This is a genomic window from Corynebacterium sp. USCH3, from assembly GCF_037619475.1.
Classification (GTDB): Bacteria; Actinomycetota; Actinomycetes; order Mycobacteriales; family Mycobacteriaceae; genus Corynebacterium.
Genome location: NZ_JAQPZT010000001.1, coordinates 113180 through 228522, shown reverse-complemented (window position 1 = coordinate 228522; position 115343 = coordinate 113180). Strand labels below are relative to the sequence as shown.

Below are 115343 nucleotides of genomic sequence, written 5' to 3'. Positions count from 1 at the left end.
GTAGATGACCGGCCGCTTCGCCTCGGCGATCAGCCGCGCCGCCTCGTCGATCTGGCGGGAGTGCGGCGTCGTCACCGGGTGGTAGCCGGGCAGACGGTAGGACGGCGGCCAGACGAAGTCGAGCTCGGCGTTCTGCACGTCCTTGGGGATGTCGACGAGCACGGCGCCGGGGCGGCCCGTACTCGCCACGTGGAATGCCTCGGCGATGGCCGCCGGGATCTCCTCCGGACGGGTCACCATGAAGCTGTGCTTGGTGATCGGCATCGTGATGCCGCGAATGTCGGCCTCCTGGAAACCGTCGGTACCCAGCAGATGGCTGCCGACCTGACCGGTGATGGCGACGATCGGCACGGAGTCCATGTTCGCGTCGGCCAACGGGGTGACCAGGTTGGTGGCTCCGGGGCCCGAGGTCGCGATGCACACGCCGACCTCGCCGGAGACCTGCGCGTAGCCGGTGGCGGCGTGACCGGCACCCTGCTCATGACGCACGAGGATGTGGTTGAGCTTCTCGGAGCCGTAGAGAGCTTCGTAGAGCGGGAGTACCGCACCACCGGGGAGGCCGAAGACAACGTCGGTGCCCAGTTCCTCGAGGGACCGGACTACCGCCTGGGCGCCGTTGATGCGTTCAGGCTTGCGGCTGCGTCCTGAAGCAGCGACTGTCGCAGGACTGGGGTGTGGGCGTGAGGTGTCATTCACCGTCCGTGCACTCCTTTGGGTGGTCATGTGTTGTGGATGTCCGACATTCGAGGTCTCGCAAGGTGTGGTTCCGCCGTAGAACCGACGGTGCCCCCGCTACCCGGGGTACGGGGCGGGGGCGCCAGATTGTTCCGCGAAGTGACCGCAGGGGCTCTAGCGCCCGGCGGATACAAGAATCAGGAACGTCGTCATAACCAGAGACCATAGTGTAGACCGGACCCCCGGTCAATGGAATTGTCGGAATTTTCCCACCCGCTGATACCCCCAATCTCACTTCGTGGGCCGTTACGGGAGGTCCCGTCCGGTGGCCCACCGTTTCCAGCGAACACCAAGATTCACCTACTACGGTGTGTCCCATGTTCGACGTCAGATACATCGCGTTCTCCCTCTGGGAATGGGTGATCCAGCACGGATTACCGCTGTCCGCCCTGCTGATCGCCGCCATCCTGATCCCCCGGGTCGGGCGGCAGGCTGTCCGGGTGCTCACCAACCGACTCGAGACGGGGCAGGAAGAGACCAAGGCCAAGCTGGCCCTGGTCGGGGCCCTGGTCTACATGCTCGAGATCGTCGCCTACTTCGTGCTCGTCCTCGTGGCGCTGACCAACCTGGGAGTGCCGGCCATGGGCGCGGCAATCCCCGCCACCGTGGTCTCCGCGGCGATCGGTTTCGGCTCACAGAACATCATCGGTGACTTCCTCAGCGGCTTTTTCATCATCTCGGAGCGCCACTACGGCGTCGGCGACGTCGTCACCTTCGACGACACCGCAGGACAGATCACCGGCACAGTCGTGAAGCTGACCTTGCGTTCCACCCAGATCCGCACTGTCGCCGGCGAACTCGTCACCGTCCCCAACAGCAAGGCCAGCGTCACGATCAACTACTCCCAGAAGTGGTCACGTGCCGTCGTGGACCTCGACGTCCCGATGGTCAACGGCGAGTCGATGGCGGACCTCCTGTCCAAGGTAGAGGATGCCTCCGCCAAGGCCGTGGAGTCCGCCGGCATCGACGCCAGCATCCTCGGTGAGATCGAAATCCAGCCCGCCCGCAACATCACCCCGCCTGCCGCTGCAGGTCAGCCTTGGTCGGTCGGTATGCGCGTCGGCGTCGACACCGGTCCCGCCGACCAGTGGCTCGTGGAACGGGCGATCCGCGCGAACCTCGTCAACACCTTCTGGGACAGGTACCAGTCTCCCGGCGAGGCAATCGCCACGCGCGCCGAGCTCGCCGACCACCGAGACGACGACCGGGACGACCTGTCCCCCGGGAGCGAACGACACGCCGAATCGCCGGAACAGGTCGCTGGAGACGACTCCGACGACACGCAGAAGGTCATCGCCGCGGCCACCGCGGGAAGCGACCATATGTCGGTCGACGACGACACGGACACAACGGACACCTCCGACGATGGAGCCGCCGCGGTCCCCGACCCAGATGACCCCGCCACCGAAGTCCTGCCGTCGTCCGAAGCCGAGCCGGCGACCGGCGGTGACACACGCGGCGGGGACGGCAAGACCGACCTCGCCGACCTGGTGGACGGGCCGTACACGTCCAGGACGAAGAACGTGCTGAGTTTCGGGGGACGTTTCCGTCCATCCACCGCAGGCCTGTTCATCGCCCTGGTCGTCGTCGGACTCCTCGCGTTGTTCTCCAGCAACCCGGACGACGCCGACCAGCCCGGCATCCTGTCCCCTGACCGGTGGCGGAACGCCGGCACCGAGGTCGAGTCGACCGAAACGCCCGAAACCGCTGCACCGTCGGACGCTGCCGGAAACGGCGAGAACACCGACGGTACGGAGAACACGGACGGTACGAACAACACCGGCAACACCGGCCCGGAGAACTCCGGCGGCGACCAGGGCACCGGAAATTCCCAGAACCAGGGCGGGACCGAGTCCGGCAACAGCGGAAACACCGGAAACTCCGGCAACAGTGGAAACAGTGGCTCGCAGAACGGGGCGGGCACCAACTCCACGGACACCGGTGACACGTCCGGCAACACCGAGTCCGGCGAGACCGGCTCGGGCGGCACCGACGGAGCCGCCCAGAATCAGGGCCAGGCCGCCGACGAGAGCACGGCACCCTGAGCTCACCCGTAGCCCGCCCGCCGCCCAACCGGTATCCCACCCACACCGCCCGGACCACTCGGTCCGGGCGGTGTGTCTGTCGCGCGGGACGACTGACTACTATGGACGACCATGAGTTCCGTGGAGTCACCCGATCTGCCGTACCGGATCCGGACCGACCAGTCACATCTGATCGCCGGCGTTCTCATGCTGGCGATGTCGGTCGTCGGTATCGCCTATGCACCGCAGATCTTCTTCTGGCTCCCCCTGCTGCCGATTCTGTTCATCGTCGGCGTGCTGCGCACCCGCACGGAGTTCACTGACGGTGGCATCACCGCGCGGTACCTTCTTCGCCCGACGAAGTCATTGGCGTGGGACGACTTCCAGGCGTTACGATTCACCCGCGGAGGCAAGGCCCTCGCTGTGAGCAACAACGAGAAGACCTTCCCGCTCCCGGGCGTGAGCTTCAATTCGCTGGTGACCCTGGCGAAAGTCACCGGGGGCAGGATTCCGGACCCGGTGACCCCGAGTCTCTCCGCCATCGACGAGAAGGTCAGGGTCGTCGAGCGCGACAGTGGCCTGGCCGTCCTCATGGACGACGACGAGTACGGCGACTACGAAGCCGCACGGCGGGCCAGCCACATGGCGCGGGAGGAACTCGCACGCCGCCGTGCCGCACACGCCGACCCAGACCACACAGACGCCGCTTCCCCGTCCGACGACAACTGACGACTGTCTCCCCGGACACACTTTCCCCACCTGCATTCACCTGACACGACTGCCCACGGGCCGGGCAGCCGCACGAGGCCCGACGAGAGGACGCTTTCCCACCATGAACGAGATCTCCTACCGGTCATCAGTGACCACCCAGGGACGCAATGCCGCCGGCGCGCGGTCCCTGTGGCGAGCCACGGGCATGAAGGACAGTGACTTCGACAAGCCGATCATCGCGATCGCCAACTCCTACACCCAGTTCGTGCCCGGACACGTCCACCTCAAGAACGTCGGCGACATCGTCGCCGAGGCCGTGGCTGAGGCCGGCGGCGTCGCCCGCGAGTTCAACACCATCGCCGTCGACGACGGCATCGCCATGGGCCATTCCGGCATGCTGTACTCCCTGCCGAGCCGCGAGATCATCTCCGACTCCGTGGAGTACATGGTCAACGCGCACCAGGCGGATGCCATCGTGTGCATCTCCAACTGCGACAAGATCACCCCCGGCATGCTCAACGCCGCGATGCGCCTGAACATCCCCGTCGTCTTCGTCTCCGGTGGGCCGATGGAGGCGGGCAAGGCCGTCATCGTCGACGGTGTCGCCCATGCACCGACCGACCTGATCACCTCGATCTCCGCGTCCGCGAGCGAGCAGGTCTCCCAGCAGGGCCTGCTGACCGTCGAGCAGGCAGCCTGCCCGACCTGCGGGTCCTGCTCCGGCATGTTCACCGCCAACTCGATGAACTGCCTCACCGAGGCGCTGGGCCTCTCCCTGCCCGGCAACGGCTCGACCCTGGCGACCCACTCGGCACGGCGGGAACTGTTCAGTGAGGCCGGCCGGACCATCGTCGACCTGTGCCGCCGCTACTACGGTGACGGTGACACCTCGGTGCTGCCCCGCAACATCGCCACCAAGGAGGCGTTCCAGAACTCCATGGCCCTGGACATGGCCATGGGCGGTTCCACCAACACCGTGCTGCACATCCTCGCCGCCGCACAGGAAGGCGGGGTCGACTTCGACCTCTCCGACATCGACGACCTCTCCCGGACCGTCCCGTGTCTGTCGAAGGTCGCGCCGAACTCCGACTACCACATGGAGGACGTCCACCGGGCCGGTGGCATCCCCCGCATCCTCGGCGAACTGTGGCGTGGCGGCAAGCTCAACGAGGACGTGCACACGGTCCACTCCCGGAGTCTCGCCGAGTGGCTGGAGAAGTGGGACGTCAGCGCACAGTCCCCGTGCCAGGAGGCTGTCGACCTCTACCATGCGGCCCCCGGTGGCGTCCGCACCACCGAACCGTTCTCCACCGACAACACCTGGGACGAACTCGACCTCGATGCCGAGGGCGGCTGCATCCACGATGTCGACCACGCCTTCACCGCCGACGGTGGTCTGGTCATCCTGCGTGGCAACCTCTCCCCGGACGGTGCGGTCATCAAATCCGCCGGCATCGACGAGTCGCTCTGGCACTTCTCCGGCCCCGCCCTGGTTGTGGAATCACAGGAGGAGGCCGTGGACGTGATCCTCAAGAAGAAGGTCACGCCCGGCGACGTCATCGTGGTGCGGTACGAGGGGCCGTCCGGCGGACCAGGCATGCAGGAGATGCTGCACCCGACCGCGTTCCTCAAGGGATCAGGCCTGGGCAAGAAGTGCGCCCTGATCACCGACGGCCGGTTCTCCGGCGGTTCGTCAGGCATCTCCGTCGGGCACATCTCCCCCGAGGCCGCCGGCGGCGGACTCATCGGGCTGGTCGAGAACGGTGACACCGTCACCATCGACGTGCACAACCGTCGACTGACCCTGGATGTGCCGGACGAGGAGATCGCCCGCCGACGCGCCGCCATGGACGCCTCCGGCAAGCCATGGAAGCCTGTGACCCGCCAGCGCAAGGTCACCAAGGCCCTGCGTGCCTACGCGAAGATGGCCACCAGCGCCGACAAGGGCGCGGTGCGCGAGGTCGACTGACTCCGTCGTTCGCGCCCTGCCCGACGCGCCCCGAGTGCCCGGCGTCCTCGGGGGCCCGGGCCCCGTGACCTACATCGTGCCCGGATACGCCCCGCCGTCGACGAGCACGTTCTGCCCGGTGATGTAGCCCGCCTGCGCCGAGCACAGGAAGGCACACGTCGCCCCGAACTCGGACGGGTCGCCGAAACGTCCGGCAGGGATCCCCTGGGGCGACGGTGCCGTGCCGTTCCCCGTCTGTGTCAGTCGAGCGGTCGCGAAACGTCCGGGCAGCAGGTTGTTGACCGTCACATTCGCCGACGCCAGCTGCGGTTGCCGCGCCACCCCGGCGACGAACCCGGTCAGGCCGCTGCGCGCACCGTTGGACAGGGCCAGTGTCGCGATCGGCGCCTTCACCGCGCCTGAGGTGATGTTCACCACCCGGCCGAAACCGCGGGACACCATCGTGTCCACGGTGGCCTTGATCAGCTCGACGGGGGTCAGCATGTTCTGTCGCAGAGCAGACATCCAGTCGTCCTCGTCCCACTCACGGAAGTCCCCGGGCGGCGGGCCGCCGGCGTTCGTGACGAGGATGTCGACCTGCGGAGCCGCGTCCACCAGGGATGCTCGGACAGCCGGGTCGCCGATGTCGCCGACGACCTCGTGCACCGTCACCCCGCGCGATCGCAACCGGTCCGCCGCCTCGGCCAGCGGCCCGGCGCGACGGGCGTTGACCACCAGGTTAACCCCTTCAGCAGCCAGGGCGTCCGCGCACCCGAAGCCCAGTCCCTGACTGGAGGCACCGATCACGGCCCATCTGTCACGTATCCCGAAGTCCATGCCCCCACGCTACCGCCTAGACTGGGCGCCCATGGCAGACACGAGTTCAGAGATCCGCGTCCACGATGCGCACCTGCGCAATCTACGCCACGTCACCGTCTCCCTCCCCCGCGGGCGGTTGGTTGCGGTCACCGGGGTGTCAGGTTCGGGGAAGTCGTCGCTGGCGTTCGGCACGATCCACGGGGAGGCGCAGCGGCGGTACCTGGAGTCGGTCGCACCGTTCGCCAGGCGTCTCATCGCCGGGGCGGTGGATCCCCGGGTCGGACGGATCGACGGACTACCGCCGACGGTCGCACTCGAGCAGTCGCGCTCCGGTGGTGGCGCCAGGTCGACGGTGGGCACACTGTCGACGGTGTCGAACTCGGTGCGGTTGCTGTTCTCCCGTGCCGGCACCTATCCCGACGACGTGCGGGAACGCGTCGGACGGCTGGGGTCGGACCGGTTCTCCCCCAACACGGCCGCGGGCATGTGTCCGACGTGCCAGGGTACCGGCACGGTCCATGCGCCGACGGAGGAGTCGATGGTGCCGGATCCGTCGGTGTCGATCGACGACGGGGCGATCGCCGCCTGGCCCGGCGCCTGGCTGGGCAAGAACTTCCACGACATCCTCGTCACCCTGGGGTACCGGACCGACGTGCCGTGGGCGGAGTTGCCGCGTGCCGACCGTGACTGGATCCTGTTCACCCCGGACAAGCCGGTGGTCACCGTCCATCCCGTACGCGGTGCCGACCAGATCCAACGCACCTACGACGGGACGTGGCGCTCGGTGTCGACGTATCTGCAGGAGACGCTGGCCTCGACCTCCTCGGACGCCACGCGGCGTCGGGTGCTGTCGTTCATGGAGCATTCCGTGTGCCCGACCTGCGGGGGCCGTCGGCTCGGGACCGATGCACTGTCCGTGACCTACCTGGGCATGGCGATCGACGAGTTCAACGCGGTACCCCTGGCCCAGCTGGTAGGCATGTTCGACCAGGTGACGGACCCGTCCGAGGCCGAGCGACTACTGTTCGGACAGGTGGTTCCCACGGTGCAGGCCGCGGTGGATCTGGGGCTGGGTCATCTGAGTCTGGACCGTGCGGCGTCGACGCTGTCGGTCGGTGAGCTGCAACGGTTGCGTCTGGCCTCGCAACTGCATTCCGGGCTGTTCGGGGTGGTGTACGTCCTCGACGAGCCCTCTGCAGGGCTGCACCCGTCCGAACGCGTCGCGGTGCGCGGCCTGATGGCACGTTTCCTGGAGGCCGGGAACAGCGTCATCCTCGTCGAGCATGACATGTCGCTGGTGGCCGGGGCGGACTGGGTGGTCGACGTCGGCCCCGGTGCCGGGGAGGACGGCGGGGAGATCCTCTGGTCCGGCCCGGTCGAGGGGTTGGCGGGAAAGGACACGCCGACAGGCCGAGCCTTGGCGGCGCCTGTCCCGGCGGTGAAGGGCACGACGGGCCTTCCGGTGCGCCCCGCCGCGTCGTCCCTGCCGGTACGGACGACGGTACGCACCCTCGACCTCGACATCGGTCTCGGTCTCGGTCAGTTCACCGTGGTGACCGGGGTCTCGGGGTCCGGGAAGTCCACGTTGCTCTCCGAGGTGCTGCCGGGAATCCTGACCGAGGCGGGAATCCGTACCGTCCACATCACCCAGCAGCCCATCGGGCGGACCACCCGGTCCTGCCTCGCGACCTACACGGGCCTGTTCGACCAGGTCCGGAAGCTCTTCGCAGGCACGGACGAGGCACGCCGACGGGGGTGGTCGGTGTCCCGGTTCTCCTTCAACGTCGTCGAAGGACGGTGCCCGACCTGCAACGGCGACGGGTCGATCGAGGTCGAGCTGGTGTTCCTCCCGGGCAGCTACACCACCTGCCCCGACTGTCACGGTGCCCGTTACAACGACGAGACCCTCGAGGTGACCTGGCACGGGCTGACCGTCGCCGGTGTCCTCGACCTGACGGTGGCTGAGGCCCTGGAGGTCTTCGCCGGTGAGCCGACCGTCCACGCGGCACTGCAGGCACTGGACGCGGTGGGGTTGTCGTACCTGCGTCTCGGCCAAGGTGCGCCGGAGCTCTCCGGCGGGGAGGCCCAACGGATCAAGTTGGCCACGGAACTGCAACGCAGCCGCCGGTCCCGGCGCGGCTCGACGGTGCACCTCCTGGACGAGCCGACGACGGGGCTGCATCCCGCAGATACCGACCTTCTGGTCGCCGAGCTCAACAGGTTGGTGGACGCCGGGGACTCCGTGGTGGTCGTCGAGCACGACCTGCGTGTCGTCGCCCAGGCGGACCGGATCGTGGACCTCGGCCCGGGTGCCGGAGCGGACGGCGGACACGTCGTCGCCGACGGGACACCGGCGGACCTGGTGACGTCCGGCACCGCAACCGGGAGGGCCCTGCAGGCCGTGGTGTCGCGCGTCTAGGCGTTGACGTCGGCGTCGGTGCTGGCCTCGGCGCCGGCCACCTTCCTCCGTCGCTGGCGGGTCCGGCTGATCACCACGCTGCGGATCGCGACCAGGAGGACGAGTGCGAGGACACCGTAGATGGTCCAGGTGATGGGGCTGGAGACCAGGACGGTGAAGTCGCCGGACGAGGACAGTAGCGCGTCGCGGACCGAGGTCTCGGCCAACGGGCCGAGGACCATGCCGATGATCAGGGGTGCCAGCGGGTAGCCGTACCGGCGCATCAGGAAGCCGACCACCGAGATTCCCAGCAGAAGCAGGAGGTCGAACACCCGTCCCGAGGTGGCGTAGACGCCGAGTCCGCAGAACAGGGCGATGCCCGCGTAAAGGTAGGGCTGCGGGATGAGCAGAAGTTTGGCCCAGAGTTGGGCGAAAGGCAGGTTGATGATCAGCAGCACCACCATCGCGATGAAGAAGCTCGCCAACAGGGCCCAGACCAGGTCAGGGTTCCGGTCGAAGAGCAACGGACCGGGCTGGAGTCCGTACTGACGGAAGGCCGCCAGCAGGATCGCTGCTGTGGCGGACACCGGCAGACCCAGCGCCAGCAGGGCACCCATCGCCATACCGGTGGTGGAGTTTCCGGCGGCTTCCGGCGCGGCGAGTCCACGGATCGCCCCTTTACCGAACTGCGGCGACTTCCGACGGGTGTCCAGGCGACGCTCCACGGAGTACGCCAGGAACGTCGGGACCTCGGATCCGCCCACCGGGATCATGCCGAAGGGCATACCGATCGCGGTACCCCTCAACCAGGCCGGCAGCGCCTCCCGGAACTCGGCGAGCTTGAGCCACGGCCGACCCGCGGACCGCGTCTTGAGGTCCTGATTCTCCCGACGTGCACGGGACGCGATGAAGAACACCTCACCGAGGGCGAGGATCGCCACGGTGACGGTGACGATCGAGATGCCGTCGAACAGCTGCGGCACCCCGAGGGTGAACCGCTCGGTTCCGGTCACCGAATCAATGCCGACCGTCGAAATCCCCAGTCCGATGACGAGGGCTGACAGCCCCTTGGGAACCGAGTCGGAGACCACCGAGGAGGTGGCGACGAAGGCGAACAACGCCAGCGCGAAGTACTCCGCCGGGCCGAAGTACGTCGAGAGCTCGGCGAGCAGCGGGGCGAAGAAGACGACCACGACGGACGCGACGAAGCCACCGATGAAGGCACCGATGGCCGCCGTCGCCAATGCCTGGGGTGCACGCCCGGCCAGTGCCATCTTGTGCCCCTCGAACGTCGAGGCGATGGCCGAGGCCTGCCCCGGGGTGTTCATCAGGATCGCCATGGTGGAGTCACCGAAGAGTCCGCCGAAATACACACCGGCGAAGAAGATGAAGGCGGCCGTCGGGTCGAGGGCGAAGGTCATCGGCAGCAGCAGTGCCACCGCCATCGAGGAGCCGAGGCCCGGCATGACTCCCACGGCGGTGCCGAGGAGGCAGCCGAGGAGCACCCACATGAGGTTGACCGGTGTGAGGGCTCCTGCGAAGCCCTCCATGAGGAGACTGAGTGAATCCATGTCAGAACCCCCCGCCCACGATGCCGGAGGGAAGACTGAGACCGAGCGCCACGTCGAATGCGAGGTAGGCGACGGATCCCATGAAGACGGACACCAGGATGTCGAAGACTGGTCGCCGCGAGCCGAATCCGCGGGCCACACACCAGAACAGCAGTCCGGAGGCGAGGATCCAGCCGAGCCACGGCAGCAGGACGGCGAATGCGAGGAAGCCCAGGACCGCCCACCCGAGGGCGACGAAGTCCGAGTGGAACCTCGTGGTCTGTTCGGCCGCGCCCTCCACGTGCTCCGGGCGGCGGATGATGCCCACGGCGATGATCGTGGCGAGGACGAGCCCGATGACCCCGGTCAGTGTCGGGAAGAACCCCGGCCCGGGGAAGTCGGCGTCGGGGCCGTCCATGGTCATCGAGCCGATGATGAGGAAGAGGCTGAACCCGCCGATCACGGCGGGCATGATCAGCCCGGACCGGCCGGCCCAGACCGTGCCTGCGCCGACCGGTGTGGTGGTCGGTGGTGTTGCGGTGTCGCTCATGGTCATTGTCCCATCTCCTCGAACAGGGTGGTGATCCTGTCGGTCTCGTCCTGGATGTACCGCTCGAGTTCCTCGCCGTGCATCGGTGCTTCCCGCCAGTAGTTGCGTTCCACGGTCGACTGCCATTCCGGGGTCTCCACGGCCTCGGCGACGAGGTCCTGAAGTTCCTCGATGTCGTCGGGCGTGGCGGAGGGAGGAGCGAAGAGCGCCCTCCAGTTGGTGATGGTGACGTCGAGTCCCTGTTCGGCGAGGGTCGGGATAGCCTCGATGTCCGGGCTTCCGGAGAGACGGTCCTCGGCCACGACTCCCAGCACCCGCAACCGTCCGGACTCGACCTGGGGGTAGATGTCCGCGAAGCCGCCGGCCGTGACGTCGGCCGTGCCGTTGAGCAGCGCCTGGATTGCCTCACCGCCGCCGTCCGAGGGGATGTAGGTGGTCTCGGACACCGGGACACCGAGCTCCAGGGCGATGTCCGTCATGACGAGTTGGTCGAAGGATCCGCCACCGGTCCACGCCACCGACCGCGGGTCCTGCGTCCATGCCTCACTGATGTCGTCCATCGACTCGAAGGGGGAGGCGGCGGGGACCGCGATGATGTCGTACTCCTCGAGGACCTTGGCCACCGGGGTGACGTCCTGGATCCTGGAGGGGGTGCCGAACTGGACCTGTGCCGTGATGTGACCGGATCCGCCGACCATGAGGTTGTTGGCTTCCGGCTGCTGGGCCAGGACACCGATGCCGATGGTGCCGCCCGCACCCGGCACGTTGATCACCTGCACGTTGTTGACGATCCCGTTGGTTCTCAGGGTCTGCTGCAGCTCACGCTGGAAGGTGTCCCAACCGCCTCCGGCGGCCGCCGGCGCGATCAGGGAGAGGTTGCTCCGCACATCCGTGCCGCCCGAGGCGGACCGGACCGAGAAGAAGGAGGCTGCCCCGATGACGACGACAGCGAGGACGGCGAAGACGGCGGTGCCGACCGTGTGGAACCGGGACCGTGCCGGCCCGGGGGGATCTGAGGCCTTCTGATGGCCCATGGGAGCTCCTTGACGCGTCCCGGAGAAGTGGGCCGGGACGACTGGCTCGAGAGACTGTGACACCGGACGCACCCGGAGACCGGTGCGGTCCACGCCGTATCGACAGCGGCGGACCGACGGGGCCACGGTTGGCCGAGCCTTGAACGAGCTTAATCATTGCAGGAAAGTGTTCACCCACCAAAACCGCATGACGGACGGTGTTCCGGGCAGGTCATCCGGGAAATCACACGGGACGCACCATCCCGGTACAGACCCGGTCCGGCCCCGGTCCGGCCCCGGTCCGGACGACCGCCTACGCACCCCCGGCGGCGCCGAGACGTACCCTGACACCGTCGAGGATCACCTCCAGCCCGTACCCGTAGACGGCCTCAGGGCCGGTGATCGCCTGGTACTTCTCCCCCACGGCCGCACCGACCCGACTGGAGACCGGAAAATCCTCGTCCTGCATGACCTGCGACAGGACCGGTTCGTTGACCTGCCACCATTCCGCGTCACTGTACCCGGACGCCCGGGCGAGATCGCGGGCGTTGACACTGGCCGCAGCACTGGCGAGGGCGTGGGCCTCGACCAGGGAGATGGTGTGGTCCATGGCGACGTCATCGAGCCCGCAGCCTTCCAGCGCCGACAACTGCCATTCGTACCGGCGGGAGATGCCCGGGCCGATGAGGGGGCGGTGGCGCTGCGCCCCGAGCAACCACGGGTGGCGGTGGATCTCGTCCCAGGCGAGTCGGGAGATCACCCGCAGTCGGTCGACGACGACCTCGGGGTCGGTCGGGTCACCACCGAACTCCGGGAGGTCGATCTGCCCCATCACCCGGTCGGTCATCAGGCCGAGGAGCTCATCGCGGCCGGGAATGTAGGTGTACAGGCTGGCCGCGGAGGTCCGCAGCTTCTCGGCGATCCTGCGCATGGAGACCCCCTCGATCCCCCCGGCGTCGGCGTCCTCGACCGCGGTGTCCACGACCTGGTCGACCGACCACTTCTTCCGGGGCCCCCGCGCCCCGGTCTCCTCCCCCACCTGATGCCGCCACACCAGGCGGAGCATCCGGTCAGGCTCGAGGGGGACTCGTTCTCCGTTGTTGTCGGAATCCATGTTGACAGCTTACTCCGAACAGCGTACGTTGAAGCATCCCAATAACACCGTACACCGTTTGGAGTTTATCGTGAGTTCTGGATCCCCTCCCGCAATCCATGCCGACCGCCTGGTCAAGAGCTACGGTGACCAGCAGGCACTCGACCGTTTCAGTCTCATCGTCCCCGCAGGCAGCATTCACGGGCTTCTCGGCCCGAACGGTGCCGGCAAGTCGACCGCCGTCGGCATTCTCAGCACATTGACCACACCGGACGGTGGCACCGCCCACATCGCCGGCACCGATGTGCGTGAGGGCGCTGCAGTACGCGCGCGTATCGGCCTGGTCGGCCAGTACGCCGCCGTGGACGAGATCCTCGGCGGGCGTGAGAATCTCGTCATGTTCGCCCGTCTCCTGGGACTCCGTCGCCGCGCGGCCCACCGTCGTGCAGATGAACTCCTCGGGCAGTTCTCACTGGGCGGCGCAGCGGACCGTCCCGTCTCCGGATACTCCGGGGGAATGCGCCGCCGTCTCGACATCGCGGTCTCTCTCATCCGCCATCCCGACGTCCTCTTCCTCGACGAGCCGACCACCGGGCTCGACCCCCGCAGCCGCAATGAGGTCTGGGACGCGGTGCGCCGGACCGCCCAGTCCGGCACGACAGTCCTGTTGACCACCCAGTACCTCGACGAGGCCGACCAGCTCGCCGACCGGATCTCGATTATGACCGCCGGCCGGGTGATTGCCGAGGGGACACCCGGGGAACTCAAACGCAGCCGCGGCGGTGACCGGGTCGAGGTCGTCTTCAGCGCAGACGTCCCCCGCGCCGAGGTGAGCTCGGCACTGTCCGCGGTCCGGCCGTCCCTGACTGAGACGCCCACGGGTGTTCACGCCAGTCTTCCTGCACCGGGAGGTACCGCCGACATGGTCGACGTCATCCGGCGTCTCGACACCGCCGGTCTCACCCCCACCGACGTCACCCTGCGCCGCCCCACCCTCGACGAGGTCTTCCTCTCTGTCACCGACCCGTCGCCGACCACCGAGGAGAACCGATGAACAGCATCACCAGCGGGCTGGTACTCACCGCCAGGGAGCTCCGGCACTGGCGCCGCCAACCGCTCACCCCGGTCTTCACCATCCTGTTCACCGTCATGCTGCTACTGATGTTCTCCCTGCTCTTCGGGGGGTCGATCACCTTGCCCGACGGCGGCGACTACACCAGCTTCCTGCTGCCCGGCATGATGGCACTGAGCATGATGTTCGGCGTCGAGGCGACGACCACCGCCATGGCCGCCGACGCGAAGAAGGGCATCACCGACCGTTTCCGCTCACTGCCGATCGGCGATGCCTCGGTCGCGTTCGGTCGGGTGGGTGCAGACATGATCACCTCTGCGGTGGAACTGGTGGTGCTCGTCGTCGGCGGACTCATCCTCGGATGGCGGGTCACCGGCAGCGTCGGCGACGCCGTTCTGGCCGTCGCCCTCCTGCTGTGGTTCCGTTTCGCGGTGTTGTGGATCGGAATCTACCTGGGGCTCACCCTCGGCAGGAACGACGGTGGCGCGACCATGGTCCAGGTACTGGTCTGGCCGATCGGCTTCCTGTCCACCGCCTTCGTCTCCCCCGAGTTCATGCCATCCTGGCTCGGGCCGCTCGCCACCTGGAACCCGGTGTCCGCCACCGCCACGGCCACACGTGAACTGTTCGGCAACCCGGTCGGCGTCACCGCAGGCCCGCTGGCCGACCATGCGGTCCTGGCGGCCGCAGTGTGGCCGCTGGCACTGGTCGCGGTCTTTCTCCCGCTGTCCGCACGGGCCTACCGACGACTCAGGAGGTGAGTCCCCGGGCTGCTGCGGCGTGCACCGCGTCGGTGAGCACACCGAGTGTGTCTGACTCCAGGCGCCAGTGCTGCCAGTACAACGGCACCTCGACGACGTCGTCGGCGAGACGGACCATCGTGCCGTCCCGCACATAGGGCCGTGCCGCCGCGACCGGCACCAGCGTCCACCCGAGTCCGGCGACGACGGCGTCATTGAGTCCCTCGAAACTCGGGATCCGGGAGACCCGGCGCCCCGGTCGTGGCACCACGCCACGCGGCCCGAGAACTCCGTCGGTCATCCGGTCGTGCGGACCGATGACCAGCAGCGGAAGCGACGCCCACGCCTCATCGCCGTGGACGGCGTGAGCGGACTCGAGTTCCCGGGCCAGCCCGGGGGACGCGACCGGCCAGTAGTGCAGGATCCCGAGCTCTTCCACGACGCATCCGGCCACGGGCTCAGCCTCTGCCGTGACCACCCCCATGCAGTCACCACGGCGGAGCATCGCCAGGGAACGTTGTTCGTCCTCCAGATTGAGTTCGAGAGAGATCCCGCCCACCGCGGCGACGTGACCGAGGACGGGACGGAACCAGGTCCCCAACGAGTCCGCGTTGACCCCGACACTCACCGGCCGTTCGCCGATTCTGCCCCGCAGCCTGTCATCGGTCTCCGACTCCAGCAGCCGCATCCGTCGCGCCGTCTGCACCAGGACCTCCCCGGCATCGGTGACCCCCACCGGTGTTGTCCGGCGCACCACGACACGTCCGACATCCGCTTCCAACGCCTTGATCCGTTGACTCACCGCTGACGGGCTGACACCCAGCCGTGCCGCCGCGGCGTCGAAACTCCCCTCATCGACGACGAGCAGCAAGGTATCCATGTGACGTGGCATCATGAAGCACATCTTAAGTAAGTCAAGAACTTCTTGCTTGTCTTCACCCCGGCGGGGTTCCTAGGCTCTGCACCGTGTTGAACGATGATCTCCTCCCCGCCCTCCACATCGGCCTCGCCGGTCTGGTGTTCCAGCTGTCCGTCATCGCCGCCGTCGGACCACAGAACATCGTCCTGCTCAAGCAGGGCGTGAGGCGATGGGGAGTCGGTCTGGTGATCTCCGTCTTCATCCTCGGCGACCTGCTCCTGCTGCCGGCAGGCACCGCCGGGGTCAGCGTGGTCACCGACAGGGTCCCCGTCCTCCTGGAGATCCTGCGGTGGGGAGGAGTGGCCTACCTGCTCTGGTTCGCCGCGACGTGCCTCCGCGACGTCCGACACCCCGCCGCCATCGACACAGACACAGACTCAGGCTCAGGCACCAGTACAGACATCCCGGCGCCTGGTACGGACGTCACCGTCGACGGCCCCCTCCCCGCCACCGGTGGGCAGGTGGCCACAGCGGTGCGCCCCCGTCCGGCCCCGGCACTCCCCCGTCCCCGCCGACGCCGCGGGGTCGGGGTGTTGACCACCGCTCTGGTGGTGACCTTCCTCAATCCCGCCGCCTACGTCGACGGCATCGTCGTCTTCGGGACCATGGCGAACCAGTACGACGACGTCGGAAAATGGGTGTTCACCACCGGCGCGATCCTCGGGTCGACCCTGTTCTTCGTCATCGTCGGCTACGGCGCCCGCCTGCTCAGTCGCCCACTGTCCAGCCCACGTGTGTGGCGGTGGATCAACCTGGGGATCGGGGTGTTGATGATCGCCATGGCAGCTCGTCTCGCCCTCGGGTGAGCGGGACTGTGAGCCGGACGCGGCATCAGAAGGGGTTGCCCCCTCCGACGGCGAGCCACAGACCGGCAGCTCCTGCCAGTCCGATGACCGCGAACAGCCATGCCGACGCGAGCGGCCTGGTCGCCCAGCCCCGCGAGGCGTCCGCCGAATACCGGCCCGGCCCGGTGAACGTCAGCGTCAGAGCGACGAGCCCGAGCAGCCCCCAGAACTGCACCTGCGGGCTCAGGGTGTACGGCCAGTAACCCGAGTCCCAGATCGACAGATTGTGCAGTGCAAGGAATCCCGCGACCACTACGGCCAGCGCACTCCCCACCGGGGTGAGTAGCCCGAAGACCAGTAGGCCGCCGGCGACGATCTGCGCGACCGGCACGGCGACGGCCAGGATGTCTGCGGCGGTGTAGGCACCCAGGACCTGTTCGAAGGCACTGATGCCGGGGTCCCCGCCGAAGGCGAAGAGGGTCTGCAGTCCACGCACCAACAACAGGGCGCCGACCACGACTCGCAGCACGAACAGACCGAAGTCCAGTGTCCCCCGCTTCGGGTCGGTGTCCACCGCGTCCGACGATGCAACGGGGGCTGCCGCACCGTCGACGGCTTCCGGGTCGTCCGGGGACACCACGGTCCGGTCATCGCCCGGCGCGAGCGACTGGTCCGGACCGACAGGCTGGGACCAGTCGGACGACGCCGGCACGGTCGCGGTGGTGCCTGTCGCGAAGGCGGTGGTCTCCTGGTCGTCCCGGACCCCGCCGCGTCCCACCGGGGCGGGCACATCACCGGTGCCGGCCCGGTCCTGCGTGGCGTAGGCTGCACCTCCGGACGCCCCGACAGAGCTGTCGAAGGCCCTCGTCTCGTGGTCGTCGTCGGTGCCGGCGTAGGCGGGGTCGGCCGAGGCTGCGCCGAACACCTCCGTGCGGTCACCGTCCGTCGCCGCAGCCGCGCGCGCGGGCTCCGCCGCACGCGGTTCGATGCGTTGAGGACGCGCGCGTCCCGACATCGAGTAGATGTCCCGCTTCGGCTTCGCGTCGGCGGCGGCCGGAGGTTCGGGAGTGTCGGACGACTCAGGAGACGCCGGCTCAGCGCCGTCGGCACTGCCTGCCCCCTCAGCCGAGGCGTCGGCGGAGGATGCCGGCTCAACTGGGTCGGCCGGTGCGACGGACTCGTCCTGTTCGACCCGACCGGCGGATCCGGTCGGCACCGACAAGGGACGTGTCGCCTCCGGGACGTCGATCCCGTCGACCTCGTCGATGGCGTCGAAGAGGTCGTCGTCGCTGTGGTCCACCCCGCCGGCGGAGACTGCCGGGTCCCCACCGCTCGGCGCGCCCGGCGTCCCCGTACTCTTCTCCGGTGACTTTTCCGTGTCCTTTCCCGGATTACGGTCAAACAATCCCATGGTCTCCCACCTTCTGCGCCGACGGCGTGGTGGCCTCTGGCGCCAGATCTCGTGCTGGTCTGTGTGCTCGTCTCCGCATGGATACGTGCGTCAAGCCTAGGCTAGAACCCGGGCGTGACACCGGAGGACGACACGGTATGTCGCGTCCACCGGACAGACGACAGCAGACAACTGAGCATCAGGAGGACATCATGGGCTACGTCGCCAACGGGGACGAAGGGTTCGACAGGGACATGAACTACATCGACGACCGCGTCGTCGCCGATCCGTCCAGTAGCGACCCCGACACGACAGTCCCCGGTCTCGGTCACGGGGAGACCTGGGCCGTGGAGGCCGGCCGCTACCGTCTCATCGCGGCCCGGGCGTGTCCCTGGGCTCACCGGGCGGTCATCGTCCGGCGGCTCCTCGGGCTCGACGGTGCCGACACCCCGGACGAGCCGGCTCCACTGACGCTGGGGCTGGCCGGCCCCACCCACGACTGGAAGTCATGGACCTTCGACCTCGACCCCGATTCCGTCGACCCGGTTCTCGGAGTGGGACGACTGCGGGACTGCTACCTGCACCGCTACCCTGACTATCCGAAGGGGATCACGGTGCCGGCGCTCGTGGACACCGGGTCGAAGGCGGTCGTCACCAACGACTTCCGTTCGATGGTGCAGGACTTCGTCACCGAATGGACTCCCCTGCACCGTGACGGCGCCCCCGACCTCTACCCCACCGATCTCCGGCCCGAGATCGACGAGATCTCCGACCGGGTCTTCCGTACCGTGAACAACGGCGTCTACAAGTGTGGTTTCGCCGGCACACAGTCCGCCTACGAGAAGGCGTTCACCGAACTGTTCGCCACGCTCGACATGCTGGAGGAGCGACTGGCCGACAGGCGTTACCTCGTGGGCGACCACATCACGCTCGCCGACATCTACCTCTACGTCACCCTGGTCCGCTTCGACATGGTCTACCACGGGCACTTCAAGTGCAACCGGTACACGGTCTCCAGCAGGCCGAACCTGTGGGGGTACCTCCGGGATCTCTTCCAGACACCCGGTTTCGGCGACACCACGAACTTCGGACAGATCAAGGACCACTACTACATCGTCCACACAGACGTGAACCCCACCGGGGTCGTGGCCGTGGGGCCGGACCCGGCGGGGTTCACCACCGAACACGGACGGGAGCAGCTCGGCGGCAGCCCGTTCGGTGCGGGTACCGGACCGTCGGCACCTCGCCCGGAGGACGTCCGGCCCGGCGACGGCGCGTGAGACGCCGCTGGCGGGTCAGAGCGAGGCGGTGATGGCTTCCACCGACTGCTTGGCGTCGCCGAGCAGCATGTCGGTGTTCTCGTTGAAGAACAGCGGGTTCTGCACACCGGCGTAGCCCGAACCCATGGAACGCTTGAACACGATGACCTTCTCGGCGTCCCACACCTTCAGCACCGGCATGCCGGCGATCGGGGATCCCGGCTCCTCGGCGATCGGGTTGACCGTGTCATTCGCGCCGATGACCAGTACGACGTCCACCTCACCGAAGTCGTCGTTGACCTCGTCGAGCTCCAGCACGATGTCGTAGGGCACCTTGGCCTCAGCCAACAGGACGTTCATGTGGCCGGGAAGACGGCCGGCGACCGGGTGGATGCCGAACGTGACGTCGACACCCTGCTCCCGCAGCTTGGCCACCAGGGAGGCCACCGGATACTGCGCCTGAGCCACGGCCATGCCGTAACCGGGGGTGATCATGACCGACTTCGCGCCCTTGAGCAGCTCGGCGGTCTCTTCGGCGGTGACCTCGGTGTGCTCGCCGTAGTCCCGGTCGTCACCGGCCGAGGACTCCGCACCGAATCCACCGAGGATCACGGAGATGAAGGACCGGTTCATCGCCTTGCACATGACGTACGACAGGTAGGCACCGGACGAACCGACCAGCGAACCGGTGATGATCAGCAGCGGGTTGGCCAGCATGAAGCCGGCCGCGGCGGCGGCCCAGCCCGAGTAGGAGTTCAGCATCGAGACGACCACCGGCATGTCTCCGCCGCCGATAGCGGCGACGAGGTGGATCCCCAGGGCCAGCGCCAGGACCAGCATCACGCCGAGAATCGTCCAGGACAGTGCCTGGTTGTCGGTGCCGGCGGCGATGAACACACCCATGCCGATCAGGGACACCACGATGACGAACACGTTGAGCAGGTTGCGCCCCGGCAGCATCAGCGGGGAACCGCTGATCTTCCCGGACAGCTTCAGGTAGGCGACGATCGAACCGGTCAGGGTGACCGCGCCGATGAAGATGCCGAGGTAGATCTCACCCAGGTTGAAGCCGGCGACGTCCTCGTCGGACCCGGCCTTCTGGATGAAGGAGTTGACACCGATGAGCACGGCAGCCAGGCCCACGAAGCTGTGCAGCATCGCGATGAGCTCAGGCATCCCGGTCATCTCGACCTTGCGGGCCCGGGGGATTCCGATGGCGGCACCGATGATCATCGCGACAGCGATGAGGAGCAGGGTGACGACCGGACTGTTGTAGTTGTCGGTGTCGTCGGCGGAGGCCACGACAGCCTTGACGATGGTGGCGATCAGGGCGATCGCCATACCGGTCATACCGAACCGGTTTCCGCGCGAGGCGGTCTGCTGCTTGGCCAGCCCGGCCAGTGCCAGGATGAACAGCAGGGCGGCGACGATGTAGGCCAGGTTGGTGACCTTGTCCGTCCATTCCAGGACAGACGCACTCGGACCGTTGGCGAGAATCAGCTGGTTGGTCACGTTCATCTCAGTTGCCTCCCTCGAACATGGTGAGCATTCGCCTGGTGACGAAGAAGCCACCGAAGATGTTGATCGAGGCCACGACGATGGCGATGAACGCCAGGACAGCCACGGCGATATTGGACGAGCCGACCTGGAGGATCGCTCCGACCAGGATGATGCCCGAGATCGCGTTGGTCTCGCTCATCAGCGGCGTGTGCAGTTTGTGCGTCACCGCGGTGATCACGTAAAACCCGACCACCACGGCGAGCATCAGCACCATGTACTCGTCGGCGACCGCCAAGGGGCTGGCCAGCACCAGGGCGATGCCCAGCACGCCCGCCAGCAGCTTCCACGGCAGGGTGGACTTCGCCGGCGCCTCCTCCTCGGGGGCGGTCGTTGCCGGCTCCGCCGGGGCCGGGGCTGGGGCGGCCGAGACCTTCACCGGGGGCGGTGGCCACAGGATGTCGGCGGAGGAACCGGGTCCGCCGTCGACGGCCTTGGTCACCGTGATGCCGCGCACGATCTCGTCCTCGAGATCCAGGACCGCCTGCCCGTCCTTACCGGGGGTGACGAGTTTGAACAGGTTCACGACGTTCTGGCCGTAGAGCTGCGAGGACTGTGCGGGCAGGCGTCCGGCGAGATCGGTGTAGCCGATGATCGACACACCGTTGTCGGTGGTGGTCACCTCACCGGCGACGGTCAGCTCGCAGTTGCCGCCGTTGGCGGCTGCCATGTCGACGATCACGGAACCGGGCTTCATCTTCGCCACGTCGGCGGCCGTCAGCAGGACGGGGGACGTCCGGCCCGGGATGTTCGCCGTGGTGATCACGATGTCGGCGGCCGCGGCCTGCTCGGCGTAGAGCTTCGCCGCCGCCGCGGCCTGGTCCTGCGTCATCTCCTTGGCGTAGCCGTCGTCGGACTTCTCCGAGGCGGTGGGGATCGCCACGAACTCGGCGCCCATGGACTCCACCTGCTCGGCGGTCTCCGGTCGCAGGTCGGTGGCCTTGACCACGGCACCCATCGAGTTGGCCGTACCGATCGCCGCCAGGCCTGCCACTCCGGTACCGATGACGTACACGGTGGCCGGCGGAACCTTGCCGGCGGCAGTGACCTGGCCGGTGAACAGCCGGCCGAAGGTGTTCGCGGCCTCGATGACCGCACGGTAGCCGGCGATGTTCGCCTGGGAACTGAGCACGTCCATCGACTGCGCACGGCTGATCCGGGGAACGGTGTCCATCGCGACCGCGGTGACGTTCTTCGCCGCCAGTTCGGCGACCAGGTCGTCGTTGCGGGCCGGTGCGAGCCGGGAGATCAGCATCGCACCGGACTTCAGGGCGGCACGCTGGTCGGCGGACGGGGTGTCGAGCGTGGTGACGATGTCGGAGGACCATACGTCCTCGCCGACGATCGTGGCGCCGGCAGCCTCGAACTGGCTGTCGGGGAAGTTCGCCTGGTCACCTGCGCCGGCCTGGACGGCTACGTCGTAGCCGAGCTTGATCAGCTTGCCGACGGTGTCAGGCGTGGCAGAGACCAAGGTTTGCGGTTCCCGGGGGATACCTATGAGCAACGGAGGGCTCCTCTGGTGCGTGGTCGACTACTCCGGGATCACGCAGACGCCTCCGGCATGGTGGCTGGGGCTGCGGGCGCGTCCGGACGTCGACCCAGTCATTGGGTTCACGTATGTTAACGTCCGGTTTATTATGCACAGGTAGCTGTCTCTCCAACAGATGTTCCGGAATATTGTCCGGATCTTCCCCGCGGAGGGGCTAAACCACCCCCGAATCGGCCCCCGCAGACCCCCCGTCGGCATTTTCGGACCCCGGTTTTCGGTTTCCCGCCCCAACGAAACATCACTCAGACTAACATCCCCGCCCCCTGCCCGGGCCCCCGACACCGCTCCCCGGTGCCGACCGGGAGACCCCGGCCGACGCCGACGGCGGTCAGCCGAGCTTCGCGGCGATGAGCTTGTTCACCTGTGCAGGGTCCGCCTTGCCGCGGGTGGCCTTCATGACCTCACCGACGATCGCGCCGGTGACCTTCTTGTTCCCGGCACGGTACTTCTCGACGATGTCGGGGTTCGCCGCCAGGGCGTCGTCGACCGCCTTCTCGATCGCGCCGTCGTCGCGCACGACCTCCAGTCCACGGGCCGCGACGACGTCGTCGACGTCGCCCTCCCCCGCCAGCACGCCGTCAACCGCCTTCCGGGCGAGCTTGTTCGTCAGTTTGCCGTCCTTCACGAGCGCGGCGACACGGGCGACCTGCTCCGGGGTGATCTGCAGGCCCTCGAGCTCGACACCGAGTTCCTTGGCCTTCTGCGACAGGTAGGCAACCCACCAGCTGCGGGCCTCGGCCGGCGTGGCGCCCGCCTCGACCGTGCCGATGATCAGGTCGAGGGCACCGGCGTTGACCAGGTCACGCATCTCCTCGTCCTTGAGGCCCCACTCCTGCTGGATACGGGCGCGGCGAATCCACGGCATCTCCGGCAGTGTCTCGCGGATCGACTCGACCCAGTCCTCCGGCGCGAGCACCGGAGGAAGGTCCGGGTCATTGAAGTACCGGTAGTCCGCCATCGTCTCCTTGACCCTGCCACGGGAGGTGGTGCCGTCCGCCTCCTGGTAGTGACGGGTCTCCTGGATGATCTCGACGTCATTGACGATGCAGGCCGCCTGGCGCTGCATCTCGAAGCACACAGCCTGTTCCACCGACTTCAGCGAGTTGATGTTCTTGGTCTCGGTGCGGGTGCCGTACTCCGTCGCCCCCACCGCCCGCAACGAGAGGTTCGAGTCCACCCGCATCGATCCCTGGTCCATCCGCGCGTCGGACACCTCGAGTGCCTTGACCAGGTCACGCAGAGCGGTGACATAGGACCGGGCGATCTCCGGCGCACGCTCCCCGGCACCCTCGATCGGCTTGGTGACGATCTCGATCAACGGGATACCCGCCCGGTTGCAGTCCACCAGGGACGCGGTCGCACCGTGGATGCGCCCGGTCGCGCCACCGAGGTGGGTGAGCTTGCCGGTGTCCTCCTCCATGTGTGCCCGCTCGATCTCGATACGCCACGGCGTGCCGTCGTCCAGGACGATGTCGAGGTAGCCGTCGTGGGCGATCGGCTCGTCGTACTGGGAGATCTGGTAGTTCTTCGGCTGGTCCGGGTAGAAGTAGTTCTTCCTGGCGAACCGGGAGTACGGCGCGATCTCGCAGTTCAGGGCGAGACCGATCTTGATCGCCCACTCGACGCCCTGCTTGTTGACGACCGGCAGCGCCCCGGGCAACCCCAGGCTGCAGGGGTCGACGTTGGTGTTCGGCGCATCGCCGAACTCCGCGGAGGACGCGGAGAACATCTTCGTCCGCGTCGCGAGTTCGACGTGGACCTCCATGCCCATCACCGGATCGAAGCGCTCGAGCACCTCGTCGTAGTCCATCACGTCATCGGAGTAATCGTTCACCACGGCAGTCATGGTGGATCAGTCTAGTGGATGAGGTCCGCACCGTCTCTGGGGCGGTGGCCACTTCGCGCCGCCCGGCCGTCAGCGGCCCGGCACAGGGCGGCGAAGACCGCGCCCGACAGGTTGTGCCACACCGAGAAGATCGCCCCGGGCAGGGCGGACATGGGTTCCATGTGCTGGGCGGCGAGGCCTGCGGCCAACCCCGAGTTCTGCATGCCGACCTCGATCGCCATGGTGCGACGGACCTTCACCGGCTGCCCGGTGACCTTCCCGGCACCGTAGCCCAGGGCGAGCCCGAGGGTGTTGTGCAGGACCACGGCCACCAGGACCAGCAGACCGGCCTCGAGCAGGTTGTCACGGTTCCCGGAGACGACGATCGCCACGACGGCGGCGATGGCGAAGACCGAGATCCACGGCAGCGCCGGCAGGATCCGGCCGATGACCGTGGGGAGGAGGAACCGGAACACCAGCCCCGCGACGACGGGGACGAGCACGACCTGGACGATCGACAGTGCCATGGACCCGCCGTCCAGGGGCATGTACTGCCCGGCGAGCCACAACGTGAGCAGGGGTGTCAGCAACGGTGCCAGCAGTGTCGACACCGACGTCATCGCGACCGACAGGGCGAGGTCGCCGCGTGCGAGGTACGAGACGACGTTGGACGCCGTCCCTCCCGGTGCACATCCGACAAGGACGACCCCGGCGGCGATGGCGGACGGTAGTCCGAGCACCCACACCACCAGGAGCGCGGCGAGGGGCATGATCACGAACTGGGCGGCGACGCCGATGAGCACCGGCAGGGGGCGTTTGACCACCAGCACGAAGTCACGGGGCTGCAGTGTCAGCCCCATGCCGAACATGATCAGCCCGAGGAGCCAGTTGGTCCATCCGGACGTTGCCGCGGACAGGTCGTCGCCACCGAGGAAGCCGAGGACACCGCCGAGGATCACCAGGACGGGAAACCCGAGGGAGGCGACATAGGCGCTGCGGTCCTGGGCCGAGGTGCCGCCGGCCTCCGACGCTGTGACGGATGACGGGGAGACGTCAGGAGACGTGGGTGATTCGGGGGATATGCGGGACACGGGTGGAATCTGGTCACTTTCAGATGTGGTGTGAAGGCACGTCGACTCCGGGAATCTGGGGTGACCGGTCGCGGAGGAGCGCAGGGTACCGGGTGCGGTGAGGGTCACCCTACAACTGTGCGCCCTCCGCGTCGTACGCGAGGTACCTGGTGTACATGGTTTACCCCGCGTCCCGCGGAACGTCAGCCGATCAGTGCGCCGACGGAGTCGATACGCTGCTGCGGCACCACCTTCAGATGCCCCACCGCCTCAGCAAAAGACACCAACTCAATACGCTCACCATGCAGCGCAACCACCTGACCGGTCTGCCCACGCAACGCCGCCTTCGTCGCATGCACCGCATAGCGGGTCGCCAACACCCGGTCGAACGCCGTGGGAGTACCACCACGCTGAATATGCCCCAGCACCGTGGAGCGCACATCAGTGTCCAACCGGTTCTCGATCTCATGGGCGATCTTCGCCCCGATGTCATCGAACTTCTGATGCCCGAACTGATCAATCGCCCGGTCCCCGATATCGAACGTGCCCTCCCGGGGCACCGCCCCCTCGGCCACCACGATGATGCCGTACTTCTCCCCCAGCTCAAACCGCCGCGACATCCGCCGACACACCTCGTCGATGTCGAACGGCACCTCCGGGATCAGAATGTCATGGGCACCCCCGGCCATACCCGCATGCAACGCGATCCACCCCACATGCCGCCCCATCACCTGCACGATCATCACCCGGTTGTGCGACTCCGCGGTGGTGTGCAACCGGTCGATGGCATCGGTGGCCACCGCCACCGCCGTGTCGAACCCGAAGGTGTAGTCGGTGGCGTTGACGTCATTGTCGATGGTCTTGGGCACCCCGATCACCGGCACACCGTTGTCATGCAACCACTGCGCACCCTTGAGCGTGCCCTCCCCACCGATGGCGATGAGCACGTCGATGCCGGCGTCGTCCAGGTTCTCTTTGATCCGGTCGAGGGACGCCTTGAACTCGGCGGTCTTGAGCCGCCCGGTGCCCAGGATCGTGCCGCCGCGGATGAGGATCCGGTCGATGTCCTCGTCGTCGTAGAGCTGGACCCGCCGGTCCTCCACCAGCCCCTGCCAACCGTCCTGGTAGCCGACGACGGTGGCCCCACGGCCTGCTGCCGTGCGGACGACACCCCGGATCACGGCATTGAGTCCGGGGCAGTCCCCTCCACTGGTCAAGGTTGCGATACGCATGGTCATGATCCTAGTCAGCTAGCTTCCCGGCTGCGACCGGTGCAGGTTGTTCCGCGACAACAGGGACGAGGCGACGCCCACGACCATCATCGCCGCCGGGAGCAGCACCGCCAGGCCGAAGGCCGTTCCCGGGTCATCGAGGGTGAGCCGCCACTGCATCACGGCACCCACCGCGGCCACTCCCAGCACCGAACCGAGCTGACGGGTCTGGTTGTAGACCCCCGATCCTGCCCCCATCTGGCGCATCTCCAGGTCCCGCATGGTCGACGCCGAGTTCGGTGCCCACACCAGTGAGTTGCCGATCCCCAGTCCGACGAGCGGGATGACCGTCCAGTAGTGGTGGACGCCGGACACCATCACCGCGGTCATTCCGACGATGGACACGGCCATCACGACGAAGCCGGAGGCCCCCAGTCCGCGGGAGCTGTACCGGTCGGTCAACCTTCCCACGACCGGTGACAGCACCAGTGACGTCACCGCCTGTGGAGCGAGCATGACACCGGCCTGCAGCGGGCTCAGACCGTGCACCTGCTGGTAGTAGAGCGTGAACGGCAGTGGCACGCTGGCCACGGTGAAACCCATGGCCACGATCCCGACGTTGCCGAGGGAGAAGTTGCGGACGCGGAACAGGCTCAGCGGCATCAGCGGGTCCCTGCCACGCTGTTCGGCGACCACCTGCTGACGGACGAACAGGGCCGCCAGAACCACGGACGCACCGATCATCACCCAGATCCACCAGGCCCAGTCCATGCTCTCGCCCTCCTGCAGGCCGAAGACCAGGAGGAACACCGCCACCACGGACAGGACGATCGACAGCGGGTCGATACGTCGCGCCGCCGGCGGGAACCGCGGGACCCACATCATCACGGCGGCTATGGACAGCACGCCGATGGGGACGTTGATGAAGAAGACCCACTCCCAGCCGACGGTGCTGGTGATCAGACCACCGAGCAACGGGCCGCACAAGGTCGACAGGCCGGCCGTGGCGCCCCACACCCCGAGTGCCGAACCCCGCTTGTCCCTCGGGAAGATCCGGTTGATCACCGCCATGGTCTGCGGGGTCAGCAGAGCCGCCCCCAGCCCCTGGACGGCACGGGCAGCGATCAGCTCCTCGACACTGCCGGCCAGCCCGCACCACAGCGACGACACCGTGAAGACCGCCATGCCGACCACGTAGACGTTGCGGGGCCCGAACCGGTCCCCGAGTCGTCCGGTCACCAGCAGCGGGACGGCGAAGGTGAGCAGGTACACGGAGGTGACCCAGATGACCTGGTTGTAGTCCGCGCCGAGCTGGCGCTGGAACTCCGGCGTCGCCACGGCCACGATGGTCTGGTCCAGCAGGATCATGAAGAAGCCGGTACACAGTGCGAACAGCGCCGGCCAGGCGTCCTTCGCCGGGAGCGGCATGGTGGGGTAGGCCGACGATGACGTCGGTTCCTTGGTTTCGGTCACGTCGGACCAGTCTGCCACGACGTCGGGCGGAATGTCAGTCCTGCACAGCTCCACCCATGCGTTCGCGGAGCACCGGCAGCGCCTCACGGAACGGCGGGATCAGAGGCAGCTCCGGCACCTCGTCCAGCGGGCACCACGCCAGATCCGCACTTTCTGCGGACGGGAACAGGTCCAGCGGTGCGTCGCAGGTGCCCAGCACGGTCGTGTAGGTCCATTCGCCGACGCTGTCGTCCGGGGTTTCCCAGCACAGCTGGCCTGTCATCGTGACGGTCAGCGGGTAGCCGGTCTCCGGGTGGGTGATGCGGTGTGAGCGCACCGCCTCCAGGGGTGTGGCCCCCTTCTCCACCGCCGCCGTCACCGGCGCGGCCAGCACCATGTCTTCCGGGGAGAGTGGGACCCGCACCAGCACGTGGGAGAGCTCGGCACGTGCCGTGACAAGGTGTTCGGCGACCCGGACGTCCTCCGGGTCGACACCGGTCTCCTCCAGGGTCTCCCGTAACGCCGCGTCCACGGCCGACTCCCCCGGTTCCACCGCTCCCCCGGGGATCCCCCAGGTTCCTCCGAAGTTGGTCCACGTCGCGCGGTGCTGAACCAGAAGGAGCGTCGTGTCGTTTTCCCGGGTGGTGAGAAAGAGGCCCGCCGCGCCGAGCGTGCCCCACCGGCGGGTGCCGTCGACGCCGACTGCCCACCCGTCACCGTGCAGTGCCTGTTGGGTCATGCCGACTAGAGTACGCCTTTTCTTCCTCCGCCCCCTTGCCCCGGGGTGCACCCGAGCTTATTGTAAAGACTATTCACTATTGTCCTAGGCATACCTATTATGAAGAATGACGGTGAACGATGTGTCCCCCGGATCAGCGCTGTTGACCACCGGGCGCCTGCTCTCCGTGGTCTCCGACGTCCGGCCCGGACACCTCATCCGCAGTGACCTGGTGGCCCGTCCGGCACAGGTCCCGCTGTACCCGCTGTTCAACCTGGTGATGCCGCGGGGCACGGGCGGGAAGACCGCGGAGAGGGACAGGAGACCCGGCGAGGTATCGGCCGCGGATGCTCGGGGGTCCGTCACAGGCATCACCGTGGTCAAGGCATTCGGTCAGGTCGGACGCGCCCACGGCCGCCACCGGGCCTCCGCCGAGGCCTTCTTCACGTCCTACTTCGAATGGTGCAAGCCACTGATCCGCAACGCGGCCCGGGGACAGGCCGCACTGCGACTGGTGACGCTCCTCGACACCCCGACGCTCCAGGTGGTGAACGGAGTCGGGTCGAGGCACAGGGGTGGCGGTTCACGAACTGACCGGCGCACTACGCTGGAGCCATGACCGGTACACCGAGGGCCCGACCGACCACCGGCTCCGTCGGCAAGAAGACGGGCCCGAAACCCTCGTTCACCAGAGAGGACGTGATTGAGGCCGTAATGGGGATCGGTATCGCCGACTTCACCTTGTCCGGGGTGGCACGCCGCCTGGGGGTGGTCACCCCGGCCCTGTACCGGGTGTTCCCGTCACGGGACGCGGTGTTGGACGCCTGCCTCGCCCGGGTCGCCGCGACGATTCAGGTTCCCGCACCCACGGTCGGCTGGCAGGAAGCGCTGAGGCTGTGGGCGTCAGAGTGCTGGCGCATGTGTGAGGAGGTCCCCGGGCTGGCCCGGACCCTGTACGCCTACCCGCCCTCCTTCAGCCACATCGAGGAACCGTTGCACGGGTACGTCGGTGCAATCGAGGGGCACGGGAAGACCCGCTCGCAGGCGGCGTTCGCCCTCGACTTCATCGGGGACACGGTGATGGCCTGCCGACTCGGGATCGAGAGCATGCGGGAGGTCGACCCCTCCGGCGAGTCCGGCCTGGAGAAGGTCCGGGGGCGGATCGGTGAGGCCCATCTGTTCCAGCCCGACGACACCTGGTCGGACCGCGGGTTCGTGGACGTGAAGGTGAACTTCATCATTGACGGGCTGGAACGCAACTGGCCGGAGGTCTGAGACCTCCGGCCAGTTCCTGCGGCTGTGCGACGCGTAGTTCTAGCTGCGTCCCGCCTCGTAGGCGGCACCGACGCGGTAGAGCCGGTCGTCGCCATGTGCCGGGCCCATGATCTGCAGACCGACCGGCAGGCCGGTGTCGGTCGACAGCGGACCGGGGACCGACATGCCGCACACACCGGCCAGGTTCAGCGGCAGCGTGCACAGGTCGAAGAGGTACATCGCCAGCGGGTCGTCCGCCTTCTCCCCCAGCTCGAAGGCCGTGGTCGGGGTGACCGGGGACACCAGGACGTCCACCTGCTCGTACGCCTTGGCGAAGTCGCCGGCGATGAGGTTGCGGACCCGCTGTGCCTGCAGGTAGTAGGCGTCGTAGTAGCCGACGGACAGGGCGTAGGTGCCCAGGATGATACGACGCTTGACCTCGGGGCCGAACCCGGCTGCACGGGTGGCGGACATGACCTGGTCAGCGGAGTGGTGTCCGTCGTCGAGCTGGCGCTGCCCGTAGCGCATGCCGTCGAAGCGTGCCAGGTTGGAGCTGACCTCACAGGGCAGGATGAGGTAGTAGGCGTTGAGGGCGTACTCGAAGCTGGGGCAGTCGACCTCGACGATCGTCGCGCCCTGCGCCGTGAGCTGCTCCAGGGAGGCCCGGTAGCTCTCCGCCACCCCGGCCTGCAGACCCTGGACACTCTCGAGCTGTTTGACCACACCGACCTTCACACCGGTCAGGTCGCCGTCGGCACCCCGGCGGGCGGCCTCCACGACCGGGGCGACAGGGCGCTCGGACGACGTGGAGTCCTGCGGGTCGTGCCCGGCGATGACCTCGTGCAGCAATGCGGTGTCCAGCACTGTGCGACCGGTGGGACCTCCCTGGTCGAGCGAGGACGCGCAGGCCACCAGGCCGTAACGGGAGACGGTGCCGTAGGTCGGCTTCACACCGACGGTGTTCGTCAGCGCGGCGGGCTGACGGATCGATCCGCCGGTGTCGGTGCCGATGGCGAGCGGAGCCATCCCTGCGGCCAGGGCCGCCGACGAGCCACCGCCGGACCCGCCGGCCGTGCGACTGAGGTCCCAGGGGTTGTGGGTGGGTCCGTAGGCGGAGTTCTCGGTGGAGGAACCCATCGCGAACTCGTCCATGTTCGTCTTGCCGAGGATGGGGATGCCGGCCTCACGGATGCGGCGGGTGACCGTCGCGTCGTAGGGGCTCATGTACCCCTCGAGCATCTTCGACGCACAGGTGGTCGGCGCGTCGGTGGTGACGAAGACGTCCTTCAGGGCCAGCGGCACGCCGGCGAGGGGGGACGCGACGGTGCCGGAGGCGATGTCCTTGTCCGCCTTCTCCGCGGCCGCCAGGGCCTCCTCCTCACCGACGTGGAGGAACGCGTGGACGTCGGTGTCCACGGAGGCGATCCGGTCGAGGTGGGCACGGGTGGCGTCGACGGAGCTGACCTCGCCCGCGTGGATCTTCTCCGCGAGGTCGGCGGCGGTCCAGGTCGTCAGATCGGAGTCGTTCCGGGTGCCGACGGTGTAGGTGGTGCTGTTCACTTCACTCATTTCGCTGTCGTCTCGCCTCTACTCGCCCAGGATCCGGGGAACCTGGAACCGCTGCTGCGCCTGCTTCGGGGCCTGGTCGAGCGCCTGTTCTGCGGTCAGGGACTCCTGGGGGACGTCCTCACGCATCACGGAGACCGCGCCGTCGACGTTCTGGGTGGGGTGGCTCAGCGGTTCGACACCGGCGGTGTCGACCTCGCGCACGGCGGCGACCGTCTCGACGATGCCGTCGATCTGGGCTGCGTAGTGGGTGAGCTCGTCCTCGGTCAGGTCGAGGCGGGAAAGCCTGGCGAGGTGCGCGACCTCGTCACGGGAGATCTCGGACACAGGTGGGTCCCCTTTTCATTGTTCAGGCATTGTTCACGCATTGTCGCGTTGTCGGGCGCAGGATGTACCCCGACTACTCTAGTAGGGTGTCGCGACCGAGCGGACGCCCACCCCGGTTCGCTACAATCGGGGCGTCATCCGTCCGAATCTACGCTATCTACGCTGAGGTACACCTTGTCCTATCTGATGCGCGTCCGTCTCCCCGACGTCCCCGGGACCCTCGGGCTCATCGCCGCGACGATGGGGACCATCGACGCCGACATCCGGAGTGTGGATGTCGTCGAACATGACGCGGACGGCACCGTCGTCGACGATATCGTCGTCGACCTCCCGAACGGTCGGCTGGCGGACGCGCTGATCAGCGCGGCACAGGAAGTCGACGGGGTGTACGTCGACTCGATCCGTCCGTTCTCCGGCACGGTCGACCGCAGGGAACAGATCAGCCTGCTCGCCGAGGTCGCCCGCCACCCCCGGCGTGCCCTGGACAGTGTCCAGAAGCTGATCGACGCGCTCCCGAAGTCGATGTCGGTGCAGTGGGCCGTGATCCTGGAATCCGGGGAGAAGACCCGTCGTGTCGCCGCGAGCACCTCGGCACCGGAGGACGACGGGCGGGTGCTGGCGGAAACCCCGGTCACCGAACCACGTGCGCTGACCGACCGTGACGCCTGGGTCCCGTCCAGCTGGACGGTGATGGACTCTGCGTTGGCGGCGACACCGTTGCGCGACACCGGGTACATCCTGATCCTGGGACGCCCCGGAGGCCCGGATTTCCTGCTCTCCGAGATCGAGCACCTCGGTGAGGTCGGCGAGATCCTCGGTGCCTTGCTGAGCTGAGTCAGGCGCGGGGCTTGAGGCTCACTCCCCTGGAGCGCGGTAATTCGTGACCTCCTCGTCGGGATGGAGCTGGTTCCAGACCTCCTTGATCCCCTGCTCGGTCAGGGTGACACCGTCAAGGACTGAAAGATGCCAGTCGTATGTCGTGGTCGACCAGGAGTAGCTGTTCGGCGCAACGGAGGGACTGTCACTCGTTCCCCGCAGCCTCCTACGCAGGCTGAATCCGTCACAGACGGCTGTGAATTCACCGGTGGTGTCGTCGTGATGTGGCACCGACGTAGGGGTCAGATCAATCGTCACCGCTAGCGGAGAGAAAGCATCGTCGGCCACAGAGTCAGGAATCACGTTGTCGAGCAACCACTCTCGGCTCCGCCGTCGCTTGTCCTCTCGTTTTCTTGACTGCGCCAGTCGTCTCCGTCGCTTGAGATCTGCGGCGGGGATGGTATCCCCGTCCCAGCTGAAAAGCTCTCGGTCGAGGTCTGCCCCTATGTCAGGAGCTGCGAAGTACTCCCGGTAACTGGAATCCACGTCACCGAGTGCAAGGAGGTGAGAAGTTTCGCGGTCGATCCACACCCGTACACCCTCAACGATGAGTTGCCAGGCGTCACGCCCCTCGATCTGGTCGTTGTAGACGTCGACCGGGTCCTCGTCGCTGCCGCCCCACCGTGCGATCTGCAGCGGCTGGATGAGCCACTGTGCCTCGCACGCATACCGCAGGTCTGCCGGAGTACCGAGGTGAGGCCGCGTGGGGTTGTCCCGAAAATCCCAGACTGATTCGCCGTCAGAGATGTACAGCGGGCGCTGGTTCTTCTCCACCCGCAGCATCTTGCCGTCCCGCCACACCTCGAGTTCAGCTGCATGCGATGTTCCGAGCGTGCAACTGATGACGTCGATGAAGCTCGGCCCTGGCCCCCAGGGATACCGCCCATTCATGTAGGTCCACCGGGATGTCCGTTGCCCGTCCCACCGGACCTGTGCATGCAATGTTGAGGGGGATCTGCTGACGAGATCGCGTCGGATCTCATCCCAGGTGGTTGTCATGATCCGTCTCCGAAACGTCTTCTGATTTCGTCCCGTACGGCATCGTCACAGATGAGATGGGGATTCTCGAACCTGAAAACCCAGTTGTAGTCTGCGGTCGACCACTGTACGACGGCCCCGTGACCACCGGCGTCACTCACGGCTTCCTCTCCTTCACGTCGGATCCTCGAGTAGTAGGCCCCTTCGCTCCGCGCAACGAAGCCAGCTCCGTCACGTCGCCCCAGGTCCTGCGGTGCGATGTCGACGACGGCAGATGCCGCCAGTCTGCCGGACATGACATTGTCGGCAAACCAGTCAACCCCGATCTTGCGCAGAACGTCGCGTTCTCCTGCCATCAGCTCCTGACGTTCGGAGCGTGTCAGGGACGGGCCCTCCCAGGTGAACAGGGAATCGTCGAGTGTGCTGCCGATCTCGGGGGACACGAGCCAGTGTCCGTAATCCCCCGCTTCCGGAGACTCATTCACCTCGCCGACAAGATATCCGGACTGTCGATCGACCCATATGCGCAGCGGACCGACTTTGTGCCGTGGCGCCTTCAGTGCCACTGTCCAGCAGTCCCGCCCCTGGAATCTTTCGACGGTGACAGGCCCCTCAGGGACAGTAAAGTCAGTTCCCTGCCAGTCTTCGGGTTCCCGAGGCACACAGACGGCCTGGGCGCGACCGTAGTAGCGCAACGTACCCACAGGGCCAGTGACGGGATACCTGTGCGTTACCGGCAGGTACTCGATGTCCAGGAACGACCAGATCGTCTCTCCGTCGCAGATGTAGTCGGGCACACCGTCTTTCTCTACCCGGAGTTTCCGGCCTTGCCGCCACACTTCGTATCGGGCGTCCGAGTCTCCGTCGCCACGCCACTCCAACGTCGCGTGCAGTGCGTCGGACGGAGTACCGAGCAGGATCGCGAGCAGCTCGTTCCATTCGATCGAGTCATCCTGCTGGCCCGCGACGTTCATCGACTACTCCCCGGCCGGGGCAAGGAACAGCTGGTAGGACGGGTTGTCGGTGACTTCGGTGAAGGGGTAGCCCAGCTCACTGAGGTGGGACTCGAAGTCCGTGGAGCGGGCGTCCTCGAAGGCGGCGAGGATGCGGCCGTAGTCCATGCCCTGGCTACGGTAGTGGAAGGCGGTGATGTTCCAGTTCGTGCCCAGCACATCGAGGAAGTGGACCAGTGCGCCGGGGTGTTCGGGGAACTCGAAGGAGAACATCCGCTCGTTGACGAACGCCGGCGGGACGCCACCGATCATGTAACGGATGTGTTCCTTTGCGACCTCGTCATCGGAGAGGTCCACCACGTCGTACCCGGCGGTGGCCAGCGCGTCGGCGATGGCCTCGCGCTCCATCGCACCCTCTTTGAGCTGCACACCGACGAAGATCCTCGCCCGGCGGTCGTCGTCTCGTTCACCGACACGGTAGTTGAACTCGGTGACCATCCGACCGTTGAGGACCTCGCAGAACTTAAGGAAGGCGCCCTGTTCCTCAGGGATGGTGACCGCGAAGATCGCCTCGCCGCCCTCACCGAGTTCGGCGCGCTCGGAGATGTACCGCAGGGTGTGGAAGTTCAGGTTGGCCCCGGAGAGGATGTTGACCAGCGTCTCGTCCTGGATGTCGTTGGCGGCGGCATACTTCTTCAACCCTGCCAGAGAGACCGCTCCGGCGGGTTCGGCGATGGCCCGCGTGTCGTCGAAGAGGTCCTTGATCGCGGCGCTGATCTCGTCGGAGCTCACGGTGACGACCTCGTCGAGGTACTCCTTGCAGAGCCGGAAAGTCTCGGCACCGATCTTGCGGACCGCCACGCCTTCGGCGAAGAGGCTGACGTGCTCGAGTTCCACCGGTTCCCCGGCCCACAGGGAGGCGGTGAGGCAGGCGGACTCCTCCGGTTCCACGCCGATCACCTGGATCTCTGGGTTGAGTTCCTTGAGCAGGACGGCAACGCCGGCGGCCAGGCCACCGCCGCCGACGGGGACGAAGACCCGGTCGACGGGGCTGGACTGGAAGATCTCCAGTCCGATGGTCCCCTGCCCCGCGATCACCGCCTCGTTGTCGAAGGGGGGAACGTAGACCAGGCCTTCGATCTCGGAGAGTTCCTTGGCCTTGCCCTGGGCGGCGTCGAAGTTCTCTCCGTGGAGCACGACCTCGCCGCCGAAGCCGCGGACGGCGTCGACCTTGATCGACGGGGTGGTCACCGGCATCACGATGACGGAGCGGATGCCCAGTTCGCGGCCGGACAACGCCACGCCCTGCGCGTGGTTTCCGGCGGAGGCGGTGATGACGCCGGCGCATCCGGTGAGCTGGGACATGCGGTTGAAGGCGCCGCGCAGCTTGAAGCTGTGGACGGGTTGCAGGTCCTCGCGTTTCACCAGGATACGGTTGCCGGTGCGTTCGGACAGACCGTGCATGGTCTCCAGGGGCGTGTGCTTGGCTGCGCGGTAGACCGGCGCGGCAACAATGTCGCGGAGGTACTCGGCCGAGGTCTTAGGTGCGGAGTTAGCCATGGTGGTCAATCGTACTGAATGCCTAGGTCTGCAAGGGCCAGGAGGTGTTCACGGTGGCGGCACGGTCCGCCTGCCCCTTGTCCTCGAAGTACTTCTTGAGACCCGACTGCCCCTCGTAGTGCCAGGTCGCCTGGTTGAGCATCAACTCGTCCGAGGTGACCTCCGTGAGTTCCGGGTAGGCGCGGGAGAGTTTCCATGCCACCCGGGCGGCGGCCAGGGCGTCAGCGGTGGCTTCGTGGGCGTTGTCCAGGGGCACACCGTAGTGCTCGCAGACCTGTTCCAGACGCCGGCCGCCCTTGCGGTAGCGGTCCTTGGCCTTGTCGATCACCAGGGGGTCGACGACGGGCCCGTCCACGGTGAACCCGGGGTCCAGGCTGCGCAGGACGGTGAGGTCGTAGCAGGCGTTGTAGACGATCAGCGTCGCCCCGTCCCGCCAACCCGTACGGATCCGCTCGATGGTCTCGGAGAGGACCTCGTCGTGCGGGCGCCCGTGCTCCTGTGCGTACTCGGTGGAGATGCCGTGGACCTTCGTGGCCTCCTCAGGGATCGGGACGCCGGGATCGGCGAGCAGCTCGAGGTCGTCACGTTCGCGCCCGTTGATGGTGATCAGCGCGCTGGTCACGATACGGGCGGTGTGGGGGTCGCGGCCGGTGGTCTCGAGATCGAAGCTGAGGAGGTGGGAGGGGTCGAAGTGTGCGGCTGTCGTCATGGGTGCCACTCTATAATGGACGACGGACAGGGAACCCCGGACCACGGTCGGAATCGACCGTCCGCACACGACGCCCGGCGTCACAACGTCCGTCCCCAGCCCGGACCGCACGCCCCTCGGGACGGGCTCGGGTATCGACTACCGGTCGAAACAGGCTTGTCCGGGTACACGACCGACCTGGTCGTGTACCCGGACAAGGGTCTCCCCCGCGGGGATCGGAGGGCGGGCCCTCACGGGAGCTACACGAGGAAGTCGTCGTGCTCCGGGGTGTCCACGGCGATGGCCTCGTCGTCGCCGAAGAGGAAGTAGTTGGCGTCGGCGGTCATGTTGTTGATCTCTTCGCGGCTGAGAAGATTGAACATTGTCGGGTCCTTCTTTTCTACGTGTCCGCAGCCAGGGGGTCTGCGCGGGTGTGCAGGTGTTCTGGGAACCAAGCTATGTTTCACCGTCGAACGGATCCACCCCCTTCCCGACCGGGTCACCCCTATACGATCATCACCTCCGTCGTATCCACCCTGGACACACCCGGATCGACCCCTGACGTACTTATATCCACCGCATCAAAAGGCACCCCCACCTGCAGTGATGCACTTCACAGAGGGAGGGTGCGGAGTGGTCGGGAACTCACCTGCAGGTAGAACAATCCCGCGTCGACACCCGGCGCTACACTGGCCCGTGTGACTGACACATCCGAGCACACGTCAGAGCAGACTCCTGCCCAGCGCTGGGCCGATCTGGCCGCCGACATCCGCCGGCACCGCGAGCTGTACTACTACGAAGCCCCGGAGATCTCCGACGCCGACTTCGACGCGATGATGCGCGAGCTCCAGGAGCTGGAGGCGACCCACCCTGAGGTTGTCCAGGGCACCAGCCCCACCCGGGAAGTCGCACCGTCCCCGGAGAATTCACCGTTCCGCAACGTGGACCACCGCGAGCCGATGCTCAGCCTCGACAACGTCTTCAGTCTCGACGAGATGCGGGAATGGCTGATCCGTACACCGGCACCGACCTATCTCACCGAGCTGAAGATCGACGGCGCCTCCATCGACCTGCTCTACGTCGACGGCCGTCTCGAGCTCGCGCTCACCCGTGGTGACGGGGTGACCGGGGAGGACGTCACGCACAACGCCCGCACCCTCGCCGACATTCCGGACCAGCTCACCGGCACCGACGAGTTCCCGGTGCCCGGTCTGGTGGAGATCCGCGGCGAGATCTTCATCACCGTCGACGACTTCGCGACGATGAACGCCGACCGCCAGGCAAAGGGCAAGAAGATGTTCGCCAACCCCCGGAACGCCGCTGCCGGCGCCATGCGACAGAAGAACCCCGACGAGACCGCCAAACGTCCTCTCCGCCTGATCTGCCACGGCATCGGCGCGCGCGCGGGGTTCGAGCCGGCCAGTCAGCACGACGGGTACCGCGCCATCGACGCGTGGGGCCTGCCCGTCAGCCCGTACACCCGCCAGGTGCACTCCGTCGACGAGGTGCTCGACGCCGTCACCTACTGGGGCGAGCACCGGCACGAGGCCGCCCACGAGATGGACGGGCTCGTCGTCAAGATCGACGACGTCGCCGAACAGCAGGACCTCGGCGCCACGAGTCGCGCCCCTCGCTGGGCGATCGCCTACAAGTACCCGCCCGAGGAAGCGGTGACCACCGTGGAGTCCATCCGTGTGGGCATCGGGCGCACCGGTCGGGCAACCCCCTACGCCGTGATGACCCCGACCTACGTGGCCGGCTCCACCGTCACCATGGCCACCCTCCACAATGCCACCGAGGCACACCGCAAGGGGGTCAGGCTCGGCGACCGTGCCATGATCCGGAAGGCCGGCGAAGTCATCCCCGAGGTCCTCGGCCCGGTGGAGACCGCGCGTACCGGCGAGGAACGGGAGTACGTCTACCCGTCGCTGTGCCCGGAATGCGGCACCCCGCTGTCCCCCACCAAGGACGGTGACGCGGACTGGCGCTGTCCCAACACCCGATACTGCCCCGGCCAGCTGCAGAACCGTCTGAACTATCTCGCCGGGCGGGGTGCATTCGACATCGATGCGCTCGGCGAGCGGGCCGCCCACGACCTGATCGCCTCCGGCGTACTGCCGGACGAGGGCCACCTGTTCTCGCTCACCGCCGACACCCTGGCGACGACCCGCGCCTACACCACCAAGGCCGGCACACTGAACAAACAGGGCGAGGTTCTGCTCGCCAACCTGGAGGAGGCCAAGACCGTCGACCTGTGGCGGGTCATCACCGCCCTGTCCATCCGGCATGTCGGGCCGACCGCGGCCAAGGCGCTCGCGGCGAAGCTCCAGTCCGTCCCGGTCATCGAGGACACCTCCGTAGAGGAGATGGCCGAGATCGACGGAGTCGGCAGCATCATCGCACAGTCGGTCGAGGACTGGTTCGCCGTCGACTGGCACCGGGAGATCGTGGACGCCTGGGCCGCCGCCGGGGTCCGTATGGAGCAGTTCGTGGAGGTTTCCGACCTGCCGGAGCAGACCCTCGACGGTCTGACGATCGTCGTCACCGGGTCCCTGGTGAACTTCGACCGCACGGAAGCCAAGGAGGCCGTGGAGTCCCGGGGCGGAAAGGCGTCCGGGTCAGTGTCGAAGAAGACCGACTTCGTCGTCGCCGGCGAGAAGGCCGGATCGAAGCTGAAGAAGGCGGAGGATCTCGGTGTACCGGTCCTCGACGAAGAGGCGTTCGGGACGCTCCTGGCGGAAGGCCCGGACGCGGTCCGGCGGTGACCACCGCGGACAAGCTCGTTGCGACGTCCCGGTAGGGTGACCTCCATGAACTCGTCCCTTCGCCGCGCCACCGTCCCCGACGACTACCCGCGTCTGGTGGAGGTCTGGCGCAGTGCGGTCGATGCGACCCATGATTTCCTCGCGTCCGCCGACCGCACGGCGATTGAGGCAGAGCTGATCCCCTCCTACTTCCCGAACGTCACGCTCCACGTGGTGGAGCAGAACGGCCGCATCGTCGGATTCTCCGGCGTCGCCGGGACCATGCTGGAGATGCTGTTCGTCGACGCAGGGGCCCGTGGCGCCGGCGTCGGGACAACGCTGCTCCACCATGCGGTCAGCCGGCTCGGAGTGACCCTGGTAGACGTCAACGAACAGAACGACCACGCTGTCGGCTTCTATCTGCACCAGGGTTTCTCAGTCACCGGACGTAGCGAGTTCGACGGAGACGGTCGACCCTACCCGCTCCTGCACCTGTCAACGGCCCCTTGACCGGTGCCCCGACACAGTCTAGCCTCAGCCGCATGATCATCTACGTCTCCCACCACACGCCACTGCCCGTGCGCTGACGTCGTAGAGCCCCGCCTCCACAGTCAGCGCGACCGCTGCCCCTGGGAGGCCACCGTGTCATCCACGACATCCACACCATCTACACAGAACTGTGTCGTCCTCGACGACCTCACCCTCACCTGGCCGGACGGCACCAGCGTCCTCGACCACCTCACCGGCGCATTCCCGGCGGGACGCACCGGCCTGACCGGTGCGAACGGCACCGGAAAGTCCACCCTGCTGCGTGTCATCACCGGCCAGCTCTCCCCCACCTCCGGGCACCTCTCCGCCCCGGGCACCGTGGGGTACCTGTCGCAACGCCTCACCCTCGACGTCGACGCCACGGTCGCCGACCTGCTCGGCGTTCGCAGCATAGTCGACGCCCTCACCGCGATCGAGCACGGCAGCACCGACCCGTCCGACTTCGACACGGTCGGTGAGGACTGGGACATCCGTGAGAGGTGTCTCGCAGACCTCGCCTCTGCAGGCGTTGAGGGCCTCGACGAGACCGACCTCACCCGACGCATCGGCACCCTGTCAGGTGGACAGACCGTGCTCACCGCCTTGTTCGGCCTGTGCCGGACCCGGCACGAGGTCGTCCTGCTCGACGAGCCGACGAACAACCTCGACCGTCGGGCCCGGGAGTATCTCCACGACGCCGTCACCGACCACATGTCATGGGCTCCGACCCTCATCGTCGCCAGCCACGACATGGAGTTGCTTGACCTCATGGACCACACCGCCGAGCTGCACCATGGGTCGCTGACCATGTTCGGCGGACCGTACTCGGCCTACCGTGAGCACCTGGCACGTCGGCAGGCCGCCGCCGAACAGGCGCTCAGCACCGCAGAGCAGGCGCTGAAGTCCGAGGAGCGCCAGCGCATCGAGGCGCAGACCACGCTGGCCCGTCGCCGGAGCTACGCGAGGAAGGACTTCGCGAACAAGCGGCGTCCCAAGGCGATCATGAACAACCGGAAGCAGGAGGCACAGGTCAGCGCGGGAAAACTCCGCACCGAACTGGACCAGAAGGTCAATGCGGCGCAGTCGCGGGTCGAGACGCGTGCCGCCGAGGTACGGCGGGACGACCACGTCCGCGTCAACCTCCCGGATCCGGACGTGCCCGCCGGACGCGTCATCGCCGAGATCCCGCTCGGTGGACGTGACCATGTGCTGCGCGGGCCGGAGCGTGTCGCGATCACCGGAGCCAACGGGTCCGGCAAGACCCGGCTGCTCGAGGACCTGCTCGCCGGCCGCCGCGGCGTCCTGCACACCGACCAGGTAGGCTACCTGCCGCAACGCAGTGACCACCTGGACGAGGACGACAGCATCATCGACGCCGTACGGACCGCCGCACCGGCCGCCGACCCACAACAGGTCCGGGCTGACCTCGCGCGGTTCCTGTTCACCGGGGACGCAGTACATCGACGTGTCGGCGACCTCTCCGGCGGTGAACGGTTCCGGGTGTCACTCGCCCGGTTGCTGCTGGCGACCCCGCCGAACCAGCTGCTCATCCTCGACGAGCCGACCAACGACCTGGACCTGGTGACGGTCGACACGTTGGTGGACGCCCTGGCGTCCTACCGGGGCGCGCTCATCGTGATAAGCCACGACGAGGTGCTGCTCGACCGGTTGGATACCCACCAGGCGTCCCTCCGCTAGCCGGCGGTAGGCTCGCGGACGATAGTCCCTTCATCCCCGTCAAAGGAGCCACTTTCCGTGTCTGTCGTGAAGATCAACGCCATCACCGTGCCCGAGGGGGCCGGGCCCGAGCTGGAGAAGCGTTTCGCCGCCCGCGCCCACACCGTGGACAACTCCCCCGGGTTCGAGGGCTTCCAGCTGCTGCGCCCCACCGCCGGCGAGGAGCGTTACTTCGTGGTCACCACCTGGGCCACCGAGGAGGACTTCAAGGCCTGGGCCGCGGGTCCGGCGAAGGCCGCCCACAGCGGTCCCCACGGTGGCGAGGGCAAGAAGCCCGTGGCCTCCGGCGCTACCCTGCTGGAGTTCGAGGTCGTAGACCTCGAGGCCCTCGCCGTAGGGCAGGACTCCGAGTAGACCACTCGTAGTAACCCCTCCCGGGACAAACACTCCTGGGTGGTCTGAGCGCGTGAAACCACCGAAAAGTGTTTGTCCCGGCGTCATGCCGTCAGCGGCGCATTCAGTTGCGGTGCAGCAGCGCCGCCGCACCCCGTACCGTGTGGGCCAGTTCCGCCGCCGAGCCGGGCGTCAGCACACCGTCTCCGACCGCGACCAAGTCGATCTGCGGTTCCGGCGTGGCCACGTCGAAAGTCCACTGCCGCCAGGTCCGGATCACCGAATGGGCGATGTCCTCACTGGACCGGGTGTCGTCCACCCGCCAGGCGATCGCGGAGCCACCGTCGATCAACCGGGCGACCTCGTCGGTCAGGGTATCCACGACCAGGGTGTCCGCACCGGTGTGCGGTAGCTCGGGCCACTGCAGCCCGCTGTCCAGGACCACGGCCCGGTCCGAACCTCCACGCACCTGGTCGATGAAACGCCTATCCACGTTCAGTGCGATCTCCCGGTCGACCTGCATTGTCTCGAACTCCGTGGCCCCCTCCAGCCGGGAGGTCACCTCCCCGAGCCGTCGCTCGTGCACGTGGACCACGGTGGCTCCTACCGCATCGCAGAACTCACGCACCCCCTCGCCCAGGGCCAGGGACACGTCCCGGAACGCCGGACGGTCGAAGCACAGCGGGTGCCCGCGGTACTCCGCCGACGCGCCGAACGTCCACGGCCCGGAGACGTGCACCATCAGCCGATCGGCACCCGGGATCACCTCGGCGACGATGTCGGTCAGCTCGTGCTGCCGTCCCAGGAACGCCCGGGCGTCCAGGGTCTTGCCCGGTGCGACCTCCCAGCCCCGCGCGTGGGAGCGAAGGTAGGGGCCGCCGACCAGCAGGCCCATCGCCGCCGTCGACGGCAGCAGGTCCCCGTGTGGCAGGCTCAGCGGTGGGACGACACCGACGTCCTCGTCGACGTCGCGGGTGCGTCGGGAGGCGGCGGCGAGTGCGGCACGCAGGTCGACATGGTCGGTCTGCACATCTTCCCACCAGGCGAAGCGGGTCACGCAGAGCGCTCCGCGGCAGAGAGTTCGTCCACCCAGGGCGCGGTGGCGCAGATCGTCCCCGAACCGATGAGGACGTCCCCCTCGTCGTCCGGCAGGTACACCACCGCTGCCTGACCCCGGGCCACGCCACGTAGGGGCTCATGGAGCTCGAGTTCCACGGCCTCCGCAGTCAGGGTGGCGGTCGCCGGAACCACTCCGCCGTGGGCACGGACCTGGACGTCGCACTCGAAGGTGCTGCCGTGCTTCGTCGGATCCAGGCGCTTGAGCCGGTCGGCCGTGATGTGGCCGACACGCAGATCCTCCCGTCCTCCGACGGTGACCGTTCCCGTGGCCGCGTCGATGTCGGTGACGTACCGAGGCTGCCCATCCGCGGCGGGACCCGCCACCCCGAGTCCCTTACGCTGGCCGATGGTGAAGCCGTAGACACCGTCGTGCTCGGCGAGCGTCTCTCCGTCGACGGACTTCACCATCCCGGGGCGCAGCCCGATCTGGCTGCCCAGGAACGCCTGGGTGTTGCCATCGGGGACGAAGCAGATGTCGTGGCTGTCCGGCTTGGAGGCCACGCCCATGCCCAGGTCCTTGGCCTCGGCGCGGATCTCCGGCTTGATGGTGTCGCCCACGGGGAAGATGCAGTGCGCCAACTGCTCGTCGTCGAGCACGCCGAGCACATAGGACTGGTCCTTGTTGTCGTCGATGCCGCGGCGCATGACCCCGTCGTGCAGCCGGGCGTAGTGCCCGGTGACCACGGCGTCGAAGCCCAGGGCGATGGAACGGTCCAGCAGCGCCTCGAACTTGATCTTCTCGTTGCAGCGCAGGCACGGGTTCGGGGTCTCGCCGATCTCGTAGGACTCCACGAAGTTGTCGATGACGTCGGCCTTGAAACGGTCCGAGAAGTCCCACACGTAGAACGGGATGCCCAGGGAGTCACAGACGCGGCGAGCGTCGGCGGAGTCCTCCAGTGAGCAGCATCCGCGCGAGCCCGCGCGCACCGCCTCCGGGGACTGGCTCAGCGCCAGGTGGACGCCGACGACCTCGTGGCCGGCCTCCAGCGCACGCGCCGCCGCCACCGAGGAATCGACGCCACCGCTCATCGCTGCGACTACCCGCATTCTTCCCGTCACCCTCCTGAAGTACCGCCTGCAGAACAGCCCTTCACCCTACACCGTGGGTGCGTCACCGGTCATCTCCGCTCAGTTGCCACGTCCCCGTCAAGTCCAAGCGCCTGCTGGCCGGCCGGAGGCAACCGGAATCGCAGGGGTTTTGCCGAGGTCTCCTCCACGAACTGCTGGTCCACCAGGACCTTGGTGTGTTTACGGACCGTCGCCTTCGACTTCTCCATCGACTGCGCCAGGGATTCCAGTGTGATGCATCCGTCAGGTTCGAACAACCGGACCTGGCCGAGGATGAACAGGAGCGCCGGCTGATCCTTCGACAGGTCCTCCATCGCCTGAACCCGGTGGAACAGCTCGCCGACCTGTTCCAACCTGTGGTCAAGGTCAGAGCACAGGCGGGACTGTGCCTCGACAAGGATCTCCAGCATCCGGGTGATGAACACAGTGGCGTCTCCCCGGTTCATCGGCTCCTCGGCATCCTGGAATGCCGTGTAATACCGCTCCCTGTTGTCCGCGATGGTCGTGGACATGGACAACCAGGCGATCGGTGACAGACTCCGACTCAGGTCCAGTGCCAGCAGATATCTGCCGGTCCGGCCGTTACCGTCATAGAAGGGGTGGACACTCTCGAAGATCAGGTGGGCGGCAACAGCGCGCACCAGGTGGGGCACTGAGTCGTCATTGTTCTGCCGGAGCATCTCAGCCAGCCCCGAATCGATGGAGTCCTCCCCCAACACTCCCCGATGCACAACCTTCTGACCGGAGACTATCTGGACGGGCCCTGCCCGGAACCGGCGCCGATCAGTCTCAGTGACTCCCTGCACCGCGTCCAGGACTTCGGCGATCTCCTACCGCGTGGAGTACACGGATTCAATGTCGTTGGTGGCGTGGATCTCCTCGATGATCATGGACCGGAGGTAAAGCCGCTGCACTCCCGTCGACATGCTCGACCAGGCGTTCCTGGCCCTGTTCTCCAGCTTGATGATCCTTTCGATACTCACCGTAATCTCCGGTGTCATCAGGCAGAACATGGTGCAGTCGCCCAGTCGGAAGTTCCAGTGCACCGCCGACGGCGAGGCGCGCCGCGCCTGTTCCTCCCGGTCCGCCACAGCCTGGTTCCTCTGATGGAAGATGGACGTGAGTGTCCGGTAGCTCATCGACCTATCTCCTCGTCACGTCAGTTGTCGACAGATAGACCGCCGGTTGACCGACGCTATCTGTCAATATCGGTCATTTTTATCACATAGCCGGGGAACTCTGCGCCGCTATGTGTCGATCCGTCCCCATGCGGCCACTTAACGCGTCCTCACGCCATCCCCGCGGCCCGCGCCTGATCGACGACGCCGGGCAGCAGGGCGCACAACCGATCGACGTCCCCGGCCGTGGTGCACGTGCCGAAGGTCAGCCGTAGCGCGCCGCGGGCGACGTCGGCCGGGACCCCCATCCCAGTGAGCACGTGGCTGGCCCGGTTCACCCCGGCCGAGCACGCCGACCCCGTCGACGCGTCGACCCCGGCGACGTCCAGCAGCATGATCAGGCTGTCTCCCTCGGCCCCGGGGAACGCCACGTGGACGTGTCCCGCCAGCGCCCCGCCGACCGGGTCGGTGTAGATCTGCGCCCCCGGGATCGACCGGACGACCGCGAACACCTTCTCCCTCAGAGCTGACAGCCGACGCTGCTCCTCCTCCATCTCCCCCACCGCAGCGGCCAGCGCGGCCGCGGTTCCGGCCGCCCCCTGCGGGTTGGCCGTCCCCGACCTGACTCCTCGCTCCTGGCCGCCACCCCGCAGCGGGCTGACCAGCGCGGCGTCCCGCCGAGCGAGCAGGATACCCATCGACTTCGGGCCACCGAACTTGTGCGCGCTCGCGGCGAGCGTGGCACTGCCGAGAGTGTGGAAGTCGACCGGCTGATGACCGACAGCCTGGACCGCGTCGACGTGCAACGGCACCCCGGCGGCAGCGGCACGCTCCGACAGCGTATGGACGGGCTGCAGGTTGCCGGTCTCGTTGTTGGCCCACATGCAGGTCACCAGCGCATCGGTGGAGGGGTCGAGCCCGGGCATCGCGTCCACCCGGACCCGTCCGGATCCGTCGACGACCAGGGCAACGTGGTCGAACAGGGTGCTCCCGCCACCGAGCAGGTCTCCGCACAACCAGTCCACGGTCTCGACGACGGCGGGATGCTCGGTCGCCGCCGAGAGAATCCGACGCGCCGCCGGCCCCCGGGTCTTCCTGGCACCGAACGCCAGCCCCTGAACAGCGAGATTGTCTGATTCAGTGCCCGAGGCGGTGAAGAGGACTTCCGCACGGTCCGCCCCCAGCAGCTCTGCGACGCGGTCCCGTGCGTCCTCCAGGACCCGTTGGGCATGACGTCCCGACGCATACTGCCCGGCGGGGTTCACCAGCGCCGCGGTCTGCGACACCGCGTCCACCGCCTCCGGACGCATGGGTGCGGTGGCGGCATGGTCCGCGAAGATTCTGTGTGTCACGGTCGTCACTTCTCCTCGGGGAAGGCCAGCAGACGCCGGTCGAGTTCCCGCATCTTCTCTCCGATCACTTCCGGGTCCACGCCCTTCCGGAACTTCGCGGCGGCCAGGCTTCGTTGTGCGGCGAACATGGCGTCACGCCTGACCTCCAGCGCCTTGCGTCCCAGCTCCCGGTTGCGGTCGCGTCGTCGCCTCAGTATCTCGGACTCGGTGCTCCCGGCGTCCTCGGCAGTGTCGTCGGCGCTGTCGTCGGAGCTGTCGTCCAACGTGGAGGACGACCGCACCAGAGCCAGCCGCTCCTCGATCCGCGCCGCCTGCTCCGGTGACAGCCCGTCGGCCATCTTCGTCCGGACCACGTCCAGGCCGGCCCGGTAGGCCTCGTCGAGCGCCTCCTCCGTCAGCTTGTCATCCAGGTCCTGGAGTCCGCGGTGTTCCCGGAGATAGGTCGTCAAGGCGGGCAGCGTGAGCCCCGGTATCACCATCGTGCACAGCAGCACCACGAAGGCGACGATCGTGAACTCGTCCCGCAGCGGGAAGTCGACCGGGTTGAGTGACAGCACCAGCGCAAACGTCACCAGCCCTCGCATGCCGGACCAACTGAGCAGGATGACGTCGGTGAACCGGATCGGCGCACGGTACCGCCCACGCTTGGTCCGGTTGACCCTCAGCAGCCACGACATCCACAGGAAACGGACGATGATCAGCACGGCCGAGATGACCAACCCCCACCAGACGGGGTTGAGGTGGTCGGTCTGGTCGTCGATGATCGCGTCGCGGACGTTCATCCCCATCAACCCGAAAGCCAGTCCGGTGACCAGCAGTTCAGTGACCTCCCAGAACGCTGAGCCGGTCAACCGTGAGTCGGCTGCCGTCGCATCCGTCCTCGACGTCAACTCCACGGCGGCGACGACGACGGCGATCACACCGGAGACCTGCAGTTCCTCGGCGACAAGGTAGACCATGAACGGCAGGACCCAGGTAAAGGCGTTGCCCGCGACCGGGGAGTCGAGCCACCCCAGTACAAGCGACGACCCCCGACCCACCAGCCACCCCAGGATCACCGCACCCACGGCGCTGTAGATGAACGCCCCACCGGCCTCGAACCAGTGGATGTCGTCGTGGAACTCGGCCGCCGTGATCGCCGCACTGAAGATGACCAGTGACGCCGCATCGTTGAACAGACCTTCGGACTGCAACGAGCCGATGATCCTGCGCGGGATCCCTGCCGGCTCCGCGACCGCCTCGACCGCCACCGGATCCGGCGGGGCCACGGCCGCGGCCAGGGCAAGCGCCGACACCAGTGCCACACCGGGGATGATCAGCATGGTGACGCCGGTGACCACTGCCACCGTGGTGAACACCAGCCCCACCGACAGGCTGAGGATGGTCCGCCACTGGTCACGGAACATCCCCCACGACGTCCGCCGGGCCAGTGCCCACAGCAACGGCGGGAGGAAGAGCGGGAGGATCAGTTCCGGTTCGATCCAGACTGTGGGAGTGCCCGGGATGAACATCACCGCGGTGGTGACCAGCAGGAGGAGCACAGGCCACGGAAGACCGATACGGTCCCCCACCCCCACCGTCAGCACGGTGGCAAGCATCAGGAACATGATCACGAAGAGGGTGGTCACGGCACGGTGTCCTTCTCAGTCGGCGTGGGCAGGGCTCGGGCGACGAACGGTGGCGGGCCCCTCCACACGACGAGGACCCGTACTCGATGAGTACGGGTCCTCGTCGTGCCGTGCACGGTGCACCTCACCGGTTCACCGCAGAGTCTACTCTCCGGTACCGGCGCAGATGCCCGGCGGCATCTGCGGCGACGTGTGGCTAACCGCGGGCCTTGAGCGCCTCGGTCGCCTGCGGCGCAACCTTGAACAGGTCGCCGACGACACCGAAGTCGGCGATCTCGAAGATGCCGGCCTCGTCGTCCTTGTTCACGGCGACGATGGTCTTGGACGTCTGCATACCGGCCTTGTGCTGGATGGCACCGGAGATGCCGAGGGCCAGGTACAGGTTCGGGGAGACGGTCTTACCGGTCTGCCCGACCTGGAACTTGCCCGGGTAGTAGTCGGCGTCGACAGCGGCGCGCGATGCACCGACTGCGGCACCGAGGACGTCTGCCAGGGGCTCGACGACGTCGCGGAAGCCCTCAGGGCCGGCGACACCACGGCCACCGGAGACGACGATCTTCGCTTCGGTGAGTTCCGGACGGTCGGCCTTCTCCGCAGGGGAGAAGGAGGTGACCGTCACTGCGGTCGGACCGGCGGCGGGGAGCTCGACGGGCTGCACGGTACCGGCGGCCTCCTGAGGCTCCGGGTCAACGGCACCGGCACGCAGGGTGTACACCGGGGATGCTCCTCCGGCGGTGGACTCCACGGTGAAGTCACCACCGAAGATCGATCCCGTGGCGGAACGGTCGGCGTGGATCTCGATCTGGTCGTACAGCACGCCGGAGGCGACACGGGCGCCGACGCGACCGGCGATCTCGTTGCCTGCGGCACCAGCGGCGATGACCACGGGAACCTGCAGCTGGGCGGCAAGACCGGAGACGGCGTCGACGGAGGGGGTGACGACGTACTTCTCGGCGTCGTCCGACTCAGCGGCGTAGATGGTCTCCGCGCCGCCGGCGGCGAGACCGGCCTGCAGCTTCTCGGCGGTGCCGGGGGCACCGACGACGATGGCGCCGACGGTGCCGAAGGCGCGGGCGGCGGTGATGAGCTCGAGGGTGGAGTTCTTCAGTTCACCCTGCGTGTGCTCGACAAGTACCAGGACGTTGGTCATGGTTGTGAATGTCCTTTCGACAGATTCGTTCTGGGGGAATCGGGGTGAACTAGACGAGCTTCTTCGACACGAGGTACTCGACGAGCTTGTTGCCGCCGTCTCCCTCGTCGGTGATGATCTCGCCGGCGGTCTTCTCCGGCTTCGGGGCCGCATTGGTCACCGAGGTCGATGCCGCTGCCAGGCCGACGTTCTCTGCCGCGACTCCGATGTCAGCGAGGCTGACTTCCTGAATCTTCTTCTTCTTCGCGGCCATGATGCCCTTGAAGACCGCGAAACGCGGGGTGTTCGCCTTCTCCGTGACCGAGACGATGGCCGGCTTCGGAGCTTCCACACTGTAGACGCCGTCCTCGGTGACACGCTCGCCGGAGACCTTGTCGCCGGTGACCTCGAGGGTGCGCAGATGGGTCAGCGCGGGGATCTGGCGGTACTCACTGAGCAGGCCGGGAACCGCGCCCGCGACACCGTCGGTGGAGGCGTTGCCGGCGATGATCAGCTCGATGTCGTCGACGAGGTTGAGTGCGTTGGACAGGGTCCAGGCGGTGCCGAGGGCGTCGGAACCGGCGAGGGCGTCGTCCGTGACGAGGATGGCTTCGTCCGCACCGAGTGACAGCGCCTTGCGCAGCGCGTCCTTGGCGCTGGCAGGGCCGACGGAAAGCACGACGACGTTGCGGTCGCCACCAGCTTCCTTGAGCTGGAGTGCAGCCTCCACGGCGTTCTCGTTGATCTCGTCGAGGACCGCGTCGGCGCTCTCACGATCGAGGGTGAAGTCGTCATCGGTCAGCTTGCGCTCGGAATAGGTGTCCGGCACCTGCTTGACCAGAACCACGATGTTCGACATTCATAGGCCTTCCTGCTTGGGGTGCTTTTCTTCGGTCCGAAGTCTACCTGCGAATCACCGTGATGTACCCCACATGGGGAGATTCTCCCCTGTTACGTCACCTACCCACACCTGTCACCTGCGAGAATACGAGGCCCGCGCCAGAAAACATTTTTTTATCACTACCCCCGCAGGTGTAGTTCCTCGGCGATCAGGGCTGTCGCGGTGTCGCCGATCCGGGTCACCACCACGGTCAGCGCCCGGCCACCGCCGGCACCACGGCCCCGCTTCAACTTCATCTTCCGGCGCAGATCGTCCGGGTCCACGTCAACCCCGCGCACCAGAATCTCCAGCCGACTGCACCCTGTTGCCGCCAGGGCGGCCTTCAGCCTCTTCAGGGGAGCCCGGTCGAGGACCTCGAAGACTCGCTGTCCGGGAAGAAAACCCGGGCCCTGCGGCACCTCCAGCGAGTCACCGGTGAGATAGGCGATGTGCGGATCCAGGCGCCGCCACCCCAACGCCGCGGCGTACTGGCGCACCAGCCCGGCGCGTACCACCGCACCGTCCGGGTCGAGGATGTACCGGCCGACGTCCCCGACCTCCTCTGACTCCGGGTCGTCGGTGGTCAGGACACGACGCTGTCCGGCGCGGAGTACCACGGCACGACGCCGGTGCGTCGCCAGTTCCGGGGTGTACAGGCACGCCTCCTTGACACCACCGTCGACGCTGACGACATCGACCTGCCCGTCCCAGTCGCCGTAGTCGATGCCGGGGGCACATTTCACCGCCATCGCCGATCCACGGTGTGCGGACAGCAGGTCAGGAAGCGGCGGAAGCAGGTCCTTCGGGTCGCGGATCCGGCCCCGTGCCGTCCGTCGTGCCGGGTCGGCGACGACGACGTCGACGGCCCCCGCGGCAAAAGCCGGGTGTACCGCGTCCGCACGGACGAGTCCCACAGTCCCCGCGAGGTCGGCCTGCGCCATGTTGTACCTGGCCATGGCCAACCTCGCGGGGTCGAGGTCACTGCCGACCACCGTCCCGAACCGGCCGGCGAGGTGCTGCAGTTCCGTGCCGACCGAGCAGGTCACGTCGGCAACCACGAGGCCGGCCCCGCTACCGTCTCCACCGCCGGCACCCAGCACGTCGGCGAGGTGGTCGGCGCGCTCGGCGGCCACGACGGCCGGGGTCGCCTGCTGCGCAGAATCACCGCACACCAGCCACCCGGCCGGGACCTTGCCGCCCTGCACCGCCGAGCGCCGTGCCGCGACAAGTTCGCCCAGGGCGCGCGCGTGGTCCCCGTGACGCTCCCGGAGGGCCGTGGTATCACGCACCCGACTCTGCGCCGACCACTCCAGCCCCTCCGCTTCCGCGACGGCGTCCGCATTCTCCGCGAGCCAGCGGACCTCTTCCACGCTGTACGTCACGCGAACGGGGAGGGAGGGAGATCCTCCGGGTCGACGGCGAACTTCATCCCGGGGGCGAACACCCGCTCAGGGTACCCGTACATGCGCGTCTCGAGCAGGTAGTACTCCGCCATGTAGGGTTCGTCGACGGGTTCGCTGCGCACCGGGTCGACCCGGAGTGTCTCGGCGAAGTCGAGGACCTCCCCGACACTGCGGAAGGTGTCGAGCATCTTGAGCTGCGCCCACGTCGGCGGCATCAGGTTGATCTTGCGGTTGCGCCAACCGTCGAGCAACGTCGCCGGCCGGAACCACCCCGTCGACGTCGCTTCGCGGGTGTCTCCGTAGGTCTCCTGGCCGTCCGGCATGGCGGCGACGAAGAACGCCGTGTCGTACCGGATCGGCTGCGATTCCGGGGTCACCCAGTTCGCCCAGGGGCGCAGCAGGTCTCCGCGCAGCACCAGGTCGTGCATGCTGAGGAAGTCCGAGAACGCCAGACGGTGGTGCTCCAACTCCTGCCGGAACGGCAGGTACGGGGTGGTGTCCCTGACCGGCCCGGACCCGTTGTCCGCCGCGTCGCCGGCGTAACCGGCCAACAGTGTTCCGGTCTCCTCGAACGTCTCACGGACCGCCGCGCACACGAGCGCCCGTGCCAGCGCCGGTGTGGTGCCCAGTCGCTCCGACCACCACTGCGTGGACGGCCCCTGCCAACCGATGTCCGGGGAGTCGTGGCCGTCCCCGTCAACGTCACCGGGCATGTCCCGGGCGTCCACCCCGCCACCGGGGAACACCGTCATCTCCGCGCAGAACCGCATGGTGCTGGCACGCTCCTGCACGTACACCTCCGGACCGCTGAGGGTGTCCCTCAACAGCATCAGCGTCGACGCATGACGCGCCGGGGCCGCCGACCCCGACGCAACGCCGCCGGTCGGAATGCCACCACCGTCCGCGCCTCTCCTGCTGTTCGGGCTGCCGTCCACCATGTCCTCCACCATAACCCTTCCCGACCCCTTCCCGTCCCCTTCCCGTCCCCGACGTCCGTCGACGAGTACGCCTGCTAGCGGGCGCGGTGGCTTCCGGCGTTCCTCGTCCGGCGCGCGAAGTACCGGCCGTCGTCCACCGTCAACGAGATCGGCTGATGGTAGGCACGGGTCAGGTTCTCCGAGGTCATCACGTCCTCCAGGAGCCCCTGCGCGACCACCCGGCCCTCATCGAGGATCATCCCGTGGGTGAAGCCCGGCGGAATCTCCTCGACATGGTGGGTGACCATCACCGTGGCCGGGGCGTCGGGATCAGCGGCCAACTCTCCGAGCATCACGACGAGATCCTCCCTGCCCCCCAGGTCAAGACCCGCGCCCGGCTCGTCCAGCAGCAGCAGCTCCGGGTCGGTCATCAACGCGCGTGCGATCAGGACCCGCTTACGCTCACCCTCGCTGAGGCTCTGCCAGGTCTGTTCACCGAGGTGTACCGCACCCATCTGTTCCAGGATCTCCAGGGCACGCAGTTCGTCACCCCGGTCGTAGCGTTCACGCCAACGACCCATCACGTCGTAGCCGGCGGAGATGACGAGGTCAATGACCTTCTCCTCGCCCGGAACCTGGTGCGCGACAGCCGCCGACGACATACCCACCGCAGTGCGCAGTTCCCGGACATCGGTTCTGCCCAGGGTCTCCCCCACGATTCTCGCCGTGCCGGACGACGGGTACTGCCGCGCACCGGCGATCGTCAGCAACGAGGTCTTGCCGGCCCCGTTCGGCCCGATGAGGATCCACCGCTCGTCAACCTCGACCTGCCAGGTCACCGGGTGCAGGACATGGCGCCCGTCACGGACCAGGGCGACGTCGCGGAGGTCCACGACGAGGTCCTCGTCCAACGCGTCGGCGGTGGCGGGAGCAGAGATGATGGTGTCATTCACGCCTCCCATCGTGCCCTATCTGCCGCCGCCGTGGCAGAGCAGGGGTCCCCACGACCCCGTCAGAACAGCGCGGAGGCCATGCGGGTCCGCGCCGCGATGACCTCAGGGTCAGCGGTGTCGTACATCGAGAAGATCTCCAGCAGCCTCGACCGCGCGGCATCCCGCTCCTCACCGGAGGTGACCCGGATGCGCTCGATGAGGGTGTCGAATGCATCGCCCCTGGCACCCGCCAGCAGCAGGTCGTCGATGTCGTCCGAGTCTCCGGACGCGGAACGGTGCAGCAGTACCGCCGTCACCCGCGCGGCCCGCGCCTCGGTCACCGTCTCCGGCTCGGCGGAACTGTCGGCGATGATCCGGTCGTACACTGCGACAGCACCGGTGAAGTCCTCCCGGTCCAGCAGCGTCGCAGCCTCGTCGAAGCGAGGGTCGCCCGGCTCGTCGGTCCCGTCTGCGCCGTCGGTGGCCTCTGCGCCGTCCACCGGCTGGCCCTCACCGTCCGCGGTCTCCGGCAGTCCCGGCAACCGTCCGTCGACGGCGCGGACCACGGCGGCGACGAACTGAGCGATCTGCTCCGGCGGCTGAACCCCTTCGAAGTTGGTCAGTGGCCGTCCGCCGGCCAGGGCGAGCACTGTCGGCACCGCCTGTACCTGCAACGCCTGGGCAATCTCCGGTGTCGCGTCGACGTCGACCTCGCGGAACACCCACTGCACCGGCTCTCCGGAGGTGTCCTGCGCCTCCGCGAGGCGGGTGAACTCCGCGGACATCTCCGCGCACCCCTCGGCACGTTGACTGCCGAGAAGCAGGATCACGGCGACCTGGGTGGACCGCACCACGAGATCCTGTTCGAAACTCTCCGGCGTGACCGATGCACTCCGGGCGATCCGGACGCCGCTCTCCGCCTCCTGCCGGGTCCGCTCAGCAGCACGCTGACGTTGGTCGGCAGCTTCCTTCACTGCGCCGAGGTCCACGGCTCCCGCCGCGAATCGGTTCGGCGCAGCGGGGCCGCCCTGCTGATGGTGTCCAGGATGATTCGGAGTCGTCATGGCGCACTATTCTAGCGCCGACCGGTGCGCCGCCGCTCCCAGCACCCGGTGTGCCAGTGCCGACGTTCGTCGCCACCGCGGTGCGAATCCGGCCAGGCGACGACATGGGCGACGCCGGGCGGGATGTTCTGGTTGCACCCCGGGCAGACGTAGTACTTGACCGCCGCCTGCGCGCCGATCCTGCGGACGAGGTACGACTCCGCCCATCCCGTGGTGCCCCCGGCCCAGGACGGCGCATCTTCCCGGCGGGTACCGAGGTAGGACGCCCCGTCACGACGCAACGCGCGGTCCTGAGAGCCCTTCGACCCTTGTCTCCTGTTCTTCCTCGGCATCGGCGGCGGCAGTCCCTCAGAACAGGCGGAGCTCGTCCGACTCCACCCCGCGCATGGCCTGGTAGTCGAGGGTCACGCAACGGAAACCGCGGTCCTCCGCCAGGGTCTTCGCCTGCGGTTTGATCTCCTGGGCCGCGAAGACCCCCTGCACGGGCGCGAGAAGTTCGTCCCGGTTCAAGAGGTCGACGTACCGGGAGAGTTGTTCGACACCGTCGATGCCCCCGCGCCGCTTGATCTCGACCGCCACCGTCTGCCCGTCGGCGTCACGGGACAGGATGTCGATGGGGCCGATGGCGGTGGGGTATTCCCTCCGCACCAGTGTGTACCCGTCCCCCAGGATGTCGATCTGCTCCGCCAACAGCTCCTGGAGATGCGACTCGACCCCGTCCTTCACCAGGCCCGGATCCTCACCGAGCTCGTGGGCGGTGTCGGAGTACACCGTCCAGACGCGGATGGTGAGCCGCTCCTTCTTGGGGTTCTCCACCGTCCAGACGGCCTGTACCCCCTGCGCCGCCATGTCCTCGGGGACATCGTCAGACTCCGCGACCGAGAGCGTGCAGGGCGGTGTCATCCAGTTGAGCGGCTTGTAGGCCCGGTCATCGGCGTGGATGCTCACGGAACCGTCCGCCTTGACCATGATCAGGCGGTCCGCCTCGGGAAGATGGGCCGCCAGACGGCCCTCGTAGTCGACGGAACAACGGCAAATGACCAAACGCATGGAGAACAGGCTACCCCATCGCCCGTGTCCCCCGGGCCTCTGTCCCCTCCGCTAGCGGATGCCGCGCTTGCGGGCGTCGCGCATGTCCGAGCGGATCATCCGCTCCGACGGTGCCGACTCCAACCAGGAGACCAGCGCGGTGTCCCCCGCGTCGTCGAGAGCCACCTCCCAGGTCTTCGTCCCGTCGAGCAGGGTCATCACATGAAGCTCCGCCTCGAGGAAGGAGGCCTCCCGTTTCGTGATGTCACGCCGGTCCGTGATCTCGGTGTGGTGCCGACTGAGTTGCAGATCCGACTCCGGCCGGACCGAACGGAGTTTGTACACCCTGGCCGTACTGCTCCCGTAGACAAGAACCCCGTGGCGCCAGTGTCTGCCGTCCGGATTCGGAAGGCTCCTGACCACCACGGGGATACCCCGACTGCGGAGAGTGAGGAATCGCGCTCCGGCGATGACACCCCCACAGGCGAACGCGATCACCACGACGGTGACCAGAATGTTCAACAGCACCAGGTACGCCCCTTCTCGGTCGTCATCCGCCGACGGTAGTCGTCCGCCGGGGATTTTGCGCCTCCGAACTTTTCGACGATGTTACCGCCGTCCGGGGGCAGCGCCAAAAGGGAACGACGCCTCGGCGGATGCCACCGACCGCCCTCCCCCGTGACGAACGCCGGGCCGCTCACCTCGTGATGAGGTGACCGGCCCGGCGGCAGGTGCAGCGGCTGTCAGCTCTCCTGCAGACGCTTCACGGCGCGAAGTTCGGACTGTGCCAACTCCCGCTCCTCCTCCGTCGAGGCGTCACGCGAGCGTGCCTCGGCGTCGGCGGTGTCGACCTCATGGGCCCACAGCGCGGAGTCGGCGAGAATGGTGATCTTCTCCGTCGCCACGGACAGGAAACCACCCTGTACCGCGGCGACGAGAGTCTCGCCTTCGGTGGTCCGGATGACCACGACGCCGTTCTCGACCAACTGGCCGAGGAGCGGCTCGTGGCCGGGCAGCACGCCGATCTCGCCCTCGGTGGTCTGTGCGGTGACGGAAGTGGCCGTACCCGACCACAGCTTCCGCTCCACGGCCACCAGTTCAGCGGCAATCTCAGCCATGTGCGTGACCCCTTACTTCTCGGTGAGCTTCTTGTAGGCGGCCTCGACGTCGTCGAGTCCACCCAGACCGTCGAAGCACTGCTCCGGGTAGGCGTCGAACTCGCCGTCGCAGATGCGCTCGAAGGCGTCGATCGTGTCCTCGAGGGGAACGAAGGAGCCGGGGATATCGGTGAACTTCTGGGCCACGAAGAAGTTCTGGCCCAGGAAGCGCTCGATACGACGGGCACGCTGGACGGTGATCTTGTCCTCTTCGGACAGCTCGTCCATACCCAGGATGGCGATGATGTCCTGCAGTTCCTTGTTCTTCTGCAGGATACCGATCACGCGCTGTGCGACAGCGTAGTGGCGGTCACCGACGATGCCGGGCTCCAGGATGCGCGAGGTCGAGGTCAGCGGGTCCACCGCAGGGTAGATACCCTTCGAGGCGATGGCGCGGTTGAGCTCGGTGGTCGCATCCAGGTGGGCGAAGGTCGTCGCCGGGGCCGGGTCGGTGTAGTCGTCGGCGGGCACGTAGACGGCCTGCAGAGACGTGATCGAACGACCCTTGGTCGACGTGATCCGCTCCTGGAGCACACCCATCTCGTCCGCCAGGGTCGGCTGGTAACCCACGGCGGAGGGCATACGGCCCAGCAGCGTGGAGACCTCGGAACCGGCCTGGGTGAAACGGAAGATGTTGTCGATGAACAGCAGCACGTCCTGGTTCTGCACATCGCGGAAGTACTCCGCCATGGTCAGGCCGGACAGCGCCACGCGCATACGGACTCCCGGGGGCTCGTCCATCTGGCCGAAGACGAGGGCGGTGTCCTGGAGCACACCCATCTCCTCCATCTCCAGGCGGAGGTCGGTGCCCTCACGGGTGCGCTCGCCGACGCCGGCGAACACGGAGGTACCGGAGAACTCGCGGGCGATACGGGTGATCATCTCCTGGATGAGCACGGTCTTGCCCACACCGGCGCCGCCGAAGAGGCCGATCTTGCCGCCCTTGACGTACGGGGTCAGCAGGTCGATGACCTTGATACCGGTCTCCATGAGCTCGGTACGGCCTTCGAGCTGGTCGAAGCTGGGAGCCTCGCGGTGGATGCCCCACTGCTCACCGTCACGGCCGAGACCCGGCTCGTCGAGGCAGTCACCGAGGGCATTGAACACGTGGCCCTTGACGACGTCACCGACGGGGACGGAGATCGGACGACCGGTGTCGGTGACCTCGGCCCCACGGACAAGTCCGTCGGTCGGGGCCATGGAGACGCCACGCACGATGTTGTCACCGAGGTGCTGGGCGACCTCCAGGACGATGGTCTTGGCCACCGATTCCAGAGTCACCTCCACCTCAAGTGCGTTGTACAGTGCCGGCAGCGCGCCACGCGGGAACTCCACGTCGACGACCGGTCCGATGACTCGGACCACGCGACCGGCAGCAGTCGATGCGGCGCTGTCGCGCTGCACCTCAGTAGCTGTAGTCATAGTTAATCACTTTCTCCGCTGTCGGCGAGCGCGTTGACGCCACCGACGATCTCTGAGATTTCCTGGGTGATCTTTGCCTGACGCAGCTGGTTGGCGACACGGGAAAGGTCGTTGACCAGTGCGGTGGCGTTGTCCGTCGCAGCGGACATTGCGGCACGGCGGGCAGCGGACTCACTTGCGGCGGCTTCCAGCATCAGAGCGAAGATGCTCCGGGAAACATACTGCGGCAGCAGCGCCTTCAGGAGCGAATCCGGATCCGGCTCGAAGTCGACCTCGGCGGACACGGGATCGCCGCTGTCCGACAACATGTCGTCCCCGATGTGGAGCGGTTCGTCGTCCACCTGGGTCGCGATCGGTAGCATGCGCACCGCCTGCGGCGTCTGCGTGAGCATTGACACGAACTTGTTGTACACCACATGCAGTTCGTCGAACCCGGGCAGCCCCTCGCCCTCGGGGCTCGAGAGGCCGTCACGAGGAGGAGTCACTCCCTCCGGTCCGACCGTGAAACCGTCGATGAGATGCCGGCGAAGGTCGTGGGTGAGGGCGTACTCCGGATCCTGGGAGAATCCGTTCCACGCGCCGGCCACGTCAACACCACGGAAGCTGTAGTAATCCAGCCCCTTGCGCCCCGCGACGTAGAGGACGATTTCCTTGCCCTCGTCTTCGAGCCGCTTACGCAGTTCCGCAGTCTTCTTGATGACGTTGGCATTGTAACCACCACACATACCACCGTCACTCGTGATGACGAGAATGGCTGCGCGCTCAGCGACCTTTTCCGTGTCGAGCATCGGGTGATCCAACGACGACGCGGATGCGAGTCGCTGAATGACCCGGGTGATCTCGTCTGCGTAGGGCTGCGACGCCTCAACGTTGGCACGGGCCTTGGAGATCTTCGAAGTGGCGATAAGCTCTCTGGCCTGGGTGATCTTCTTGGTCGAGTTCACGGACTTGATCCGGGATCTCAGTTCACGAAGTGTTGCCATTTGCTACCGCCTCCCTTCTCTGTTGTTGGTCTGAACAGTCATCATCCCGTTACCCGCGCCTACTTCTTGCGGGAGACGGTGATCTGGGACTGCTCGAGGTCCTCGTCGGCCAGTGCGTGTGCCTCAGGCTCGTTGATGACCGGGGTGCCGTCGGTGGACTGGAAGCTGCGCTTGAACTCGTTCGTCGCGGACACGAGAGTCTGCTTGGACTCGTCCGACAGCGGCTTGCCACCGTTGATCTGCTCGTAGACGTCGGCGTTGTTGGCATGCAGGTATTCCCACAGCTCGGACTCGAAGCGGCGGACGTCCTCCACGGCGACCGCGTCGAACTCACCCTCGCCGGCAAGGTAGATGGAGACCATCTGATCCTCGACAGCCTGCGGGTTCGTCTCCGTCTGCTTCAGAAGCTCGACGAGACGCTCGCCTCGGTCCAGCTGCGCCTTGGAGTACTCGTCCAGGTCGGACGCGAAGGCGGAGAAGGCCTCCAGGTCACGGTAGGCCGCCAGGTCCAGTCGCAGGTTACCGGCGACCTTCTTCATGCCCTTGGTCTGTGCGTCACCACCGACACGCGAGACCGAGACACCGACGTTGATGGCCGGACGGACGCCCTGGTTGAACAGGTCGGACTCCAGGAAGACCTGGCCGTCGGTGATCGAGATGACGTTGGTGGGGATGAACGCGCCCACGTCGTTGGCCTTGGTCTCGATGATCGGCAGTGCGGTCATCGAGCCGGCGCCCTCCTCGTCGGACAGCTTCGCCGCACGCTCCAGCAGACGGGAGTGCAGGTAGAAGACGTCACCCGGGTAGGCCTCGCGGCCCGGCGGACGGCGCAGCAGCAGGGAGATGGCGCGGTAGGCCTCGGCCTGCTTGGTGAGGTCGTCGAAGATGATGAGGACGTGCTTGCCCTCGTACATCCACTGCTGGCCCAGGGCTGCGCCGGCGAACGGTGCGAGCCACTTGAAGCCGGCGGAGTCGGAGGCCGGGGCTGCCACGATGGTCGTGTAGTCCAGGGCGCCCTGATCCTCCAGGGTCTGACGCAGCGAGGCGATGGTCGAGCCCTTCTGGCCGATCGCGACGTAGATGCAGCGCACCTGCTTCGTCGGATCCCCGGACTCCCAGTTCTCACGCTGGTTCAGGATGGTGTCGATGCAGACGGAGGTCTTGCCCGTCTTGCGGTCGCCGATGATCAGCTGACGCTGACCGCGGCCGATGGGGGTCATGGCGTCAATGGCCTTGATGCCGGTCTGCATCGGCTCGTGCACCGGCTGGCGCTGCAGCACCGACGGTGCCTGCAGCTCCAGGGCGCGGGTCTCGGTGGACTCGATGTCGCCGCGACCGTCGATGGGCTGACCCAGGGGGTTGATGACCCGGCCGAGGAAGTTCTCCCCCACCGGGACGGACAGGACATCGCCGGTCCGCTTGACTTCGTCGCCTTCCTTCAGCGACTCGTAGTTACCCAGCACCACGACGCCGATGGAATCGGTCTCGAGGTTCTGTGCGACTCCGATGATGCCGCCGGGGAACTCAAGCAGCTCGTTGGTCATCACGGAGGGCATACCCGAAACCTGGGCAATGCCGTCCGCTGCCATCGTAACCACGCCGACCTCCTCACGGGAGGCCTCCGCGGAAGTGCTTGAGGTGTAGTTCGCAATCGCGCTACGGATCTCATCGGAGGAGATCGTAAGCTCCGCCATGTTCTTCCTGCTCTCGGTATCGTCTTCCAGCATTACGTGAATTATCTTGTCGATCGAGGTTCTATCCGGGGGCTACGCGAGTGCCCGACGCATGCGCTCCAGCTTTCCAGCTGTGCTGCCGTCGATCACTTCGTCGCCGACCCGGATGACCGCTCCACCGAGGAGGCTGGTGTCAACCTCGGAATGGACGGACATCGCGGAACCGTAGATCTTCTCCAGCTTCTGGCCCAGTGCCTGCTCCTGTGCCCCCGACAGAGCTGCGGCGGAGCGGACACGGGCAACCCGACGTCCATCCAGACCAGCTGCGAAGTCACACAGTGCGTCAAGGTCCTCGACCGGACGCGCGACGGGACGTCCGACCACCTGAAGCGCGAGCGCCTCGGTGATCGCGCTGACGTGTCCGTAGAGGACCTTCGCCAGCAGCTCCCGACGCTTCTCAGCGGAGGCGAGACGGTCAGCCAGGAGCATCTCCAGCTCGGTCTCCCGCTCGAGGAGACGTGCGAGGTCGAAGAGCTCGGTGGCGACCTTCTCGCGCTGCCCCTGCTCATGGGCTGCACGCAGCAGGGCACGGCGGCCCAGCTCGACCAGCCCGTGGCGCAGGTCCCGGGTGTTGGACCAGGTGCCCTTGACGACCTGCGCGACGATGTCGCGTGTGGTGTCGGACACCTTGCCCGCCAGCAGCCCGTCGGCCAGTGCGGCGCGACGGTCGGCCGGAACAGTCTGGTCCACCAGCGCGGTACGCAGTGACCGGTCGCTGTCCAGGAGGTCGGCGACCTCGAACAGCTCGGAACCGGTGGCTGCGCCGGCGGCGGCGGTGTCGGTGGCACCGGACAGTGCACCGTCCAGCGACTCAGTCAGCTGGTCCAGGGTTGTTCTGCTCGCTGCGTGCACGGGCCTCACTTCCCCGATCCGACGCTGTCGAGATCAGCGAGGAAGGAGTCGATCGTACCGGAACGCTTGACGTCGTCCGACAGCTGGTCGCCCAGCAGTCGCTCGGCGAGGTTGATGGAGTTCTCCCCCATCTCCTTACGCAGATCGGAGACGACGGCCTCGCGCTGCGCGAGCAGCTGCTTGTTGCCGGACTCGATGATGCGGTTGGACTCGTCGGTCGCCTGGGTCTTCATGTCAGCGATGATCTTCTGACCCTGGGAGCGGGCGTCGTCGCGAATCTGGGAAGCTTCGGTGCGGGCCTCGGCCAGCTGCGCGTTGTACTTCTCCAGCGCGGCCTTGGCCTCGTCCTGTGCCTGCTCGGCACGTGCGATGCCACCCTCGATCTGGTCGGTGCGGTCAGCCATGACCTGCTTGACCTTGGGAAGAACGAACTTCCAGAAGATCACGAAGATGATGATGAAGCTGACGAGGGACCAGACGATGTCATACGACTTGGGGAGCAGCGGATTGATCTGCTCCTCCAGCGGCAGCTCATCGGCTGCCAGAATGAGGTAGTTCGTCATAGTCTCCAGCTTTCGCTCTTGAGTGTGAAGGTCTTGTCACAGTGCCCGTTGCCGGGCACCGCACACTAGAACAGGAAGCCGGCGACCAGGCCGATGAGGGCGAGGGCCTCGGTGAAGGCGATACCCAGGAACATGGTGGTGCGCAGCTGGCCGGCCATCTCGGGCTGGCGAGCCATGGCCTCTGCGGTCTTGCCGACCAGGATACCGATACCGACACCGGGGCCGATGGCGGCGAGGCCGTAGCCGATGGTGCCGAGACCCTCGAACTTGGTGGTGGTGTCCTGGGCGAGGAGCAGCAGGTCGTTCATTAGGATTCCATTCCCTTTCGTGGTGCCCCTTCCGGTGCCGTTGTCACGGTCCCGGGCGGCGGGGCGAGAATATTATGTGTGAATGTCGGGGGCGGTGCTCGTCAGTGCTCTTTAGTGCTCATCCGCGTGCAGCGACTGCTCGATGTAGACCGCCGTCAGCAGGCTGAAGATGTAGGCCTGCAGGAAGATGATCAGCATCTCGAACAGTGTGAAGGCAAGTGCGGCGACGAGCGTCCCTCCGGCCAACAGCGTCCAGCCGTTGAGCTGCCAGAAGAAGAAGTTCGTGGCGCCGAACAGCAGCACGAGAACAATGTGGCCGGCCAGCATGTTCGCCATGAGACGGATGGTCAGGGTGACCGGCCGCAGGACGAAGGTGGAGAAGAACTCGATCGGGACGACCAGCACGTGCAGTGCCGGCGGCAGGTTCGGGATGACCACGGAGGACTTCACGAACTTGCCGAAGCCGTAGCGCTTGGCACCTGCGTAGATCATGGCGATGTAGGCCACCGCCGCCAGGACGATCGGCATGCCGACCCTCGCGTTGGCGGAGATGTTCAGCGCCGGAATGACCGCCGGCAGGTTACCGATGAGGACCACGAAGAAGATGGTGGCGATGATCGGCAGGAACCGCCGTCCCTCCTTCTTCCCCAGGATCTCTTCGGCGATGTGCACGCGGACGAAGTCGACCGCGTACTCTGCAACGTTCTGTGCACCCCTCGGGATCAGCTTCGGCTTACGGAAGGCATACAGAAAAAAAGCCGCCAGGATGACGATCATCAGAAGGCGGATGATCATCAGGCGGTCTACTGCGAAGATGCCGTTCGCGAAATCACTGAACCAGAGCTGGCTGGGATCCACTTCCCCCGGGAAGAATTCATGCTCCATAGAAGGCGCGTGGAATTCGCCCTTCATGGCCAAGGTTGTAACGCTCAGCGTTCTCTCCCGTGGTTTGGGCCGCGTGATTGTGGTCAGGCGGTGCGATGGAGGATGTCAGGAGTTCCCGGAACCGTGGACTCCGTCGCACATCCGCACGGTACCGGGGGTGATATACCAGGCTTACTCACGGGCACGCGTATCTACACGGCGACCGCCTACCTGATTACCCGCAGGAGAGCATACCAGCCGTCCGCGCAGGTGCGCGAACCAACTCCCCCCGTCCCCCCGGAACAGACAGTGCCCCCGACGCCTGCCTGCACCTGCACCCCCGACTCAGACGTTCGTCACATTCGTCCGGATGATACCGATGGTCTCCGCCCCCAGCGCGACGACCAGTGCAGCGATGACGGTGACCCCCATCGCGGTGTGGTCGAAGAAGTCCATCTCGCGCAGGACGAGGAGAATACCGAGGACGACGACGATCTTGATCAGCCAGGAACCCAGCGTGACGATCATCGTGGTCTGCGGGGAGGTGTTCGAGGTCAGTAGGACCACCGCCACCGTCGCCAGGACGAAGCCACCTCCCACGGCCGCACCGATGAGGACCCCCCACAGCCCCTCCAGGCCACGGAAGTTCCCCCACAGCGCCAGGGAAATCACCGTGATCACCAGGAGACCGACCGCACCGGACCGGGCGGCGTTGAGCAACGGGCGACGGTGGTCTGCCATGTCCCCGTCGGACTCGTTGATGTCGGGGAGGTCGTTCTTCTGCTCGCTGTTCTGCTCAGTCACGGGCTACAGCCTAGCCGTCCGGCCCGGCAACATCCCACCCGACGTCCTGCCCGGACCGGCTTATGCGGTGGCGGACGCAGGACGGCCGCCCCCACGCTCCTTCCGCAGCGGCACCGCGGTGAAGGCCGTCGCCAGCAGTATCGCGACGCCGAAGACGATGGCGGCGATCGGCAGCGGCAGCACCGTGGAGCCGACGGCGCCGAGCGCGACGACCCCGACCCAGCTGTACAACACCAGGACAACCTGCTTCTGCGAGTGTCCGAGCCGCAGGAGACGGTGGTGCAGGTGCTGCTTGTCCGGGGCGAAGGGGCTCTTCCCCGCCCTCAACCGCCGCACGACGGCCATCAGCAGGTCGAGCATGGGAATGAACAGTGCCGCGACCACGACGAGTACCGGTGTCATCAACGCCAGGAAATCGGCGGGGCCGTAGAGCGCCATGTTGATCCGGCCGGACGCCGAGACACTGGCCGCGGCAAGCAGCAGGCCGATCAGCATCGACCCGGAGTCACCCATGAAGATCCGTGCCGGGGAGAAGTTGTGCGGAAGGAATCCCAGGCACACGCCCAGCAGGCCCGCCGAGATCATCGCCGGCGGATACGCACTGACCGTCCCACCCTGGTCGTGGAGGATCGTCAGCGAGTAGACCAGCAGTGTCGTCGCGGCGATCGCGCCCAGCCCGGCGGCGAGTCCGTCGAGTCCGTCGACGAAGTTCATCGCGTTGATGATGGCGACGGTCAGCAGCGCGGTCAAGAGCGTTGACTGGACCTGGTCGAGGATCAAGGTCGTCCCACTGCCGAACGGCGAGTAGATCAGGTACCAGGACAGGCCTGCCAGGCTCATGACCACGGATCCCGCGACCTGCCCGCCCAGCTTCAGCACCCAGGAGATGTCGAAGAGGTCGTCGACGACGCCCACGATCACGATGACGAACGCGGCGGCGACCACCGCGACCATGTCCGGGGTCACCGGTGGAAAGCCGCGGTTGAGTGCGGGAAGCTGGTTGGCGACGAGCACGGCCACGACGAATCCGGTGAACATCGCCACCCCGCCGAGCCGCGGCGTCGGGACTGTGTGCACGTCCCGGGAGCGTGGTGCGGCCAGCCGTCCGAACCGGAGCATCAGCATCCGGATGATCCCGGTGGTCAGGTACGTGGTGACCAGGCCGACGAGCAGGATCAGCGCCAGTTCCCGGAACGGCACACCCACCCCGGACCAGGACGCCGCGTACAGGTCCATTCGCCGCGCCCCTACGCTGCGCCGTCGTCGAGGAGAACGGCGGCGGAGATCCCGAGCACCTCACCCACACGGTCGGCGCTGATCGCACCGTCCCGCAGGATCCGGGGACGGTGCCCGGAGAGGTCGACGATCGTCGACGCCGTACCGATCGAGGCCTCGCCGGCGTCCAGGTACACCGACACGGAGTCACCGAGCTGCTCCCGGGCGGCTCCGGCGGTGAGCGCCGCCGGACTACCGGAGATGTTGGCGCTCGACACCGCCATCGGGCCGGTCTGCTGCAGCAGGTCGATGGCCAACGGGTGCAGTGGCATACGCAGGGCCACGGTCCCCCTGGTGTCACCGAGGTTCCAGGGGAGACTCGGTGCCTGGTGGGTGACGATGGTCAGTCCGCCGGGCCAGAAGGCTTCGGTGAGCAGTCGCAGCGGTTCCGTGTGGTCCCGGACGAGTCCTGCCACGGTGTCCCAGGAACCGATGAGAACCGGGACCGGCATGTCGGGGCCACGGTGTTTCGCGCGTAGCAGCGCTGCCACCGCGTCATTGTCGAATGCGTCGGCGCCGATGCCGTAGACGGTGTCGGTGGGGGTCACGACCAGCCGCCCCGCCTTCACCGCGCTCACCGCGGCTGCGAGGCCGCGTTCCCGGCCGTCGTCCTCAGAACAGTCGTAGGTCTGTGCCATCGTCTGCGTCATCCGTCCCTTCGTGTCGTCGTCTCGCCGCACTGTTTCGCTGTACTCTGACCCGTTCACTCTAGCCCCGTGCCGGGCGGTGGCCGGGATCCCGGTGCACCTGCCCGCTGACGAACCGGTCACGCGCCGAGAAATCACGGTGCTGCACCAGGTCGGTGACACCCACCTCGGCGAGGAGCCGTTGCACGTCCCGGCCCGTCGAGTCATCGTGTTCGACGACGACCCCGGCGCTGGGCGCGGCGACCAGGTCGATGACCCCGGCGAGTGGGCGCATGAGTGCCAGACCGTCGTCGCCCGAGAACACCGCGTCATGGGGGTCCCGGGCAACCTCCGGAGACACCTCGGTGTTCTCCGGGACGTACGGGGGGTTGGACGCCACGATGTCGGCGGAGTTCACCAGTCCGAGGGCGACGACGTCGGCCCGGGACGAGACGTCGGCCCGGTGGAACTCGACCTGCACCCGGGGATCGACATGGCCTTCGTCGACCCACGTCCTGGCGTTGTCACGTGCCAGGGCCACTCCGGTCCCGGTGATCTCCAGGCCACACACGCGCACGCTGACCTTGTCCGGGATCCCCCGGACGCTCAGCTCGTGGGCCACGCCCAGGGTGATGGTGCCGGGCCCGCTGCACAGGTCGACGATCGTGAGGGCGGGTTCCAGCAGGCGCGAGAACAGCCCGTCCTCGCGACGGGACATCCGGCGTTCGGCCTCCTCCGCCACCCACTCGATGAGCAGGTCGGTCTCGGGCCGGGGGATGAACACCCCGGGGCCGACCGCCAGGTCGATGCCCATCACGGAGCCGTGGCCGAGGATCCACTGCAGCGGCTCCCGGTCGATCCTCCGCTGCAGGAACCCCCCGAACGCCGCTGGCACGGGGTCTCCCCCCCGCATCACCAGGTCGAGGGGCGTGACCGTGGTTCCGGTCTCCCGCCCCAGAGCCTCGGCCATGAGTGCGCGGGCGTCATGCGCCGCCGACTCGACGCCAGCCTGCGCGAGCGCCGTCACAGCATCCCTGAGCACCGCTGACACGGTGGTCGCGCCCCCGAGTGTCACCGGTGGACCTACTCCCCTGCTTCCAGGCGGCTCTGCCGCTCGGCGTCGCTGAGCGCCCCGAAGAGCGCGTCCAGGTCACCGTCGAGCACGGCGTCAAGGTTGTTCGCCTTGTACCCGATGCGGTGGTCCGAGACCCGGGACTCCGGGAAGTTGTACGTCCGGATGCGCTCGGAGCGGTCCATCGTGCGGATCTGGGCGGCACGTCCCTCCGCTGCCGCGGCGTCAGCCTCCTCTTCCTTCATCTGCTGGAGGCGGGCGGCGAGCACCTGCATGGCGCGGGCCCGGTTCTGGATCTGCGAACGCTCCTTCTGGCAGGTCACCACGATACCGGTGGGCAGGTGGGTGATACGCACCGCCGAGTCGGTGGTGTTCACACCCTGACCACCCTTGCCCGAGGACCGGTAGACGTCGACGCGGATGTCCTTGTCGTCGATCTCGACGTCCTCGACTTCATCGGGTTCCGGGTAGACCAGGACGCCTGCGGCAGAGGTCTGGATGCGTCCCTGCGACTCGGTCACCGGGATGCGTTGGACACGGTGGACACCGCCCTCGTACTTGAAGACGCTCCATGCACCGTCGCGGCCGGGCTGCTTGGCCCGTACAGACATGGTCATGTCCTTGATGCCACCGAGGTCGGTCTCGTTGGCGTCGAGGATCTCGAAGGTGAAGCCGTGGCGTTCACCGTAGCGCTGGTACATGCGGGCGAGTTCGCCGGCAAACAGGGCCGCCTCCTCACCACCGGCGCCGGACTTGATCTCCATCACGACATCTTCACTGTCGTGGGGGTCCCGCGGCGCGAGCAGGTCGGTCAGCTTCTCCTCCAACGCGGGCAGCTCGGCGGCGAGACGGTCCGCCTCCTCGGCGAAGTCGGCGTCCTCCGCCGCCATCTCCTTGGCCGCCTCGTGGTCCTCGCGGGTCTCGACGAGCTTGTTGTAGGTCTGGATGACCGGCTGCAGTTCGCTGAACCGCTTGGCGACACGACGTGCCGCCGCGGCGTCATTGTGCAGGTCCGGGTCCGCCAGCTGCATCTCGAGCCCCTGGTACTCCGACAGGATGTCGTCGACCTTGGAGGGCGATCCGGCGAAGTCACTCATCGTCGTCGTCCCCCGCCAGCGGCGCCGAGGAGGCGATCTGCGCCATGAAGTCGCGGTTGGTCTTCGACTTACGCAGCTGCTTGATCAACAGGTCGATGGCCGCCTGCGGATCCAGGGCGGAGAGGATCCGGCGCAGCTTGTGCATCAGCCGGGCCTCGTCCGGGCCGAGCAGCAGGTCGTCCTTGCGGGTGCCCGACGGGTTGACGTCGACGGCGGGGAACATGCGACGCTCGGCGATCTTACGGTCCAGCTTGAGCTCGGCGTTGCCGGTGCCCTTGAACTCCTCGAAGATCACGGTGTCACCGGCGGAACCGGTCTCGACCATCGCTGTGGCGATGATCGTCAACGACCCGCCGTCCTCGATGTTGCGGGCCGCGCCGAGGAAACGCTTCGGCGGGTAGAGGGCGTTGGAGTCCACACCGCCGGAGAGGATACGTCCGGAGGCCGGGGAGGAGTTGTTGTAGGCCCGTCCCAGTCGCGTGATGGAGTCGAGGAGCACGACGACGTCCTTGCCCTGCTCGACCAGGCGCTTGGCCCGCTCGATGGCCAGTTCCGCCACGGCAGTGTGCTCGTTCGGCGGACGGTCGAACGTCGAGGCGATGACTTCGCCGCGCACCGAGCGCTGCATGTCGGTGACCTCTTCCGGTCGCTCATCGACGAGGACGACCATGAGGTAGCACTCCGGGTTGTTCACGGTGATCGCGTTGGCGATGTCCTGCAGGATCGTGGTCTTACCGGCCTTCGGCGGGGAGACGATCAGCGCACGCTGTCCCTTGCCGATCGGCATGATCAGGTCGATGACCCGGGTCGTCAGGATCTTCGGCTCGGTCTCGAGGCGGAGCCGCTGGTTCGGGTACAGCGGGGTGAGGTTGTTGAACTTCGGGCGCTGCGACGCCTGCTCCGGGGCCAGTCCGTTGACGGTGTCGACGGAGTTCAGCGGGGTGTACTTCTGACGGTTCCGGTTCCGTCCGCCGCCGCCGGCCTGCTGGGCTTTCGCACCGGGCCGGATCGTGCCGGTGACCGCGTCACCGTGGCGCATTCCGTACTTGCGGACCATCTGGATCGGGACGTACACGTCGGTGGAGCCGGCGTGGTAGCCGGTCGTCCGGATGAACGCGGTGTTGGCGTCGGCGAAGTCCAGGATGCCGGCGACGGGCGTCGGCGGCTCGTTGTTGCCTCCGCCGTTGTTCTGGTTCTGGTTGTTCTGGCCGCCCTGGTTGTTGCCCTGGTTGCCGTTGCGGTCCCCCCGGTCACCGCGGTTGTTCCTGTTGCCGCGGTCATTGCGGTTACGTCCGCCCCTGTCGTCGGAACTCTGCTGACCGCCACCCTGGTTGCCCTGGTTGCCGCTCTGCTCCCCCTTGCCGCGGTTGCGACGGTTCCGGCGGTTGCGTCGTCCCCGACGACCGCCCTCGTCCTCCCCCGACTCCCCGGTGCGGTCGCTGTGGTCATTCCGGTCACCCCGGCCATTCCGGTCACTGCCGCCCTGCGCCTGGCGCCGGTCCTGACGGTCATCCTTGGCCGGTCGTTCCTGCTCGGGTGTCTGCGCCTGCCGCGCGGTACCGGAGTCCCCCTCCGGCGACGCCGCGGGAGTGGTCTCCGGGGCAGGTTCCGCCGCCGACGGTGCTTCTTGCGCTGCGGCGGTCGACCGGGCGCCCGCGGGGCGCTGGCTGCCGATGCCTGCGGTCGCGATGGCGGAGACGAGCTCCCCCTTGCGCATTCCGGAGATGCCACGCAGTCCCTGCGATGTCGCGATCTGCTTGAGTTCCGCCAGTTTCAGGGAGGCAAGTCCGTCGTTCTGTGCGCGGGAGACGATGTCCGGCAAAGTCACAGGTGTCCTTTCGGTTCACCTCCCCCTGGCGCCCGTCCGACGGTACTGACCGACGGCCGGTCCCCTGCTTGTCTCCGGGGGACGGACGCCCGACAGGCGTCCATGGTCCCTGGTGGAGGCAGGACAACGGAAGGTGACGTGCTCTCGTGAGTCGTCGATATGTGGAACGGATGTCACGGTGCGCGCGGGCAACGGGGGTCGGTCACTGGTGCGCCGACGACAGTCGTGGAACCCCGGTACCGGGACAAACGGTGCTGCCCGGTGGATGATGCTGTCGGAGTGATACTCCCGCGTGAGTTACCCGTGAATCCGGATGACCGCCCACCGTCTCGGACCGGTTCGGTGACCCTGACGGTTCACGGTCGACGGGATGGCGGTGGTCGGTTCTCGGTGACGATGCTACCACCCCGCGGCCCGCACACCACTAATCTCTCCCGGGACAACCTGCTCGCGGTGGTTGCCTGACGGCTTCGACGTCCCGTCGCTTATCCTGGGTGGCATGGACGCCACCCACCGCACCGGGCCCAGTACCGCTCCCAACGCCGCCCCCCTGACGGCGTCCACGATGCGCGAGTATCCCCTGACCATGGCCTCGATCCTGGAGTACGGCCGCGTCGTCCACGGCACGACCAGGGTGCGCACGTACTACGGCAGTTCTCCGGAGGACACCACCTTCAGCGAGATCGGGGGCCGCAGCGCCGCCCTGGCTCACGCACTCGCCGAGCTCGCCGGTGTCTCCGTCGGAGACCGTGTTGCCACCTTCATGCCGAACATCACCGAGCACATGGAGGCGTTCTTCGCCGCGACCTCCATGGGCGCGGTGGTCCAGCCGTTGAACTCCAATCTCGTCGTGGACCAGCTGGTGCACATCATCAACCACGCCGGCGACCGCGTGATCATCGGGTCACCCCGCCTCTCACGGCGTCTGGCGCCGGTGATGCCCGACTGTCCCGAGGTCCACACCGTCATCGTCACCGGGACCGGTGGTGCCGAGGCCCGTGACGACCTGCACGCCCTGCTCACCGACGCCGGACGCGGCGACATCACCGTGCTCAGCTACGAGGAGATCCTCGACGGCCGCCCCACGACCTACCCCTGGCCGGAGATCGAGGAGACCGCACCGGCGGCCCTGCTGTACTCCACGGGCACCATGGGGGCGCCGAAAGGGGTGATCTACTCCCACCGCGCCCTGTGGCTGCACGCGACGAACCTGCGGACCCCCGACTCCTTCGGCATCCGCAACGGACACAGTTTCCTGTGCGCGGTGCCGATCTTCCACGTCCTGAGCTGGGGCGTTCCTGTCGCCGCGTTCATGGCAGGCACACCTCTGGTGTTCCCCGGGGGCGTCGCCGGTCCGAGCCATCTGGCACACGTCATCGCAGACTCCATGCCCCGGATGGCCCACGGGGCCCCCAGCATCTGGATGCAGCTGGTGGTGCACTACCAGCACACGCCACCGGAGAAGATGAGTCTGCAGGAGATCATCTCCGGGGGTGCGCCGGTACCGCCCGCCCTGATCGACGCCTGGGAGGAGCGCTACGGCGTGGACATGGTCCATGCCTGGGGTATGACCGAGACCGGTCCGGTCGGCACGGTCGCCCGGACCCCGGTGGGTGTCGGCGGTGCCGCACGTCGCCGGTACCGCGACAGCCAGGGGCGCTTCCCCGTCGGCATGGAGTTCCGCGTCGTCGCCGACGACGGCACGACGCTGCCCGCCAACGACCGCTCCAGCGGCGAGATCCAGGTCCGCGGCAACTGGGTGACCACCGACTACCACCACTCCCCCGCCTCCGTGGCCGGCGGGTCGGCGCACGTGTTCCGTGGCTCGGACGTCGACGACTCCGACGACGCGGCCGAACGGTTCACCGCGGACGGCTGGTTGCGGACCGGGGACATCGGCACCATCACCCGCGACGGCTACCTCACCGTGCACGACCGTCAGACCGACACGATCCGGTCCGGTGGCGAATGGATCTACTCGGCGATCCTGGAGAACATCGTCATGGAGTCCGACGTGGTCGCTGAAGCCGCGGTCATCGGTGTCCCCGACGAGCGCTGGGGGCAGCGTCCGCTCGCCGTGGTGGTCACGACCGCCGGTGTCGACGGCAACCGCGAGACGGCGGAACGGCTCTCCGCCGCCGTCGCCTCCAAGGTCCCCCGGTGGATGGCACCGGAGTACTGGACGTTCGTCGACCGGATCGACAAGACCTCGGTCGGCAAGTTCGACAAGAAGGACCTCCGGGCGCACCTGGCGGCCGGTGAATTCGACGTGATCAAGCTGCGTAGCCCCGGCGAGCCGAGGTAGACCACAGGGAGACCCCCGCCGACCTGCCCCTGGAGGCGTCGACGGGGGGTGGTGGAGCCCGGAGGTGGCCCGGCCCGGAGGGGTCAGCCGACCTCGACGGATGCCCGGCGTCCCACACCGGTCTCCAGCACCGCGATGCCCCTGCCCCTCGCCTCGTCCAGCAGAGCCGTGTCCACCGGCGACGTCGAAAGCACCATCACCGTCGGACCGGCGCCGGAGAGGAACGCCGGGAAGCCGAGGTTCCGGAGGCGGTTGACCCACTCGGTGGTGATCGGCAGCACCTCCGCGCGGTAGGGCTGGTGCAACCGGTCCCGTGTCGCCTCCCACAGCAGCTCGGGGTACGAGCTCAGCGCCAGGGGAAGCAGCGCGGCACGTGACACGTTGAACCGGGCGTCCAGGTGGGAGACGTCACTGGGCAGCACCCTGCGCACCGCCTCTGTCGAGGCGTGGAAATCGGGGATCAGGGCGGTCGCCGAGACGTCCGGGTGCACCGGCACGGCGACCGCGTGGTACTCCGGCGCGCTGCGGCCGTCGACCGGGATGTTCGTCCAGGACACCACACCCCCGCCCAGCACGCACGCCGCGGCGTTGTCCGGGTGGCCCTCGAACGCCGAGGACAACTGGATCAGGGTGTCGTCGTCCAGCGCCCCGGTCGGATGGTCGCCTCCGGCCAACGCGCTGGCTGCGGCGACCCCGGCCACGGCGGCCGCAGCCGAGGAACCGAGTCCACGGGAGTGCGGGATGCGGTTGTGGCACACGACCCGCAGGCCGCCGACGCTGACGCCAGCCTCGTGCAGCCCCGCACGCAGCGCCCGGACCACGAGATGTCGCTCGTCGAGGGGGACCTCGCCCTCGCCTTCGCCGTGCACGGTGATGTCCAGGCCGGCGTCCGTGGACTCCACCTCGACCGTGTCATACAGTCCGACAGCCAACCCGAGGGTGTCGAAACCGGGGCCGAGGTTCGCCGTGGACGCCGGGACGGTGACGGTCACCCGGCGTCCGGCGTCCACCGTCCGGTGCACCGCGTCCGTCGGTCCCGGCGTCATGCGAGGTCCAGAGCCTCGGCGACCGCGTTGGTGTCCACGTCGATCGGCGTCGGCTCGGGCATCTCGCTGAGTGCGGTGGTCGGGTCCTTCAGGCCGTGACCAGTCACCGTGCAGACGATGCGCTGGCCCTTCGCGACGGACCCCTCGGCGTGTGCCGCGAGCAGCCCGGCCACCGACGATGCCGATGCCGGTTCGACGAAGACACCCTCGCGGGCCGCGATGAGGCGGTAGGCCTCGAGGATCTTCTCGTCGGTGGCGGCGCGGAAGGATCCGCCGGACTCCTCCTTGGCCGCGACAGCCTGGTGCCAGGATGCGGGGTTGCCGATCCGGATGGCCGTGGCCACGGTCTCGGGCTCGAGTACCGGCTCACCGCTGACCAGCGGCGCGGCACCGGCTGCCTGGACGCCCAGCATCACCGGACGCTTCGTGGAGATGCCTGCCTCGGCGTACTCCGAGTAACCCTTCCAGTAGGCCGTGATGTTGCCGGCGTTTCCGACCGGGAGGGCGTGGATGTCGGGGGCGTCGCCGAGGGCGTCGACGATCTCGAAGGCGGCGGTCTTCTGCCCTTCGATGCGCATCGGGTTGACCGAGTTGACCAACGCGATCTCCGGGAAGTCGGTGGTGGTCTTGCGCACGAGCTCGAGGCAGTCGTCGAAGTTGCCGCGCACCTGGATGATCCGCGCGCCGTGCATCACGGCCTGGGAGAGCTTGCCCTGGGCGATCTTGCCCTCGGGGATCAGCACGGCGGAGGCGATACCCGCACGGGCGGCGTAGGCGGCGGCCGAGGCGGAGGTGTTGCCGGTGGAGGCGCACATCAGCACCTTCTTGCCTGAGTGGACGGCGTCGGTGACGGCCACGGTCATACCGCGGTCCTTGAACGAACCGGTGGGGTTGGCACCCTCGACCTTCAGCCAGACGTCACAGCCGGTGAGCTCCGAGATGTAGTTCGCCCTGATCAGCGGGGTCCCACCCTCGTTGAGGGTGACCGGCTCCCAGTCCGCGGCGAAGGGCATCCAGTCGCGGTACTCGTTGATCAGGCCGGTCCAGTGGTGGAGCACCGGGGTGCGCTTGTCGGTCATCAGTTGCCTTCCATTCGGATCACGCTGTTGACGGCCTTCACGGCGTCAAGGTTCTTGAGGTTGTCCACGGTCAACTCGAGATCACTCTCGGCGGCGTGGTGGGTGATGACGACCAGTCGCGCGCCGGCGTCGCCCGCGTCCTCCTGACGGACCGTCTTGAGCGACACACCCTGCACGGAGAACGTGGAGGCGACTTCCGCGAGCACGCCCGGGCGGTCGTCGACGACCATGTCGACGTGGTACCGGGTGCGCACGGACCCGAAGTCGCCGACCGGCAGGTTGGCGTAGGTCGACATGCCCGGTGCACGGCCCCCGTGCACGATGTTGCGGGCCGCGGCGACGACGTCACCCAGGACCGCCGACGCGGTCGGGGCTCCACCGGCACCGTTGCCGTAGAACATCAGTCGACCGGCGTACTCGGCGACGACGAAGATGGCGTTGAAGGACTCGCTGACGCTGGACAGCGGGTGGTCCAACGGGATCAGCGCCGGGTAGACGCGGGCGGAGACGGACTCCTGCCCCTCGTCGTCGACAAGGCGTTCACAGATGGCCAGTAGCTTGATGGTGCACCCGGCGGCCTTGGCGGCCTCGATGTCGGCGACGTTGATCGACCGGATGCCCTCGACATGGACGTCGTCGCTGCCGACCGGCGAGTGGAAGGCCAGGTTGGCCAGGATGGCGGCCTTCGACGCGGCGTCGTAGCCGTCGACGTCCGCCGACGGGTCGGCCTCGGCGTACCCCAGGGCGGTGGCCTCGGCGAGCATCTCGTCGTAGGACGCGCCCCGCTTGTACATCGCGTCGAGGATGAAGTTGGTGGTGCCGTTGACGATGCCCATGACCTGGTTGACCTTGTCCCCCGCCAGCGACCGGCGCAGGGGCCCGACCACGGGGATCGCCGCAGCGACGGCCGCCTCGAAGAACAGGTCGGCCCCGGAGGAGTCCGCGGCCTCGGACAGCTCGCTGGCGTGGGCGGCGACGAGTGCCTTGTTGGCGGTCACCACGGACTTGCCGGCACGCAGGGCGGACAGCACCACGGTACGCGGGTAGTCGATACCTCCGATCACCTCGATGACCAGGTCGATGTCATCGCGGTTGACCAGGCCGAATGCGTCATCGGTGAGTAACTCCGCCGGCACGCCCGGACGGGGCTTGGACAGGTCGGACACGGCGATACCGCGGACCTCGATGGGGCCTCCGGTACGGGCGGTGAAGTCCTCCGCGTTCTCCTGGAGGATCCGCAGGACCTCGGTGCCCACGGTACCCATACCCAGCAGCGCTACGCCGACGGTGGGCGCGGCAGCATTGTTGTCAGCCTGATCAGCCATTACTCTCCCGAAGTTGTCTCGTGTGGGGGTTATACGTGTGAAGGTTCGTTTTCCTGATGATAAACCATCAGAAATTCTCCAGCGCGAGGACGTCCTCTACCGTCTCCCGACGGATCATCACCCGCGACGCCCCGTCCGCCGCGACCACGACCGGCGGGCGGGTCATCATGTTGTAGCGCGAGGACATCATGTAGCAGTAGGCGCCGGTCGCCGGAACGGCGAGCAGGTCACCGGGGGCGATGTCATCGGGCATCAGTGCGTCGTTGACCAGGATGTCGCCGGACTCGCAGTGGCTGCCGACGACCCGGGTGGAGACCAGGTCGCCGGTCGCCAGCCGGTTCGCCAGGCGGCAGTCGTACTCGGCCTGGTAGAGCGCCGGGCGGATGTTGTCGCTCATCCCCCCGTCGACGGAGATGTAGCGCCGCACCGTGTCATCGGAGGTGTGCACGTCCTTGACGGTGCCGACGCGGTAGAGCGTCACCGCGGACGGCCCGACCACCGCCCGCCCCGGTTCGACGTTGACCACCGGGGGGTTGACCCCGTAGGACGCCGCCTTCGCCGCGACGCGGGACAACAGGTCGCCGGCGACGGCTTCGACGTCGAGTGCCTCCTGGTCCGGCGTGTAGGCGATGCCGTATCCGCCGCCGAGGTCGAGAACGTCCAGGGCGCTGACGTCCGCGCCCGCGGTCTTCTCTCCACTGACCAACCGGGCCCACAACCCGAGGAGCCGGTCCGCGGCCAGTGCGAAACCGTCGGCGTCGAAGACCTGGGAGCCGACATGGCAGTGCAGGCCACGTAGTCGCAGGCCGTCGGTGGTGAGACAGGACAGGCACGCGCTCTCCGCCGAACCCGAGGCCAGGGAGAAACCGAACTTCTGGTCCTCGTGGCTGGTGGCGATGAACTCGTGGGTGTCGGCGTGGACGCCCGGCTTCACCCGCACCAGGACATCCTGGTGCCGCCCGAGTGAGCGGGCGACCTCGGCGACGCGGTCGATCTCGGCAAGCGAGTCGATGACGATGAGTTCCACGCCCGCCTCGACCGCCGCGGTGATGAACCCGTGGTTCTTGTTGTTGCCGTGCACCGTGATGCGCTCCGGCGGGAAGCCGGCGGCCAGGGCCACGGCGAGTTCACCGTGGCTGGCGACGTCGAGGGCGAGTCCCTCCTCGTCGATCCAACGGCAGACTGTCCGCGACAGGAACGCCTTCGAGGCGTAGTGGACACGTTCGCCGCCGCCGAAGGCCCCCGCCAGTCGGCGGCAACGGGCCCGGAAGTCGGCCTCGTCCATGACGAACTGTGCCGTACCGTACTGTTCCGCCAGGTCGGTGACACGGTTTCCGGCGATGACCAGCTCCCCGTCCTCGGCACGCCCTGCAGACGACGGGAAGACATGGGCCGGAATTTTGTTGAAGTCCTCCAGGGTCTCCGTACGCTTACGCAACGGGACCTGGGGCAGGTGGACGGTAGGATCCATGGTCGGCGTCACATCCTCTCTGGTGCGGACACGCCGAGCAGGCCCAGGGCGTTGGCGAGGACACGGCGCGTAGCGACCGCCAGCGCCAGGCGCGCCAGGAACACCGGGGCGGTGTCCTCACCGGAGGGCTCGTCGGACTTGGGGAGAATCTGGCAGGAGTCGTAGAAGCGGTGGAAGGTGCCCGCCAGCTGCTCGGCGTAGCGGGCGATGCGGTGGGGTTCGCGCAGTTCCGCGGCCGTGGCGACGACCCCGGGGAACTCGCCCAGGGTACGGATGAGGTCGCCCTCCCGGTCATGGTCGAGCAGCGAGAAGTCCAGGGCCGACAGGTCGTCGGGCAGACTGACACCGCTGTCGGTCGCCTTGCGCTGCAGCGAGCAGAGCCGGGCGTGACCGTACTGGACGTAGAAGACCGGGTTGTCGCTGGTCTCGCTGGCCCACAGGCCCATGTCGATGTCCAGGGAGGAGTCCACCGACGTACGGATCAGCGCGTAGCGGGCCGCGTCCACGCCGATGGCCTCGACAAGGTCGTCCAGGGTGATCACGGTGCCGGCACGCTTCGACATCCGCACGGCCTTGCCGTCCTGCACCAGGTTGACCATCTGCCCGATGAGCACCTCGACCTGGTCCGAGTCGTAGCCGAGCGCCGAGGCCGCGGCCTTGAGGCGGGCGATGTAGCCGTGGTGGTCCGCGCCGAGCATGTAGATGCACAGGTTGTGTCCACGGCCGATCTTGTCGGCGATGTAGGCGATGTCCCCGGCGATGTAGGCGGCGTTGCCGTCGGACTTGATGACGACCCGGTCCTTGTCGTCGCCGAACTCGGAGGAACGCAGCCACCATGCACCGTCGGCCTCGTAGAGGTTGCCGTTCTCCTTCAGCGTGGCGATGGCCTTGTCCACCGCACCCGAGTCGAAGAGGGCGTTCTCGTGGAAGTAGACGTCGAACTCGGTGCCGAACTCGGCCAGGGTGCGCTTGATGTGCTCGAACATGAGCTCCACACCCTGCGAGCGGAAGATCTCCTGGATGGTCGCGTCGTCGTTGTCCGCCCAGTCCGGTGTCGCCTCCATGACCTGGCCGGCGATGTCGGCGATGTACTCGCCGCCGTAGCCGTCCTCGGGGGCCGGCTCGTTCTTCGCCGAGGCGACGAGGGACCGGGCGAACCGGTCGATCTGGGTGCCGTGGTCGTTGAAGTAGTACTCGCGGGTCACCGCGGCACCCCGTGCCGTGAGAATCCGGCCCAGTGAGTCGCCGACGGCCGCCCACCGGGTACCACCGAGGTGGATGGGGCCGGTGGGGTTGGCGGAGACGAACTCCAGGTTGATGCGCTGACCGACGTAGTCGTCGCCGGTGCCGTAGGAGTCCCCGGCGGTGATGATGTCAGCGACGAGTTTGCCCTGCGCATCGGGGGCGAGCCGGATGTTGATGAACCCCGGGCCGGCGACGGTCGCCTCATCGATGCCGTCGACCTGTGCCAGAGCATCCGCCAGCCAGGTGCCGAGATCGCGCGGGTTCGTCCCGGCTTTCTTCGCGGTCTGTAGCGCGATGTTGGTCGCGTAGTCGCCGTGCTCCGGGTTCCGGGGGCGCTCGACGGTGGCCTCGGCGGGCAGGACGGCGGGGTCGAGATCATGCTCCGTCAGAACGGTGCGGGTGGTCTCGGTGATGATGGAGGCGAGTTCAGCTGGAGTCACAACCCACGAGAGTAACAACTGGGGGTGAACTGTCCACGAATCGCGTCCCGTGCGGGGGTTTTGCGGAGCCGTGGACCCACGGTGCTATAGTAACCGCATTGCCTCCGTAGCTCAGGGGATAGAGCACTGGTTTCCGGTACCAGCGGTCGGACGTTCGAATCGTCTCGGGGGCACGCTCTGCGGCCCTGCCACCATCATCGATGGTGGCAGGGCCGCTTTTTCTACTGCCGCAGTTCAGCCATCGACGTCACTGTCGCCCCGGGGACGCTGTCGAAACGTGCCGGGTCACAGGTGAGGACGATGACCTGGTTGGTGGTCGCCAGCTGGGACAGCACGACGTTCATCCGGTGGATCCGGGAGGTGTCGGAGAATCCGAGGGCGTCGTCGATGACCACCGGAACCCCTTCCCCACGGCCCACGATGTCGGCGACGGCGAGCCTGGAGAGGATGGCGAGCTGTTCGCGGGCTCCGCCGGACAACTGTGCGGCGTCGAGTGCCGTGGCGTCCAGGATCCGGCGGGAGATCCGCAGGTCCTCGTCGAACTCGACGCTGACGGCCCGTCCGTACAGGGTCCTGGCCAGGCTCTCCACCGAGGACCGGTAGGGGGCCTCGTAGCGACGACGGGCGTCGTCGCGTGCCGCCTGGACGGCGAGGTAGAGCGCGTCGGCGGCCCGGGCCTGCCGGCCGACCCGCTCCGCGGTTCTCTCCGCCCGTTTCAGACGGGCCGCCACGGACTCCAGCCGCTCGGCGACTCCGCTGTGTTCCCCCAGCGCACCGTTGGCCCGGGACATCTCATGGCCGATCCGGTCCGCACGCTCGCGTAGACGCTCGACCCTGGCGTCGGCCCCGGCGGCCAGGCCCTCCAACACCGCCAGGTCGATCGCGGGGGTGTCGGGGTCACCGGCCAGTTCCGACAACGCGTCAGTGGCCTTGTCCAGGTCGTGACGGGCGTCGGCGACAGCGTCACGTAGGTGCGCGTCGCCGTAGTCGTCACGGGCCTTCCCGAGCGCCGTGGTCAGTGCGGTGACCTTGTCCTCGGTGCGCTTCCTCTCCTCGACTCTGCCGCTCAGCACGGCGACGGCCCCGGTTCTGGCGAGACGGTCGAGGTCCTCCCTGATCCTGTCGATGTCCGCCTCGCAGGCATCGACCCGGGCCAGGAGGTCCTCCCGGCGGGCAGACTCCTCGTCCGGCAGATCGACCTCTCCCTCCGGGTCCTCCCGGTCGAGGCTCTCCCGGGCCGACGAGACGTCCGCAAAGGCCACCCGCAGCTCCTCGTCCTTGTCCCCGATCTTCCGGTCGAGGTCGTCGAGGGTGAATCCGCCGGTGGCGTGGCTCAGGGCGATCCGGAGTTCGGCGAGGGACTCGTCGAGACCCCGCCGTTCCTCGGCCGCCCGGCCGAGTGCATCGAGGGTCCCGACGCCGGCCGCCGCCAGGGCCGACTGCAGCTGTGCGGCTGCCCGGTCGACGTCGTCGGCGGGGTCGCTTCCGCCGGCGGCCTCGTCGGAACTGCGTGCCGGGGTGATGGACACGGTGACGTCGCCGATACGGAGCTCGTGGCGCGCGGTGACCCGCAACACCTCGGGGGTGTCGTCCAGCCTGTGTTCGTCACCGTCGACATGGAAGACCCTCCCGGGGGCACCCGACACCTCGACCACTGTCGCCGACGCATCCCGGACTCCCCGGGCCCTGGTCAGCTCGGCCTCGGCCCGGTGGACCTCCGCCGCCACCTCTGCCGTGACGACATTGCGCGAGAGCTGGTCTCGGACGTCCTCGATCCGCCCGGCGACGCCGCCGGCTTCAGTGCGCTGCGCACGGAGGGCCTCGGCGTCCTTCTCCACGGTGGCCCGGCGGGCCACCGCATCGAGGTAGCGGGCGAACGCCGTCGTCGTGCGGGCGCGGCGTCTGGCAACCGCCAGGTCCTCGCGGAGACGTGCCTCCTGACGCTGTTCGTCCTCGGCGGCCTCCGTGGCCGCCGCCGCACCGGCGACCGCGGCATCCCTGGCGGCCACCGCCTCGGCGAGTTCCGCGACCCGGTCGTCGCGCACCTGGAGACGCTGCTCGGCGAGTTCCAGCTGCTGCCGTGCCCGGGTCACCGCCGCCCGGTAGGTGTCCAGCTGACGCTGCTGTTCCCGTCCCTGCTCGAGGTCGACTGCAGCCGCCTTCGCCTCCAGGCGGGCCTGGGGCTCCTGCTCGGCGACAGCCTTCTTCTCCGCGCGCAACCGCTCGAGGTCGGATATCAGGGACTGGGCCTGTCGGTAGGCCGACGACGCCGAGTCATGCTCGGTGAGTGCCGCCGCATGCTCGTCCCGGGCAGCCTTCAGTTCTTTCGACGGTTTTCCCCCGGGGGTGTAGTACCGGGCCCGCTCGGCACTGATCCGCGCGATGAGGGCCGCTGTGCCGTTGCCGTCACTGACACCGACGTCGGCGCCGGTGACGGTCCCTGCGGAACCGGTACCATCAGGGCCCTCCGGGCCGACTGGGTCGGCCGCTCCCCCCGTGAGCGCCCGTTCCAGGGGGCCGATACCTGCGGCGGCAAGCTGGTCGAGGCTCTCGCCCTGTTCCACGGTCAGTGCCTCGAGGAGGTCGGTGTCGACCTCCCGCCGCATGATCTCGGCGAAACGGTCCGACGCCTCCCGCCCGGTCAGGCTCTCCGTTCGGGGGTCCGTGACCTGCAGTTCGCAGCGTCCCGACCCCTTGTTGAACGCCTTGGTCAGCCGGAGCCGGATCTCACCGACCGTCAGTTCTGCGGAGATCGTGGTCGGCTCGTCGGCGCTGACGTCCTTGAGTGCCTTGACCTCACGCTTCCGGGAACTAGTCGGGGTGTCCTCCAGCAGCAGCCGTATGGCGCGCAGCAACGTCGACTTACCTACCTCGTTGGGGCCGTGCACCACCATCACCCCGCTGTCGGGGAAGTCCACGTGGGCGTGACGGACGCCTGCCACATGGGACAGGGTCAGGGACCTGAAGCGCAGCATGGTGTGTCTCCTACTTTCCCGTCGTCGCGCTGAGCCGGTACAGCAGGCGGAGCGCGTCTCGTGCGGTGGTATCCGTGTACGGCACGTTGTCGACCCCGTCGCCCCGGTCGATCCCGTCTCCCCGGTCGAGCCGGGCGACCAGGTCGCGCGCGGCTACACCCACCACCCCGGGCCAGTCCGCGTCCGCCAGTTCCTCGTCGCCGGGGACCACGTGCAGGTCCATCAGTCGCCGCCTCGGGTACAACGCCGCGAACGCCGGGGCGATGCGGTCATGTTCCTCGTCCAGTGCCGCTGCGGTCGACAGATCCACCGAACCGGTCAACGCGTACTTCACCACCGTGGTCCGCTTGTCCGGGAGGCCCTCGAGCCGGGCGACCCACTCCGTCACGTCGTCCCGGTTGTTGATGTGCGCGGACAATGCGAGGAAACGCCACCGTCCCGTCCGGACTTCCTCCACCTGCACATCCGACGGTCCGACCGGGCCACCGACGGTGTCGCCGCCCGCCGGGCGGACATCCACGACAAGCGCGTAACCGGACCTGGACTCGCCTCCTCCGCCCTCCTCGAGGAAGTCGGTGACCTCGGGACTCCCGGAGTACCAGACGGTACCGTCGGGATGCAGCGACGTCACGGAGTGGGTGTCCCCCAGCGCCAGCATGTCGATGGTCCCGGCGCGACACGCCTCGGCGGCAGCGGCGACGTCGATGACGGCCGGGTCGTCGTCGGAGGTCCGCGACTCGGAGGCGCCGTGCCCGACGAGGATGCGCACACGTGCCCGGTCGATGTCACCGGTGTCCCCACCGGACTCGCCGGACAGCGCCGCAGCCACGGGGTCCGAACTCATGTACTTCGACAGTAACGGTGCACCGATGATCTGTGCGGACGGTGTCTCCTCCGGCAGGTCGGGCACGGTCCGCGGGCTGCTGTCGGTGAGGACCTGCACGGTCGGGGCGAGGTCGTCGAATTCCCTCGACCGGTAGACGCTCGCCGCGTCATAGGGGTCATGGTTACCGGGCAGCAGGAACACCGGCACGGGGCTACGCCGCAGGATGTCCACGGCACGACGCCAGGTGACCGGGTCGACCAGGTTGTCGTCGAACACGTCACCGGCGACGACAACGGCGGCGCAGTGACGGTCCTGCGCCACCGACAGGAGGCGCTCCACCGCCGCAAGCCGGGCCTCACGGTAGCGGGGGCCCGCCTCCGCGCCGAGGAACCACCGGTCCATACCCAGCTGCCAGTCCGAGGTGTGCAGGAAACGGAACACACCGGGTTCCGGTGTCGTGGGCAGTGTCTGCGCCGCCTGTGGTGCCTGGGGTGCCGATGATTCAGTCATGGTGACTACTCCTATCATCCGGTCCGGACAGCCACGGCTCGCGGTCGAACACCCGACCGGTGGTGGCTGTCCCCCTGCCACCGTCGTCGCCACCGTCGTCATCGTCGTCATCGTCGAGGACGGTCAGGGCTTCGATACAGCGGGTCAGGGTGTCCAGGACGCGCAGTTGGTCGGCGTTGTTCCAGCTGAACTTCCGCAGGGCGGTGTCGCGGGCGGTGGTGTCGCCGAGGTCAAGTCCGGACTCGACCTCCAGCGGTTCCCAGGACGGGACGTTCTCGGCGACTCCCCAGAACTCCGGCGGGGAGTAGGTGGCTTCCTGGTCGTCCCCGGTGTCCACCGGCGGCTCGCCTGGCACACCGGAGGATTCCTCGGGCCGGTCGACCGTCGCCAGCAACCTGTCGATGTCGATGCCCCGCCACGCGAGAAAGGTGTCAGGGCCGCCGGAGAACTCCGCCGCCAGTGCATAGGCGACACACACCCGGTGCTTGCAGAACGTGGCGTGGTCAGGGCAGGTGCAGTACGAGTCGAGGTAATGTTCGACGCCGAACAGCACCGTCGCCACCGATGACGGCGGTCGGCGCCCGGCCAGCAGGTTCCGCACACTGTCCGGGTTGTCGCCGCACTCCCCGACGATGAAGTCCACCTGTCGACGGGTCAACGGTCGCCAGCGGATCTGCACCTCGAACGGTTCCAGCTGGGTGCCACTGACCAGGGCGTTGACCTGCCCCAGTTCGTACTCCATCCGAACGACGTTGCCTCCGCGGAAGTAGGTTCGCCCCCGTGACAGCCGGGCGGAGTCCGCCAGGGTCGTCGCCGTACGCATGACCTGTCCCGCTGCCCAGTTCTCCGAGGACGATCCCGCCTCGTCCGCGCCCCGGGAAGAGAGCCGGGCGCCCGACGCAGAGTCGGCTGCGGTGTCAGCCTCGGCACGGGCTCCCGGCAGGTTACGTGTGCCGGGCTGCGCGGCCGGTGTCTTCCGTGTCCCCGGAGGGTTCCGCCGTCCCCGTGTGAAATCCGCGGAGACCACGTTGTCACCCCACTCGGGCTGCGGTATGCCCAGCCTGGTCCGCTCACTTCCCCGGCTGCGGCGCCTGTCATCGGCCATGGCTGTTCCCCTGGTCTCCTGATGGTGTCCGTGTTCTGTCGCCGGTGTTGCGTGTCACCGGTATCGCCCGGTCGAGTCCCGCGGTCTCCCGCGCCACCGAGGACCGGTTGAGCTGCCACAACTCGGCAAGGTCCTGGTCGTCCAGGCTGGCGATCCACCCCTCACCGGAGGTGACGATGTCGCCGGCGAGCTCGCGTTTCGAACTGAGGATGTCACTGATCCGTTCGTCCAGCGTACCGGTGGTGACGAGTTTGTGGACGGTGACGTCCCGGCCCTGGCCGATCCGGTAGGCGCGGTCGGTGGCCTGGTCCTCGACGGCCGGATTCCACCACCGGTCGATGTGCACGACCACGCTGGCGCGGGTCAGGGTGATGCCCGTCCCCCCGGCCCTCGTCGACAGGATCATGACCCGGGCGCCGCTGTCCGACTGGAAGTCGTCGACCATCGCTGAGCGGGCCGTCCGGCTCAGTCCGCCGTGGAGGACGGGGACCCCGCCCTCGAGCGCCCCGAACTGCCGCCGCAGTTCGGGGACGAGCATCTCGCCGAAGGACGGGAACTGGGTGAAGACGAGGACCTTACGGTCCCGGTCCAGGGCGTCCTCGATGATCTCGAACAGCCGTTCCACCTTCTTCGACCGGTGCCGCCCGTTCTTCATCAGCCCGGAACCGTCGCCCGAGAAGTGTGCGGGGTGGTTGCAGATCTGCTTGATCCGCACCAGGGCTCCCAGGATGATCCCGCTACGTCCCTTACCCTCCGCCTCGGCGATACGACGCTCCAGGCTGTCGGTGTATGCCTCGTACAGCGCCGCCTGTTCCTCGGTCAGCGGAACCGGTTCGATGATCTCGCGTTTCTCCGGCAGGTTCAGCCCCACGGCCTCATCGTCCTTCACCCTGCGGAGGATGAACGGTTCGACGAGACGGCGGAGCCGGTCCATCGTCTCCATGTCCTGGTACCGCTCAATGGGCACCGCCAACCTGTTCTGGAACGCCGCAGCGCTGCCGAGGATCCCCGGATTGCAGAAGTCGAGTATCGAGTGGAGCTCGGCCAGGCGGTTCTCCACCGGTGTTCCGGTCAGCGCGAGTCGGTGTCCGGCCCGCACCGCGCGGACGGCGCGGCTCTGGGCGGTACCCGGGTTCTTGATGTTCTGTGCCTCGTCAGCGACGACGCGGCCCCAGTCGACGCCGGCGTACCGGTCGGGGTTGCGGCCCACGGTCCCGTAGGTGGTCACCACGACGTCCGCAGACTGCGCCGCCCGCGCGAAGTCTTCGTCGGCCACCTTCCTGCCGCCATGGTCGACAAGAACAGTCAATGAGGGCACGTGCCTGGCGACCTCGCTGCGCCAGGTGTCCAGGACCGTCGTCGGGGCCACGACAAGTGTCGGCCCGTCGACGTCACCCACCTCGCGTTCCCACGCCAGCAGGGCGAGGACCTGCAGGGTCTTGCCGAGACCCATGTCATCGGCGAGGATCGCCCCGATCCGGTGACGGTACATCCACACCAGCCAGTTCAGGCCGCGACGCTGGTGGTCACGCAACGGGGTCACCACTGTCTCCGGCACCTCGACGATCTCCGGTGGTGCGAGGGCAGGGCGCTGATCCTCGCGCCCGGGGAAGAACGACCGGACCATCCGTGCAAGCCATCCGTCCGCGTCCACGGTGATGTCACCGGCTCCTGCGTCCGGTCGTCCGTCCGCGGTGGCCGCCATCTCGGCGTCGACGAGATCGGCGAGCGTGATCTGTCCGGCACCGTCGACGCCGTCGACCGGGCCGGACGTGGCATGGCGCAAGGTGGCGAAGTAGCTCCGTGCCACGCTGAGGGAGTGGGGGTCCAGCCGAACGTAGCGGCCGTGGATCTCCACCAGCGACGACGCCGTGGTCATCAGTTCAGACATCGCCGCGGCGCTGAGCTTCTCCCCGTCGACCGAGACCGACCAGTCGAAGGACAGAACCTGTTCCAGCCCCATCGTGCCGGACCCCGGACCCTGCCCGACCGGGGTGACCTTCACCCGCACATCAGGACGCACCACCGACCAGGCACGCGGGACCAGGACCTCCGTCCCCCCGGCGGAAAGGGCCTTGACCCCGTCGACCAGCAGGTGCTCCACCTGATCGGTCGTCAGGCTGAGGAAGACCACCCGGTCCTTCTCCGGTCGCCCGGTCAGCGACGCCGCCGGGGGGAACCACACGTTGGTGCGCAACCACGCCTCCGCCGCCGACGAGAACTCGCTGAGCTCCGGCCACGCCCGGTAGGCGTGGTCCAGCCCCTCCCGCAACGACTGGCGCAGTGATCCGGTGGCCTCTGCCGCGGACACCGGTTCCGCCGGGCCGTCGTCCACCGACATCCTGATCTCCACGCGCCACCGAGGCTCGCTGTCGGACGACGGGCGCGATTCCTTCTCGCCCGACGGTTCAGCTGCCCTGCCCGCCGACACCGTGCCTGCGAGTGAATCCGGCTCCTCCAGCGACAGCACCATTCTAGTGGACGCCTCCCTCGCCGAGGCGCGCCAGGTGTTGAGTGATTCCGCAGCCACCGGGTTCGCACGCGCGTCCGCGCCACCGGTGAACAGGGCGGAGACGAAGTGGTTCTCCGGCGGCCCCCCGATGACCTCCACCCGGTCCTGCAGCAACCGGACACACATCCAGTGCACGAGCTCGTCGGCGGCGCGGTGCACCACATCCGGGCCACCGTTGAGGGTGAGCACTGCCGGCGCGGTCGCCTGGAACTCCCGGAGGACCCGGTTGTGGCTTCCGCTGGTCGACAGACACCATGTGGGGAACCACTGGCCGTCGGTGAACTGCATCTTCATCATCACCCGTCCGGCGTGGACCGCGTCGAGGGCGAGTTCATAGAGCCGGATGACCCAGAGGGACTCCGGACTCAACCCGGCCGGAGCCTGTGGCTCCCCCGCCGTCCGCAGGTAGTGCGACAGGTACCCCAGGACGGCCAAGGCCTGATCGGGGCTGTACGCCTGCGTCGGCAGATCCAGCGTGAGCAGCCGGCCCTTCGGCGTCGCCACCCGGATCCCCTCGCGACGGCGCAGCGGTCGCGACAGCAGGAGGCTGCGCAACGGTTCCTCGAGGTCACCGTCGACGAGGCCGGACGCGTCGACGACGGCGGTATGCCCGTCAACGCGCTCCGCCCAGAGGTGGAGGCCACGGCCCGTCAGCCACAGCAGATGTACCCGGTGCTCAGTCACTCCCCTTGTGTACCACGTGGGACGGACACGGAAGATTCACCGGCCCGGTCCGGCCGGGAAGTCCGACGACACCAGGGAAAAACTGGCAGAATCCTGCTAAGAGCATTCGGTTTCCGTAGGCACTCGGCTGGATATCGTGGGCGCGACATGGAAACCTTATGTGACGCTGTCTCCGTTCCGGGGACAGCAGCCGTTAATTCTGAACGATCGACTGCTACCACCTACTGAGGAGGCCCACGGTGAGTGAACAAACCTGGTTCATTATCGCCATGGTGATCTATCTGGCTGTGATGCTCGGCATCGGCATCTGGAGTTTCACCAAGACAGACAAGTACGAGGACTACATGGTCGGCGGCCGCGGCCTCCACCCGTTCGTCGCCGCGTTGTCCGCCGGCGCGTCGGACATGTCCGGTTGGCTGCTCATGGGTCTGCCCGGCGCCCTGTTCATGTCCGGGTTCTCGGAGATCTGGATGGCCGTCGGCCTCCTGGTCGGCTGCTGGTTGAACTGGAAGCTGGTCGCACCCCGGCTGCGCAGTTACACGGAGGTCTCCAACAACTCCATCACGGTTCCGTCGTTCTTCGAGAACCGCCTGCGCGACCACAGCCACACCCTGCGCGTGGTCGCGGGCATCATCATCCTGGTGTTCTTCACCTTCTACGTCTCCTCCGGCATGGTTGCCGGCGGCCGTTACTTCCAGTCCAGCTTCGACGGTGACTACCTCACCGGCCTGCTGATCATCGGTGCCGTCACCGTGGTCTACACCTTCGTCGGTGGCTTCCTCGCGGTGTCCTACACCGACGTGGTGCAGGGCTCGATGATGTTCCTGGCGCTGATCCTGGTGCCGGTGTTCGCCATCATCTCGTTGGACAACCCCGGCGACATCTTCACCTTCCAGCTCGACAACGACTACGGCGATGTCGCGAACATCGTCGGCGCGAACTCGAACTTCTACAACCTGTTCCAGTTCAATGACACCACGGCCTGGGCTGCGTTCATCATCATCATCTCCAACCTCGCGTGGGGACTGGGCTACTTCGGCCAGCCGCACATCGTCGTGCGTTTCATGGCCATGCGTAAGCCCGCCGACGCCGTCGCCGGTCGCCGCTACGGCGTGACCTGGATGTTCCTGTGCCTGGTCGGCGCGGTCTTCATCGCCATGACTGCTCCGGCGTTCTTCGCCGAAAACGGTCAGGCCTTCTTCTCCGACACGGCGAACTACGAGACGAACTTCCTCGACATGGCGAAGGTCCTCTTCCACCCGCTGGTCGCCGGACTGATCCTCACCGCCGTGCTGGCGGCGATCATGTCCACGGTCTCCTCCCAGCTGTTGGTGGTCGCCTCCGCACTGGTGGAGGACATCTACGCGGGCATGATCAACAAGAACGCCTCGGACACCCTGCTGAAGAACCTGTCGCGGGTGATGGTTGTCCTCGTCGCCGTCATCGCCGCACTGATCGCACTGGATCCGGACTCCGCGATCCTGGGACTCGTCGAGTTCGCGTGGGCCGGCTTCGGCTCGGCCTTCGGTCCGGTCATCGTGGCCTCGCTCTACTGGAAGCGGCTCAACGCCCAGGGCGCGGCAGCCGGCATGATCGCCGGCGCACTCGTTGCCTTCATCTGGGGCGGACTGCCGCAGTTCGGTGTCATGGACAAGCCGTTCGGCCTGTACGAGATGATCCCGGGCGTGGCACTCAACGTCATCCTCATGGTCGTCGTCACCCTCGCCACCAAGGCACCGAGCAAGGAGATCACCGACGAGTTCAATGAAGCCGTCCGCTTCTCCCAGCTCACCGTCGCTGACGGCGACGCTGACCTGGACGCCGTCCGGCAGAAGGTCGACACTGAGTCGGCTCAGGGCAAGATCTAGCCGCCCCTGCTGAACCCGCCGGAGGGGAACCTCCGTACCGGCCGGGAGAGTCTCTCTATCCATGAGACTCTCCCGGCCGGTGTCGTCTGTCCCGGCAACCGTCGTGCTCACCGTCCTGTGTCTGCTTCCCGTGTGCGGCCTGCTTCTGTCGACGGCGCGCACCGGGCCTACTCCCCCGGCCGCCGCCGACCGCAATGCTGTCTCCTCGGCCTTGCGGACCCTGGAGACGGTCCCGCGGCGTACCCACGTCCTCGGGTACTCCCGTGACCATTTCGGGGGGTGGTCCCGGCAATGGTGGACGGACGACGATGAGAATGCCACAGACTCCACAGGAGCCCAGTGCAGTACGCGGCACATCGTCCTGCTCGACTCGTTCGACAGGCGGTCGCCGACAACCGGGGCGACCTGTCCGTCCGCACGCGGGCGTATCACCGACGTCTACACGGGCGAGATGATCAGCCCGGACGACGTCGAGATCGACCACGTCGTCCCGCTGTCCGCGGCATGGGACCACGGGGCGTGGGACTGGCCGCGACGGGAGCGCGTCGCTTTCGCCAACGACCGCGAGCTGAATCTCCTGGCGGTGGCCGGACCTGTCAACCAGGACAAGAGCGACGGCTCGTTGGGGGAATGGCTCCCGCCGACGGCGAAAGCCGGCTCCCTGTCGGAAGCCGGCTGTGCCTATGCGGCGAGGTATCTCGCCGTGTCCGTCCGCTACACCCTCACCGTCAGTGCCGGGGACGCCGCCACGGCGGAACGGGTGTGTGGACTGTGACGGTCAGTCCCTGCGGGACCCCCGGTTGCCACGGTAGCTGCCGCGTCCACCCCGGTCGCCACGGTCCCGGTCGCTGCGGTCACGGTCGAAGCGACCGCCGCGGTCACCACGGTCGTTCCGGCCGCGCCCACCACGGTCGTTGCGGTCGCCCCTGTCGCCACGGTCGTTACGGTCGCCACGCGGACGTCCTCCACCGCGGTTGCCGCGGTCTCCACCACGGTCGCCGTCCTGACGGTGCCGCGCCGGACGTCCCGACGGAGCGCCGGGGTCGGGCTCGATGTTGATCAGCTTGCCGGAGATCCGGGTCTGATCGAGAGACTCGAAGACCTCCTTCGGCAGATCCGACGGCAGTTCAACGAGGGAGTGCTCGGAGAAGATGCTGATCCGACCGAAGTCACGGGAGTTCATGTTGCCCTCGTTGGCCAGAGCGCCGACGATGGCGCCGGGGCGCACACGCTGGCGGTGACCGACACCGATGCGGTAGACAGACAGCGACTTGCCGTTGCGGTCGGTGACCGTGGGCGCCTGCTTGCTGAAGCGCTCGTTGAAGGGCCGGTGCACGCCCGACTGCCCGTCACCGTCGCGTCGGTCCGGCCGGTCGTTGCGGTCGCGACGCTCACGCCGCGGCGGCTCCTGGATCTCCTCCATGTAGAAGGGTTCCTTGCCCTGGAGCTTCGCGGCCAGGGCCGCGGCGATCTCCGTGGGCTCGACGCCATTCTCGGTGGCGTACTCGGCGATCAGGTCGCGGAAGGTCGCGACCTGCTTGCCCTCGAGCGACTCGGTGATCGACGCGTGGAACTTCTTCTTGCGCGCCTCGTTCACCTGGTCGACGCCCGGCAGCTCGATCTCGTTGAGCTTGGACTTCGTGGCCCGCTCGATGTTCTTGAGCAGACGGCCCTCACGCGGGGTAACGAAGAGGATCGCCCGGCCGTGGCGCCCGGCACGGCCGGTACGGCCGATGCGGTGCACGTAGGACTCCGTGTCGCGCGGGATGTCGTAGTTGAAGACGTGGGTGATGCGCTCCACGTCGAGACCACGGGCGGCGACGTCGGTGGCCACGAGGATGTCGAGGCGACCGTCCTTGAGCTGGTCGACGGTGCGCTCACGCTGGTTCTGCGGGATGTCACCGTTGATGGCGGCGGCGTCGAACCCGCGCTCACGCAGCTTCTCGGCGACCTCCTCGGTGTCGTTCTTCGTGCGGACGAAGAGGATCATCGCGTCGAAGTCGGTGACCTCGAGGATGCTGGTCAGCGCGTTGAGCTTGTTGCGGTAGGTGACGTACAGGTAGTCCTGCTCAATGTTCTCCGCGGTACGCTGCGTGGACTTCACCGTGATCTCGGCGGCGTCGTTCAGGTACTGCTTGGAGAGACGGCGGATCGCCGACGGCATGGTGGCCGAGAACAGGGCGACCTGGCGGTCGTCGGGGGTGTCGGAGAGGATGCGCTCGACATCCTCCTGGAAGCCCATGTTGAGCATCTCGTCGGCCTCGTCGAGAACGAGGAAACGCAGGCTGGACAGGTCCAGACTGCCCTTGGCCAGGTGGTCGATCACTCGACCGGGGGTGCCGACGACGACCTGGGCACCACGGCGCAGACCGGACAGCTGGGCACCGTAGGGTGCGCCACCGTAGATCGGCAGGACGCTGACGCCGCCGAGCTGCTTGGCGAAGGTCTCGAAGGAGTCGGCGACCTGCAGGGCCAGCTCTCGCGTGGGGGCGAGAACCAGGACCTGCGGGGTGCGCTGGTTGGGGTCGAGGCGCGACAGCGCGGGCAGGGCGAAGGCAGCGGTCTTACCGGTACCGGTCTGCGCCAGACCCACGACGTCCCGACCCTCCATGAGGGTGGGGATGGTCGACGCCTGGATGGGCGACGGGGTGGTGAAACCCACGCCGGCGACGGCGTCGAGGATCTTCTGCGGGAGGCCGAGCGATGCGAAGCCGTCGGCCTCGTCCGCTCCGGCGGTGCCGGCCTCGTCGTTCTCTGTTCGGATGTTCTTCTCGGTGACGTCCCCGTCCACAGTGCTCTCGGGAATCTCTGCGCCCACTTCGTCACCGAGGTCCAGCGACCCCGTGACCGGGGAGGCGGCATCCTCGTGCAGATTCTCCTGAGGTACTGACGACTGGGATGTTTCCGGCATATTTTCGTCGCCGGTCACGTTCTCAGTTTCAGACATTGACTTCACAGTACGTTGTCGGCGACGCAAAAGCGATTCGACAGCCCTGCCCTGTGATATAGGACTCGTCGATGGTTAGTATGTGAGTCCGTGAGTGACACCAGCGCCCCCGCACGGCAACCACGACAGCTCCGCCGTACCCTGACCCACCGGCACATCCACTTCATCGCCCTGGGTTCCGCGATCGGCACCGGCCTGTTCTACGGCTCGTCCGGTGCCATCGGAGCCGCCGGTCCCGGTGTCGTCTTCGTCTACCTGCTCGGCGGCGCGGTCGTCTACTTCATGCTCCGGGCCCTCGGCGAGATGGCCGTCGCCGATCCCGCCCCCGGGTCGTTCGCCGAGTACTGCCGGCGTTATCTCGGTGGATGGGCCGGCTACATCACGGGGTGGATGTACGCCTTCGAGATGATCATCGTCTGTCTGGCCGACCTGACCGCCGTCACCGTGTACATGACATTCTGGTTCCCCGAGACCCCGGGGTGGGTGTGGGTGGCCGTCGCGTTGCTCATCGTCGGCGCGGCGAACCTCGCCAGCGCGCGGTGGTACGGCGAGCTGGAGTTCTGGTTCACCTCGATCAAGGTCACGGCCGTCGTCGCGATGATCCTCGGCGGCGCGGCGATCCTCGTGTTCAACGTCGACACCGGCGGGTCCGCAGGTTTCGACAACCTCTGGAACGACGGGGGCCTCTTCCCGAACGGCGTCTCCGGCGTGTTCAGCGCGCTCATCCTCGTCCTGTTCGCCTTCGGCGGCACGGAGATCATCGGTGTCACCGCCGGTGAGGCGGCCGACCACGAGAAGACCATCCCCAAGGCGGTCAACACCGTCCCAATGCGCATCCTGCTGTTCTACATCCTGGCGATCCTCGTCATCGTCGCGGTCATCCCGTGGCGGGAGATCACCGGGGACGAGTCGCCGTTCGTCCAGATCTTCAGCGGCCTGGGCATCGGCTGGGCTGCGGCGGCACTCAATGTCGTCGTCATCTCCGCGGCGCTGTCCGCCGTCAACTCCGACCTCTACGGCGCCGGTCGGGTCGTCTTCGGCATGGCACGCCAGGGGCTGTCGCCGCGCATCTTCGCCCGGCTCAACCACCGCGGTGTTCCGGTGACGACAGTCGGCGTCATGCTCGTCGTCCTGCTCATCGGCGTGGCCCTCCAGCTGGCCAGCGACACCGCCGCCGACATGTTCCAGAACATCGCCGCACTCGCGACGTTCGCCACCGTGTTCGTGTGGCTGATGATCCTGCTCGCCCACCTCGGCAGCCGGTACCGCTCACGGCAGGGGGAGCAGGATGCCACGGCGCCGCGTGCCTTCCCGGTCCCACTGTGGCCTGCCGGACAGTACTTCGCCATCGCCGTCATCCTCGTCACGTTCGGGACGATGGTGTGGATGGACCAGTACCACTCCGCCCTGTGGGCCGGTGTCATCTTCCTGGTGGTGATGAGCGCCCTGTACCCCCTCGCCCGCCGCCGCGCCGCGATAATTCGGGACTCCACCTCAGCCCGGGGGGATGAAACGGGGGCCGACTAGGCACCTGACGCCCCGTTAACCTACGTTTGTAGTGAACTTTTACCCCCTTACCGGGGAACCCCGACCACATCCGGTCCCGTTCACGCACGTTCAACCCCGTTCCGCCCATGACCCCAAGGAGCTCGCCCGCCCATGAGTGCACAGGCCCCCGATACCCAGAGTGACTGGAACTCCCGCATCCTGCTCGCCGAACAGATTCTCCCCCTCCTTTCCCGCCTGCACCGGGAACACAATGTCGTCACCTCCGTTTTCGGACGGCTGCTGATCAACGTCACCAGCGTCGACGTCATCAAGTCGCACAGGTACGCACGCCTGGTCACCGACCGTGAACTGCCGTTGAGTTCCACCCTGCCCATCCTGCAGGAGCTCGTCGACATGAACCTGGGCACCGCATCGATCGACCTCGGTCGACTGGCGACAGGCTACGAATCCGACGGGGCGTCGGCCGGGAGCCTGCGCACCTACCTTGAACGCGAACTCGCCGAGGTCGTCGGCGGTCACTCCGAGAAGAAGCCGACAGACGTCGTGCTCTACGGCTTCGGGCGAATCGGGCGCCTGCTCGCGCGCATCCTCATCGCGCGCGAAGCCGCCTACGGAGGCGTGCGCCTCCGCGCCATCGTGGTCCGCCGCAACGGAGACGACGACCTGGAGAAGCGGGCCAGCCTCCTGCGCAGGGACTCGGTGCACGGTGCCTTCGACGGAACGATCACCGTCGACCACGACAAGGAAATCATCTGGGCCAACGGCACGCCCGTCCAGGTGATCTACTCCAACGACCCCACCCAGGTCGACTACGGCGCCTACGGCATCAGCGACGCGGTGCTGGTCGACAACACCGGCCGCTGGCGCGACCGTGAGGGACTGTCCCAGCACCTCGCGACCAACGGGATCAGGAAGGTCCTGCTCACCGCCCCGGGCAAGGGTGACGTCCGCAACCTGGTCTACGGCATCAACCACGCCGACATCACCGACGACGCGTCCGACGACGTCCTGTCCGCCGCCTCCTGCACCACCAACGCCATCACCCCGGTACTCAAGGTGCTCAACGACCGGTTCGGCATCAACCACGGGCACGTCGAGACCGTCCACTCGTTCACCAACGACCAGAACCTCATCGACAACTTCCACAAGGGTGACCGCCGGGGCCGCGCCGCGGGACTGAACATGGTCATCACGGAGACCGGCGCGGCGAAAGCGGTCGCCAAGGCGCTCCCCGAGCTGACGGGCAAGCTGACGGGCAACGCCATCCGCGTCCCTACCCCGGACGTGTCCATGGCGGTCCTGAACCTCACCCTGGACACCGCGACCACCCGCGACGAGGTCAACGACTACCTCCACAAGGTCGCCCTGCACTCCAACCTCCGCCAGCAGATCGACTACATCAAGTCACCCGAAGTGGTCTCCACCGATTTCGTCGGCTCGACCCATGCTGGCATCGTGGACGGGCTCGCCACCATCGCCGAGGGAACCAACCTCGTCGTCTACGTCTGGTACGACAACGAGTACGGGTACTCCAACCAGGTCATCCGGATCGTCGAGGAGATCGCCGGCGCGCGGCCGCGCGTTTTCCCCCGCCGGGTGTCCCCGGCAGAACTCTCCTGACGCCCCCTGCCATCATCGAACGCCTGTTCGATGATGGCGGGTCTTCGCGGTCCCGGGGTCCGTGGTGGCACCTACAGTCTCCAGGCATGGACACCTCCACCACATCCCCGCTCTCCCTGCGCACCCTCATGCGCCGCCCGCTCAGCGCGCTGCGCCCCTCCCCCTCCGTACATCAGGCGGCGGAACGGTGCGCCAGCGTACTGCACCATCCCCGTAGCAGGATCCGGGTGACCCCGGGCTGGCAGGCGCCGTCACTCTCACTGACCCTGCCGGCTGGCGCGGTCACGGTCTACGTCTCCCGGCACCGCGTCTCACCGGCGATGTGGCGCAGACTGACCGGCAGTGGACAGAACGAACAGCCACCGATGTCTCAGCAGCACCTCGTCACCCTCACCGCCCTCGCCGCACCGTCCGAGATCACCGGACCGGTGCGGAACATGACCGCCGACGTGCATTCCCTGTTCCGCGGCATTCTCCTGCACCCGGACGCCACCGCCATCGGCGCCGAACCCGCTGGCCCCGGTCGCCGACTCGGCCCCGGGGTCCCCTGGTACACCCAGGACACCTGCGGAGCACCGTCGTCATCCGGGCGACGCCTGGAATGGACCTGGCACGCACTGACCGAGGACTCTCCCGCGCGCACCCGCCCGGGACCGACCGGCGTCCGCAACCACAACGGCGATCACGGCAACGCGGCCTGACCTCAGCCGACCACACCCGTCTCGTCAGTGCCGTCAGTGCCGTCAGCGCCATCAGTGTCGTCGATGTCGTCGGAGTCCTCTTCCTCCCAGAGCGTCTCCAGGGGAACCAGCAGCGACTCCCACTGCTCCGCCTGCGACTGCGCGAGTGCGAGGACATCGAAGAGGCGGTCGAAGTCGCTGTACTCTCCGAGGTCGAGAACCTCCTCCGACATCTCGGCGACGTTGGAGACCAGGCCGCGGAACATCGCCTGACGCTCCATCTCGGAGTACTCCTCGGCGAGGGTCCCGTCGTCCCAGACATCGGCGATCGCCTGGTCCATGAGGTCCTCGAAGCCCTCCCCCAGAGAAATGAACTCCACGTGTGCGGTGGGCTCCACGGACTCACCGTCGAGAGTGACCACCAGTTCGGAGCTCTCCCCGATCTCGGCGGACACCCGCAATGCGTCACTCGCGTCCTGTTCAAACTGCAGATCGACGATCCGGGAATCCGCACCGTCGATGAGGTCCCGGATCAACCCGACCACCTGGTCGGTGGCGACGTGGCGGGCAACCGTCGCCACCGCCTCCTCCACCGAGAAGACAACCCCCACCAGCGCCGCCTCAAACTCCTCGTCGTCTTCGGAGACGTCGGCCATCGCGAGGAAGACGTTGGCGGCGGACAGGCCAGCGGGGACGCCCTCCCGGATCTCCACGAACTGGATCTCAAGGTCGGTGGACACCGGGACGAACAGCGTGCCGTCATTGACCCTGGACTCGATCCCCTCCGAATCCAGGGACTCTGCAACTTCCTCGTAGAACCCCATGGCGGGTGCCTCCTCGGTACCTTATCCACACACTGCGCAGCGCACGGACGTCACTGATGTCGCGGCTGCCGGAACCCCACCATGCTAGCCCAGTTTCCGGGTCGCGGCGGAAGCCCGCGTCCGTCATTTTGCCGACTGAACAGGACGCCCGTCACACTGCGCCGTCAAAGTTGCTGAAAACATACCCTCAACTGCCGCTTTCAGCCCCGGCCCCGCCACAATCACAGACAACGTTGTTGTAGTAGGGTGGAACGTCGAGATTGACCACATCATGAAATGAGGCGAGGACCTGCTGTGAACAGCACCAATTTCGGCCAAAATGAATGGCTGGTCGACCAGATGTACCAGCAGTTCAAGGACGACCCCCAGTCCGTCGATCCGGAGTGGCGGGAACTCTTCAACAAGCGGCCGGACACGGTTGACCACACCTCGGGAACATCAACCCCGAGCTCCACGACCTCCGGGAACGACGCGAAGAACTCGGCGTCGGCACAGAGCGCACCGGCGAAGTCCGGGGCGTCGGCGCCCGCCGCCGGCACCCCTGCGACCGGCGGCACCGGGAAGAAGGCCTCGGGTGCGCAGAAGAGCGCACCGGTCGCCCCGGCGAAGTCGCTGTCGGCATCGGTGAACCCGATCCCTGAGCGCGTCGCTCCCCCTGCTCCGAAGGGCCCTGCCGCCGCTCCGGACGCCGGCGAACATCCGCTCAAGGGAGCCCAGAAGTCCATCGCCAAGAACATGGACATCTCCCTGGAGATCCCCACCGCCACCACGGTGCGTGACATGCCCGCCAAGCTGATGTTCGAGAACCGCGCGATGGTCAACGACCACCTCCAGTCGCGCGGTAAGGGCAAGATCAGCTTCACACACATCATCGGCTGGGCCATGGTCAAGGCTGTCCAGGCCCACCCCTCGATGAACAACAGCTACAAGGTCGTCGACGGCAAGCCCGTCCTCGTCACCCCCGAGCACATCAACCTCGGACTGGCCATCGACATGGTCAGCAAGAACGGTGCCCGCAACCTCGTCGTCGCCGCCATCCGCGAGTGCGAGACACTGACCTTCGACGGCTTCGTCGACGCCTACGAGGACATCGTCAAGCGCGCCCGCATCGGCAAGCTGACGATGGACGACTTCAGCGGCGTCACCATCCAGCTCACCAACCCCGGTGGCATCGGGACCCGGCATTCCGTGCCCCGTCTGACCCGTGGTCAGGGCACCATCGTCGGTGTCGGCGCCATGGACTACCCCGCCGAGTTCGCCGGTGCCTCCGAGGACCGTCTGGCCGAGATGGGCGTCGGCAAGCTCGTCACCATGACCTCGACCTACGACCACCGCATCATCCAGGGCGCGGAGTCCGGCGAGTTCCTCCGCGACATCAGCCGCCTGCTGATCAACGACGACTTCTGGGACGACCTCTTCGCCGCGATGTCGGTGCCCTACGCTCCCGTGCGCTGGACCCAGGATCTCCCGAACATCGGGGTGGACAAGTCCACCCGCGTCATGCAGCTCATCGAGGCCTACCGGAGCCGCGGCCACCTCATCGCCGACATCGACCCGCTGCAGTGGACCCAGCCGGGCCTGCCGGTCCCCGACCACTCGGACCTGGAGATCGAGACCCACGGTCTGACGCTGTGGGACTACGACCGGAGCTTCAACGTCGGCGGGTTCGCCGGCCGCGAGAAGATGACCCTGCGGGAAGTTCTCGCGACGCTCCGCCGTGCCTACACCCTGAAGGTCGGCTCCGAGTACACCCACATCCTCGACCACGACGAACGCCGCTGGCTCGAAGAGCAGATCGAGGGCGGCCAGCCGAAGCTGTCCAACCCCGAGCAGAAGTACCTGCTGCAGACGCTCAACTCCGCCGAAGCATTCGAGAACTTCCTGCAGACCAAGTACATCGGCCAAAAGCGGTTCTCCCTCGAGGGCGCCGAGTCCCTCATCCCGCTCCTCGACGCCGCGGTCGACTCCGCGGCCGAGCAGGGTCTCGAGGAAGTCGTCATCGGCATGCCGCACCGTGGCCGCCTGAACGTGCTCGCCAACATCGTCGGCAAGCCCTACTCCAAGGTCTTCACCGAGTTCGAAGGCAACATCGAGCCCACCGTCGCCGGCGGGTCCGGTGACGTGAAGTACCACCTGGGCCAGACCGGTCAGTACACCCAGATGTTCGGTGACAACGACATCGACATCACCCTGACCGCCAACCCCTCCCACCTCGAGGCGGTCAACCCGGTGATGGAGGGCATCGCCCGCGCCCACCAGGACATCTCGACCAACGGCAACCCCCACCCGATCATGCCGATCCTCATGCACGGTGACGCCGCATTCACCGGCCTCGGCATCGTCCAGGAGACCATCAACCTGGCCAAGCTGGACGGCTACACCGTCGGCGGAACCGTGCACGTCGTGGTCAACAACCAGATCGGCTTCACGACCACGCCCGACGCGGGACGGTCCACCCACTACGTCACCGACCTGGCCAAGGGCTTCGACGCCCCGATCTTCCACGTCAACGGCGATGACCCGGAGGCTGTCGTCTGGGTTGCCCGGCTCGCCGTGGAATACCGCCGCCGCTTCGGCAAGGACGTCTTCATCGACCTGGTCTGCTACCGCCGTCGTGGACACAACGAGTCGGACGACCCGTCGATGACCCAGCCGGAGATGTACGACCGTATCCAGGACCGCGCCACCGTCCGTGCGCTCTACCACGACACCCTCGTCGGACGCGGAGAGCTCTCGGAGGAGGACGCACAGCGTGCGGCCGACGACTTCCAGGGACAGTTGGAGACGGTGTTCAACCAGGTCCGTGAGGCGGAGAAGGGCACGACCCCGGCGGAGCAGACCGGTATCGCCGGTTCCCAGGCGTTGACCAGGGGTCTGGACACCTCCATCTCCCGTGAGGTCATTGAAGCCGTCGGCGACGCGTTCACCGGCGTGCCGGACGGCTTCAACGTCCACCAGCGCGTCAAGCCGGTCGTCAAGCGCCGTCAGGAGATGACCCGCAAGGGTGGCATCGACTGGGCGTTCGGCGAACTGCTCGCCTTCTCCACCCTCGCCCAGGACGGCCGACTCGTCCGCCTCGCCGGTGAGGACTCCCTCCGCGGAACCTTCACCCAGCGCCACGCCGTCCTCTTCGACTCAGAGACCACGGAGCCCTACAGCCCGCTCGAGAAGCTCGCGGAAGAGTCCGGCAACGGAGGATCTTTCCGTGCCTACAACTCGCCGCTGACGGAGTTCGCCGGCCTCGGCTTCGAGTACGGCTACTCCGTGGGCAACATCGACGCCGTGGTGGCCTGGGAAGCGCAGTTCGGCGACTTCGTCAACGGTGGCCAGACGATCATCGACCAGTACATCGCCTCCGGTGAGGCGAAGTGGGGCCAGCTCTCGAGCGTGATCCTGCTTCTTCCCCACGGTTACGAGGGCCAGGGCCCGGACCACTCCAGCGCGCGCATCGAGCGTTTCCTGCAGATGGCTGCCGAGGGGTCCATGACCATCGCCCAGCCGTCGACACCGGCCAACCACTTCCACCTGCTGCGCCGCCATGCCATGGGCACGATGCGTCGTCCCCTCGTCGTCTTCACCCCGAAGTCGATGCTGCGCAACAAGGCGGCGACCTCCTCGGTGGAGGACTTCACCGAGGTGTCGAGCTTCCACTCCGTGCTCGACGACCCGCGTCTGGCCGACTCGTCCACCACCCACGACGACATCACCACCGTGCTGCTGTGCTCCGGCAAGATCTACTACGACCTGGAGAAGAAGCGGCAGGACGACGGACGGGACGACGTCGCCATCGCCCGCGTCGAGATGCTGCACCCGTTGCCGCACAACCGCATCAAGGAAGTCCTCGACCGCTACCCGAACGCCGAGTTCCGGTGGGTGCAGGACGAGCCTGCCAACCAGGGTCCGTGGCCGTTCATCGCGCTCAACCTGCCCGAGCGCATCGAGGGTCTGAAGCTCAAGCGGGTCTCCCGCCGTGCCCAGTCCTCGACCGCGACCGGCCTGGCCAAGGTCCACAAGCTCGAGCAGGAACAGCTGCTCAACGAGGCCTTCGCCACGTAGCGTCCGCCCCACCGGGTCTTTTTCGTACGCTAGTCGGCCGTGATCTCGACTCCCTCATCCGTATCGGTGAGGTCCGGGGCGTCGGAGGGGTCAGAAGCGAGATCATCACTGGTGACCCCGCCTGCCACGTTGTTCAGCGCCCGGCGGTCAGCCCGGTCCAGTGCCGGCTTGCGGTACAGCGCGACGATGTTCTGCGGCAGCGTGTCGTCGTCGCACCCGACGGCCTCCCCCGGGTCGCTGGCCTGGAGATCAGTCGGGAGTGCGGAGAACATCGTGGTGTGCGCGATGTCCCGCCACTGGGCGGTGTCCACACCGTCGTCGAGAGCCTGGGCGTACACTCCGCGCAGTTCCTCGCCCTTCACAGGATCCAGGACGTCCAGCATCTCGCCGACACACCCCAGCACCACGCTGACGTCACCGTTATGCAGCAGGTCCAGTCGGTCTGCGGCGTCGATGTCACGGATCTCCACCGAACGTCCAGCCGCGGAGAACGCGCTCTCGTAGCTCTCCGCCAACCGCTGCTGCACCGGGTCGTCCGTCAGCCCCAGGTAGACGGGGCCGGAGGACTCCTGGTCCATCTGTAGCGACGCCGGCCCCGTCGTCGCGCCTCCGACGGCGCACCCTGACACGGCCGTCGCCGTCACCGTGACGGCCGCGACAGCGGCAATGACTCTGCGGTGTCGCGGCGGCTCCGGTGCCCGACCGGCGTTACTCACTCCCATGGCCACCATCATGTCACCACCACGCCACGGCGTAGACACCCACCAGGGCGATCCACGGCACCACACCCCACCACCGGGACCGGTCCGACAGCAGGGCCCCCGCCGTCGCCACCACGCCACCTACCGCGTGCGGCACCCACAGCGGGCTGCCCAGCAGCGCCAGGATCACCGCGATCCCGCACAGACCGCCGGCGATCAGTCGTGACATGCTGTCCTCCCGTGCTTCCCGTCGTACCTCGACATCCGCTTCAGGATACCCGCACACCGGACCCCGGAAGAAGCCCGCCGACGCCGGAGCGGCGGGTTCACAGCGCGCCCACGGCATACTGTGCCGTAATCTCTATTCCCATGAACACGACACGGGTTTTCGCCGGGCGTCTCGCCGGGATGCTCCTGCTCGGAGCGGACGGTGAATCGCTCGGCAGGGTCCGCGACGTCGTCCTGACCATCCGCCCGACACGGGCGGTGGCACTGGGACTCGTCGCCGAAGTCGCCGGCAAACGCCGGATATTCCTGCCGATGGGGCGTGTCACCTCCATCGACCCCCAGGAAGTCACGCTCAACACGAGCTCGGTGAACCTCCGCCCCTTCCGCTCGCGTGCGGGCGAACTGACGGTCATGGACGACCTGATCGGAGCGAAGGTGCACACCGACGACCCGGAGTTCAGCCACCTCGCGGGACGCGCGGTGGAGATCTCGGACGTCGAGCTGGAACGCACCCGCACCCGCGAGTGGGAGGTCAGCAGGATCGCGGTGATCACCCGCGGCCGGTTGGGCCGACGGACGACCCCGGCGGTGATCCCGTTCACCCACGTCCACGGTCTCTCTGCCTCGGGTGCCGGGCCGCTCGACGTGGATGCCGAACTCATCGCCGAATTCACCACGATGCGCAACGCCGACATCGCCCATGCACTCCGCGACATGGCCCCGGAACGCAGGTTCCGCATCGCCTCGGAGCTGGACGACGAACGTCTCGCCGACGTCATCGCCGAGCTCCCGGACGACGAGCAGACCGAACTCGTCGAGGAACTCAACATCGAACGCGCCGCGACCATCCTCGAGGAGATGGATCCGGACGACGCGGCGGACCTGCTCGGAGAACTCCCGCACGACAAGGCCGACGTCCTTCTTGAACTCATGGACCCGGAGGAATCCGAACCCGTCCGCCGTCTGATGAGCTTCTCCCCCGACACCGTCGGCGCCCTGATGACCTCCGAGGCCATCATCCTCACGCCCCAGGCGACCGTGGCCGAGGCCCTCGCCCACGCTCGTAACCCCGAGGTTCCGCTGTCACTGAGCTCGCTGATCTTCGTGGTCCGGCCGCCCCAGTCCACTCCGACGGGGCGCTACCTCGGTTGCGTGCACCTGCAGAAACTGCTCCGCGAGCCGCCGTCCTCCCTCGTCGGCGGGATCCTCGACCTCGAGCTGCCGGCCCTGCACCCCGATGACACCGAGGAGACCGCTGCGCGGTACTTCGCCACCTACAATCTCGTCTCCGCCCCGGTACTTGACGAGGACGGCCACCTGCTCGGCGTCGTCGGCGTCGACGACCTCCTGGACCATCTGCTGCCGGAGAACTGGCGCGACGACGACTGGCGCAGTAACCGCGCCACTGCGTCACCATCGACCACCGAACGAGAGTGAGACCACGATGCCGGACAACTTCTCCAGAACCGACCTGGACACTCCGTCGTCGGGCCCGCGGCGCCGGCTCCTCGCCTACAACGACGACGCTGTCGGCGTCGGCGCGGAGAAGGTCGCCCGGTTCCTCGGCACCGGGCGTTACCTCATGTGGCAGACGATCATCGTGGTGGTGTGGATCTGCCTGAACGTCGGGGGGTTCTGGTGGAACTGGGACGTCTACCCGTTCATCCTGCTCAACCTCGCCTTCTCCACGCAGGCGGCCTACGCCGCACCGTTGATCCTGCTGGCGCAGAACAGGCAGGACGACCGCGACCGCGTCTCGCTCAACGAGGACCGGCGTCGTGCCGAGGAAACCAAGGCGGACACCGAGTTCCTCGCCCGTGAACTCGCCGGCCTACGGATCGCCGTCGGCGAGAACGTCACCCGCGACTACCTGCGCCGCGAACTCGATGATCTCGGTGACCTGCTGCGTCGCATCGAGGACAAACTCGAGGACCAGCGCAACGACGACCGTAGCTCCCCTCCCGTCGGCGGTGCAGCGGTCGCGCCCGCAGGCGACGGGACGGCGGGGCCCGCTGACTGATTGGCCCTGAACTGGGCTCGGCGTATCATCATGGTCAATGTCTACTGTCACTGAATCAGCGGTTCGCAGTGCCCTGGCCACTGTGGAGGATCCGGAGCTCAACAAGCCCATCACCGAGCTGGGCATGGTCAAGTCGATCGACATCGACGGCAGTCATGTCGCCGTCGAGATCTACCTCACCATCGCCGGGTGCCCGATGAAATCGACGCTCACCACGCGCACCAGGGACGCCGCGGAGGGCGTCGACGGGGTCGAGAGTGCGACGGTGACGACCGACGTGATGAGTGACGAGCAGCGTCGCGAACTGCGCACCAAGCTCCGCGGTGGTGCCGCGGAACCGGTCATCCCGTTCGCGCAGCCGGAGTCGACGACGCGGGTCTTCGCCGTGGCGTCGGGCAAGGGTGGTGTCGGGAAGTCCTCGGTGACCGTGAACCTGGCCACGGCGTTGGCGAAGCGTGGCCTGCAGGTCGGGGTGGTCGACGCCGACATCTACGGTCACTCCGTTCCCCACATGATGGGGTCGAACCACCGTCCCCACCAGGTGGACGACATGATCATCCCGCCCCAGGCCCACGGTGTGAAGATCATGTCCATCGGGCATTTCCTCGACGGTAACTCCCCGGTGGTCTGGCGTGGGCCGATGCTGCACCGTGCGATCCAGCAGTTCCTGGCGGACGTGTTCTGGGGCGACCTGGACATTCTGCTGCTCGACCTCCCACCGGGAACCGGTGACGTGGCGATCTCGGTCGCCCAACTGGTCCCGAACGCCGAGCTGTTGATCGTGACGACGCCGCAGGCTGCGGCCGCCGAGGTGGCTGAACGTGCCGGCAGCATCTCCCAGCAGACCCGGCAGCGTATCGGTGGCGTGATCGAGAACATGAGCTGGATGGACATGCCCGACGGCACCCGGATGGACATCTTCGGTTCCGGGGGCGGGCAGACGGTCGCCGACCACCTCAGCGAGCTGACCGGTGGTGACGTGCCACTCATGGGGCAGATTCCGTTGGACCCGAATCTGCGTATCGGTGGCGACCTGGGCAACCCGATCGCCATCTCGGAACCGGGGTCGCCGGCGGGCGTCGCCCTGGGTTCCATAGCCGAGAAGCTGTCGACGCGTCGGCAGTCGCTCGCCGGCAGGCAGCTGAACCTGGGCGTCGCCGGTCACTAGGACCCCTACCGCCCCGGACGGACACCGGGCCTAGATCGTGTCGTCGAAGTTCCCGGGGCCGGCCCAGTCCCGGGACTGGCCGACCTCGTCCTGCTGCGGCAGTTCGACCCGCTCACCGGTGTCAGGGGCGGGGTCCCCGTCCTGCCGCGCGGACACCTCACTGGCGCGGGGCGGGTTCTTCGGGGCGGTGTCCGACATCCGCGCGGTGGTCCCTTTCACCGCACCGGTGACGTCTCGCGCCGAGGTCTCCAGGTCGGTGAGGAAACTGTCGTCGCCGTCGAGGAGTGTCTTGGTGATGAATCCGCGGGCACCCATCTGCCGCACGCTGTTCAGCTGGGACAGGGGTTTGCGGAACTCCTCGAAATCCTCACCGAAGTCCTGGTCGAGCTCCTGTCGGGCGTTGGCGATGGCCGTGCGCGCCGCCAGCAGGAGGGCCTTGAGGTCGGTGATCAACCGGGGAAGTCGCTCCGGCCCGACGACGATTATGCCCACCACAATGAGGACGAGGACCTCGCCCCATCCGACGCTGGAGAACACCAGACCCGCCTTTCTCTCGACACTGCCGACCGACTGATTCTAACCCTCACCGCGCGGTCGAGACGATTCTGCGCTTCCCCCGGGTTCTCTCGGTGCCCGTCGCTGCATCTTCCGTGCCACGGCCGCCATGCGGGCGGTGATGCTGTCAGGACGACGGCAGCCGTCGATCCCGACGTCGTCGTAGCCGGTCGGGTCCTCCTGCTGCCCGTCCCCGGCGGCACAGTCGTCGGGGATACGTACGAGCCGGCTGAGCAGGCTACCCGAGGCGTGGACCTGCTCCATGGGGATGCTGCCGCGCAGACGGTCTGACGCCTGCCGCTGCGCGCGCACCTCCGCCCGGCACTCCTCACAGTGCACCAGGTGGATCCTGGCCCTGTGCTCGGCACCCCGGGACAGTTCTCCGTCCACCAGGGCTGCGACGACCTCCGGGGTCAGGTGCCCGACACCCGACAGTTTCCCGACTTCCGACATGACCGGACCTCCTCGCTGACTCGCACGTTCCGTGCGTCATCTGCCATCGATGATAGCGCTAAGACTGGGGAACGTAGCTGAGCTCACCGGCGGTGCGTGCCAGCCCCGCCCGCAGCTGACTTCTCGCCCGGTGGATCCTGGACCGCACCGTCCCCATCTTCAGGCCGAGCGTGTCGGCGATCTCCTCGTACGTCATGTCGAGACCGTCGCAGAGGATGACTGCGACGCGAAACTCCGGACTCAGGTCGTCCAGTGCGCGTTCCAGAGCGGGGTCGAGGTTGTTCATCTCGAAGGCACCCTCCGGACCGACACGCGTTCCTTCGACGCGGTCGTAGTCCTCCGGCAACGACTCCATACGGATGGTGCCCCGGTGCCGGACCATGTCGAGGAAGAGGTTCGTGGTGATCCGGTGAAGCCAGCCGGAGAAGGTTCCCGGGCGGTACGACTTCAGCGACCGGAAGGCACGCATGAACGTGTCCTGCGTGAGGTCCTCGGCGTCCTGCCGGTCACCGCTAAGGCGGTAGGCGAGCCGGTAGACGCTGTCCGCATGTTCCTCGACCAGTTCACTCCAGGTCGGCATTCCGCCTTCGCCGCGGTCGAAAGCGCCGGTTGCTCCGGTGGCGCCGGAGTCTGCTGCGGTGTCCATGTCATCCATCCTGACGCACGTGCATTACCAGTGGGTGCCCGGGTGCTTCGGGTTCGCTGTGAGTCCCTGCGAATCCTCGACCCCCGACAGCTTTCGTCTCTGAATATATCCGGTGGACAGCGCCCGTGTAAAGATGTCACTTGCGCCCCATCAAACACAGTATCCCCACGTTGATGCCCGGGCGTCCGACTCGCCGGGGGCGGTCCGACTGTCTGCGTCCCGCCACACCTACAGTTACACCCGTGAACGCAGAATCCAGCTCCGCCCTCGACGCCGTCCGTGACTACGTCAACGCCACCGCAGCGTCCGACGAGGCACTCGACGCCGCCCGCGATTCAGCGACCGAGTACGGACTCCTCACCCCCGACGCGATGACCGGCGAGTTCCTCACCTTCCTGGCGGCGCAGGTCACCACGGCCGCACCCACCGCGGTGGTCATGTCCCCGGCGTTCGGCGTGATCGGCCTGCACCTCTTCGCCGGATTCTCCGGTGGCGGCCACGTCACCTGCATCGACCCGGAGGTCCAGCACCAGGTACTGGCCCGCGAGGCGTTCAGCTCCGCCGGTGTGCGCTCGAACGCCTACCGTTTCCTGCCGTCCGCTCCGCTGGTGGGCGTCTCCCGCCTCGCCACCGACGCCTACGACATCATCGTCTCCCAGTCGATGACCGAGCACCTCTCGGCCACGGTCGACGCCGCCCTGCCCGTTCTCCGCCCCGGCGGGGTCCTGGTCCTGCTGGACTCCCTGCTGGACGGGACGCTGGCCGACGCCGGCCGCACGGACCGGCAGGCCCGCGCGGCCGCCGACGCCGAAGAGCACCTGCGGACGATGGACGGCATCACCGTGGCGCGACTGCCGCTCGGGGCCGGCTGCACCGTCATCACCAGACACGGTGCCTGATAACCAGCTGTCATTGACCGACGCAGGCACCGGGTTCCGCGACGATGGTATACAGGGATGCCGTGAACCGCTACAGACCTGAACTACACGTCACCGCGGAAGTCGGTGTCCTCGAGGCCCCCGCCGGAGCCTTGGGCCGGGGGGAGTCCCTCCACGTCTTCCACCAGTTCCGGCCTCGACCTGACGCCGGGGCCCGGTGGGCCCACCAGGTAGCGTCCGGGATCCCCTACGGCTGGGACGTCTGCGACGACGTCCTGGTGCCCCGGGACGAGGAGATCGACTGTCTCGCCGGTTCCTCCGTGCCGGTGGGTGAGGGCGTCGAGCTCTTCTTCGTCACCACCACGCCCGGGGGCGGCGCCGACCGGGCCGGGCTCCGCTCGAACACCGTGCCCCACGGCCACCGGGGCGAGCGGCGCTTCACCGTCCAGCGTGCACGCATCGCCGATCTCGGCGCCGCGACCACCGAGGTCTCCGACGACCCGAGCGTGGTGTCCCCCTTCGTGGAGCGACTCGGCCCGGTGGACATCGACGATTCCGCCCACCCGATCCATGACCTGGCGACCCCGTCGGTGGTGCGCCGCGGCGACGGATGGACGATGATCGCCCTCGACCTGGTCGATGACGAGGATGCCCGAATCGTCGTCCTGGAGTCGACGGACCGTCAGCACTGGACGGTCGTCGGTCCCCTGGAGATCGCCGACACTGCTGACGCCGCTGACACCGTCGGCGAGCCGGTGCCCGACGGACGTCCGTACGCACCGCGGCTGACCCTGATGACCGACCGCGGGACCGGGGAGGACAGGGACGTCCTGTTCATCACCTACCCCGACGCCAGCATCGACGGCGTCGACGGGTCCGGGGAGACGACCGGGTACATCGTCGGCGCCCTCGACGGCGCTGCGTTCCGTGCGTCGACGGGATTCCAGGTGCTCGACCACGGCCACGACTTCACCCGGCCCCGCCTGGTGCCCGGCAACCGGCCCGTGCTCTCCGGCCTCGTCGGGGCCTTCCCCCACAGCGACAGCGGAGACGAACCTGCCACCTGGGCAAACTGTCTGTCAGTGCCCCGGTTCCTCAGTCTGCGCGACGGGCACCTCTACCAGGACGTCATCGGCCTCCCGACCGCCGTCCGCTCCTACACCGACCGGGCGGCCGTCTACACCGCGCAGCTCGACGTCGAGTCCGGCTCCGCGACCGTCGACCTCCTGAACAAGGACGGCGGCGTGATCGCCAGCGTCACCCACTCCGGGGACCGGGTGTCGGTGGACCGCGACGGCGACGTCCGCTCCGCGCCCCTCGCGGACGGTGACAGCGACACGCTCACCATTTTCGTCGACGGTCCGGTGTGCGAGGTCTTCGCCGACGGGGGCCTGGTCTCACTCACCACGGCGCTGACCGGGCCCCGGGCCTTCGACCGGTTCGCCGTGAGAGCCACCGGCGGCGCACGCATGTTGTCCGCGATGGAGTCTCTGGGACGTCAGCTCCAACGCCAGCTGGCGCACCTCGACGACCCGGCGGAACAGGAGAAACTCATCCGCGAGGCAGTGTTGGCGGACCGTGATCTCGCCGCCGGGGTCGACCCCGGCGAATAGTCTGGGCCGGCCTCCCCGCCGTCCCGCCCCTCAGGCGAGCCGGTGGTCCCGCTTCAGCCGGGTGATGGCGGCACGCGCGGTAACGGTCATCGTCTCCGGCAGTGCGGCGATCCGTTCCGCCAGCACCGTCGGGTGGATGTGGCGTGCGGACGGGCTCATCCCGATCTGTGCGGCGATCGACGCCTGGTCCAGGGTCATCTGGAACTCGACGCTCTCCGGCTCCCCTACCGGCACGAGGTGGCCCGAGGCCTGGGTGATCATCCGCTCGACCTTCCCCTCCTCAACGTCGATGATGCCCAGCGGTCCCCGCAGCTCGGCCAGGTGTCCGGCGTCGGCGGTGAGGACGATGACCTGCCCCTCAGGGGACAGCACCCGGGCGAACTCGGCGGCGTTCCGCGGGGCGAAGATCACAGTCACGGCGTCGACGACCCCGTCACGCAACGGCAACCGTGACCAGGCGTCTGCCACCACCGCGCCGATGTTGCGGTGGCACGATGCCAGCCGCTTCGCCGCAGGCACGGAGACGTCGATGCCCACACCGCGGGAGTTCTCGATCGAATCCAGGGTGTGGGAGAGGTAGTACCCGGTGCCGGCACCGATCTCCACGATCGACGGGTGTGCGTCGTCGGCGACACCGGCGTCGTCGAGTGCCTGACCCACGTGGTCGGTGATCGCCTCCACGAACGGGGCGAAATGCCCCCCGGACAGGAACGTCTCACGGGCCTGGATCATCTCGGCGTCGTCACCGGAGTACCGCAGACCGGCTCCACCGGCGAGGGTGACGTACCCCTGCCGCGCCACGTCGTAATTGTGACCGGAGTCGGACACCAGGGTCTTCCATGCGTCGTCACCGGCACGCAACGGGGTGCCGTCCACCGGGTCGGCGAGAAGGTCGATGACATCAGAGAGCACGGGTGCGGGTCTCCCCTCGATAGCGGAACGATGAAGAGCCGGGTCGGCTACTTCCGGAACCACTCTACAAGAGTGCGTGCCGCGAAACCCGTGCTCCCCCGGTCCACGTCACCGCGTGCCGAATCCGACCACGACGGACCGGTGGTGTCCAGGACGGTGCAGGGCACACCGTCGGCGAAACGTCGGAGGAACAGTGCCGCGGTCACCGCTCCCGGCCCGTCCGGCACCACCGTGAGATCGGCGTCCCCCGAGTTGACGGCATCCTCCAGGTAGTCCGGCGTCGGCAACGGCCACCACCGCTCACCTACCCGGGCTCCGCGCAACGTCACCCGCCGTACCGCCTGTGCGTCACCGGTGACTGCACCGGTCAGCTCCCCCAGTGCGGTCTTCGACGCCGTCGACACCGGACCGACGACGACCACCCGGCGGGGGCGGTAGCGCTGTACGCCGTAGGCCACGGCGTCCGCCAGAGCGAGACGACGGCACACCTCCACCTGCTCGGTGGCGGTGGAGAGCCCGGGGACCTGTGTCGTCGTCCCGTTGACATGCTCAACCACCGGCCTCGCCCGCCCGGGAGCGGAGGGCGGGGGGTTGAAACCGTGTACCGGCACCAGCCCGACGACCTTGTGCGGCCCCCGCAACTCCGCCAGCGCGCGGATCACCGCCGGCACGGGAGCGCCTCCGACCACGAGAAATTCGGGACGGTCGTCGGTGAGGTCCCCCTCGGCGGCGGCGGGGTCCCAGAACATCTCCACGAACCCGACCTCGTCCTCGCCCTCCGGGTCGTTGACGCCGGCACCTGCCGTCGCTGTCGCCAGAATGCCGCCGAAGCCCTTGCGCTGCAGCCACCCCCTGCCGTGGGTCTTGACCCGGGTCCCCGCGATGTCCCCGAGCACCGCCTTGGCCTTACGCCGCCACCACACCGAGGTCGCTGACGGGGCGGGCACGGCGTTGATGTCCCGGGCCAGCATCGTGGCGGCACCGAGCAGACGCCCACGGCGCACGCTGCCCTCGGCCCGCGTGGTCACTGCGCCGTCGGAGTCGTCGCTTCCCCGGAGCATCCCGGCGATGTCGACGTGGACCGACCGCACGTCCACCGCCGCGTCCTTGCGCGTGACCACCAGGGGCCGCACCCCCAGCACGATGCCCTGCGCGAGATTGCGGAGGTTGTGTGCGGTCGTCTCCTCCGGGACCCGGATCTGCACGGTGTGTCGCTTCGCCCGGACCGGGTGCCCGTCGACGAGCGCGCCCAGTCGGCGCACGAGCACGGCGGCCGCCGCCGCCCACCGGTCATCGGCCAACCGTGGTTCCTCGGCGATGCTGGCCAGGTCAGTCAGGGGCCCCGGCCGGCGTGGGACACGGATCTCCCACACACCGTCGGCGGCGAGCTCCGCCTGCGGGCCGTCACCGTCCCGACGTGCCGGTGCCGACTCCGGGTCGGGGTCTGCCAGGACCACGCGGCAGTCGATGACGTCGCTGCCGGTGACGGTGGTGCCCACCGTGATCTCCGGGACCGGCCGGGGAAGGTTCGGGATCCTCTTCACTGCACACTCTCCTGCTGTCCACGGTTGCCACCGTCGCTGGGGTCACCGTCGGCACCGTCGGCGCTGACGGCGCTGACGGCACTGCCTGGTCGCCGCCCTGTACGTCCCGGTACCGGCGGTTCGCGGTCGAACACCGTGAGAACGAGGTAGACGAGCACCAGCGCCACCAGCAGTGCGGCGATGACCGTGATGACCAGATACATGGCTGCCGAGGGTACCCGACCTACCGGGCCTGCGGACCGGTGTCCCCGGACATCCGGCCCGCCTGCTTCTCCAGGTCCTCGAGTTCGCGCAGCAGCTGGCTGCGCCGCTCCTCGAGTTCCTCGACCCGTCCCCGGTGTGCCTCGACGCAGTAGGCGACCGCCTCCTCGGGGGAGTCGGTCACCAGGAACAGGTCCGGGTCGCCTTCCGAGATCATCCCCTCGTCAATGAGCCGGGTGGTGATCCAGTCGACCAGTCCGCTCCAGAACTCACAGCCCAGCAACACGATCGGGAACTGCCGCACCTTGCCGGTCTGCACCATCACCAGGGCCTCGAAGAGTTCGTCGAGGGTCCCGAACCCGCCCGGCAGACAGATGAACGCCTGCGCGTACTTCAGGAACATCATCTTGCGCACGAAGAAGTAGCGGAAGTTCAGGCCCAGGTTCACCCACGAGTTCAGCCCCTCCTCGTGCGGCAGTTCAATGCCCAGTCCGACGGACACACCGCCGGCCTCCGCCGCCCCCCGGTTCGGCGCCTCCATGAGCCCCGGGCCGCCGCCGGTGATCACCGCGTAACCGGCCTCCTTCAGCCGTCGGCCCAGTTCCCGGCCCGTCTCGTAGTAGGGGTGGTCCTCGGCGACGCGTGCCGACCCCCACACGGTGACCGCCTTGGGGAGCTCGGCCAACGCACCGAAACCCTCGACGAACTCCGACTGGATACGCATCACCCGCCACGGGTCGGAGTGCAGCCAGTCGGTGTTGGGCTGCTCGTCCAACAACCGCTGGTCCGTCGTCGACCGGGGGTACGGCGTCCCCGGGTAGGTACCGTTGATGCCCCGTCGCATCACCGGCCCGTGGAAGGTGAACGGTTGCGGGTTGTCTTCAGCCATTGCACGTCACCGTGCCTTCCGGGTCAGGTAGTCGGTCAACTGGGTACTCACGGTCTCGATCATCTCCACCGGGCAGTTCTCCTGCGGGGTGTGGCACAGCCCGGGGTCCCCCGGACCGAAGTTCACCGCCGGGATCCCGAGGGCGGAGAAACGGGAGACGTCGGTCCACCCGTACTTCGCCCGCACGTTGCCGCCGGTCGCCTCGACCAGAGCCGACGCCGCCGGTTGAGCGAGTCCCGGCAGTGCACCGGGGGCGAGGTCGTCAACCTCGACACTGAATCCGTCGACGGGGTCCTCCGGCGTCCCGACGCCGAGGACGTCCAGGGTGTGGGCGAGGGCCTCCTCGCCGGAACGGTCCGGGGCGAAGCGGAAGTTGACGAACATCCAGGCGTCGTCGGGGATGGTGTTGGTCGCCACGCCGGCCTCCAGGTGCACCACGTTCAGGCCCTCCCGGTAGAGGCACCCGTCGATGTCGACGTCGCGGGGACGGTACTCCCCGACCCGGGTGATCACCGGGGCGAGCCGGTGGGCGGCGTTGTCACCCAGCCAGGCACGCGCGGAGTGCGCCCGGGTGCCGTGCGCCGTCACCCGCACCCGCAACGTCCCCTGACACCCTGCCTCGATCACCGCGCCGGACGGCTCCCCCAGCAGCGCGACGTCGCCCTCGAGCCAGTCGGGGTGCGCCTCGACGAGGTGACCGAGCCCGTTGTAGCGGGTCGCGACCTCCTCCCCCTCGTAGAGCACGAGGGTGAGGTCGTGGGCGAGCGACTCCGAGCTGGCCAGGCTGGCAAAGGCGTGGATGTACACCGCGTCCCCGGACTTCATGTCGACCGACCCGAGACCGTGAATGCTGTCCCTGCCCTCGCCGTCCGGGCGGCGGGTCGACGGCAGGTTGTCCGCCGGGGGGACGGTGTCGATGTGACCGGCGAGAATCACCCGGGTGTCCAGCCCGCGGTGTGTGCGGGCGACGAGGGTGTTGCCGTGCCGGTCGACGGTGACGTGTGGATGGGCCTCCCGCAGTCCCTCCAGCGCCACGTGGAGCGCGTCGGCGATGGCCTTCTCGTCGTGCGACCGGCTGGGGATGTCGACGAGACTGCGGGTCAGTTCCACAGGGCAGGCGGACAGGTCTGCAGCGGTCAGGACCGCATGCCCAGAAGCGGTCCCAGGAGCGGTCTCAGGAGCGGGCTCAGAATTGTTCATCGTGGCACTCACTCTAACGGGCTATCGTCTCGCACGCCGGACGAGTGTGCGAGAATCCGGAAGTATGAGCACACAGCACACCGGCTCCCCCGCCGGTTCCTCCACCGATTCCCAGGGTGCGGCACCGACCGAGGCCGGAAACCGCGACCTCGGACACAGCCTGAAGGTCCGGCACCTGACGATGATGGGACTCGGGTCTGCTGTCGGCGCCGGCCTGTTCCTCGGAACCGGTGTCGGGATCAAGGCCGCCGGCCCGGCCGTGCTGCTGTCGTACATCGTCGCCGGGATCGTCGTCGTCTTCGTCATGCGTATGCTCGGCGAGCTCGCCGCCGCGCGCCCCGCCTCCGGCACGTTCGCCACGTACGCGAAGATGGCCCTGGGACCGTGGGCCGGGTTCTCCACCGGGTGGCTGTACTGGTTCATGCTCATCATGGTCATGGGAACCGAGATCACCGGCGCCGGGGCCATCATGGGCAACTGGTTCGGCGTCGAGGGGTGGATCCCGGGACTGTTGTGCGTCGTCCTGTTCACCGTGGTCAACCTGTTCGCGGTCCGGGGCTTCGGCGAGTTCGAGTACTGGTTCTCCTTCGTCAAGGTCGCCGTGATCATCTTCTTCCTCGTCGTCGGTGCGCTGCTGATCTTCGGACTACTCCCCAGTCATGACCCGGTCGGGGTCGACAACTTCACCCCCTTCGCCCCGAACGGGATCTCCGGCATCGCCGCCGGTCTGCTGGCGGTCGCCTTCGCCTTCGGCGGTATCGAGATCGTCACCATCGCCGCCGCCGAGTCCGAGAAGCCCAGTGAGGCGATCACCGCCGCGGTGCGTGCGGTCGTCTGGCGTATCTCGGTGTTCTACCTCGGCTCCGTGCTGGTGATCACCGCGCTGCTCAACGTCACCACGCTGGACGGCGCCGACGACGCCGCCGATTCTCCGTTCACCCGTGTCCTGGCAATGGCCGACATCCCCGGTGTGGTCGGGTTCATGGAGGCGATCATCGTGCTGGCGCTGCTGTCCGCATTCAACGCCCAGATCTACGCGACCTCGCGGCTGACCTTCTCCTTCTCCCACCAGGGCAACGCCCCGAAGCTGTTCCGGAAGGTCTCGGCCCAGCGGGTCCCGACGGCCGCGGTGATCTGTTCGCTGGTCTTCGCC

General features: G+C 67.5%; 100 protein-coding genes and 1 tRNA gene (2 of these 101 running past the window's edge). 29 read left to right on the top strand and 72 right to left on the bottom strand.

The genetic code is table 11. From position 1 onward, the window contains the following. On the bottom strand, nt 1-696 hold the 5' end (the start) of the coding sequence (locus PQI66_RS01085; protein ID WP_339995326.1) for an acetolactate synthase large subunit. It extends 1173 nt beyond the left edge of the window; 696 of the gene's 1869 nt are visible here — the first part of the coding sequence; its start codon is at nt 694-696; the stop codon falls past the left edge of the window. A 356-nt stretch (nt 697-1052) separates the two neighbouring features. Between PQI66_RS01085 and PQI66_RS01080 the strand changes: the two genes are divergently transcribed. The 3 genes from PQI66_RS01080 to ilvD all read left to right on the top strand — a co-directional run bounded on the left by PQI66_RS01080 (nt 1053) and on the right by ilvD (nt 5439). Then, nucleotides 1053-2780, top strand: coding sequence for a mechanosensitive ion channel family protein (locus PQI66_RS01080; RefSeq protein WP_339995325.1), 1728 nt, complete (start codon nt 1053-1055; stop codon nt 2778-2780). A gap of 111 nt (nt 2781-2891) precedes the next feature. Then, the gene (locus tag PQI66_RS01075) at nt 2892-3488 is read left to right on the top strand and encodes a PH domain-containing protein (RefSeq protein ID WP_339995324.1); all 597 of its coding nucleotides are present in this window, start codon (nt 2892-2894) and stop codon (nt 3486-3488) included. A gap of 103 nt (nt 3489-3591) precedes the next feature. Then, nucleotides 3592-5439: a dihydroxy-acid dehydratase gene (ilvD, locus tag PQI66_RS01070; protein WP_339995323.1), complete on the top strand. Its 1848-nt coding sequence runs from the start codon at nt 3592-3594 to the stop codon at nt 5437-5439. A 69-nt stretch (nt 5440-5508) separates the two neighbouring features. On the opposite strand, the gene PQI66_RS01065 is transcribed toward ilvD, so the two are convergent. Beyond that, nucleotides 5509-6255 (bottom strand): SDR family oxidoreductase, encoded by a 747-nt coding sequence (locus PQI66_RS01065; RefSeq protein WP_339995321.1) that lies wholly within the window; start codon nt 6253-6255, stop codon nt 5509-5511. Between the two features lie 31 nt (nt 6256-6286). Between PQI66_RS01065 and PQI66_RS01060 the strand changes: the two genes are divergently transcribed. Next, nucleotides 6287-8656, top strand: coding sequence for an excinuclease ABC subunit UvrA (locus tag PQI66_RS01060; protein ID WP_339995320.1), 2370 nt, complete (start codon nt 6287-6289; stop codon nt 8654-8656). On the opposite strand, the gene tctA is transcribed toward PQI66_RS01060, so the two are convergent. The 4 genes from tctA to PQI66_RS01040 form a co-directional block, all read right to left on the bottom strand. Further along, on the bottom strand, nt 8653-10206 hold the full coding sequence (gene tctA / locus PQI66_RS01055; RefSeq protein WP_339995318.1) for a tripartite tricarboxylate transporter permease TctA: 1554 nt from the start codon (nt 10204-10206) through the stop codon (nt 8653-8655). The genes PQI66_RS01060 and tctA overlap by 4 nt on opposite strands. 1 nt (nt 10207) lies before the next feature. Beyond that, nucleotides 10208-10735 carry a tripartite tricarboxylate transporter TctB family protein gene (locus tag PQI66_RS01050; RefSeq protein WP_339995316.1) on the bottom strand — a complete coding sequence of 176 codons (528 nt, stop codon included), beginning with the start codon at nt 10733-10735 and terminating at the stop codon, nt 10208-10210. A 2-nt stretch (nt 10736-10737) separates the two neighbouring features. Next, on the bottom strand, nt 10738-11769 hold the full coding sequence (locus PQI66_RS01045) for a tripartite tricarboxylate transporter substrate binding protein (protein ID WP_339995315.1): 1032 nt from the start codon (nt 11767-11769) through the stop codon (nt 10738-10740). Between the two features lie 292 nt (nt 11770-12061). Next, nucleotides 12062-12862: a TetR/AcrR family transcriptional regulator gene (locus PQI66_RS01040; RefSeq protein WP_339995313.1), complete on the bottom strand. Its 801-nt coding sequence runs from the start codon at nt 12860-12862 to the stop codon at nt 12062-12064. A gap of 70 nt (nt 12863-12932) precedes the next feature. On the opposite strand from PQI66_RS01040, the gene PQI66_RS01035 reads away from it, so the two are divergent. Together PQI66_RS01035 and PQI66_RS01030 are read left to right on the top strand one after the other, a co-directional pair. Continuing rightward, a complete protein-coding gene (locus tag PQI66_RS01035; RefSeq protein WP_445227974.1) occupies nt 12933-13895 on the top strand; it encodes an ATP-binding cassette domain-containing protein in 963 nt (320 codons plus the stop codon). Then, nucleotides 13892-14674 carry an ABC transporter permease gene (locus PQI66_RS01030; protein ID WP_339995312.1) on the top strand — a complete coding sequence of 261 codons (783 nt, stop codon included), beginning with the start codon at nt 13892-13894 and terminating at the stop codon, nt 14672-14674. The genes PQI66_RS01035 and PQI66_RS01030 overlap by 4 nt, the downstream gene beginning before the upstream one ends. Here the strand turns inward: PQI66_RS01030 and PQI66_RS01025 are convergent. Next, a complete protein-coding gene (locus PQI66_RS01025) occupies nt 14664-15548 on the bottom strand; it encodes an ArgP/LysG family DNA-binding transcriptional regulator (RefSeq protein WP_339995311.1) in 885 nt (294 codons plus the stop codon). The genes PQI66_RS01030 and PQI66_RS01025 overlap by 11 nt on opposite strands. A gap of 71 nt (nt 15549-15619) precedes the next feature. Here PQI66_RS01025 and PQI66_RS01020 point away from each other — a divergent pair, with 71 nt between their 5' ends. After that, a complete protein-coding gene (locus PQI66_RS01020; RefSeq protein WP_339995310.1) occupies nt 15620-16378 on the top strand; it encodes a LysE/ArgO family amino acid transporter in 759 nt (252 codons plus the stop codon). A gap of 25 nt (nt 16379-16403) precedes the next feature. On the opposite strand, the gene PQI66_RS01015 is transcribed toward PQI66_RS01020, so the two are convergent. Next, on the bottom strand, nt 16404-17768 hold the full coding sequence (locus tag PQI66_RS01015) for a DoxX family membrane protein (protein ID WP_339995309.1): 1365 nt from the start codon (nt 17766-17768) through the stop codon (nt 16404-16406). A 191-nt stretch (nt 17769-17959) separates the two neighbouring features. On the opposite strand from PQI66_RS01015, the gene PQI66_RS01010 reads away from it, so the two are divergent. Then, nucleotides 17960-19027 (top strand): glutathione S-transferase C-terminal domain-containing protein, encoded by a 1068-nt coding sequence (locus PQI66_RS01010; protein WP_339995969.1) that lies wholly within the window; start codon nt 17960-17962, stop codon nt 19025-19027. A 15-nt stretch (nt 19028-19042) separates the two neighbouring features. Here the strand turns inward: PQI66_RS01010 and pntB are convergent, their stop codons facing one another. The 7 genes from pntB to PQI66_RS00975 all read right to left on the bottom strand — a co-directional run bounded on the left by pntB (nt 19043) and on the right by PQI66_RS00975 (nt 28409). Continuing rightward, the gene (gene pntB / locus PQI66_RS01005) at nt 19043-20524 is read right to left on the bottom strand and encodes a Re/Si-specific NAD(P)(+) transhydrogenase subunit beta (protein WP_339995308.1); all 1482 of its coding nucleotides are present in this window, start codon (nt 20522-20524) and stop codon (nt 19043-19045) included. Nucleotide 20525: 1 nt separating this feature from the next. Further along, nucleotides 20526-22067 (bottom strand): Re/Si-specific NAD(P)(+) transhydrogenase subunit alpha, encoded by a 1542-nt coding sequence (locus PQI66_RS01000; protein WP_339995307.1) that lies wholly within the window; start codon nt 22065-22067, stop codon nt 20526-20528. A 373-nt stretch (nt 22068-22440) separates the two neighbouring features. Next, complete coding sequence (gene gatB / locus PQI66_RS00995) at nt 22441-23958, bottom strand: Asp-tRNA(Asn)/Glu-tRNA(Gln) amidotransferase subunit GatB (RefSeq protein ID WP_339995306.1); 1518 nt, start codon at nt 23956-23958, stop codon at nt 22441-22443. Nucleotides 23959-23969: 11 nt separating this feature from the next. Next, nucleotides 23970-24899, bottom strand: coding sequence for a bile acid:sodium symporter family protein (locus PQI66_RS00990; protein ID WP_339995968.1), 930 nt, complete (start codon nt 24897-24899; stop codon nt 23970-23972). A 311-nt stretch (nt 24900-25210) separates the two neighbouring features. Beyond that, nucleotides 25211-26239, bottom strand: a complete 1029-nt coding sequence (locus PQI66_RS00985; RefSeq protein ID WP_339995305.1) for an ATP-dependent 6-phosphofructokinase — start codon at nt 26237-26239, stop codon at nt 25211-25213. Nucleotides 26240-26257: 18 nt separating this feature from the next. Continuing rightward, nucleotides 26258-27646: a DHA2 family efflux MFS transporter permease subunit gene (locus PQI66_RS00980; RefSeq protein ID WP_339995966.1), complete on the bottom strand. Its 1389-nt coding sequence runs from the start codon at nt 27644-27646 to the stop codon at nt 26258-26260. A gap of 79 nt (nt 27647-27725) precedes the next feature. Further along, nucleotides 27726-28409 (bottom strand): NUDIX domain-containing protein, encoded by a 684-nt coding sequence (locus tag PQI66_RS00975; protein WP_339995304.1) that lies wholly within the window; start codon nt 28407-28409, stop codon nt 27726-27728. A gap of 106 nt (nt 28410-28515) precedes the next feature. On the opposite strand from PQI66_RS00975, the gene PQI66_RS00970 reads away from it, so the two are divergent. Together PQI66_RS00970 and PQI66_RS00965 are read left to right on the top strand one after the other, a co-directional pair. Continuing rightward, the gene (locus PQI66_RS00970; RefSeq protein ID WP_339995303.1) at nt 28516-29007 is read left to right on the top strand and encodes a hypothetical protein; all 492 of its coding nucleotides are present in this window, start codon (nt 28516-28518) and stop codon (nt 29005-29007) included. Continuing rightward, nucleotides 29004-29663, top strand: a complete 660-nt coding sequence (locus PQI66_RS00965; RefSeq protein WP_339995302.1) for a TetR/AcrR family transcriptional regulator — start codon at nt 29004-29006, stop codon at nt 29661-29663. Before PQI66_RS00970 ends, PQI66_RS00965 begins: the two co-directional genes overlap by 4 nt. A 39-nt stretch (nt 29664-29702) precedes the next feature. On the opposite strand, the gene gatA is transcribed toward PQI66_RS00965, so the two are convergent. Together gatA and gatC are read right to left on the bottom strand one after the other, a co-directional pair. Next, entirely contained in the window at nt 29703-31211 is a 1509-nt protein-coding gene (gene gatA, locus PQI66_RS00960; RefSeq protein ID WP_339995301.1) for an Asp-tRNA(Asn)/Glu-tRNA(Gln) amidotransferase subunit GatA, read from the bottom strand. 18 nt (nt 31212-31229) lie between these two features. Beyond that, nucleotides 31230-31535 (bottom strand): Asp-tRNA(Asn)/Glu-tRNA(Gln) amidotransferase subunit GatC, encoded by a 306-nt coding sequence (gene gatC, locus PQI66_RS00955; protein ID WP_075813130.1) that lies wholly within the window; start codon nt 31533-31535, stop codon nt 31230-31232. 174 nt (nt 31536-31709) lie between these two features. On the opposite strand from gatC, the gene PQI66_RS00950 reads away from it, so the two are divergent. Further along, the gene (locus PQI66_RS00950; protein WP_339995300.1) at nt 31710-32369 is read left to right on the top strand and encodes an amino acid-binding ACT domain protein; all 660 of its coding nucleotides are present in this window, start codon (nt 31710-31712) and stop codon (nt 32367-32369) included. Nucleotides 32370-32390: 21 nt separating this feature from the next. Here PQI66_RS00950 and PQI66_RS00945 read toward each other — a convergent pair whose 3' ends face one another. The 5 genes from PQI66_RS00945 to PQI66_RS00925 form a co-directional block, all read right to left on the bottom strand. After that, the gene (locus PQI66_RS00945; protein ID WP_339995299.1) at nt 32391-33410 is read right to left on the bottom strand and encodes a hypothetical protein; all 1020 of its coding nucleotides are present in this window, start codon (nt 33408-33410) and stop codon (nt 32391-32393) included. Continuing rightward, nucleotides 33407-34363: a hypothetical protein gene (locus tag PQI66_RS00940; RefSeq protein WP_339995298.1), complete on the bottom strand. Its 957-nt coding sequence runs from the start codon at nt 34361-34363 to the stop codon at nt 33407-33409. Before PQI66_RS00940 ends, PQI66_RS00945 begins: the two co-directional genes overlap by 4 nt. A gap of 3 nt (nt 34364-34366) precedes the next feature. After that, nucleotides 34367-35902: a threonine ammonia-lyase, biosynthetic gene (gene ilvA / locus PQI66_RS00935; protein ID WP_339995297.1), complete on the bottom strand. Its 1536-nt coding sequence runs from the start codon at nt 35900-35902 to the stop codon at nt 34367-34369. A 22-nt stretch (nt 35903-35924) separates the two neighbouring features. Next, nucleotides 35925-36611 carry a 3'-5' exonuclease gene (locus tag PQI66_RS00930; RefSeq protein WP_339995296.1) on the bottom strand — a complete coding sequence of 229 codons (687 nt, stop codon included), beginning with the start codon at nt 36609-36611 and terminating at the stop codon, nt 35925-35927. A gap of 239 nt (nt 36612-36850) precedes the next feature. After that, nucleotides 36851-36973 (bottom strand): hypothetical protein, encoded by a 123-nt coding sequence (locus PQI66_RS00925; protein WP_339995295.1) that lies wholly within the window; start codon nt 36971-36973, stop codon nt 36851-36853. Between the two features lie 315 nt (nt 36974-37288). On the opposite strand from PQI66_RS00925, the gene ligA reads away from it, so the two are divergent. The 4 genes from ligA (at nt 37289) to PQI66_RS00905 (ending at nt 41953) form a co-directional block, all read left to right on the top strand. Next, complete coding sequence (ligA, locus tag PQI66_RS00920) at nt 37289-39355, top strand: NAD-dependent DNA ligase LigA (protein ID WP_339995294.1); 2067 nt, start codon at nt 37289-37291, stop codon at nt 39353-39355. A 45-nt stretch (nt 39356-39400) separates the two neighbouring features. Beyond that, nucleotides 39401-39844 (top strand): acetyltransferase, encoded by a 444-nt coding sequence (locus tag PQI66_RS00915; protein ID WP_339995292.1) that lies wholly within the window; start codon nt 39401-39403, stop codon nt 39842-39844. Nucleotides 39845-39976: 132 nt separating this feature from the next. Beyond that, nucleotides 39977-41560, top strand: coding sequence for an ABC-F family ATP-binding cassette domain-containing protein (locus PQI66_RS00910; protein ID WP_339995291.1), 1584 nt, complete (start codon nt 39977-39979; stop codon nt 41558-41560). Nucleotides 41561-41617: 57 nt separating this feature from the next. After that, entirely contained in the window at nt 41618-41953 is a 336-nt protein-coding gene (locus tag PQI66_RS00905) for an antibiotic biosynthesis monooxygenase family protein (protein WP_339995289.1), read from the top strand. A 103-nt stretch (nt 41954-42056) separates the two neighbouring features. Here PQI66_RS00905 and PQI66_RS00900 read toward each other — a convergent pair whose 3' ends face one another. The 29 genes from PQI66_RS00900 to rho all read right to left on the bottom strand — a co-directional run bounded on the left by PQI66_RS00900 (nt 42057) and on the right by rho (nt 70149). Then, on the bottom strand, nt 42057-42989 hold the full coding sequence (locus PQI66_RS00900; RefSeq protein ID WP_339995288.1) for a hypothetical protein: 933 nt from the start codon (nt 42987-42989) through the stop codon (nt 42057-42059). Beyond that, nucleotides 42986-44098: a tRNA 2-thiouridine(34) synthase MnmA gene (gene mnmA / locus PQI66_RS00895; protein ID WP_339995286.1), complete on the bottom strand. Its 1113-nt coding sequence runs from the start codon at nt 44096-44098 to the stop codon at nt 42986-42988. Before mnmA ends, PQI66_RS00900 begins: the two co-directional genes overlap by 4 nt. Before the next feature lie 71 nt (nt 44099-44169). Continuing rightward, nucleotides 44170-44850 carry a Fic family protein gene (locus PQI66_RS00890; protein WP_339995284.1) on the bottom strand — a complete coding sequence of 227 codons (681 nt, stop codon included), beginning with the start codon at nt 44848-44850 and terminating at the stop codon, nt 44170-44172. Between the two features lie 99 nt (nt 44851-44949). Continuing rightward, nucleotides 44950-45258, bottom strand: a complete 309-nt coding sequence (locus PQI66_RS00885; RefSeq protein ID WP_339995283.1) for a hypothetical protein — start codon at nt 45256-45258, stop codon at nt 44950-44952. 149 nt (nt 45259-45407) lie between these two features. After that, nucleotides 45408-46589, bottom strand: coding sequence for a cysteine desulfurase family protein (locus tag PQI66_RS00880; RefSeq protein WP_339995281.1), 1182 nt, complete (start codon nt 46587-46589; stop codon nt 45408-45410). A 5-nt stretch (nt 46590-46594) separates the two neighbouring features. Further along, nucleotides 46595-48217, bottom strand: coding sequence for a cation:proton antiporter (locus tag PQI66_RS00875; RefSeq protein WP_339995279.1), 1623 nt, complete (start codon nt 48215-48217; stop codon nt 46595-46597). A 196-nt stretch (nt 48218-48413) separates the two neighbouring features. After that, nucleotides 48414-49367 (bottom strand): electron transfer flavoprotein subunit alpha/FixB family protein, encoded by a 954-nt coding sequence (locus PQI66_RS00870; protein ID WP_339995277.1) that lies wholly within the window; start codon nt 49365-49367, stop codon nt 48414-48416. A gap of 49 nt (nt 49368-49416) precedes the next feature. Next, nucleotides 49417-50205, bottom strand: coding sequence for an electron transfer flavoprotein subunit beta/FixA family protein (locus tag PQI66_RS00865; protein ID WP_339995275.1), 789 nt, complete (start codon nt 50203-50205; stop codon nt 49417-49419). 161 nt (nt 50206-50366) lie between these two features. After that, nucleotides 50367-51608: a class I SAM-dependent methyltransferase gene (locus tag PQI66_RS00860; RefSeq protein ID WP_339995274.1), complete on the bottom strand. Its 1242-nt coding sequence runs from the start codon at nt 51606-51608 to the stop codon at nt 50367-50369. Further along, a complete protein-coding gene (locus tag PQI66_RS00855; RefSeq protein ID WP_339995965.1) occupies nt 51605-52459 on the bottom strand; it encodes an NUDIX hydrolase in 855 nt (284 codons plus the stop codon). The genes PQI66_RS00860 and PQI66_RS00855 overlap by 4 nt, the downstream gene beginning before the upstream one ends. A 182-nt stretch (nt 52460-52641) precedes the next feature. Beyond that, a complete protein-coding gene (locus tag PQI66_RS00850; RefSeq protein WP_339995273.1) occupies nt 52642-53508 on the bottom strand; it encodes an ABC transporter ATP-binding protein in 867 nt (288 codons plus the stop codon). A 50-nt stretch (nt 53509-53558) separates the two neighbouring features. Beyond that, complete coding sequence (locus PQI66_RS00845; RefSeq protein WP_339995272.1) at nt 53559-54542, bottom strand: tetratricopeptide repeat protein; 984 nt, start codon at nt 54540-54542, stop codon at nt 53559-53561. A gap of 11 nt (nt 54543-54553) precedes the next feature. Then, nucleotides 54554-54874 (bottom strand): hypothetical protein, encoded by a 321-nt coding sequence (locus PQI66_RS00840; RefSeq protein ID WP_339995271.1) that lies wholly within the window; start codon nt 54872-54874, stop codon nt 54554-54556. Between the two features lie 16 nt (nt 54875-54890). Further along, nucleotides 54891-55592 (bottom strand): endonuclease NucS, encoded by a 702-nt coding sequence (gene nucS, locus PQI66_RS00835; protein WP_339995269.1) that lies wholly within the window; start codon nt 55590-55592, stop codon nt 54891-54893. Between the two features lie 51 nt (nt 55593-55643). Further along, complete coding sequence (locus PQI66_RS00830; protein ID WP_339995267.1) at nt 55644-56099, bottom strand: DUF2550 domain-containing protein; 456 nt, start codon at nt 56097-56099, stop codon at nt 55644-55646. Between the two features lie 215 nt (nt 56100-56314). Next, nucleotides 56315-56689 carry a F0F1 ATP synthase subunit epsilon gene (locus PQI66_RS00825; protein ID WP_339995265.1) on the bottom strand — a complete coding sequence of 125 codons (375 nt, stop codon included), beginning with the start codon at nt 56687-56689 and terminating at the stop codon, nt 56315-56317. 12 nt (nt 56690-56701) lie between these two features. Then, nucleotides 56702-58150, bottom strand: coding sequence for a F0F1 ATP synthase subunit beta (atpD, locus tag PQI66_RS00820; RefSeq protein ID WP_339995264.1), 1449 nt, complete (start codon nt 58148-58150; stop codon nt 56702-56704). A gap of 2 nt (nt 58151-58152) precedes the next feature. Next, nucleotides 58153-59133 carry a F0F1 ATP synthase subunit gamma gene (locus PQI66_RS00815; protein ID WP_339995262.1) on the bottom strand — a complete coding sequence of 327 codons (981 nt, stop codon included), beginning with the start codon at nt 59131-59133 and terminating at the stop codon, nt 58153-58155. Nucleotides 59134-59192: 59 nt separating this feature from the next. Next, the gene (gene atpA / locus PQI66_RS00810) at nt 59193-60827 is read right to left on the bottom strand and encodes a F0F1 ATP synthase subunit alpha (RefSeq protein WP_339995964.1); all 1635 of its coding nucleotides are present in this window, start codon (nt 60825-60827) and stop codon (nt 59193-59195) included. Between the two features lie 72 nt (nt 60828-60899). Next, the gene (locus tag PQI66_RS00805) at nt 60900-61718 is read right to left on the bottom strand and encodes a F0F1 ATP synthase subunit delta (RefSeq protein ID WP_339995260.1); all 819 of its coding nucleotides are present in this window, start codon (nt 61716-61718) and stop codon (nt 60900-60902) included. Nucleotides 61719-61723: 5 nt separating this feature from the next. Next, nucleotides 61724-62281, bottom strand: coding sequence for a F0F1 ATP synthase subunit B (locus PQI66_RS00800; protein WP_038547737.1), 558 nt, complete (start codon nt 62279-62281; stop codon nt 61724-61726). 65 nt (nt 62282-62346) lie between these two features. After that, nucleotides 62347-62589: an ATP synthase F0 subunit C gene (locus PQI66_RS00795; RefSeq protein WP_038547733.1), complete on the bottom strand. Its 243-nt coding sequence runs from the start codon at nt 62587-62589 to the stop codon at nt 62347-62349. A 111-nt stretch (nt 62590-62700) separates the two neighbouring features. Continuing rightward, on the bottom strand, nt 62701-63501 hold the full coding sequence (atpB, locus tag PQI66_RS00790; protein ID WP_339995258.1) for a F0F1 ATP synthase subunit A: 801 nt from the start codon (nt 63499-63501) through the stop codon (nt 62701-62703). A 297-nt stretch (nt 63502-63798) separates the two neighbouring features. Next, complete coding sequence (locus tag PQI66_RS00785; RefSeq protein ID WP_339995257.1) at nt 63799-64257, bottom strand: hypothetical protein; 459 nt, start codon at nt 64255-64257, stop codon at nt 63799-63801. Between the two features lie 60 nt (nt 64258-64317). Next, complete coding sequence (locus PQI66_RS00780; RefSeq protein ID WP_339995256.1) at nt 64318-65493, bottom strand: MraY family glycosyltransferase; 1176 nt, start codon at nt 65491-65493, stop codon at nt 64318-64320. An 11-nt stretch (nt 65494-65504) separates the two neighbouring features. Next, nucleotides 65505-66170, bottom strand: coding sequence for an L-threonylcarbamoyladenylate synthase (locus PQI66_RS00775; RefSeq protein WP_339995963.1), 666 nt, complete (start codon nt 66168-66170; stop codon nt 65505-65507). A gap of 70 nt (nt 66171-66240) precedes the next feature. Further along, the gene (locus PQI66_RS00770; protein ID WP_339995254.1) at nt 66241-67233 is read right to left on the bottom strand and encodes a N5-glutamine methyltransferase family protein; all 993 of its coding nucleotides are present in this window, start codon (nt 67231-67233) and stop codon (nt 66241-66243) included. Nucleotides 67234-67241: 8 nt separating this feature from the next. Then, the gene (gene prfA / locus PQI66_RS00765; RefSeq protein ID WP_339995253.1) at nt 67242-68327 is read right to left on the bottom strand and encodes a peptide chain release factor 1; all 1086 of its coding nucleotides are present in this window, start codon (nt 68325-68327) and stop codon (nt 67242-67244) included. Beyond that, nucleotides 68320-70149, bottom strand: a complete 1830-nt coding sequence (rho, locus tag PQI66_RS00760) for a transcription termination factor Rho (RefSeq protein ID WP_445227984.1) — start codon at nt 70147-70149, stop codon at nt 68320-68322. The genes prfA and rho overlap by 8 nt, the downstream gene beginning before the upstream one ends. Nucleotides 70150-70654: 505 nt before the next feature. On the opposite strand from rho, the gene PQI66_RS00755 reads away from it, so the two are divergent. After that, on the top strand, nt 70655-72460 hold the full coding sequence (locus PQI66_RS00755; protein WP_339995251.1) for a long-chain fatty-acid--CoA ligase: 1806 nt from the start codon (nt 70655-70657) through the stop codon (nt 72458-72460). An 83-nt stretch (nt 72461-72543) separates the two neighbouring features. On the opposite strand, the gene thrB is transcribed toward PQI66_RS00755, so the two are convergent. From thrB to argS, 5 genes are all read right to left on the bottom strand, one after another. Continuing rightward, a complete protein-coding gene (gene thrB, locus PQI66_RS00750) occupies nt 72544-73506 on the bottom strand; it encodes a homoserine kinase (RefSeq protein WP_339995250.1) in 963 nt (320 codons plus the stop codon). Beyond that, nucleotides 73503-74585: a threonine synthase gene (thrC, locus tag PQI66_RS00745; protein ID WP_339995249.1), complete on the bottom strand. Its 1083-nt coding sequence runs from the start codon at nt 74583-74585 to the stop codon at nt 73503-73505. Before thrC ends, thrB begins: the two co-directional genes overlap by 4 nt. Next, a complete protein-coding gene (locus PQI66_RS00740; RefSeq protein WP_339995248.1) occupies nt 74585-75910 on the bottom strand; it encodes a homoserine dehydrogenase in 1326 nt (441 codons plus the stop codon). The genes thrC and PQI66_RS00740 overlap by 1 nt, the downstream gene beginning before the upstream one ends. Before the next feature lie 67 nt (nt 75911-75977). Further along, nucleotides 75978-77381, bottom strand: coding sequence for a diaminopimelate decarboxylase (lysA, locus tag PQI66_RS00735; protein WP_339995247.1), 1404 nt, complete (start codon nt 77379-77381; stop codon nt 75978-75980). An 8-nt stretch (nt 77382-77389) separates the two neighbouring features. Further along, nucleotides 77390-79066, bottom strand: coding sequence for an arginine--tRNA ligase (gene argS / locus PQI66_RS00730; RefSeq protein WP_339995245.1), 1677 nt, complete (start codon nt 79064-79066; stop codon nt 77390-77392). Nucleotides 79067-79166: 100 nt separating this feature from the next. On the opposite strand from argS, the gene PQI66_RS00725 reads away from it, so the two are divergent. Next, nucleotides 79167-79239, top strand: a tRNA-Arg gene (locus tag PQI66_RS00725). A gap of 48 nt (nt 79240-79287) precedes the next feature. Here the strand turns inward: PQI66_RS00725 and PQI66_RS00720 are convergent. The 4 genes from PQI66_RS00720 to PQI66_RS00705 are packed head-to-tail and all read right to left on the bottom strand — an operon-like array spanning nt 79288 to nt 87678. Beyond that, nucleotides 79288-82041 carry an AAA family ATPase gene (locus tag PQI66_RS00720; RefSeq protein ID WP_339995244.1) on the bottom strand — a complete coding sequence of 918 codons (2754 nt, stop codon included), beginning with the start codon at nt 82039-82041 and terminating at the stop codon, nt 79288-79290. Nucleotides 82042-82051: 10 nt separating this feature from the next. Continuing rightward, the gene (locus PQI66_RS00715) at nt 82052-83377 is read right to left on the bottom strand and encodes a metallophosphoesterase family protein (protein ID WP_339995243.1); all 1326 of its coding nucleotides are present in this window, start codon (nt 83375-83377) and stop codon (nt 82052-82054) included. After that, nucleotides 83370-84482 carry an SWIM zinc finger family protein gene (locus PQI66_RS00710; protein ID WP_339995241.1) on the bottom strand — a complete coding sequence of 371 codons (1113 nt, stop codon included), beginning with the start codon at nt 84480-84482 and terminating at the stop codon, nt 83370-83372. Before PQI66_RS00710 ends, PQI66_RS00715 begins: the two co-directional genes overlap by 8 nt. Continuing rightward, a complete protein-coding gene (locus PQI66_RS00705; protein WP_339995240.1) occupies nt 84472-87678 on the bottom strand; it encodes a DEAD/DEAH box helicase in 3207 nt (1068 codons plus the stop codon). Before PQI66_RS00705 ends, PQI66_RS00710 begins: the two co-directional genes overlap by 11 nt. A 239-nt stretch (nt 87679-87917) precedes the next feature. Here PQI66_RS00705 and putP point away from each other — a divergent pair, with 239 nt between their 5' ends. Both putP and PQI66_RS00695 read left to right on the top strand, forming a co-directional pair. Next, nucleotides 87918-89546: a sodium/proline symporter PutP gene (gene putP / locus PQI66_RS00700; protein ID WP_339995238.1), complete on the top strand. Its 1629-nt coding sequence runs from the start codon at nt 87918-87920 to the stop codon at nt 89544-89546. 61 nt (nt 89547-89607) lie between these two features. Then, nucleotides 89608-90321, top strand: coding sequence for an HNH endonuclease family protein (locus tag PQI66_RS00695; RefSeq protein WP_339995236.1), 714 nt, complete (start codon nt 89608-89610; stop codon nt 90319-90321). Between the two features lie 3 nt (nt 90322-90324). Here PQI66_RS00695 and PQI66_RS00690 read toward each other — a convergent pair whose 3' ends face one another. Further along, nucleotides 90325-92493 carry a DEAD/DEAH box helicase gene (locus tag PQI66_RS00690; protein ID WP_339995234.1) on the bottom strand — a complete coding sequence of 723 codons (2169 nt, stop codon included), beginning with the start codon at nt 92491-92493 and terminating at the stop codon, nt 90325-90327. A 90-nt stretch (nt 92494-92583) separates the two neighbouring features. Here PQI66_RS00690 and PQI66_RS00685 point away from each other — a divergent pair, with 90 nt between their 5' ends. The 3 genes from PQI66_RS00685 (at nt 92584) to PQI66_RS00675 (ending at nt 96323) form a co-directional block, all read left to right on the top strand. Continuing rightward, nucleotides 92584-94020, top strand: a complete 1437-nt coding sequence (locus PQI66_RS00685; RefSeq protein WP_339995233.1) for an amino acid permease — start codon at nt 92584-92586, stop codon at nt 94018-94020. A gap of 132 nt (nt 94021-94152) precedes the next feature. Further along, the gene (locus PQI66_RS00680; protein WP_339995232.1) at nt 94153-95622 is read left to right on the top strand and encodes a glyceraldehyde-3-phosphate dehydrogenase; all 1470 of its coding nucleotides are present in this window, start codon (nt 94153-94155) and stop codon (nt 95620-95622) included. 86 nt (nt 95623-95708) lie between these two features. Continuing rightward, nucleotides 95709-96323 (top strand): hypothetical protein, encoded by a 615-nt coding sequence (locus tag PQI66_RS00675; RefSeq protein ID WP_339995230.1) that lies wholly within the window; start codon nt 95709-95711, stop codon nt 96321-96323. A gap of 2 nt (nt 96324-96325) precedes the next feature. Here PQI66_RS00675 and PQI66_RS00670 read toward each other — a convergent pair whose 3' ends face one another. Further along, nucleotides 96326-97126, bottom strand: a complete 801-nt coding sequence (locus PQI66_RS00670; RefSeq protein WP_339995228.1) for a hypothetical protein — start codon at nt 97124-97126, stop codon at nt 96326-96328. A gap of 294 nt (nt 97127-97420) precedes the next feature. Between PQI66_RS00670 and PQI66_RS00665 the strand changes: the two genes are divergently transcribed. After that, nucleotides 97421-101182 carry a multifunctional oxoglutarate decarboxylase/oxoglutarate dehydrogenase thiamine pyrophosphate-binding subunit/dihydrolipoyllysine-residue succinyltransferase subunit gene (locus PQI66_RS00665; RefSeq protein WP_339995226.1) on the top strand — a complete coding sequence of 1254 codons (3762 nt, stop codon included), beginning with the start codon at nt 97421-97423 and terminating at the stop codon, nt 101180-101182. 29 nt (nt 101183-101211) lie between these two features. Here PQI66_RS00665 and PQI66_RS00660 read toward each other — a convergent pair whose 3' ends face one another. Both PQI66_RS00660 and PQI66_RS00655 read right to left on the bottom strand, forming a co-directional pair. Continuing rightward, the gene (locus tag PQI66_RS00660) at nt 101212-101904 is read right to left on the bottom strand and encodes a hypothetical protein (protein WP_339995224.1); all 693 of its coding nucleotides are present in this window, start codon (nt 101902-101904) and stop codon (nt 101212-101214) included. 13 nt (nt 101905-101917) lie between these two features. Then, complete coding sequence (locus tag PQI66_RS00655) at nt 101918-102112, bottom strand: hypothetical protein (RefSeq protein WP_339995223.1); 195 nt, start codon at nt 102110-102112, stop codon at nt 101918-101920. Nucleotides 102113-102252: 140 nt separating this feature from the next. On the opposite strand from PQI66_RS00655, the gene PQI66_RS00650 reads away from it, so the two are divergent. Genes PQI66_RS00650 through PQI66_RS00640 form a run of 3 tightly spaced genes read left to right on the top strand, consistent with a single transcriptional unit; the run spans nt 102253 to nt 105299 of the window. After that, nucleotides 102253-103548: a magnesium transporter MgtE N-terminal domain-containing protein gene (locus PQI66_RS00650; protein WP_339995222.1), complete on the top strand. Its 1296-nt coding sequence runs from the start codon at nt 102253-102255 to the stop codon at nt 103546-103548. A gap of 7 nt (nt 103549-103555) precedes the next feature. Continuing rightward, nucleotides 103556-104131 (top strand): DUF1003 domain-containing protein, encoded by a 576-nt coding sequence (locus tag PQI66_RS00645; protein ID WP_339995221.1) that lies wholly within the window; start codon nt 103556-103558, stop codon nt 104129-104131. 37 nt (nt 104132-104168) lie between these two features. Then, the gene (locus PQI66_RS00640) at nt 104169-105299 is read left to right on the top strand and encodes an Mrp/NBP35 family ATP-binding protein (protein ID WP_339995219.1); all 1131 of its coding nucleotides are present in this window, start codon (nt 104169-104171) and stop codon (nt 105297-105299) included. Between the two features lie 30 nt (nt 105300-105329). Here PQI66_RS00640 and tatB read toward each other — a convergent pair whose 3' ends face one another. The 3 genes from tatB to sigE are packed head-to-tail and all read right to left on the bottom strand — an operon-like array spanning nt 105330 to nt 106953. Further along, nucleotides 105330-105836 carry a Sec-independent protein translocase protein TatB gene (tatB, locus tag PQI66_RS00635; protein ID WP_339995217.1) on the bottom strand — a complete coding sequence of 169 codons (507 nt, stop codon included), beginning with the start codon at nt 105834-105836 and terminating at the stop codon, nt 105330-105332. 39 nt (nt 105837-105875) lie between these two features. Further along, complete coding sequence (locus tag PQI66_RS00630) at nt 105876-106307, bottom strand: anti-sigma factor family protein (RefSeq protein WP_339995215.1); 432 nt, start codon at nt 106305-106307, stop codon at nt 105876-105878. A 58-nt stretch (nt 106308-106365) separates the two neighbouring features. Then, entirely contained in the window at nt 106366-106953 is a 588-nt protein-coding gene (gene sigE / locus PQI66_RS00625) for an RNA polymerase sigma factor SigE (protein ID WP_445227973.1), read from the bottom strand. Nucleotides 106954-107195: 242 nt separating this feature from the next. Between sigE and PQI66_RS00620 the strand changes: the two genes are divergently transcribed. Both PQI66_RS00620 and PQI66_RS00615 read left to right on the top strand, forming a co-directional pair. Then, on the top strand, nt 107196-107852 hold the full coding sequence (locus PQI66_RS00620; RefSeq protein ID WP_339995212.1) for an O-methyltransferase: 657 nt from the start codon (nt 107196-107198) through the stop codon (nt 107850-107852). Between the two features lie 62 nt (nt 107853-107914). Next, complete coding sequence (locus tag PQI66_RS00615) at nt 107915-109444, top strand: GH32 C-terminal domain-containing protein (RefSeq protein WP_339995211.1); 1530 nt, start codon at nt 107915-107917, stop codon at nt 109442-109444. 30 nt (nt 109445-109474) lie between these two features. Here PQI66_RS00615 and PQI66_RS00610 read toward each other — a convergent pair whose 3' ends face one another. The 5 genes from PQI66_RS00610 to dapE are packed head-to-tail and all read right to left on the bottom strand — an operon-like array spanning nt 109475 to nt 114190. After that, nucleotides 109475-110356 (bottom strand): methyltransferase domain-containing protein, encoded by an 882-nt coding sequence (locus PQI66_RS00610; protein WP_339995210.1) that lies wholly within the window; start codon nt 110354-110356, stop codon nt 109475-109477. Between the two features lie 47 nt (nt 110357-110403). Continuing rightward, nucleotides 110404-111900 (bottom strand): aminopeptidase, encoded by a 1497-nt coding sequence (locus tag PQI66_RS00605; protein WP_339995209.1) that lies wholly within the window; start codon nt 111898-111900, stop codon nt 110404-110406. Continuing rightward, nucleotides 111897-112103, bottom strand: coding sequence for a hypothetical protein (locus PQI66_RS00600; protein ID WP_339995208.1), 207 nt, complete (start codon nt 112101-112103; stop codon nt 111897-111899). Before PQI66_RS00600 ends, PQI66_RS00605 begins: the two co-directional genes overlap by 4 nt. A gap of 20 nt (nt 112104-112123) precedes the next feature. Then, a complete protein-coding gene (locus PQI66_RS00595; protein ID WP_445227972.1) occupies nt 112124-112990 on the bottom strand; it encodes an LOG family protein in 867 nt (288 codons plus the stop codon). A gap of 6 nt (nt 112991-112996) precedes the next feature. Then, the gene (gene dapE / locus PQI66_RS00590; protein ID WP_339995206.1) at nt 112997-114190 is read right to left on the bottom strand and encodes a succinyl-diaminopimelate desuccinylase; all 1194 of its coding nucleotides are present in this window, start codon (nt 114188-114190) and stop codon (nt 112997-112999) included. Between the two features lie 64 nt (nt 114191-114254). Here dapE and PQI66_RS00585 point away from each other — a divergent pair, with 64 nt between their 5' ends. Next, a protein-coding gene (locus PQI66_RS00585; protein WP_339995205.1) for an amino acid permease crosses the window boundary here: on the top strand, nt 114255-115343 show its 5' portion. 369 nt of this gene lie beyond the right edge of the window; only the first 1089 of its 1458 coding nucleotides appear in the window; the start codon lies at nt 114255-114257; its stop codon lies off the right edge, out of view.

Excerpts from the sequence above, each read along its gene's own strand:
- PQI66_RS00945 (WP_339995299.1), bottom strand. The coding sequence starts at position 33,410 with ATGACAACCACCTGGGATGAGATCCGACGCGATCTCGTCAGCAGATCC.
- PQI66_RS01045 (WP_339995315.1), bottom strand. The coding sequence starts at position 11,769 with ATGGGCCATCAGAAGGCCTCAGATCCCCCCGGGCCGGCACGGTCCCGG.
- PQI66_RS00985 (WP_339995305.1), bottom strand. The coding sequence starts at position 26,239 with ATGCGTATCGCAACCTTGACCAGTGGAGGGGACTGCCCCGGACTCAAT.
- atpA (WP_339995964.1), bottom strand. The coding sequence starts at position 60,827 with ATGGCGGAGCTTACGATCTCCTCCGATGAGATCCGTAGCGCGATTGCG.
- PQI66_RS00630 (WP_339995215.1), bottom strand. The coding sequence starts at position 106,307 with ATGTCGGAAGTCGGGAAACTGTCGGGTGTCGGGCACCTGACCCCGGAG.
- PQI66_RS00660 (WP_339995224.1), bottom strand. The coding sequence starts at position 101,904 with ATGGGAGTGAGTAACGCCGGTCGGGCACCGGAGCCGCCGCGACACCGC.
- atpD (WP_339995264.1), bottom strand. The coding sequence starts at position 58,150 with ATGACTACAGCTACTGAGGTGCAGCGCGACAGCGCCGCATCGACTGCT.
- PQI66_RS01065 (WP_339995321.1), bottom strand. The coding sequence starts at position 6,255 with ATGGACTTCGGGATACGTGACAGATGGGCCGTGATCGGTGCCTCCAGT.
- PQI66_RS00930 (WP_339995296.1), bottom strand. The coding sequence starts at position 36,611 with ATGACGACAGCCGCACACTTCGACCCCTCCCACCTCCTCAGCTTCGAT.
- PQI66_RS00775 (WP_339995963.1), bottom strand. The coding sequence starts at position 66,170 with ATGGCACAGACCTACGACTGTTCTGAGGACGACGGCCGGGAACGCGGC.
- PQI66_RS01030 (WP_339995312.1), top strand. The coding sequence starts at position 13,892 with ATGAACAGCATCACCAGCGGGCTGGTACTCACCGCCAGGGAGCTCCGG.
- gatA (WP_339995301.1), bottom strand. The coding sequence starts at position 31,211 with ATGAGTGAAGTGAACAGCACCACCTACACCGTCGGCACCCGGAACGAC.
- PQI66_RS00815 (WP_339995262.1), bottom strand. The coding sequence starts at position 59,133 with ATGGCAACACTTCGTGAACTGAGATCCCGGATCAAGTCCGTGAACTCG.
- ilvD (WP_339995323.1), top strand. The coding sequence starts at position 3,592 with ATGAACGAGATCTCCTACCGGTCATCAGTGACCACCCAGGGACGCAAT.
- PQI66_RS01025 (WP_339995311.1), bottom strand. The coding sequence starts at position 15,548 with ATGATGCCACGTCACATGGATACCTTGCTGCTCGTCGTCGATGAGGGG.
- PQI66_RS00755 (WP_339995251.1), top strand. The coding sequence starts at position 70,655 with ATGGACGCCACCCACCGCACCGGGCCCAGTACCGCTCCCAACGCCGCC.
- PQI66_RS00655 (WP_339995223.1), bottom strand. The coding sequence starts at position 102,112 with ATGTCACGACTGATCGCCGGCGGTCTGTGCGGGATCGCGGTGATCCTG.
- PQI66_RS00670 (WP_339995228.1), bottom strand. The coding sequence starts at position 97,126 with ATGGGGTTCTACGAGGAAGTTGCAGAGTCCCTGGATTCGGAGGGGATC.
- PQI66_RS00595 (WP_445227972.1), bottom strand. The coding sequence starts at position 112,990 with ATGGCTGAAGACAACCCGCAACCGTTCACCTTCCACGGGCCGGTGATG.
- PQI66_RS01060 (WP_339995320.1), top strand. The coding sequence starts at position 6,287 with ATGGCAGACACGAGTTCAGAGATCCGCGTCCACGATGCGCACCTGCGC.
- PQI66_RS01050 (WP_339995316.1), bottom strand. The coding sequence starts at position 10,735 with ATGAGCGACACCGCAACACCACCGACCACCACACCGGTCGGCGCAGGC.
- PQI66_RS00645 (WP_339995221.1), top strand. The coding sequence starts at position 103,556 with ATGCCGGACAACTTCTCCAGAACCGACCTGGACACTCCGTCGTCGGGC.
- PQI66_RS00970 (WP_339995303.1), top strand. The coding sequence starts at position 28,516 with ATGACGGTGAACGATGTGTCCCCCGGATCAGCGCTGTTGACCACCGGG.
- PQI66_RS00825 (WP_339995265.1), bottom strand. The coding sequence starts at position 56,689 with ATGGCTGAGATTGCCGCTGAACTGGTGGCCGTGGAGCGGAAGCTGTGG.
- PQI66_RS00975 (WP_339995304.1), bottom strand. The coding sequence starts at position 28,409 with ATGACCCAACAGGCACTGCACGGTGACGGGTGGGCAGTCGGCGTCGAC.
- PQI66_RS01010 (WP_339995969.1), top strand. The coding sequence starts at position 17,960 with ATGGGCTACGTCGCCAACGGGGACGAAGGGTTCGACAGGGACATGAAC.
- PQI66_RS00710 (WP_339995241.1), bottom strand. The coding sequence starts at position 84,482 with ATGGCCGATGACAGGCGCCGCAGCCGGGGAAGTGAGCGGACCAGGCTG.
- PQI66_RS00855 (WP_339995965.1), bottom strand. The coding sequence starts at position 52,459 with ATGCTGTTGAGGGACACCCTCAGCGGTCCGGAGGTGTACGTGCAGGAG.
- PQI66_RS00600 (WP_339995208.1), bottom strand. The coding sequence starts at position 112,103 with ATGTATCTGGTCATCACGGTCATCGCCGCACTGCTGGTGGCGCTGGTG.
- PQI66_RS00845 (WP_339995272.1), bottom strand. The coding sequence starts at position 54,542 with ATGACGACTCCGAATCATCCTGGACACCATCAGCAGGGCGGCCCCGCT.
- PQI66_RS01080 (WP_339995325.1), top strand. The coding sequence starts at position 1,053 with ATGTTCGACGTCAGATACATCGCGTTCTCCCTCTGGGAATGGGTGATC.
- PQI66_RS00795 (WP_038547733.1), bottom strand. The coding sequence starts at position 62,589 with ATGAACGACCTGCTGCTCCTCGCCCAGGACACCACCACCAAGTTCGAG.
- prfA (WP_339995253.1), bottom strand. The coding sequence starts at position 68,327 with ATGAGTGACTTCGCCGGATCGCCCTCCAAGGTCGACGACATCCTGTCG.
- thrC (WP_339995249.1), bottom strand. The coding sequence starts at position 74,585 with ATGACCGACAAGCGCACCCCGGTGCTCCACCACTGGACCGGCCTGATC.
- PQI66_RS01075 (WP_339995324.1), top strand. The coding sequence starts at position 2,892 with ATGAGTTCCGTGGAGTCACCCGATCTGCCGTACCGGATCCGGACCGAC.
- PQI66_RS00720 (WP_339995244.1), bottom strand. The coding sequence starts at position 82,041 with ATGCTGCGCTTCAGGTCCCTGACCCTGTCCCATGTGGCAGGCGTCCGT.
- dapE (WP_339995206.1), bottom strand. The coding sequence starts at position 114,190 with ATGAACAATTCTGAGCCCGCTCCTGAGACCGCTCCTGGGACCGCTTCT.
- PQI66_RS00800 (WP_038547737.1), bottom strand. The coding sequence starts at position 62,281 with ATGACGAACTACCTCATTCTGGCAGCCGATGAGCTGCCGCTGGAGGAG.
- PQI66_RS00680 (WP_339995232.1), top strand. The coding sequence starts at position 94,153 with ATGAGTGCACAGGCCCCCGATACCCAGAGTGACTGGAACTCCCGCATC.
- PQI66_RS00715 (WP_339995243.1), bottom strand. The coding sequence starts at position 83,377 with ATGACTGAATCATCGGCACCCCAGGCACCACAGGCGGCGCAGACACTG.
- PQI66_RS00840 (WP_339995271.1), bottom strand. The coding sequence starts at position 54,874 with ATGCCGAGGAAGAACAGGAGACAAGGGTCGAAGGGCTCTCAGGACCGC.
- PQI66_RS00885 (WP_339995283.1), bottom strand. The coding sequence starts at position 45,258 with ATGAGCTACCGGACACTCACGTCCATCTTCCATCAGAGGAACCAGGCT.
- mnmA (WP_339995286.1), bottom strand. The coding sequence starts at position 44,098 with ATGCGGGTAGTCGCAGCGATGAGCGGTGGCGTCGATTCCTCGGTGGCG.
- pntB (WP_339995308.1), bottom strand. The coding sequence starts at position 20,524 with ATGAACGTGACCAACCAGCTGATTCTCGCCAACGGTCCGAGTGCGTCT.
- PQI66_RS00870 (WP_339995277.1), bottom strand. The coding sequence starts at position 49,367 with ATGACCAACGTCCTGGTACTTGTCGAGCACACGCAGGGTGAACTGAAG.
- PQI66_RS00940 (WP_339995298.1), bottom strand. The coding sequence starts at position 34,363 with ATGAACGTCGCGGGCCAGCAGGATGACTCGATCGAATGGAACGAGCTG.
- sigE (WP_445227973.1), bottom strand. The coding sequence starts at position 106,953 with ATGGACACCGCAGCAGACTCCGGCGCCACCGGAGCAACCGGCGCTTTC.
- gatB (WP_339995306.1), bottom strand. The coding sequence starts at position 23,958 with ATGACTGCCGTGGTGAACGATTACTCCGATGACGTGATGGACTACGAC.
- PQI66_RS00850 (WP_339995273.1), bottom strand. The coding sequence starts at position 53,508 with ATGGGAGGCGTGAATGACACCATCATCTCTGCTCCCGCCACCGCCGAC.
- ilvA (WP_339995297.1), bottom strand. The coding sequence starts at position 35,902 with ATGGCTAACTCCGCACCTAAGACCTCGGCCGAGTACCTCCGCGACATT.
- tctA (WP_339995318.1), bottom strand. The coding sequence starts at position 10,206 with ATGGATTCACTCAGTCTCCTCATGGAGGGCTTCGCAGGAGCCCTCACA.
- atpB (WP_339995258.1), bottom strand. The coding sequence starts at position 63,501 with ATGAAGGGCGAATTCCACGCGCCTTCTATGGAGCATGAATTCTTCCCG.
- PQI66_RS00925 (WP_339995295.1), bottom strand. The coding sequence starts at position 36,973 with ATGTTCAATCTTCTCAGCCGCGAAGAGATCAACAACATGACCGCCGAC.
- PQI66_RS00690 (WP_339995234.1), bottom strand. The coding sequence starts at position 92,493 with ATGTCTGAAACTGAGAACGTGACCGGCGACGAAAATATGCCGGAAACA.
- PQI66_RS00915 (WP_339995292.1), top strand. The coding sequence starts at position 39,401 with ATGAACTCGTCCCTTCGCCGCGCCACCGTCCCCGACGACTACCCGCGT.
- thrB (WP_339995250.1), bottom strand. The coding sequence starts at position 73,506 with ATGACGCCGGGACCGACGGACGCGGTGCACCGGACGGTGGACGCCGGA.
- PQI66_RS00740 (WP_339995248.1), bottom strand. The coding sequence starts at position 75,910 with ATGGCTGATCAGGCTGACAACAATGCTGCCGCGCCCACCGTCGGCGTA.
- PQI66_RS00695 (WP_339995236.1), top strand. The coding sequence starts at position 89,608 with ATGAGACTCTCCCGGCCGGTGTCGTCTGTCCCGGCAACCGTCGTGCTC.
- lysA (WP_339995247.1), bottom strand. The coding sequence starts at position 77,381 with ATGGATCCTACCGTCCACCTGCCCCAGGTCCCGTTGCGTAAGCGTACG.
- PQI66_RS00980 (WP_339995966.1), bottom strand. The coding sequence starts at position 27,646 with ATGCCGCTCCCGGCGAAGGACGCCTGGCCGGCGCTGTTCGCACTGTGT.
- PQI66_RS01015 (WP_339995309.1), bottom strand. The coding sequence starts at position 17,768 with ATGGGATTGTTTGACCGTAATCCGGGAAAGGACACGGAAAAGTCACCG.
- PQI66_RS00865 (WP_339995275.1), bottom strand. The coding sequence starts at position 50,205 with ATGTCGAACATCGTGGTTCTGGTCAAGCAGGTGCCGGACACCTATTCC.
- PQI66_RS00965 (WP_339995302.1), top strand. The coding sequence starts at position 29,004 with ATGACCGGTACACCGAGGGCCCGACCGACCACCGGCTCCGTCGGCAAG.
- PQI66_RS00675 (WP_339995230.1), top strand. The coding sequence starts at position 95,709 with ATGGACACCTCCACCACATCCCCGCTCTCCCTGCGCACCCTCATGCGC.
- nucS (WP_339995269.1), bottom strand. The coding sequence starts at position 55,592 with ATGCGTTTGGTCATTTGCCGTTGTTCCGTCGACTACGAGGGCCGTCTG.
- PQI66_RS00780 (WP_339995256.1), bottom strand. The coding sequence starts at position 65,493 with ATGGACCTGTACGCGGCGTCCTGGTCCGGGGTGGGTGTGCCGTTCCGG.
- PQI66_RS01040 (WP_339995313.1), bottom strand. The coding sequence starts at position 12,862 with ATGGATTCCGACAACAACGGAGAACGAGTCCCCCTCGAGCCTGACCGG.
- PQI66_RS00650 (WP_339995222.1), top strand. The coding sequence starts at position 102,253 with ATGAACACGACACGGGTTTTCGCCGGGCGTCTCGCCGGGATGCTCCTG.
- PQI66_RS00640 (WP_339995219.1), top strand. The coding sequence starts at position 104,169 with ATGTCTACTGTCACTGAATCAGCGGTTCGCAGTGCCCTGGCCACTGTG.